Here is a 115,343-nt window from a genome sequence, read left to right as displayed (position 1 = left end):
GATGGCATCCGTCAACGCCGTGCCGCCCCACACCGCGGCGCCTACCAGCCACATGCTGTCCCGGTAGAGAATGCGGTCCGGTTGCACACCCAGATCGCTTAGGCACCGCGCCGTGGCATAGTGCAGGCAGAACCACGCCAATTCGGGGCCTTCGTGGCCCGGTAACAGGCCGGTCTGCACATGCAGCGCCGCGTGTGCCTCCTCGAGGGCCTCGGTGAAACAACGGTGCCCGCGCCACGGCAATGACCCGACGGTGGGCGGCGCGTCACCGGCAACAAACCGGACAGCGACCTGTTCGATCGCAGGCGGCAAGTCCAACGCTGCGGTCGACAGGGCCTGCAGCTGAGCAAGCAGGTCGTCACGGTCGCGCGGATACAAGCACAGGCTGTGCTCGAAACGACCGCGGCCAACCAAGGTCGAGTAACAGATGTCGCCCAGGCTGTCGTCTTCGGACACCGGCAATTGCTGTAGAAATTCGATATAACGCTGGCCCAGCGCAACCAGCGCCGGCCGCGTCTGCGCCGACATCGCAAAGATCCCGCCGCTGCGATGCTCCGGCCGAACCGTCCGATCCTCGTAGGCGGCCACGATCAGGTGCGCGTTGGTACCACTGAAACCGAACGAACTCACTGCGCACACCAATTCACCGCTTTCCCCCAGCGTCAGCGGCTGCACCGCTGTCGGAATACGAATGGTTTGCGGATCTATGCTCAAGTGCGGATTTAACGCCTTCAAATGCAGCGTGGGCGGTATCATCCGATGTTTCATCATCAGCAATACCTTGAGCAGTCCGGTCACACCGGCCGCACTTTCGCCGTGCCCGATATTACTTTTTACCGCACCGACAAACAGCGGGTTGCGCTCGTCGTGATGCACGCCGTACGTCTGTTTCAACGCCGCCATTTCGATTGGATCGCCAAGCTGAGTACCGGCACCGTGCGCTTCCACGTAACGCACCGCAGACGGGTGCGTGTCGGAACGCGCCAATGCCGTTTCGATCAACGCCGCCTGTTGGCGACTGCTGGGAGCGGTGATTCCCTGACCTTGGCCGTTCTGGTTGACGGCCCCTCCCCGAATGACACCCCAAATGACATCGCCGTCCGCGACAGCATCAGCCAGACGCTTGAGCAGGACCATTCCGCAACCGTCGGATCGCACAAAGCCATCGGCCGCTGCATCAAAGCTGCGGCAGCGTCCGCTCGGAGACAGCATGCCCGCCTTCGACAAAATGATGTTATTGGCCGGAGCAAGAATCAGATTGACCCCGCCAGCCAGCGCCACCCGGCATTCGCCCTGACGTAGGTGTTGTGCGGCGACATGCACCGCCACCAGGGAGGATGAGCAGGCGGTGTCGATCGCCATACACGGCCCCTGCCAGTTCAACTGATAAGCGATGCGACCGGGGATCGCGCTGATGTGGTGCCCTGGCCCCATCAGGCCGGTCAGCGCCTTGGCATGACGCTGCGACAGGTCGGCGAAGTCCGATGGCCCGGGACCGATGAAGATGCCGGCACTCGCCGCAAGGTCTTGCGGCGTATAGGCGGCCGACTCGATGGTCTCCCATGCAACTTCCAGTGCAATACGTTGCTGCGGGTCAATGTACTCGGCCTCTCGGTCACTGATACCGAAAAACCGATTGTCAAAACCATGCACGTCCGCAAGTTGACCGCCATCATTGGCGTACATCTTGCCCTCCTCAGTACTGCCCATGGAGTAGAAACGCTGGACGTCCCAACGCGATCCGTCGAACGGTCGGACCAGATCAAAGCCACCGATCAGTTTCTGCCAGAACGCATCGATACCGTCGGCACCGTCCGGCATACGGCAGCTCAAACCGATGATGGCGATGGCGTTGTCGTTGACCACCATGCTTGGGGTGGCCTGACGTAGCGGCGCATCCGCTTGCGCCCGTGTCGGCGGATTCTCCACCTGCGCGGACTTACCATGATGCGTGCGCAATTCATCCATTAGCAAGCGCGACACGGCGGCAATAGTTGGCGCGTCGAACATCAATGACACCGGTAGCTGAAGTTGCAACTCGGCAGCGAACCGGTTGCGCAGTTCCACGGACAGCAGTGAATCCATACCCATTTTCTGCAGCGCGCGGGTATGCTCGATGGTATCGGCGCGATCGATCGCCAGCACCTCGCGTACCGTCGCTTCCACATGTACACTCAATTGTTTCAGCGCATGAGCAGCGCTCTGCCGCAACAGTTCCCGGACCAGCTCGGACCCCGGCGCAGCCGGGCCATTGCCAGCCGCTGGCGCCACAGCCGTGGCGCCACGCGTGTAGTTGTCAAGGAGCGTTAGCGGTACGCGCTCCGCAAGGTATGCGGCGATACGAACCCAGTCGATGTCCGCGATGACCGCCTCCGGACGCTCGCCCTCCAGTACCCTTTCCATGGCTTCGATGGCCGCACTCGGATTGAGCATGAGCAACCCGGAACGCAAGATCTTGTTCTGGACAAGTTTATTGCTGACCATGCCCACTTCGGCCCAGGGCCCCCAGTGGATTACCGTGGCTGGCAAACCTTGTGCGTGGCGCGCACGCCCAAGCGCGGCGACGAAACCATTGGCGCTAGCATAATTGGCCTACCCTGCCGACCCAATCAGGCTGGCGATCGAGGAAAACAGTACGAACAGTTCGATGTCCGTACCTTGCGCCAAGCGATGCAGGTTAAGCGAGCCGGACACCTTTGCCCGCATTACACGCTGAAAATGGGCTAGGCTGAGATTTTGCAGTGGCGCATCGTCGAGTACGCCCGCGGCATGGAAAATCCCACCCAGCGGAAGCCGGGCGGCATCCAGCAGCCGCGCGCGGATAGCCGCATAGTCCGTCACGTCCGCGCACACCAGCGTGGCCGGCACACCCTCGCCGACCAGCGCGGCCAGCATCCCGGCCACCACTGCGTCTTCGTCGTCGCGACGCGATAGCAGCAATACTTGGCCGGCACCCTTGCGCGCCAGCCAACGAGCGACCTCCTGGCCAATCCCGCCCAGACCACCACTAATCAGATAGGCGCGATCGCCGCGGACGCGGACGTTCTCCCGCTCGCCCGTTTCACCAGCGACCAGCCGCCGAACATAGCGCCGCCCTTGCCGGAAAGCTACATGATTTTCCTGATCATCGGCGCGCAAGGCCGTCACGATCTGCGCGCACTGCTCCGCCAGGCCAATCACCGGGCTCAGATCGATGCTCCACGGGCGCCATTGCGGCTGCTCCATGCCAAGTGCCTGCACGAAACCGTCGACCAGTCCATCGGCCAGATTAAATGCTGAGTCGCTGATGACGCTTTCCACGCCTTCCGTGACAAAACCCAGCCGTAGATCGACCGCGGTGTCGATTTTGAGCAATGCCTGGGTGACATGCAGCAAGGCTTGCACCGTGGTCTCGGCATGCATCGCAATTGCCTCTTGCAGGACGGGGTCACCGCTCCACGCTGCATCCAGCTGTGCTGGTGGTGCCAGCCAGACCAGTACATCCAACGGCTGTCCTGGATAATCCAGGCCCAGCGTGACATCGGCCAGCACACGCCCGATCACGGCTGGAGCGTGCCATCCCGTAGGCAAGTGCCGCCATTGCACCCCCTCGGGCATGACGATTTCGCCGGCTAGTACGGCAGCATCGGTCAGTACAACCCGCCGGCGGGCTGCTGGCAAGGGACGCATGGCATCGACGGCAGACTCTTGCCATTGCGGGACGTAGCAACGGCGCGCATCGGCCGTGGCTGCGCTCAGCTGCTCCACTTTCGCGTTACGCGGCCAGTATCGCCGACGCTGGAAGGCATAGGTCGGCAGTACCAGCCGCTTGGGACGAACCGAGCCATACAACGCCGCCCAGTCCAATTTCAATCCGGCCGCATACAACGCCGCGAGAGTGTCGTCCCATGCGTTTTCCGAGTTATCGTTAAACAAAGACAAGCATCCCGATTCCGCGACTTCGGCCGGGCCGGCATTACCAATCGCCAGACGCAGCCAGCTCTGGTGCGCGGTACCCGCCAACAGCGACATTGGAGTGGGTTCCTGTAACCACGCCTCACGCGTCGCCGGGTCAGCGAAGAGATTGATCCGACTCTCGCCGCTGCCCGCATCGACCAGGCTCAAGTGCGGCTGCGACAAGCGCCAGTCACCTGGCAGACCGGCGCGTGCCGTGTCTGCCGCCAGATAGGTCAACGCTTGCTCAATGCTCACCATGCCCGCCGCAGTGGCGGCGACGAGCTTGCCGACAAAATCCAGGCCCGCGACCGCGGTCGGTCGAACACCGGCTGCGAGCAAGGTTTGGTAAATTGCGTAGTTCGCCAGATAGGACGATGGCTCGTTACCGAGCGCAGCCACGCCGGCCGGCACCTGGGCCATCAACGTCTTGAATTGGCCGGCGAACGCCGAACTGGAGCGTGCCAACCGTTCTGCCAAGGGTACTGCCTGAGCGCCCAACGCACCAAAGATCAGCGCGATCCCCTCCCATGCCCGTTCCTGCCCGCGTAAGCAGCCGGGCAAAAGCTCGGCTCCTGAGACGGCGGCGTCCAGCGCCGCACGCAAACCGTCGACATTGTCAGCGACCAATGCCACGCGTTCCTTGAAATGATTGCGGCCGACCTGACTCGTGTAGGCGAGCGCATCAAGCTCAAGCGGTTGCTGTAGATAATCACGGTAGCGAAGCAGCAAGTCGCCTAAGGCGCCTCGACTGTTGGCCGATATGGTAAGCAAGCGCGGGCCACGCCATGTCGATGCCACCGGAACGGCCGATTCGACATTGCGCACAATCGCATGCGCGTTTGTGCCGCTGAACCCGAACGAATTGACCGCCCCGTAGCGGCTCCTACCTGCTCCACGCCAAGGCTGGTAGTCCTGGGCAATCTGGACACCGTCACGCAATCGGATGTAGGGATTGAGACGCGAGAAATTTCTTTGAGGGACGATGGAGTTCTCGGACACGCACAAGGCCAGCTTGATCAGCCCGGCGATACCCGCGCACCCCTCGGAATGTCCAATCAGCGGCTTCACCGAACCGACCATCAAAGGTGCCGCGCTGCTACGCTGCTCCCCGTATACCGTCTGGATCGAATTCATCTCGATCGGGTCACCCAAAGGCGTTCCGGTGCCGTGCGCTTCGATATAACTCACTTGTGCAGCGTCCACCCTGGCGCTTTTTAATGCGTCGCGCATCAGAGCGATCTGCGCTGCGGTGCTCGGCGCAGTCAGGCCCTGACTGCGGCCATCGTGATTGACCGCTGTGCCGGCGATGGCAGCCAGGATGGGATCGCCATCTGCCAGCGCACGCGAAAGCCGTTTGAGCACCACGATCGCACACCCTTCGCTTCGCACATACCCGTCTGCGCGTTCGTCGAAGGTCCAGCATTGGCCGGTCGGCGACAACATGCGTGCATTCGAACTGACGATCGAGGCTTCGGGCGACAGGATCATCGAGCTGCCGCCGGCCAGAGCCACTTCGCACTCGTCCTTCAGCAGGCTTTGGCAGGCCAGGTGCACGCTCACCAGCGACGAAGAGCACGCCGTGTCCACCGTCATGCAAGGACCCCGCAGGCCAAGGAAGTAGGCCAGTCGCCCGGCACCGACGCTAAATGCCTCGCCCGATGCATAATACGGTGAGTGCCTGGCATCGGAACCGATGATGTCCGGCGCATTCAGGTGCAGGTAATCCTTGTTCATCATGCCGATAAACACCCCGACGGCACGCGCTTCGAGTTCCCCGCTGGCATGACCACTGTTTTCGATCGCTTCCCATGCCACTTCGAGCAGCAGCCGCTGTTGTGGATCCATCGATTCGGCTTCGCGCGGCGAAATGACAAAGAAATCGGCATCGAACCCGTCGATCTGATCAAGCAAGCCCAGCGACCGGGTATGGATTTTCCCTGCGGCTTCCGGATCTTCATCGAAGTACGCGGCCATGTTCCAGCGTTCGTCGCGCATGTCTGCGATACCACTGCGCGCGTTGCGCAATAAGTCCCAATAGCCAGCCGTATCGACCACGCCACCCGGAAAGCGGCAACCGACACCGACGATGACCACCGGGTCGTCGGCCGCCGCCGGCTGGTTGTTGGCCGCATCATAGTTCGACTGCTTAAGCTTAATAGCCAGCGCCATCAGCTGATTTTTCGATAGCTTTGAGAGGCGTTGCAGGTACTCTCCCTGCCAATCCGTCGGCAAGCTTGCCTTATTCATTGACAAACTCCTTCCCAAGCAACGCCCCGAGATCTTCGTCAGGCAGGTTTTCGATTTCCGCCAGTTCCAGGTCCATCGCCACGTGCAACTTGCTCGTCGAATCGGCATACGCAACGTCCGCCGTGCCAACATCGCCACCGAAGACCGGCCCGGCCTGTGCCAGCACATGTGCCACTAACGCATCAAGCGTGGGGTGGTCGAACAACAAGGTTTCGGCCAGTGGCTTGCCGAGACCAGTCGACAGGGCACGTTGCAAATCCAAGCTCATCAGCGAATCCATGCCAAGCGTGCTCAACGGCACCGATGGATCGATCGCCGCCGCCGTTAGTCCAGTGATTCGCGCGATCTGGCCGGCCACGAAGACGCGCGTCCGCAGCTTGCGCTCATCTCCTAACGCACCTGTCAGCAGATCCGCCAAATGTGGTGGCGCATATGCTTTCCCGCCGGGGTCTCGCAGCGTGTGCAGCAAGTACGGCAGGCGCATGGCGGACGCGATCAGATCCTGGCGCCACGGCGTCACGCAACACTGCGCCGCGTCCACCGCGAGCAGGGCACCGAACAGTACGGCGCTATCCTCCGGCTTCAGCGCATCGGTGAACATGCGGCCCATGATGCCTTCCGGTCGTGCCAGCCGGGCGGCCATGCCAGTGTCACGCCAAGGTCCCCAGTTGATTGACATAGCACGCACGCCCCGGCTGCGCATCCAGTGTGCGTAGCCGTCGAGCGCGGCGTTCGCCGCCGCGTAATTGGCCTGTCCCGAGCCGCCATACAGGCCGACCAGCGATGAAAACAGCCATGCAAAGTCCAAGGTGTCGCCCGCAACACTCTCGAGCAGATGTCGGGCACCGTCCACTTTGGGCGCATACACCTTCTGCATCCTCCCTGAGTCCTGGGCGGCCAGCAAGGCATCGTCGATGACGCCGGCCGCGTGCACGATGCCGCGGATCGTCAGACCGCGTGTGGCCTTCCCAAGCATCTCCGCTACCTGGGCGCGATCGGTAATATCGCAAACAACCACCTCCACACAATCACGGCGACGGTTCAGGGCCTGCACCCAGGCCGGTGCCACGGCAGGCACATGGCGCCCCAGCAGCAACACGCGAGCTGCGCCCTGAGCATGCAGAAATTCTGCAACCAGCCGACCGATGCCGCCCAAACCGCCGGAAACGATATAACAGCCATCACCAGCAACACGCGCCGGTACCACGGTCTTGACCGGTGCCAACTGGCGCACATACCACCGCTCGTCACGTAACGCGAAATGCTCGGGCCATCCCGCCGCGTCCACATCGAAGGCACGCGCCGGGGTTTGCAAGATATATGTGGCCAGCCTCCTCCCCGCCGCACCCGGAGGCACCTCCTCCAGGTCGATCAGCGTCACCATATGGCCCGAGGCCTCAGCCTGCAATGCACTGACCAGGCCCCACAGGCTGGCGGCGTCTTCTTGTACGACCAGGTCGGACTGGCGTACCGGCTGCGCCATACATGTCAACATGATGGCGCGATTCAAACGCCCGTCAGGTAGCGCCGCAAGGAACTTCGTGACAACCAGATCAAGTGCGCGCCGACGCGCCGCGGCCCCCGCCTGGACATCAATATCGATGGGCCAGGCATGGATCAGGCCGATCGGCTCTGTGCTGCTGTCCGCATGGTGCGCCAACAAGTCGGCCAGGACCGCCTCCGCTGAAGCGTCAGCAGGCAAGTCGGCCAGCAAGACCTGTGCCACCTGCCCACCGTTTTCTATGATGGTCTCGGCTAACGCCGCGCCCATACCGCGCTCGTCGCACAGGATCAGCCACGATCCGCCAGTGCCACCCGCCAGGGCGACCGGCTCCGTGTACTCGCGCCAAATCGGCGCATAGATCGGTGGCGTGCTGGCATCAGCGGAGCCCGGATCGAGGTTGCGGCGCCGCACCCAGGCGCAGGCCAGGCCGTCGATTTCGATACACAGTGTGCCGTTGGCATCGTAGATACGCAGATCCGCGTCGAAGCCTGAGTCTGTCGCACGGCACCGGCAAGTCACGCGCAATGCGTTCGTGAGCGGCGCGTACCAGGCCAATCGCGCCATCGCGACAGGCAATATCATGCGTTCGCCATCGGCTTCCAACTCTTCGAGCAGCACTGCCAGAACCGTCTGGAAACACCCATCCAATCCCCATGGCGTCGCTGCGAATCCCGTGGCCGGAGCGTCATCCTTGAAGCGTAGCTCCGCAATGACGCTATCGCCGACGCGACGTACCGCGTGCAGGCCCTGAAACGGCGGCAGATAACCATAGCCAAGCGCGGCCAGTCTTGTGTAGAAATCATCACCATGGAATACCATGCTGCCGCCAATACTGTCGGGCGCTAGCATCCCGCCGCCATCGGGGGAAATATCATCCAACGCCTCGACCACCGCTTGCGCGTAGGGCGTCCACTTACCACCGGACTCCGGTCTGGCGCGCAACTGCAATGTCAATGCCGAGGAAGATGTCGGCAAGGCACTCACTTCCATCCGATAGGCCTGCCCTTGCTCCAGCCAAAGTATCCGCTCCAGGCGCAACTGGTGCAAAACCACGCCGCGCGAGCGCTTGAACAGACGTAGGCCCGCCTCGATAGCCAGCGCCACATAACCGCCGGCGGGGAATACGCTCTGGCGCACGATGACATGTGCCCACAATGCAGCGTCGCTGACAGGATCAAGGCGCTGCACGAAGTTCGCCACCGCCAGCGCTTGCATCTGTTCCGGGTCGGTCTGCGGCACTGAAGGCACCTGTTTGGGCGGTACCTCATTCGCCGCCGGCCCGATCCAGTGGGCGACCCTGTCAAATTGATAGCGCGGCAGGTCCGGCAGCATTGATACGGACTGGTGCGGATAGCAGCGCCAATCCACGTCCACGCCGAACTGGCTGGCCTGCGTATACAGGGCGGCCAAACCATGGCTGTTCGCATCAAGCAGGCTAGGCAGCCAGCGCACGCTGGTGTCCTGGGTCACCGCCATCGCCATTCCAGTGAGTACCGGCCGCGGGCCAATCTCCACCACCATATCGACACCGCGCGCCAACAAAGTACGCACCGACTGTTCAAAGCGCACTGGCGAACCGATGTGATCGGTCCAGTACTGCCCAGTCAGTGATTGCGACCATACCTCACCAGTGACGTTCGAGATCAAGTCAAGGCCGGGAGCCGCATAGTCCAGCCTATCCGCCAGGTGTTGGAACTGCGACAGGATCGGTGCCATCAGCGGTGAGTGGAAAGCGCGCTCGACCGGTAATGCGATGGCAGGAATGTTGCGCTGTTCGGCATGCCGCACAATGTCGGCCACTTGCCCCGGATCACCGGCGATCACCTGACTGCGGGGACCGTTCATGGCGGCGATGGTGACCTGGTCGTACCCGCGTAGCAGGTCCTCGACCTCGGTCCGGGGAGCCAGTAGTGCAACCATGCTGCCGCCCCGTGTCTGTTCATGCATCAGTGCACCGCGATGGCAAAGCAGGGAGATCCCTGCGTCCAGGCTCATCGCACCGGCATAACAAGCGGCCGCGAATTCTCCGACGCTATGGCCCATGACCACCTCGGCCACGATGCCCGCCTCGCGCAGCATTTCTGCCAGGCTGTAACCGACGCAGAACAGCGCGACCTGGGTATACCGGGTTTGATCGATGCTGGCGCGATCGACACCCCACATCACGTCGAACAAATCAAATCCCGCGTGCTCGCGCACCCGCGCGGCACAGTGCTCGAGGTGACGGCGGAAACTCGGGCTGGACTCCGTCAACCGACGCGCCATGCCGTGGTATTGCGCACCCTGGCCAGTAAACATGAAGGCGATGCGCGGCTTGCGGCCGGCATCAGGGTTACCATCGTCGCGCATGGCTTGGCTCAGCCTGGCCTGCAATTGCTCCTTGCTACCAAAAGGAAATGCCACTCGGAACGTGTGCTGGGCACGACCGCGCGTTAAGGTTCTGGACAGGGCTGCCAGGTCGAGCCCCTCGCCCTGGCTCTCCACATAGCGCGCAAGCGCCGTCAGGTTGTTGCGCAGGGATTGGCGCGATTTGGCCGACACTACGGCAGGAAGCAAGCCGCCGGAAGCGCCCGCGCTAACCTGCGGCGAAGCGAACTCCTCGATCAGCATGTGCGTATTGCTGCCACTGAAGCCGAACGAACTCACCCCTGCCAATCGTGGGCGGCCCGGCACCGCCTTCCACGGGCGCGCATGGCGTGGAACCTCGATGCTGCCATCCGTCAGCTTCAAAAATTCATTGAGCTGCTCGAGATGCAGGTGGGCGGGAATGCTCTCATGACGCAGTGCCAGCACCACCTTGAGGATTCCGGCCATACCCGAGACTGCCTCGGTGTGGCCCAGATTGGTTTTCACTGACCCCACACACAGCGGCGCCGCTCGCGGGATATCATCACAGTACACCTTACGCAGCGCTTGCATTTCGACCGGGTCGCCAAGATAGGTGCCGGTGCCGTGTGCCTCGACAAAGTCGACTTCGACTGCGGTGCGATCGGCCAGCGTCAGCGCACGACGGATGACGTCGACTTGTGCCTGTCCATTCGGTGCGGTCAAGCCGTTGGTGCGGCCATCCTGCATCAGTGCCACAGACTTGATCACGGCATGGATGTGGTCTCCGTCGCGCAGGGCGTCGTCCAGACGTTTGAGCAGCAGCACCGCGCCGCCTTCGCTGCGCACGTAGCCATTCGCGGTGCTGTCAAACGTCTTGCACAGGCCGTCGGGCGAGAGCATGCCCGCCTTGGCGTAGGCAACGCTCAGCGTGGGAGTGATCATCATGTTGACCGAACCGGCGACGGCCAGTTCGGCACCGCCGTCGGCAAGACTATGACAGGCGGCGAAGATCGCGCTGCTCGCGGACGAGCAGGCTGTGTCGACGGTCATGGTCGGTCCGCGAGAATCGAAGAAATACGCCAGGCGGCCCGCGGCGGTTGCCAAGGCGTTGCCGACCGCAAAGTGGGCATCCAGGTTGCCCAGCGCACGCTGGCGTATCGTCAAGGTCTCGTAGTCGTGGCTATTGGCACCCAGGAAAATGCCAACCGGTTGCCCTGCCAATCCATGCGGATCGATGCCGGCATGCTCCATTGCCTCCCAGGCCAATTCAAGCAGCAGGCGCTGCTGCGGATCCAGCGCCTGGGCTTCCAGCGGCGTGATGTGGAAAAACGCCGCATCGAATTGATCGATGTTATCAAGGAAGCCGCCCTGGTGAATGTGCTGATATTGCACATCCAATCCATCGAGTTCGCTGCGGTACTCACGCCATCGCTCACTCGGCCGTCGCGTAATCACGCATCCCTGATCCGCCAGCAGTTGCCAAAACGCCTCGGGAGTATCAATCCCTCCCGGGAAGCGCAGCGCCATGCCAACGATCGCGATATCGGACGCAGCACAGTGTGCCGGATCAGTCGGTGCCGCGCCAGATTCGGTCTGGCTCGCTTCCGTAACTGGCACGCCCACGTCCGCGGCCTTACCCAGGCCCGCAATGAAGCCGGCGATCGCCTTGGCGGTCGTGTAATTGAAAAAGTAGGCCGGGTCGAATTCAATACCGAAAGCTTGGTTCAGTAGCAGACGCAACTCCATCAATCCCATCGAATCGAGGCCAAGCTCCTTGAGCGGACGATCGGTGGCAAAATCCTCTGGTGTCTTCATGACGCGGCGCACGGCGCGCGCCACGGTCTCCAGCGTTCCCTCGCGGCACTCACCAACCGGCGCAACGCTCCCTCCCCCCCGCGACCCGCGCAAGCGCGTGGCCAGGTCATACCGGATCAATACACCGGCACCATCATTTTCGATGTCCTCCGGCCGCGCGCCGGGAACGATTTGCTCGATCGTTGCCCCGTGACTGCAGTGGAAGCGTGGCAGCGGATCGACCGGCAGTCCCTGCTCATCCTTGCGTTGGACATAGTTCGCCATCGATTCCGATTGGGCGCGGAATGACAGGCAACGGGTAATACCGTAGACCGCTTCCACCCCTGCCGTCAGCGCCGCCATATCCAGCACATGTTCCAGCAGTTGATCACCCAGGGCGAGTGACTGATAGTCGGGATGCATGCTTAGGCCGAGCAGTTGCCAATAGTGTCCTTGATCGACGTGCGCGTTGAGATAATCCGTGTACTGCGAAGCCAGGATCCGCTCGAGGTCGTCGATGCGCTGGGTGTACAGCACGCCGACGACACGCTGCTCGTACTCGACCACGAACTGCCCCTCGGGGAACATGGCATGGCGCCGCTCGATCTCGCCAACCGTCAAGCGCAGGTTTTCAGGCCAGCAGGCGCGGTCAATGGCCAGCAGATCGGGGACATCGTCCAGGCGTAGCGGCCGCACCGCGAACGGCTTGGACTGCACATGTTGCAACACGATGCGCGAAAACGGCATGGTGCTGGGATAGCGAACCAGCGACTCCCGATTCGGATACAGGCCAGCGCTTGCCAAAGCCTGGTGAAACGTCCCGGCTCCGACCAGCGCTTGCCTGGACATCGCGTGGTAGAAATCGAAGTGAAAACATTCTGTCTGGCTGAAGTACTCCCGGGTCAAATCAACCGGCAAGGAAAAGACTTCGAGCAGGATAAGGCCGTGTCGCCCCAGGATACCCGACCAGCGCGCCAGATGCTCGCGCAAGTCGCGCGTGATGGCCACTGAGCCGATCCGGTCACCCGCGGCATTGACGTAAATGAGATCGTCACGCGGATGGGCATCGGCGACGTCCGGCTGCACGTGCAATGGCCGGTCATGGTCCAGGAATGAGCGCACGTGCAGCATCGCATCGGCATCGGTCACGCCATGGGCCTTCAGGTCGTCCAATAGCGTCTGCGGTTTGGCGATATCCCCCTTCAACACGAGATGCGGGAGGCCGTCCAGGGTGCGCGCCGCTGCCTGTAGCGATTTCTCGTTGAAGTCCGCGCCGATCAACAGTAAGGGGTACTTCTCCAAGTGCCGGCCGCGCAGACTATGTTCCGCAATGGCCGAATACAAGGTCTTCAGCAAGGCGCCGTCGCCGCATCCCATGTCGATGATGTAGCGCGGCTGCTCTTCCAGCGGTTCACTGTCGAATATAGCGACCACCAGTTCGGCGAGATCCTTGAAATATTTGTTGTGCTGGAATCCGCTACCAATAACATTGAGCGTGCGGTCCACGTGCGTTTCGTGGCCATCTGCATCGCGTCCGAGCACGCGCGACGGATCGCCACACAAGAGCTCCCGCAGCCCCAGCAGCATCGGTCTGTAAGATGCAGTGGACGCCATTGTTAGCGCCCGCTCGCACAAGTACAGGCCGCGCTCATTGAGCGTGAACGATGCGCCATGCTCCAGCATGTCCTTCGCCGCTAAGTAGGCTTGTAACTGTGGCTGGACATGTAGATGGACATGGGGCGCCAGTGCACCGGAAGAACTCGACTCCTGCCCGATGCCTTTTTGGGCTAACGCCAGCAACAGCGGCACCATGATCGCACCGTCCATCAGGTTGCCGAGTTCGGTATCACTCGTGTTCCATCCGCGGGCCGACGCGATCAACCAGTGATCAAGGCGCTCAACCTCCGCCCCATTCCAAAGATAGGCGCCGAAATCGATCCGGTAGATATCCTCGATCAACGCGGGCACGTTCCAGCCACGACGAAACCGTTCACTGAGCGTGTACACCTCACGGTCTGTCGATTCGATACAGCCCAGAGCATGCAAGGCACGGAATACGAGGCCACAATATCCGGCGTTGGCCGATAAGTCATCGCTGATCTGCCGTACGCTGACCGGTCCCTTTTCCATTGCCGAGAAAATCCCGAGATCACGGCAAACACCCAGCATCGGCATCGCCATGTATCCATGTAGATAAGTATTGACAACTTCCAGCATAGTGCTCGCCCCCTAAAAGTTCAGCCCCGGTCCAACGCGCTTGTCTTCGATTGCCTCAGCGATTATTCGTACCAGCGCAGCGCGGTTTTCATTGATGAAAAAATGCGATCCGGGCAACCACTCGCAAGAGAAGCTGCCCCTGGTCTCCTCGCGCCAGGCCAGTACCTGTTCGCGCTTGACTAAGCGATCAGACTCGCCGTTGATACATAAAATGTCGCACTCAAGCCGGGCGCCTGGAACATACCGGTAACAATCCAAGGCCAGGAAGTCAGCCCTCAGTTGCGGCAAAATCAGCTTGAGCAAGTCGGAATTTTCCAAAATTGCTGAAGGCATACCGTTGTAACTTTCCAGCATTCGGACAAAGTGTGCGTCATTCATTTCATCCACCGATATCGGCCGCGGTGGGGCTGGTATATGCGGCGCGGCATGTCCCGAGACGATTAGCTGGCGCGGTCCCAGGTCAGCACCCAACAGCCGAGCGACCTCGAACGCGACCAGAGCGCCCATGCTATGGCCCCAGAAAACCACGGGTTCAGCGCCAAGGCACGGCCGTATTGCCCGGGTCAACTGCTGGACGATGTCGTGGATATCGGTCAGCGGAGCCTGATTACGGGTCGTTTCGCGACCAGGTAGCTTTGCGACGAAAGGAATAATATGCGCGGGTAACGCCTTGCAAAATGCATGATACGAAGTGGTTCCGGCTCCCGCATAGGGAAAGCAAAACAGCTTGGCCGTCGCTCCTGCTTCAATATGCTTTTCAAATGGCGTGTGAAACCAATTACTGAAACCAACATTACTCATTGACGACAACCAGGTAGCAAGACCATGAAAAACCATGTCAGTACAGTGACGTGGCGCGCGGAAAGATCAGAGAAAGCGAAGGCCTGGTAACGCGCCTGTCACTTTCACGAGAAACGAGGAACGGTGTCCCAAGTCCCCCAATCCTCGATCTTGGGGCGCGAAATGACTGCATTTGGGTCCCAGTAGCGTTGCACCACCGGATCCTGATCCTCTTCGATGAAACGGCGCTGCAGAAATGGCCTCATCTGTTCGGACATACGGCTTTCGTAAAGGATTTCTCGCACCTCACGCTTGCGGAAAGCGCTTTGCAAAGCCTCCCGCTCGAGCAGCGTGAGATCGGGATGCCAAACATCAATGATGAAAACCAGACGGCTCTTATCGCCGTTCCAAGCCTCATGCTCGAAGCAATCCTCGAAGATGATGGATTCACCTGTCTGCCATTGTTTTTTGATATCAGCGACGCGCAATGTGCATTCGGCGTCGATGATGATGCCTACGCTATAACGCAGGCGCAGCGCATCGATACTGCAATGCGCTCCCAAATGCGTATGGGGATCCTGCCATGAAAGCAGGGCTTCCGAGAATGGGTATGCCATGCCACAACCCGGAATCTCGGCGGCGATACGCTTGATCTGCGGACAGTGAATAGTGAGAAATGACAGGCTGGTACCCATATACCACAGCGGATATATCCGCCAGGTTCCGCGTGACAGAATTCCTTCGGTGTACGATATCGTGCGATCCCTCAGACGCAGGGCTTCTTCCCGGATTGTCGGCGTGGCCTGGCGCAGGTACTCCGCTACCGGGTCGTTTTCCGGGCTACGCATCGGCCGGTTATCCAGTCCCGGAAAAATAGGCAGAAACGTTGGGTGCTGCATCGGTTGGCGCGTGCCATGAGTCGGCTGCTCCATGCGCAGCAGGAACTCCTTGACGCGTTCGAGCCCCGCCTCGCCATCCATGATCCGCGAATAGTAGCCACCCTGACGCAGGACGTCGAGCACGGCATTCCGAATACCCAGGTTTCGTTCAAATGGTGACAAACTATTTCTCCTCATATATTGCATTCGAAGCCGGTCTGGCACGGCAGGCTGCACCGCTACTGGCACTACCGCTGTGGCTTGCGAGAGAATCTGAGCTACCCGACCGATCCGGATTGCGCACTCATCAGCTGATGCGCCCGATACTTCCGGATTTCACTTAGACGCCATCGCTGCTTCATCAAAGACTTCGCCGTTGCCCCGTTCGGCAAGTGGAACGGGCATCGATTTCCAGCTGGCAGCAACGATGTCTTCGTTCTTGAAAACACTTTTCGAAAGCTCCTCCAGCAGCGCAAGGTTCTCGCGCAGCTTCGCGATCAACGTATCGTCATCCGAATACTCGATTAACAATTCCTTGTTGAGGTTTCTTCCGTATAGGAAAATCTTCGACATATCGACATACTCTCCGGCCATCGTCGAATCGTGTTTGATTGGCTGGCGTTTGAAGTGATCCGCCACCGCACGCATCAGATCGTTATAGCGCGCGAGTTCGGTGTCGACACGGGCCAAAAACTGCAAGTCATATAACTTACGGTTGAAATACAATAGACAGGTCACCCCGAGATACAGCACGCTGTCCCAAAGAACCTTCTGGATCATGACAAAGCTGTTGCCGAATTTCGGATACAAGCCGTCGTAAATCATGAGCACAGTTTCAGTCAGATTCAAGTACATACGATCGTAGGTTGGCGCCAATTGACTGATGTCCTCGCCGCGCATATCCTTGACAATGAGTTCGGTGATAAAGTCATTGCTATAAGCAATCAGATCGCTGCCTGGCGAATAGAAAGGATCGATGAACACACCGGCTTCGCCGGTGATGCACCAGCGATCCTTCGAGTAGACCTGCTTGCAGCCATGGGCATAATCCTGAAAACCCATGAAATCCTGCACCTTGCCGCCGTGCGGTTCGATCAACTTGGCACACTGCGGCTCGTTCTGATGCAGCCAAGCCATTGCCTTGTCAAACGAGTTCACCGCTTTGAAGTCATGCATTTTGTTATCAAAGACGATGCCAATGCTAGTGGATCCGGAGGCAAGCGGAATGAACCATACCCAGTATCCTGGTCCCATGAAATGGTTGGTGCTGAAGCGCCGCGATGGACCGGTGCGGCCCAACCATTCAGGATCATCACTCAGGTCGGAAATATCGATGTCCACTCCCACCCTGAACCATACGGCGGCATTGCTCAATGGGCTGTCTTTTTCCAGGCCCTGTTTGCGCTTCAAGATTTTATTGCGTCCAGCGGCATCCACCAGCCATCGGCAGGTGATTGTTTTAACCTCATCACCATGAACGAACTTAACTTCATGCCGATCACCCGGACGCAAATCCACGGCTTGCACCCGCGCTCTGTCGTAAATAACCACGCCATCGGCCAGGTTCAGGTCATGCAAGTGGTTTTCGAAGCGTCCACGGTCCAATTGATAGCTGGGCACTGTTGGATACTTGCTCTGTCCGATTTCAAGCCGCTTGGTTACTTCGGAATTGTCGCCATGTGGCAGGAAAAATCTGAGACCCAACTTCGGTAACTGATCGGCCTCGATATGCTCTTTCAGCTTCAAGCGCTCACCGAAATAGTGTGCGGCCACCTCTACGCTGGACTCACCCACTTTATAGGCAGCCTCTGGTGCTGGCCGTTGCCCTCTTTCGATGACCGTTATACTTGCATTCGGCAGTGCCATTCGCAACTGGCGGGCCAACGTCAAACCTGCCAAACCACCGCCCATTACCAGAATATCCGTATCAGTCATTTTGCAACCTTTTATATAGTGTGATCGCATTCTTTATAAATTTACCAGACGCAAACTCGTCGCTTTCCCTCATCAGCGCCAACAACTTGTTCCAATCATTATCGATACCGTCATCTGATTTACTCAAAGGACTAGAAATTCACACTACCGAATAAAGAAGCGTCGGGTCGAGAGCACCTTATCCGGCAGATTTTTTTCTGCATGGTTACTGAAATCCTGACGTTTATTCCGAAGATAAAACAATCAATATCAGCCATGCTCACAGTTAATCATTTTTACTTCTTTCCACACCTTGTTCACTCACTGCGTACAGAGGTTCGTGATTCACTGTATATGTGGCAAGATCGCTGCTATGACTTTTTTCAAAGACCCATGTCAGTAGCCGAAAAAGAGGTAGCGTGAGTGCGGTACTGAACAGTGCCATCAGAGCCAGTGCTGAATAGGTGGTAACTCCAATAATGCCAACATCCAGAAGTATCCCGATCACAATCAATTCCACTAACCCCTTACACTGCAGCAGGACGCCTAATTGGATACTTTCCTTCCAGCGTAGGCCCGTCAGTCTCCCAACCAACATCACCACTCCGCCCTTCACAAATATGGTGCTAAATGTGAGGACAAACACGAGTAACCAGAACATGCCATCGCCACCTGGTAAGTCGAGACGTGTTCCGCTACTAAAAAAATAGATGGGCAGAAGAAGATAAGTGACGGCCGGTCGAAATGTGGACTCGCACTCTTTTAATACGGCCTGGGGAAGAATCATCCCTCCCAGAAATGCCCCGAGTATTCCATGGAGGCCGAGCATGTCGGTGAGCGATGCGGACAATAATACGACTGTGATGGCTAATACTGGACCGCCGTACGGTACTGTTTTATTCTGGTGGTAGCGACGCAGTAGTGGAGCAACGACCGCCAGCAATACAACACAGTATATTGCGAAGGCAAGCATTCTTGCCACTACTGCCCACGATGTAGTAGCACCCACATAGGACAGAATGATGCTCAATGCCATCCACAACCAGAGCTCATCAAGCATGGCACAACGCACTGCCAGTTGACCAATTCGATGCCGTATAAGGGATGACTCATCGAGAATACTGATCAACACCGGCAAAGCCGTAACAGACAAACATATGCCGATACTAATTGAGAACAAGATTGGAGAAGAGACCTGCCCGATATAGCTTGGATTTAACTGAAGAATCTTCAGGCCCAGGTAACTTCCCATACTCGATGTCACACAGAAGGCTATCACGCTGACATAGGCGAATCGATAGCGACCACCTTCGTTGCGGCTTGGCAGCGTACTGCAATGCCCGCTAAACGCGACAAAAAGTGATACACCTAACCATCCAAGTCCCTCCAATGAAGTTTTCAAGGGACCATGCAAAACATCAATGCCTTTTCCATTCAACCAATCGAAGAGTCCAGAATATTTTATTGTCGCGCCAAGTCCAATTTGAATGAATACCAATGGAACTACTTTGGATAGTCCGAACGTCTTGGCTATGATCAAAGGTCCCAGCAGACAGAATAGGAAGGCGATATAAAAAGATGCTGTCACAGCGCGCTCTTTAGTTTTTTTGATCGTTGTGTAAATCGAGCCATCTTCATCCCATTCGTCTTCAAAAAATTGATGTATTTTCCAAACGATTGATTCGTCGCAACATTCGCTATCCCATGACCCGCCAAATCTGGCGTATCTTGGAAACTGTAGAGTAGAGAAACTATTTCTTTACCGCATTGCAAGCATGAGTGATTGGTCTATTTTAATTTGGTGATTGATTAAATTTTCTTGCAACAACTTTATTCGATACCGGGAATTTTTTGCACTATTAGATTTGATAGGTAGGCGTCCAGAAGGCAATATTTCCTCGGCTATAGACTGTCGTTTAATCGATAGCGGGAAAAGCAGGCCTTTTTTCGGTATGTTTCAGATTTCTCACGCACCGGTATACCGAGACTTAAGATAGCTCCATGAGCCAGTAGGCACAGCCTATGCATTATTCTTGCGGACAGGAATAAGAGCGTGCAGATAACCAATGCGCACGCCGTTACGCGGCCCGCGGTCGAACGGCATCGCCGAAAACTACGTCAACACACTTGAACGGCACTCCGCGAGCCTGATGGATAGCAGCACCTCTAAAACCGTGCTTACGCAACTGCCGGACACCGCTACGCATTGCAATGCAATGCATCCACATTCGTCGTTGAAGCTGAGATCACCTTGCATGTTCAAAAGAGATCTAGTGCGACGGAGTCAGGAAAATGGCACCAACTCAAGGATGGGATGTGTCCCGTCATAAGGGGCAAGGTCACAGCAGTGCCGGCCAGCGTTTGAGCTGGTACAGGATCGTCGCCACTGTATCGGTCGAAATCGGCGCTTTCGCACGTCAATCACCTACTGGAGGATAGCGGTGAATGATCGGTGAACTTGGCCACCAATACCTGTGCCAGCAGGCTGGGCCCGGCGATTCCTTGCTTAATCGGCCGCCTCGGTGCTGCTGCCTGCACGCGTAGCAAGCACATGTCAGATTGAAGTACACATGTCGGATCACGCGGCCCTTGCTCGAGCAAGGGCCTGCGCACCGCCCTCTTCCTCGGCGCAGGATCAAGCGCAGTCATCTCGCACGTCGCCTCCCCTCGTCGGCCTGCAGGTCCTTAAGTTGCAGATCCAGGTGCTCGATCTGGTGGACCAGCTTTTCGGCCTTGCGGCCGAACTACGTGCATTGCTGCATGAGGTGTTCAATCTCGACGTTACGTGTGCTCAACTGCCCGACCAAGCCTGCCAGCTGTTCGTCACGTGTCCCGCAGCAGGCGTTCACAGACCAGCAGCACAGCTTTCAAGGCATCGATGTCGCGGAGGTCATAGGGCTGAGCATGCACCAAGCTTACGCGAGGCTGTACTCCGGATGACGCCAGTCGATGCCTTCAAGCAGCATCGACAATTGCACGTACGTCAGCGACATCCTGCCATCGAGGACCTGCTGGAGAATGACGCGGGCCTCTTTCTAACAGATTGGCACACAGGCAAAAACATCATCACTCCGCTTCAGAAAATTGATCACTTCTCCACGCCGAATTCGGATCATAGGGCCGCTGGAGGGATCCTCTTTCAATGTCGTTTGCAATGCGACGACAAGACTGCAGCGGATTATTGTCGGCCCGTGGAGAAGGCCATATCGACAAGGGTTGCCCCACGCTACCCCTAAGGAAACAAAAGAAAATTGCGACCTGATCGAATCCAGTCAGACAACACCAGTCAAGTTGCCGCACCTGTTCAATGTCCATCCAGGATGACTCGATTGCTGACCCAGACCACATTCACATAATAAAATGATTCCAGATTACACCTACGGTGATCCAACAAGTTATTCATCTATGCCGCGCTCGTCCGAGGTTTTCAGCCACTCAGTCTCGATGATAACGTCCCTGAGGGTCGGGACGACCTCGCGTACAGTAATGAGCGGTATCGCGCCGCTCTGGCGTTCCGCACAAAGAGCGAGCAAATGATTTGGTGTGGGCCGGCATTGCCAGAAACGCCAACGGCTCTCGATGTCGCCCAGTTTCGCGTCGATCGAGAGCCGCACCAGGCGCTCGTTCGGAAAGTGGAAACTGAACTGGTCGAGCGGAAGCGACAAGCCCATCCCGCGCGCCTTGCTATATGATTCCTTAAGGGTCCAGTATTCGAAAAAACGGTCCCGGCGTCGCTCTTGGTTCAGGCTAGCCAGCTCTGCGGCTTCGACCGGCGAAAAGAAGAGATTGGCAATTTCAAGCGCTGGCCGGCGCACGGCCAGGTTCTCGACATCGACGCCTAGGCCACAGTGCCTCGATACGGCAAGCGTGATCAGGTCGCGCGTATGCGAAATATTGAAGCACAAGCCACGCACATCGTGATGCGGGGCGATGTCCGGGCGCCCGTAGGCATTCAGGGCAAACTCCCAATCGTTCGGGGCGACCGTCGCATAGCGCGACAGCACCGTGCGAACCATCGCGCGTGTTACGAGGTAGCGCAGACGGTCATCGGCAAAATGAAAGCGTTTTTCCTGGCCACGCTCGGCGTCACTGAGCAATTCGCGCAGTTGCGACTGCAGCTGCGGATTGCCGATCTCATTATAATAGGCGAGCCATAGATCGATGTCTTGTTCGCTGGAGTTGGGGTGGGCTGGCATGTCGAAGTGCTTGTTACGCGGCCAGAAAATCAACCGCCAGTGGTTTGACGCAACCAGCCTCTTCAAAGATGATGATGTAGCTAGCATAGCGGGCTAGGTGATCGCCGAGGTTGATGAACTTGGTTTGCACGTGGCTCTTGGCCAATCGATCGAGCAGCTGGCGGTTCCATGGAATGAGGTCTGCCATATTTTCCAATCTGCCTGTGTTCAGCCAAAAAACGTTGCAATAATTAACAATTTTATCTTAAAATATCTATTTCTTTTCAATAAATATTGAAAAATAAGTCATCCGTGTGGGCACGTCGATGTTCCACATTAGAACAGCAGCTGAAATTCGGAATGCTGATGTCGGCCTTCAGGACACAGGCAATGAGTTCATGAGACCGCAGTCTGCGACGGTACCAGATGAAAGATTTAGTATTTGAGCAGGATGATCTCGATTTCCACATCGGGATATTCCGACGGCAGGCCGCGCACCACAGTCCTGCCTAAACGCCACCCGGTTATTGCCTTCTCCTAAGTAAACCACATCGTACAGTCATAACCTGCTTGCACCGTGACTCATTTGGAAGAAAAAGGATTGATGATGACAAACAAAAAGATGCTGAAACGGCAGTTTCTGGAGACGAAATCCCGAGCAGGCGTATATGCGATACGAAACCAGATCACGGGACGGGCCTTGGTTGCAGGAAGTACGAACGCTCAGGGCACACTTAACCGACATCGCTTTGAACTGCAGCATGGACAACATCGCAATGCGAGGCTTGCGCAAGACTGGATCGAGTACGGCGAGTCCAACTTTCTCTTCGACGTACTCGACATGGTCAAACCCAGCGAAGATCCAGCGTTCAACGCCGCACAAGAATTGAAAATGCTAGTTAGCCTATGGCGCCAGGAAATACCTTGTACCGGCGAACTTGGCTACGACGAACCCAGGAGCGACTCTCAATGAACACGAATCTCGGTTTTTGTTTGGCACTACACCATGCCCACGCCAACCTGCAACTCAAACTTGATGACGAGTTAGGCATACACCATGGAATCAGTTTTAATGACTTTGTACTACTCAATGTGCTCGCGCAGGCGGACGGTGGCCAGGTAAGTATTCCGGAACTCGTGCGTCCACTTGGTCAGTCCCAATCATCAGTGCTGCGTCAGTTGATCGTGCTTGAAAAGATTGGCCTTGTGGTGCGCGAAGGTGAAAATGGATGTCGTCAGGCTGTGCTTCGCCCAGCCGGGCGTGCGCTCGTGAACTCCGCAAGCGAGACTGCCAATGGCATTTGCACCGAAGCCGTTGAATCAATCCCCCCTGCAGCGGTGGAGACGATGTTCGCGGCACTGAAAAGTTTGCACGCACGCCAATCTTAGCGCTCTCATGAGCAATGCTATCGCGAGAATTCTCTGGATATGCAGCCACTTACACAGCTTGGCACTGCCGCCGTGGCACTATCTAGTGTTCTCTCGGATTTGCCAACAGCCGATCGCCGATCAAGTAGACCACAGCACACAAACGCTGGGCGAAGCGACAAACTCCACATCAAACGAATGCGCTTGAACTCGATCATCTACCGTTGGTGCATTACACTTTTGCTTGATCCAGTGTCTTTCCTGAGTCAACCCAGTCTTTGACCCATTTCGGCTGGCGACCACGGCCACTCCACTGTTGCGAAGCATCATTCGGATTGCGATACTTTACTGCAACCGTTTGAGTTTTCACCCTGACCCCATCACCGACCAACTCTTTGACTGATTTTCCAAGGCTCTGCGCAATTTGCAGAATTTTTGCCCGCGCTTCATCCAGATCCTTTTGCTCGCGGACCTTCAACTGTTTTTTGATATCGTCCTGTAATGCACGCAGTTCCGCAATGCTCAAATTTTCCAGATTCATAGAATTCACCTATTAAAACGTTTGAATGCCTGAGAAATTAACACATTTCCCTCCCCTATCATCCGTTCAGTTGCAAACTTTTTCAAAAAAATCCCAAGCCTGCACCTAAGTTGTGGCGCCAATCCTGGCCATCGCTAGTTTTCTCGCACACAACGTAGGTGGAAGCATCGCTACAGATCAGACGTGAAGACAATTGACCAAATCTACTTCAGCCTCCCTATCGCAGCGGCGGCCCGAAAAACTCTAGTGATGCGTCACCTAGCGGATCGCCAGCCGCTGCATTGGGCGTTGCCGCAGAAAGTAGCCGTTCAGACTCTGGATGGCGCGACTGTACGTCCATCGCCGTCAATCCGGCATATGCGAGAATGCGCAGCCGATTAATTCTCCTGGGGCCTTTCGGAAAATGTTGAAGGTCATCGAAGAGCGCTGGAATATCCTCTCTCATCAAGACAAAACTCATTCGCATTACCTCGCTCATCAAGCACTCCGGGGTAACCCGTGCGGTGTGCCTGGGTTCTCCAGCTCAGGTACGACACCAGCACGGTATGTTTTGGAAAATGCAGCCCCAGCGTATTGAAAGCCTTTGACATTGGCAAAGATCGGATCTTTTAGCTCGGTGATCATATGTCTCGGAAAAGCTGCCTTGAGCGCCTTCCTGTAAAAGAACGCGGCACCGCCAACCAAAATGATATTTTTGATATCGGCGGCATCTCCGACATAGCGGGTCATTTCAGCGACAGCCTGCTCCGGTATCTTGTGCGCCATGGCCAAATGGGGAGCAATATCGTAGTCGGATTGAAATATCACCGGTTTCTTGCCCTCCCGTAACGCCCGGTCAATCACATCGTAGTCTCGGTATTGTGATGCAGTAATCCTACTAATTCCATCGGCGATAGACTGTAATACGTCGAACATGCCACGGTTGACTGAGTGGCTTCGCTTTTCCACTGACTGCATCCCGTGAGAGACAATCCAATCAAAGGTACGTCGGCCAGGATCCACAATAAGACTGCGCTCCTTGCGTAATTCCGCGACCCGGTTATACGCAATTCCGTAATACATGAGAGCACCGGTCGGCTGCGCCACTGCCTTGACCCGCGCTATAGTGACCCGTTTGCCATTTCCTAGCTGATGCTCTCCCTGCACCTTTTTTTCCAGTACTGCTACCCAGCGCCGCTGCTTGAATGTGGCGACCGGAAGACCAACGACAAGAAGATCGATATGGTCGAGTTGCATGTAATCCACAGCCCCCAGCAATAACGCCATATATTCAGGGGTAAGGCAGTAGTGATCGTTTTGCAGCATATTCGCTGAGAAAACATCTGCTGCCAAATGGACATCGGGACCAACTTCGTAAAACAAGCCCTCGATAGGCACAGTCGTAGTCTTACGCTTTGCGCCCCATGCATCATGGTCACGCAATGACTCGGATGGTGCCGCCTGTGAAGGAAACATGTCACATTGCGGGGTCCCATCCACTTTGGTGCCGAAAATATACTTCGTGTTCCCACGTCCCACATCGACTGCCCGTACCACTGGATTCATGATCCTCTCCTGCCGAACTCATTGCTGCAATGTACTGCCAGATAGCAAGCAAAGAGGACAAACAGAGTGCGTTTTATGCGCCCCTTTTAAATTTGTAGCGTCTCCATCGCGTTTGCAGTGCGACTGGAATGGTTTTCGCGCCAATGCAGCGCCTATCCTGCCCCAAATACCTGCTCCCCATCTGTTCCCCACTCGTTGTGGAAACGCTTTCACCCCATTGTGCCGAGCTACACATCGACATTCGTCAATACGATTTACAATCAGAGGTATCACTCTCTGTTCACTTCTCAAGTGAAAAAAACGTTTTTTTCGACCTTACAATTTAAATTGGGGTTCAATTACAATTTTTCGCGGTAAAAAATCCCCTTGACTTCGATTTTGGCGCAGCCTAATCTGGGAACACTGTCTGGACCTGCTTCCATGACCATCGCGGTCTCAATGCAGCGCCCGTGAGCGAAACCACCGTCGCAGTCGTGACCTGCCATTGTCGACTGGACCACCAGTCAGTTATGAAAGAGCCATGGAACCATGGCCCAAAGTTCTCTGTATCCGATCCGCGAGATCGATGTCCGTAACCCCATCATTCCTGTACCGCCGTGAGCCGTCAGGAGCATGATCGCCTGCTGAACGCGATGCATGCAGATAGCCCATAGACATGATCTGGGGCGTGTCGGCACGACCGGCATCTCAGCAATTCCTCATTACACATTTCCCCTCGTGCGACCATCCTCGGATGTCGACATGCCGCCGTTGCCCGTGAGGCTTCGAGCATATCGGTATGCACGTAGCGCCAGAGGGTCCGGTGGTAGGACCTTGGATATCGGCGTGGGAGATGAACTCCTTGACATTCAATAGTTGGGCCTGGCAGTCAACCAGGCAGCCTTTGCTACGCACTTCGCGTGGCACTGCCCGCCCTTGAGGCGGGGGTAGCCGGGCAAGGCGAAATCCACCCGACTTCGGCATGCGCATTTTTAAGAGACCATTCGCTCGCGCGATAGACCCTATCCAAGAAAGCAATGCACCCAGGGCACACGCATTGCCTGCAATTCCTCGCCCGCAGGACGAACGCACATTGGCCGCGTCTCGCCGTGCCTGGGAAATGGCCAAGCATTAGACGTGGCACTGACAGCGCCACGTCGACACATTGTCTCAAGGGGACAGCACAACGTCATGACGCTGCATCAAAGAAACAGAAAGACTGGCGCACAGCACGGTTTGCTCCGTCCGCGCTGGATGGTATGTGGCTGTACGTTGAAGGTGTGGGAACAAGGAGATTGGTGATGACGAACAACAGCGACTGGAAAACCCAATTGGACATGATTTTGCTGGAACATAACGGCAAGCATGCGTATCGCAACAAAGTGGTGTCCCACAACACCATGGAAGCGCGCAAGCTGGGCCTGGAACGCGCATTTGCCACCCTACGTGCACTGGGATTCAAACCGACGCCTGACAACCTGAGCAGCAAACATCTCTACGTACTTATGCTGCACTGGACGGGAAAGGCCATCAACGCCCCGCGACAGGCGGTGGCGAAAACGATGCGCCAGCCATTCAGCGCCGCCTACATCCAGCAGCAAATGAGCTTTCTGCGTGTCTTTGCACGTTGGATCGGCAAACCCGGGCTGGTTCAGAGTGCCGAACAATATGCCAATGATCTGCACCTCGTGACTCGGCACTACAGTGCAGACAGCGACAAGAGCTGGACCGGGAATGGCGTCGAGGTGGACAAGGTAATCGACACTGTGACTGCCATGGACTACAGGGTCGGTACGCAGCTGCGCATGTTGCTAGCATTCGGACTGCGGCGCAAGGAAGCGGTGATGTTCTGCCCGCACACCGCAGAAGTACCAGCCTTTGCATTGCCAGCCGGTTACCCGCAGCACGGTACTGACCGCTACATTAGTTTCCTGCGCATCAAACGCGGCACTAAGGGAGGACGCTTGCGTTTCGCGGCAGTACGCAACGATGCACAGCGCAGGGCGTTAAGCGAAGCCTGTCGCCTCGCCCGCTTCCGGCACTCGCATATCGGGCACCCGGATTTGACACTGAAACAGTCGCTCGACCTGTTTTCCAACGTCGTGCGCAAGGCTGGTTTGACTAAGACCAACCTCGGCGTCACTCCGCATGGACTGCGCCACGAATTCGCGGGGGATCTCTTCTTTGACATTGCCGACTGCCAGGCACCGGTGCGCGCCGGGCAACTGCACCTGGACACGGAAGCAATACGCGCGCTCTACCATCAGGTGGCATTGCAACTAGGGCACAACCGCCCACAGATCAGCAATGCCTATCTCGGCTCGCCCATTCAGCACAAACCAGTACAGGAGGCTGATTGTGACCTTGTCTCGTGATGATAGAAATCACCGCCCTATTCCGAGGCGTGATCAGTCGCGTACGTCCGGTGAAAGGCCGCGTCGCATGCCGTTGCTTTCCATCGTCTGCCGCCTTGCATCGCGCTGTATCAATGCCTGGCGACTGCGCCACAGACCAAGTCACCGCAACAACGTAACCAAATCCCGTGCTGTGTTGCGGCAATTGCGCTCCTGGGACGGCCCGTATCTGAATCCCAGATGCATCGCCTTCCTGCGCAAGGTAGATCCGCTGATATTCGAGGAAATAGTACTGACGGCGTTGGAAGACTGCGGCCTGTTTGTCTGGCGCAATGTGCGCTACACCGGCGATGGCGGCATCGATGGCAAGGCATGGCATCCGCGCCATGGATGGTGCGCGGTACAGGTAAAGCGGTATTGCCAGCATGTGTCAGCCGACCATGTGCGGAAATTTGCTGAATTGGTGGCAACGTATCGGTATCCCGCCGGCCTGTTCGTCCACTCAGGACGCAGTGGTGCGGCGCTTTACCAGCACCTGGGGAATAGCCGGCTCACTCTGATCAGTGGCGAACGGCTACTGGAACTTCTGTTACAGCGCCAACTGGGCCGTCTATGGCAATAACGGCCCTCTAAAACCGAAGTAAGCAGTTCCGAATGTAAAGAAATGGATCGCCGCCAAATGCCTATACGCGGCGATCTCATTGTTCGTTTCAACCTGGAACGGTGACGCGGAAGCCAATTTCTGGCTCAACGCGATCCACCTTATGCGCGCGCAGATGAAAGATGCCAGCAACATCCCCCGAAAACCAGTGGCCGCCCCGGATCAAGGCCTCGCCACTATAATCTTCTCCAGCCGATGGGCCGTCGCCAGCTCCGCTCTGATACAGCCACTCCTCAATGCGATCTACCGTGGGCGAGTTAATGGGGAATGGCCCAGCAACAATACCATCCGCATCCCCCTGCACGTCGTCGAAAATCCATGTATAGGCATTTCCAGATACATCATGGATCACTTCACCGTTGGAGAGGACATGCCAGCGGCGTTCAAACAGACACGTTGAGCGGTGAATACCTGGCTGGGGGCCCTCGCACGTCCCTTTGTGCAGCCCTTGATACAGCCTACCATGCCCAACGGCGCCGCCAGTCCAGTTGATGGGCTGGCGCATGATATTGCAGGCGATGGCCAATGCCTGCCGCTCTGTCAGCAGCGCCATGCCACACTCGGCACTGATCCGTTTCACGTCCGAGAACGAAATCGACGTCCAGGGAGCTGTCCACGGGTCAATCTGAATGGTTTTGAATGCCCCCTCCCCACAAAGAAATGCACCGACACGGAATGCCGGCACCACCTCGCCACCGACAACGGTATCTGGCACGGTCACCAGACAGTTGTTTTGCAGGGTACGCGCGATGACCGCGTCGCGAATGGCGCCGGACCGCGACGGCGCCTCAACCTCGCAAGAAACGGCATACGCGGCCAAGGCCGCCAAAACATGGCGGTCGCTGGCCGCTTCCAACAAGAGCCGTTCGGCTAGGCCAGCCTGTGGTTCCCGCACAGTATTGTGGAATCAGATAGCCGGAGCCGCAGTGGTACGTAATAAACCATGCAGCGCGACTAAGGAAGATGCATTGTTCGACATGCTAGCCTCCGATAAAAAGAATATAGGAGGTTCAGTGTAAAAGCGTGAGACGACTTCTCAAGTCACCGCCACGCCATTACCTCATAGAGGAATGGACAGCAATGCGACGACGATGGGTTGGGCAGAATCCCGGCACATGCCGTCTGCGATGCAGCTGCGGCTCTGAAGAAAATAAATGGTCCGGTGCATGTCGCATGCCATCACAGCAAACCGCTGCGCCCTATCGCAATACACCTAACAAAAACGCCTGTGCCAGTTGAGGCGTGGCAGGAAGAAGAGGGCCACGGCTTGAAGTTTCACCAGGTGCGTCTAAAATGAGCATGCTTTTTGTGGGAATCGCTCTCACATTGCTCTTGTGCTCGCCAATCGCTGGCAACACAAGATCTTGCAAAATAGGTCTATCTTGCAGGCGTAGCGGTCGTTACCCGCCACCATACCTATCGGTTCACGCCGACGACGTGTTGTTCAACGTCATATCACACGTACGGTTTTGTCTCCGCACGCATTTCGTTTTCCCATCTGGAGAACGACAGTAACGGTGCGATACCGTTGCCATCCAAGGCCCAACTTTCGAGTTCCGGGCCTTCTTTTATCTGCACGCGGTATGCGCACATACCTGCGTTTTCATGCTCAATCGGGGATCAGCGTTCCCGATATAGGGCACGCCTGTCTCCAGGCATTTCTGGAGGCTTCTCATGTCCACACCACTTCTCTTTTCTTCTAGCTCTTTTCATTGTCTGCTTGTCGGTGGCAAGTACAGGAAAAGTCCATGGCTGCAACGTAGCACCGCCTGTCTCTTGCTGGATGCCAGCACTACCGCTATCGCCTGTGGCTTGGAAACATCTGCGACTGCAGGTTCTATCGCAGTGAATCGGAGAAACAGGCGATTCCTTGTATGGCGCCCCCGGTAGGGTCGCAACAATGGCGCCGCTCGGTGTCCTGACTTCATGTTTTTTTGCGGGAACGTTGCGGTTCCCCCCTGGGACCTGCCGTTCCCATTTTTCATTAAGGGGAACATCATGTCCAACAAAGCATACCGTGGCAATACCCAGCAAAGCGATCGCGATGACCAACCGTCGGGGCGTGATACCTGGCAGTTGCCATATGATGAACAGTCAAAAACGGTACATCGTCCTACCTCGACATATCCGCATCGCCCTGCCAAACGGAAAATGACAGCATTGGAAGAATGCGAGCAGCGAGCATGGATCAGCTTTTACCGGAATATCAATGATCCAGTCGTGGCGGCCGAAGTACTCCGTCTACTCGACAGCAATGGCGAGATCAGATCAGACCATCTCGGTCTGTATCTTCAAGCGAAACGATCGATTCGCATGCATAAGCAACGTCAGCTGCGTGCGGAACATCTTGCGGTTGCCCTGCGTTTCTGCGGGCGCATGCTGTTCACCGTGCCATTTACCACGGCGTACAGTCTGACGCGACGTTTTTTCGGGCTCATCGGCAGCGCCCTGGTTGCATGCGCACAGCAGCGTATCACTGAACCAGCAGCCGAACGCCTGCGCGATGTGGCGCGAAAAGGGCAACCTGCCAAGCCAACAGGAACGAATGGTGCCACGTCTCCGGACGACGCCAAGGCGACCAGTAATCACCCAGCTGGCAGATAGCTGGTCATATAGATGGGACGAATTAGCCAGACTTGCAGATGGACGCGACGGTATCGTCGATCAGCCGATGAAATTTCCGCGAGTCGGGTGATGTGCCCCAGTAATATTGTTTGCAGCGTTCGACATAGACGTCGAGATCGTCGATGCTTTTCACCCCCTCTGGCTCAATCAGAGTCAGATGTGTCAAGCGTTCGACGTCTCTCGACGTCAATCGAATAGAGTTTCCCAGTCTCAACATAAGAATCCCGATCCTCCATGCATATGCGCGCAACGTGACGGCCGCTGGCAAAGAAGCGCCATACGGAAGCATGCTGCTCATCATAGATACGGTCGGACCGCTATTCAAGCCTCCGTATGTCATTGGAAGTACTTTTGGCTGGTCTTCTTCAAAGAGCCAAGCTGAGTGCGTTGAGGCCGCCTATGTTCATCCATAGGATCCATCCTGCGTACGCGTCGGCCTGTTCTGGCGCGTCAAAGTTAATCCACTTTTTGCCCGTAATGCCTATACCCTGTCGGGAAAACCGTTCCCAAGTGGGACACCGTTTTCCCTTTCTTTAATCCATTTTGGGAGAACGTCATGACCTCTCTACATCTCATGTCGCGTGAAGAACTCGCCCGCGAGCTCGTCGATGCGCCAAAAAACCGAAGAAACACAGCAAGAACAGATGCCACCTCGACGCCAAATTGCCTGGGGACACCTGCATATGATCAAAAAGTGCGGCGCAAATTGGATCTCGCACGGGAAATTCTCCTCCGAGATCTGGCTGAACCATTGAAACGTACCTGGAGTTTGACGTCGCCAAAAACAGTGCGTGAATGGCTCACCATCCGCTACTGCGGCGTTGAGCGGGAGATCTTCCTGGCTCTCTATCTGGATGTCAAGATGCGTCTGATCGATACCGAGGACCTGTCGGTAGGCACCTTAACAACCACAAACGTCTATCCGCGCGAACTGGTCAAATCAGCACTCCGCCACAACGCCTGCTTCATTCTTTTTGCACACAATCATCCATCGGGCTGCCCCGATCCCAGTGACGCCGATGTGAACTTGACGCGAACGCTTCGCAGAGCAATGGCCCTGATCGATATTGAGGTGCTCGACCATGTCATTGTCGGCTCCGCCGATTTTTTTTCGTTTGCTGAGAAAGGTCTGTTGTAGGAGGGCGAGGTGCGGCGAAGTGCATTCTGGATCGCAATACCCAAGATCCTGCCACTGATCGACACGAACGCCTCGATTCTCATCTTTTTCAATGGAGAAAACCATGCGTAGCTTTTTTACGCGGGTCAGTTTTATCCTGGCCCAGACCAACCGGCTGTTCAACTCGAGCGCCGCACGGCAGGCAATGGATGCTGCGGCCGCTCATGCCGAAGCTGATGGCATGGTAGATGCGGTACGCGGCTACATGCAGCCGCCGCTCATGTTGCTCGGAGCACCTGCACTAAGCCATGCCTGGAGAAATGGCTACCATTTCGCGCAATGGCTGCGTGCATGCATGGCCATGGATACCAGCCTTCATAGAGTTCAGCTGCAGGCAGATAGCGGCCTGCTTCCCGGTCCTGAACGCAGAACTCATGACGGCAATTCCAGTTATCTTTTGGAGGAACAACAAACGCCATCTGGCACATGATCTGATGACTGGATGACTACTTCACGCCGGTATCTTGCCGGCATCCAGCCTGACCTGGACTGCCTCCTACTAAGGAGGATATGTGTCCCGGTCAGGCGGGCCACGTTTTTTCAATGGAGGCATTGAAAATGCGTTTTACGTTCAATAAGAAAGCCCAACGAACCGCCCTGCAGGCACTTAAACACCTGGAAACCGGATCATTCGCCAGCGCCGTCCTGGGCGCATTCAGCGCCATTCCTCGTACCACCGCTCTGGTCGCCCTTGGCTTGTTTGTCGTTTGCCGTGTCTGTACGACCATTATCGCCGGCATCGAAGACATGGAGACAAAAATAAAGCAAGGATCCAGGACAATGCCACAAGAGCCCAGCAGCCGCAGTGAAGAAAATACAACCGAATAGGCTTGCCGCTATGCGCAAATGAACTACACTTTCTTCACAGGGAAATAACTGGAGGAATAGCATGTCATTCGCCAACATAATTATATCGATCGACATTGCTGCTGCGGTGGTTGCAGTGGCTATTACCTGGCACTACGTTCGACAGACGAAGAAACAACGCAGTGTGAAAACATCATAGTCTGACCGCCCCTACAGAATCGCCGACGTGTTACTCGGCGATTTTTTCAACTGTCATTTTCTGTATGGCTCTACTCTTACCTCATCAAGGCAACTAGTTTTGCGGACATCTCCCATCGATTACACTAGGCCAATCACCGTCTCGATCTGATCTTTCAACCCTTCCGGGTGACTCGTATGACGCTTCAGCTCGTCATACACGCGTGCGCGTCCACGCGGGTTGATACGCCAGCCGCTCCCCCATTTCTTAGCAGCGTAGCTCTCAAAATCGCTTCGAACAATCCCCATCTCGCCCAGCAGGACCCACATTTCACCCAAGTCGGTAGGTTCTAAACTACCCTCCCCGGCCCCTGCATTCGACGCACCACTATTCTGTACCGTCGCGCCGCCATCGTCACCTGCTGCTATGCGCGCAGCGGAATCGGGCAGTTCGCCAGGCTCATCTCCAGCGACGTTAGCCGGCTCAAGCTCGACAGGACCCGTACCATTCAACAGGGTTGGTGATGGATCCGTCAGCTGCAATGCCTCCCCATCGCACTGATTCGTCAGCAGCACGGCGACATCAATGGGGGCCTGGAGCTCGATGATCCATTGAGCGGTCTTCACAGGACGTCCATCATCACCAATACGCGACACCTCGCGCAACATCTTCGTGATGTAGAAAGTAGATCGATTTGAATCCAGGTATCCTCCAATTTTCCCTCCACGCAGACAGGACACTGCTTCCAACCGCTCAATGGCACGGCTCATTGCATAGATGCTGTTGGTCGCCAGTTCAAAGGCATCGATCGATTGGACGCCAGGAACGTAGAACACAAAACGCCCAGAGAGATTGCATTGCCGTGCCTGGAATTGCGGGCAGCATTCAGGATCGCAAATGCCATGATTGTCGGGCCGCAGTTGCTTTGCTCGTCCGCCGAAGGTACGGATGATCCGCGTGCTGCCCGCCGCTACCTTGGCCGGCACGAACATCATGCAATGCCGTGTCCGGCCGTCGGCGGAATACTCGCTCCAGTACCGCTTCTCGTTGGCACTCCATGTCGCCAGCTCATGCGGCATGAACAGCTGCCATATGTCGGTTGGAAAAATAACCGGGAATCGGTACAGACGCAGCCCTTCGCCACGGTCCTCCCCGTACAAATGCATGATCTGTCCGGGTATGTCACGATTGGGAAAGTCTTCCGGGCGGACGGTAAACCAGGGGACATTTTTCGGTATCAAGGGTTTCTTAATCTGAGGAAACTGCTCCAGTATCCGATGAGAGATTTTCTGAAACGAGATGTTCTGCGTCACACCCTGCTCATAAATGGCAACAATATCCCGGTGTTTCGCCGCATCGGGTGTCAGGATCTGGATGCCGGCATGAATTTTCCCAGCGGTAGGGATACGTTTTATGCGGTGCCCCAGCACGGTGACTGGAGCAGCTTGGGCATTACGCAACGCTATTTCGCCATGGTTCATATTCCACTCCTTTACGGTTGCACGAGTTGGTATGTGCTTCCATGGTCGCCTGCACCGCATCCAAGTCAACCCTGGTCTTTCACATGGCGCGGCAATAGACATATAGGGAAATGAACCAGGTGATCGCCACTGTCCGGCGTCAGAGGAAAATGAACTAGCGAAGGAGCCTGGATCGGGTTAGTTGGCGGACAAGGCATCTATCCGCACACTTGCAGATGTGGAAACGATGCAGAGATCCTCTTACAAATAGCATTTTTTGGCTCATTGGTTAGCAATACCAACGCAAATACCCCGTCAAAACGGCAGTTTATTGGTCAACAACATGCAGGGAAATGGACCAACATGGGGCTACGCAGTGGCAAACGAGTGAGGGGAAGATGATGAATCCGACAAACGGTAACGTCAGCGTGATCCGTCAGGATCACGGCGAGATGAATCAAAAATTGCTGCAACGCCAGGCGCTGGAGTCACTCGCCCCGGTCGAGTCAGCCGGTCGCATCGTCAAAATGAGCCTTTCCAGCCCAGAAGGAAAGCGTCTGTTCCTCCGCTATTTTGATATTACGCAGCTCCACATGCACTACATCTCCAAAATTGCCCGACTTTCTTTACCTGATACCGATATCGAACAGGTTGAAAAGCAAGTACTTGAGCTTGTCGAAGAAAAAATAGACAGCATCGACAAGGAAATGGTCAGGGTGGAGCAGGAGCTTCACAAGAACAACATCGATTCCCTGGCAACCTATGTGATTGAACCGCTCACGCTTGAGGTACGTATGCTTGGAAAGATTGGTCGCCGACTACTGGAGCTCATTGGTAAAGTCGATCAGTTGATGCCCATGCTGGAAACGTTAGCCATTGACGAACTCATCTCTGAAAGCCAGCTCAGTATCAAGAAGAACCTTTTTAAAAGAATGGTGCGTAGCGTTGGCGGCATCGTCCGTACGCTCAAGATTGGCCTGCAGAGGAAAAGCGCGGCTCTTGCCAACACCAACAAAACCGCTGCACCTAAAAAAAATGAACCTGAGCAGAGCGACCATCCGGTAGTCAATGCATCGGCGTCTGATGGTCAGGTTGCTGGCGATGCGATTTCTGATAGTGCCCACTCTAATGGCATGGAAATGATGACCTGCGAATCGGAAGCCGCAATGACTCCCCCCGCTGGAGTGGGTGCCGGCGAGCCAGCCGGCCCGAGCGAGCCAATTATGCCCGCCATCCCTGAGCCTGTCTGACTCTCGCAGCGGGAATTGAGGTTTCGATCGCCATTTGTGCCACGTTGTGGCAAGGTATCTGAAAGACTCGTGGCGATTCAGACGTCCCCTTGCCGGAGGCAACATGATGCTTTCGGCAGTGCAGGTTTTTCCTGCAGTCGGCGGTCACTCAGCAATATCAGGTCGGCCCAGCAAAAAAAATGAACATTTTTCTGCCGCTTTATCTGCCTGTTTACATTTTTTGCAAACCGTTGATTGCATGAGAAATTTCTTAATTTGGGCTCACACTTGAGAATATTTTCTGCCGCTTTAATTGCCGCGCTCTCGCATATTGGGTAACGATTGACGGAGGCCGTCTGGCCGGAGTATCCCGCTGTAAAAATAGATCAGGAATACTGCCTCCTGAAGTGAACAGCTGATCATACTCGACGTTGGACACATTCATATGTTTGCTAAACGGTGCGAGGTTGACGTCATGCAGATCGGTGAAAACGCTCAGTAAATACCGCAAGGCTGACACTGACTATAAAAGCAGCACCTGTCCGCAAACCATGCGGTTTGCGCCTTTCAGGGCAAGGTCAATAAGTTATACACATGCTTGTGCACCGAAAGCGGGGATAACTTCATGAGGCGAATATACACAACAGAAACAGCATTCCACCAACAAAAATTACAGTCTATGGACTGTAAATTTAATATACAAGCCAAAGGTTGTATTTGGTATTTACAATGTATATACTGTGAAAAATACAGCCGGAGTTACCTCATGCGCTATCCAATCCGAACACTTCAGCAAATACGCCCCCTGCTGGTCAGCTTTCGCAAGCAAGCCGGCCTGACGCAACAAGCTCTGGCAGAACAGCTCGGCATAACACAGCAAAGTTACGCGCAAATCGAAGCTAATCCCGCATCGACTAGTGTGGAACGCCTCTACCTGGTACTGCGCCTGCTCGGTGTCGAACTCGTACTAGCCGGCAGCAACGAACCAGATCAGCCCGACGACATGCCGCCCACCTTGATAGGTACGCCCTTAAGCACTCCTGCCCTGCCCCGCCCAACAAAGGCCGGCCCAAACGGCCCCAAACAGGCCAAAGGAATACAGGCGCCGGCAAAAATCACCCCGCCGTCCGCGAAGAAAGAGATTTGGTAATCCATGGGAAGAAAAGCACATACTCAGCGTCTCAACGTCTGGTTGAACGGCACCCCGGTGGGGTTTTGGGACGCCATGCCCGGAAAATATGCATTCACGTATTTCGATACATGGCTAGCCGATGACGCCAGCAGGCCGCTCTCACTCTCGATGCCATTCAAGCCGCACAACGAAGCGTACCGCGGCCCCATGGTGCAGTACTACTTCGATAATCTGCTTCCCGACAGTGACCAAATCCGCCGCCGCATGGCCCTACACTTCCGTACCGAAGGCATTGAGCCATATCAGCTCCTAGCGGCTGTCGGGCGCGACTGCGTTGGCGCGATCCAGCTGCTCCCGCCAGATGAACAGCCCGTTGATCTATTTTCGATCACTGGTGATGTACTGGATGCAGCCGGCGTCGCCCGCCTATTGCGCAACACGCTCGCAGACACCCCATTTGGCCAGGCCGAAGACCAGACCGATCTGCGCCTGTCGATCGCCGGTGCGCAGGAGAAAACCGCCCTTTTATGGCATCAAGGCCAATGGAATCGGCCAACTGGGAATACCCCAACGACCCATATCGTGAAATTGCCAATGGGATTGGTGGGTAACATGCAGGCGGATATGCGCACCTCCGTCGAAAATGAATGGCTCTGTTCGCACATAATGCGGGCCTTTGGACTACCAACAGCCTCCTGCACGATAGAAACATTTGATGGTATGAAAGCGCTGGTCGTCGAACGTTTCGACCGCCGACGCGCACAAGACGGCAGCTGGATCGTGCGTTTGCCCCAAGAGGACTTTTGTCAGGCCACAGGCACATCGCCGCTGCAGAAGTACCAGTCCGATGGCGGACCAGGGATCACACAGATCATGGACATGTTGCTCGGTTCCACACAGGCGGAAATTGACCGGGCGCGTTTCTTTAAAACGCAACTCATCTTCTGGTTACTGGCTGCCACCGATGGCCACGCCAAGAACTTTAGTATTTTCCACCTTCCGAACAGTCAATTTCAGGCAACGCCACTGTATGACGTCTTGTCTGCCCATCCGATCATCGGACCTGGTGCGCATCAGCTCGCCCATCAACGGGCCAAGTTAGCAATGGCAGTACGCGGTTCAAGCAACTACTATCACATCGATCAGATCCAGCGTCGCCATTGGGCGAATCATGCGCGCCAAGTGGGGCTCGGTGCAGCTGCCGCCGAGGCGATAATTGACGAAGTACTCGCCGGCGCCACGGGTGTAGTCGATACCGTGGCCGCCCTCCTTCCACAGGACTTCCCCGTCGACGTTGCCGAGGCCATTTTCCATGGGCTGCTGCGCCAATGCCAGCGCTTGCGCGGTATGCCGACATAAACATATTTACTTGGTCGCTCGGTTAATCAGGCAGCGCAACGATTGGCAAGCCACCGCTACGTAAAGTGCCGTCCAATCACGCGAGCATCTACCCAGTCAGCGGATGGTTCAGGGCCGATGCGCCATCGATACTGTGGAGCTGCGCCTCGGCGATAGCTCATAAGTGGCATGGTGCCACTCCTAAAAATGCATCACTAGCCAGAGGCTCAGCGTATCGATATGCATTGCCAGCACTAGTCCGGCTTGACGTGTTTTCCATCCGCAGTATGCGAATGCATTCGATAAGCCCAAGTCGCATCCGTGAAAAACCAAAATCCACTGCCACGATCAGCATTGCGCCACATTGCATGACTGGTGACAGCACAGCGTTGATGAAAGCACTTTTTGCCGTCCCAATCCGCACGGCGCAACATACTTCAAGCCACCATCTGCTCCACCTCCAACCAGCCCTGCAGCTGCGACTTCACCTCGATCGCGCTGACGCCCCGCGCAGCATCACATATGACGTCCGCCATATCGGCAACTGCGGCACCAGCGGAAGTCAGCAGACACATTTGCATCACCTCGGGATGATGCTCCCGCCAACCACGCACCGTTTCAGCAATGGAGCGATCATCTGACGTCAGGACATCGATAACACGCTGTCCGAGCCGTCCTAAGTTGCCCTTGAGTGTCTCGGCTTCCTGCGCTTCCTCCTCTGAGCGCAGAAAAACGACACACACATCAGGATAAGGCACAAGCAGGCTCTCAAGAACAGGCGCCCAGACATAGCGGCGCGTCATCTCTGGACTTCCTTCCGATGCGAACAGTACGCCATTGGAGCGAATAAATAAAACGCGCGCCCTCAACGGCAACGGATGGCATACAAGTGAGCGCATACAACGCATCCTTTCTGGCTAAACATTTTAAGATCAAAACCACTGTACATTAACACAGTTATTTCCTAAAGGCGCGCCGAAAAGCTGAACTCTGCGCATCGTCAAAATGCCCTGCTCCAGTCCGCCGGGTAACAGTAACCGCTACAGAGGTGAGGGCCAGTAAGTGCTCGCTTTCGCCGATACCGTTGACGGCGAAGAGATCGTCGCTCCGCTGGTACGTCCATTGGAAAACAAGCTCGGGGGGCGTTGGCGCAACGAACCTGCGCCACATGCGGCGTTTTGGAGAGGTGTTCCAAGTAGAGAAATTGTCTACGCGCAGAGTCGACGGTTGAGCTGGATCCATTTTTGAAGAGCCCTGCTCAGCGCACCACCTCTCGGCAATTGCACGAATAGGATTCATAACGTATCATCCGTTACGAAACAAATGATACGTAACAAAATAGACTCAGGATACAGATGCCCCGTCTCGCCACCATTACGCAAGATCACGTCAACGCCATTGCAAACCGTCTCAAATCCACAGGAACAAAACCGACCGTTCGCCTGATCATCGCCGAACATGGCAGCGGAAGCCCAGGGACAGTACATCCCATGCTCAAGAACTGGGAAAGCGGCCAGCCACAACAGGCAACGGGCATCACCCTATCCCCAGTCCTGATGCGCGTACTGCAAGAACACTTCGGCCAGGAGGTGGCACGCGCGACGGCGGAGGTCCAATCACAGCTGGCAAACAGCGAAGAAACGGCTGCGGATCTGGCGCGGGAGAACAAGCAATTAGCGGAGCAGCTTGAAGAGCACGAAGACAATATCGGTCAGCTCATGGACGCCAACGCTGCCCTCCAGGGCCGTATCGACCAATTGGAGCACGACCTGGCAACCGCGCGCGAAGAAGCTCTCACGCAACGCTCCGGTGCCGAACGCGCTCATACCGAACTGGCCAAGCTGGAAATGCGACTGGAAGCCATGCCGCGCCTGGAAGCTGACTTGGCATCTGCAAAGGCAGAGGCCGAGTCTGAACGGCGTGCACGTACCGCTGCCGAGCAAGCGGCAGCCGTTAGCACCGCCCAGCGGGAGCATTTGGCCGAGCGCGTGACCGAGAATAAGCTGCGCATCGAGTCCCTGGAAGGTCAGTTAACCACCAGCCAGGAGCGGGAGCGCCGACAAGTCGCCGAGCTGACGTCAACACGCGTGGCCATCGAGGCGGGCAATGCACGATTGGAACAGGCGGAACGTACCATCAGCTCGCTCAGGGAAAACCTGGCAGCCTCGCGCTCCAGCGAGCGCCAGGCAATCGAGACCACGGCTGAACTGCGCGGCAAGATCGCGGCCTGACTAGGCCTGATACTGGCATACATCGATGCACATCGGAACGCCGGACATCACGCCCAGGAAATCCCAAAACCGGCGCAGCTAGTCAATTCAGCGATAAGACAGCAATCTGAATTAAATTGCACCAGAGATAGCGGCGCTAGCCAATACATACGGATGGCGCCAGCCCTCCATACAAGCGCAATCAGAGAAAGCATGGAGCCCTCGCATGGAGATCGTTGAGAAAGCGATAGTAGTGCATACGCATTGCTGTGAGTGGCTAAGAATTTACTCTGGACCATCCATGACGCAGGTACGCAACGCTTAACGAGGGCTCACAGCAAGTTCTAGCAAACGTGGGTAACGCAATGACGTTATAGCAACGCCGGAAGTCGACGACCATGTTGTTTAGCTGTAACTGCTCGATTAGCTGCACAGCTAAGCAAACACAAATCCATAAAGGAACGCGACCCGCACGTCAGAGACATCAACAGGGGCACTAGCGAAAACCAAACCAACTAAAAGGCAATATCCATGAACGTAAAAACCGAAATCAGCAAGTTTCACGCTCTGCTGTACCTTGTCGGCATGCGTTTCGATGTGGGGGTCGAGATCGTATATCAAAAACGATTGCTGCGCTCTCTGGGCGCCGACCCTGAGGAAGAAATCCACAATCGCGATGCGCGCAAATACATCTCGACCAGTCAGGCAAAAGTAGCGCTAGCGTCCGTGCGACAAGGAGCCATGATTGCCGATACTCCACTTAAAAGACAATTCCATATTAGCCAAAGCAAATACAGACCGACTCCGGAGGACGTTTTCACTGCCTATTTGCGCGCCCGTGGCAAGTAAAAATATACTCGCTCCTCCAGCGAAACGCACGGCGCACGTTTGCTGATCTACCCAGCGCTAAATTGACAGTTTAAAGTGACAATGATCAGTGAGCAGTTCGCGCATGACATGCCCCTGCAGCTGAAGCCACTTCACTGCACCGGCACACAACAAACTTGCTCTAAAAAATACTCCTCACGTCAAACCTGGGCAGTACAGTACTGGCAGGATCAATAACGAACCCATGACTTGTACCCGATTCCGCACTGCTCAAGCGTAACAACATCAACCTTGAAATCGCGCCCATGAACGCTATAATGTAAAGTATGCTTTACAAAATTGAGGTATAACATGAATTTAGCCCAAATTGGTGTACAAATTCACGATCGACGTGTCCGTGCTGGCCTATTGCAAGAGCAATTAGCCAAGTTTTCAGGACTGTCTCGTGTCACCATCAGCCAGCTGGAAAATGGCACCTTGAACGATCTTGGTTTTACCAAGCTCAAGGCAGTCATGGACATCTTTGGCATCAGCATGGAAACGGCCCAGCCTTCTGGCCTGAAAAGCGCGCTGACGGTTGCCGCCCGCAGTATCAGTACCAGCTATCGCCTCGTCGTCAGCCCCGACAAACTCGCATGGATGCTACGTTCCGGCCATGCGCCGGAAGAATACCAGCCACACTTGATGGCATTGCTTGATGAGACACCCATTTCCGTCGTCGTGAAGGCCGTGGAAGAGGCAGCAACAGCCGAAGTGCCCGCAAAGAAAATCATGCGCAATTTGAGTCAATGGGCGAAGGAGTGGAGAGTATGCAGAACAGTCTGGTAATGGCCGGCGCCCCGGGCATTCCGACAACCTGGGAAGTGCTGTTTTCCCACGCATTGACCATACTTGCTGAGATCGCCAAACATGGCCGTGCTGATCCATTCTGGACGTTTGGTGGCGGCACTGTTCTGATGCTCCGTTATGGCCATCGTTTCAGCAAGGACATCGATATCTTCGTACCAGATCCACAGTCGCTGGGCTTTGTCACACCGCGCTTGAGCGACGTTGCCGAATCCGTCACCTCGAACTACGTCGAAGCAGCAGGCTACGTCAAACTCTACCTCCAGGAAGGTGAAATTGACTTCGTGGCGGCCCCCAACCTGACGTCGCCAGGATTCGTCTACGAGACCATCCTGAATTGCCAGGTTCGGGTCGAGACCTCGGTGGAAATCATTGCGAAAAAAATGTGGCACCGAGGCGATCGCATTACCGGACGAGATATCTTTGACTTTGCATTGATCGCCGAAGTGGAACCCGATATCTTGATGGCTGAGCGCGTGTACATGGTCCGGCATGCGCAATCCATCTTCCAGCAGCTAGACGAGCGATATGCTCCGCTCAAGATCCAGTTCGATGCCGTCGATGCCATCCATTACCACCCGACCTTTGATGAAGCCTGCCAGGTGCTCCGAACCATGCTGCAAAGAATGGTCGCGCTTATCTAGCTAGCTGCGAATGCAGCCCTCAAAACGTAGATCCCATCATCCAACGGATCTTTCAACAGCGGCCGCACCGCCCACGGATTCAGCAGGTGCAAATACTCGCCTGAACTTCGCCTCTAGTAATTGATGGGGAGTGTATGCTCGACTTCGGCCAATATCCCCGGCCGGCGACGCTCCCACGCCCTGATTTGATCGAGCGCACCCTGCTCCGTGTAGATCATCGTGGTATCGACGCTGGCGTGGCCCAGCGCCGCGGCTACATCCACTACGCTATGCCCGTGCAACAGGGTCGCCTTGGCGAAGGTATGCCGCAGCCAGTGCGGCGAGGCTTTCAGCAATTCGGTGGCGGCATCATGCAGGCCGTCGCGCTGCAGCACCTGCGCGGCATCGGTGATCCGGCCCTTGACGATCTTGTAGAGTCCCTGCCGCGTCGTGACGCTGCCCCAGGCGCCAAAGAAGCGCCGGTCGGCCGCCCCCTTGACGGCGCGGGCGTTGATCGACAACGGCCGGGTGCGCGGCGACAGCACGATGGGCTGCACTTCGTTCGGAGCGGGCAGCGCCGGTAGCCCGAAACCCAGCCGGTAGGCGATCAGCGCATCCATCGCCACGCGCGTAAGCGGAATCGAACGTTCATTGGCGCCTTTGGCATCCTCCTCGTCGACGCGCACCACCCAGTAGGTTTTACCCGCTTCCGGATCGCTCAGCGCATACACGGCACCCATGCTGGCGCCCACCAGCTCAGAGGCGCGCAGCCCCGTCTCGCGCAAGAACACCAGGACAAAACGGTCGCGCAAATGCCGCTGATACGCCACCTGCCCCTCGTCCCGCTGGCGCTCCATCACGCCCAGCACCAGGTCATAGACGTCAGGCGCAATCGAGCGGCTGGTGTCCAGCCGGCGCGGCTTCGGTGTCCGGGTCAGTATCATGGGGTTGACGCGCAGGTAGCCGGTGCCATGGAAAGCCGCGAACATCGCGCGCGCAAAACGCATGATATCGGCCTGGCTGCTCGGCGACGGCTGCTTGCGAAACGGCGTGTAGCCCTTGTCGCCGGCGCGCGCCCCGCGTGCCGAGATGGCCCGCGCCGGCAGCGCGCTTAAAAAATCGCGGAAGGCCTTGACGTCCGGAATCGTCCAGCGCGACGGAGGAAGATGGGCGATCTGTTCGCAGTACCAGCGCAGCTTGGCCAGGTGAAACCGGTATGTAGCCAGCGTCTCACGGGAACTGTTGCGGCTGTTATCGGCCACTTCGCCCAGCCAGATATCCGCTGCTGCCCAGTCGTCGCTGACTGCACCGAACAGGTGCGCGGGCGGCAGCGCGTCCTGCGATCCATAGCTGGCCAAATCGCTCATCGTACGGGCCCGCCATTACGCTGGCCGGGAATCGGCGCGCCATGCCGGTAGGCGATCTGGCGGAACGTCTCCAGCGTCGCCTCCTGATCCTTCAGCTGCTGCACCAGATAGGCGTTGTTCTCCTTGACCGCGCGCGTCTCGCCGCGGACCTCATCCATCGCCCGCAAAGCAAACTGACGCATGTCCTGCAGCGCCTGGGGCAGCTGCTCGTTCGCCTGCGCCTGCTTGGCGGCCGCAGCCTGGGCCAGCGCGAATTGCTCCTGGTACAAGGCAGCCTGGCTCTGCACTACTTGTAACTGCGCTGCCAGGCGGGCGGCCGTTTCGCGCGCGCTGGCCAGCTCCGCTTCGGTACGGTCCAGCCGCTCGCGCAGGTAATCGGCATGCGCACGGTGCTGCTGCAGCAGCGTCTCGGTGCCATCCTGGTCACGCCCGCTGGCGGCCAGTGCCTCCTTCACTACCTGGCGCAACAGCTCGGCCAGCGGTACCCCGCGCTCCCCTGCCTGTGGAGCGACTGAGGCAACGGCAGGGACCAGGGCCAGGCGCTGCTCCAACGCAGTCTTTTCGGCAGCCAGGGTGGTGGTCGACGGCCGGCGCTCCGGAGCATAGGCCGCCAGCAGGCGCCGGTACACATCCGGACCATAGGTGCGACCGGTGGCGCTGTGCACAGCCGCGACAAAGTCGCGTACAAACGGACGGTGGTTGCGCAGGTCATTGGCGTGGCGGGTCACGATGGCAGGCAGCAAGGCCAGCAACGCGCGCGCCTCATCATCGGCCAGGCTGAAGGACGGGCGGCTCATGGCCTGCCCCCATGCCAGGCGCGGTAGTGCAACGGCGCGCCTGTGGCGAGCACGCCATTGTGCGGCGTCGCACGGGCCACGTGCGCCAGTGGCAAGGGCTGCAAAGGGACATCGGACAACATCATGCACTCCCGCGTCGAGGTGTGGGGGCCAGCTGCGGCAGCGCTGGCGGGCGCCGTCGGTATTGGGCGGACTCAGGACGGGCGCTAGAGCGCCGCGTGACAGGTAGTTTAACCGGTATAAAGATACCTGTAAATATCGTTTAGTTTACTTAGCAGCGATTAAGTAAACAAACTAATCTCAACTCAGTTTGAAAATGATGGGCAGCTATTTAACGCTCTCCAGGCACTTCGCAATACCCCATGGCCGTCATTTCAGCATGTACTGGTACGACCTCCGCCACGCAAGCACTGCGCTCTTGGCCCGCTGACTGCCTGCGCCCACCCCTTGCTCAGTCCGTGAACGATGTTTCTGCAGGCGGGCGCGGTGACCTCCCCTTCACCGTTCCATGAGCCAATGCCATGCGCAGCTCCCCACCGGCTCCAGGTCGCCTGCAGCAAATGCAAGCTGTCTCATTTGAGCTATACTAACGTCTTAAAGGAGATGATCATGCCAGAGTCAAAATTCCTTCTGAAGCCAGCGCTGACAGCTCGCACTGGCAACGTAAAGACTGCCCGCTCAATGGCCGGTGGCACTGCTACCCCTCAGATGCGTGCAGCTCGCCACAACGCCATCAATGTGCAAGTCACACTCTACGGATTTGATCCACAGGACCGGATCGCGGTGATACGGCAAGGCATACCCGCGTCGACGATCAGCAGCCTCTCGTCACGCATGGGTATGAGCAAAGAGAGTTTGCTGTCCAGCTTGGGGCTGTCCCGTGCCACCATCAGCCGCAAGGAAAAAGATGCCACCATCCTGTCGAAGGATGAGTCGGAAAGAGTGCTTGGTATCGAAACACTGATTGGCATGGCGCAGAGCATGGTCGAGCAGTCCGGCAATCCCATGGATTTCGATGCGGCTCGCTGGGTGGCCGACTGGCTGACAAGACCGTTGCCGGCATTGGCTGGCGCAACGCCTGCGAGTTACATGGACACCTTTGAAGGCCAGAAGCTGGTGGCTGAATTGCTCTCCATGAACCAGAGTGGAGCATACGCATGACAGAACTATGGCGCATTGCGGTGGAGGCACCAGCATACGCTGCCGATGATCTGAGCGGTACCGGTGCCAAGATGACGGGCGGGCGCTGGAACAGCAAGGGGACGCCCATGGTCTATTGCTCATCGAGCATCGCCTTGGCTACCCTCGAAACCGTCCATTATCTGCGTGGTGGTGGGCTGCCTTTCAACCGCTATCTAGTACAAATCAATATTCCAGATCCAGTGTGGAATACCCGCGAAATCCTCCACCCACTTCCCGACGGCTGGGATGCCATCCCAGCAGGCATGTCGGCCAGAAGTACTGGTGATGGATGGATTTCTGCAGGGACAAGCGCCCTCCTAGTGGTACCTTCTGTGATCGTTCCCGACGAGTGCAATGTATTGATTAATCCCCAGCATGGCGATGCCAAGTCGATTGTGGCAACCACCCGCAAGCGTTGGATATACGATCCACGCTTCTTCTCCTGACTTCCTAAAAGCATTTTCTACCAATGTGATTGAGGGACCGCTCGAGACATCCCCTGCACTACCGCCTGCGGGAAAGCATACAGCTCCCATAGGCAGTGGCTCATTCTCACGCAGACAAACCATGCTGCAATTTCTTGACCCAGTCAATATAGCAATGGCATCGCTCATCACGTGACCTGCATACCTAAGGCGAACACAGGAGCTACGAAGATGTGGCTCGTATCATCACCGTCAATGGCCGCACAATCCGCCGCCAGAACTTTACGTAGAAGACAAGTGCCACTTCGTACCTATCCTGGCACAGAGCAGATTTGTACAAACAGCGATGGCGGCATCAGGGAATGCAACCTCATGTCTCGTCACGTAGCATCGTTCTCAGGGCATCCTGATGGTGAAATTTGTATGCCGTTCTCTGCGCTGTGCCATAGGTGCTTGTCTATCTCACACTGCGCCAACCAGCATCTGCACGATACGACTCCCATCGAAAGAATAGCGATGCCCCTGGGAGGGCGTCAATAGATATGGCATGTTGCTCTGGCACGCTTCAGGCCTGATTAACGCAGCTTCCGGGAAAATGGCGGCTGGCATTTGGCCCCGTCGGCAAGGTGCCCAATGCGGCCGGTATACCCAAGGTAAAGCTCAATATGCCAGGTGGTTTGGGGAAAGGAGAATCGCCAGCGGCATGATTATGATGACAAGCCAAGGAGATAAATGTCTAGCCGTGCACCTGCGGGATGACCCAGCCGAGCAGCTATTCAGCTCAACCATTTTTCGGCAGGGAGCCCGATCGAAACTCCGTCCAGCTCCAAGCAGGCCGTCGGAAATCATTGTGATTGTTGGCCGCCATCACCAACAGCGTACTGTGTTGTCTACGGATTGGACTGCGTGGTGACATGTGGTTCACATCGCATCCGATTCTGTTCGTCGTCAGTTCGCAATCAATTCGCATGGAATACATCAACTTAAAACAACTTCTGCAGTGGAAGCTTTGTCAGCGAGGTAGTCGATTGCAAACCCATATCTGAAGACAAGATCCATCCGTACCGCTTTTGAGCATCTCATGCCAGTGCCAAGCACGGCTGACGTTTGGGAGAAGCTGGACGAAGGTGGTTTGTTTCTGCTTATCGTGTATTGTTTTGCCCGGAAGGATTGACGTGTGAGCAGGATGAGCCAACATCGAATGCTCCAACCGTGTAACTTGGCTGTTTAGCCTGTTTGACTACTGTTCTAGCCATGTCACTCCTTTCTAGAAAATATATTTGATTGGCACCTGCTCCCCTTCCAAGGTCCCTCAAGACGCCGCCGGCCAGCCCAGATAGATGGGGTTTGCCTTGATGGCGGTTGAGGTTCCCCAGGTGGACTTTCAAGACATGCAAAATCATCCACTGGCTCAATGGCGTATTGACATGCTGAAGTACAGTCATCCCTGATATTACTCAGTAATACCGCCTAACTCTTTGATTTAATAAAGATTTTATCGAAATGGAGTAGCGATAAGCCAGAACAGAGAGTGCAAGCGGACGTAGGACATGGATCACGGGACTGTCCCGCATGGCAGCATTGAATGGCCGTCCGCGTCATATTGAGGAAGCATGCATCTTCGTTGGGCTACAAGGCAGAGTGCCTTTGAACGTTGTTATCCTCCCCTAAAGGACTGGGATTCCTACAGCGCTGCGCAATGATTTTCGGGTTGCGTCGCTGAGACCCTGCCTCCGCGAGTGGCCTGATTACGCCATCTCTCCAGCTAACAAGCGCTGTCCACACACTCTAAACATTGGATCGCCTCCAACTAATTTGGGTAACCGCAATTGACGCAAAGGAATGACGTCTGAGTCTTCCGATCCGTAAGATGCATTCGGACGGCGCACTATAGTCGCCCTCACACTTTGCCACCGTTCTCCGGCAGCACATCGAGCAGCCGCAGACAGGAACTAGTCATGCCAAGCCTGACAGCTTCGCCGTCAGCACTCTTAACCCGGTCCCGAAAGGCGAGAGGTTAGGAGTACAACCGATCAAAGTCACATCGCGAGGTAGCTTGCATCACCAGAGATTGATTTTATAAAAGGTCCATACCCACACTGCGACACTTGTGATCGGATCACGCGATTTCACCTACCGCTGTCCCGATGCAGCACTTCATGAGAGGCGGGTTCCTCAACAGTGGCAGCTATCTGGCCGCGACCACTTTCCTGATCACCTACTACGCTATTTCTTTGGGAACGTCAATAAAATCAATGAGTTAGCTAGTATTACTGAGTAATATTGAAGGAACGGGCCGTTGAGGGGTCACAGCCTCAGTCACTGGTTATGGCGAAAGTGTCGTTTCCCACACAGAGCCGTAACCGTCGGCACGCTGCAGCAGTCGGCAATGTCTGTGCCCCATGCCTTACAAAGTCGCGGCATCGGCAAGGCCTGATTGAATATTGAAATTGTCCGTCATACAGATGAAGATTCGACCTTTGTGCACGCCCTGACCCTTACCGGACGGCACCGTCGCCATCCCCATGTCGCCAGTACGAAAACCAAATGCGGTCTTCGTCAGCCTCAGGTAGGCGCCCCGGAAGCCGAACCGGTGGCGCAGGGTCTTACAGAGCGAACACCGCCTGGTGCAGGTGACAAGCAGGATCGGCACGTGCGTACCGTGCCCACGCAGGCAGCGTAGCGCATGCGTCTTGACCAGGCCGAGCCGGCTGCGGTTCCACTTCGCGCGCCCGCTGGTCCCCGTCTGAATCGAAAGAGCGGTCTTTTACAGTGTCAGCAGCAGCGCTCGTGTAGCTTGACGGCGGTCGCATCGCGCATCGGCGTTCTCACCTACTGCAGGATGCGTGTCAGCCTCGCCGGGGTATTCGCCAAGAAGCCCCGAATGTTCTGCGCGGCCTTGTTACTGGTGCAGAGTCTGTACGCTAGTGTCAGGTTGCTCACATGGTTCGAGCCGCCGGCGGCACGTGCATGAATGTGTTCTATTTGCAGCGGGACGACGGTCGTGTCGCAATAGGCGTAGATTTGCCCAAATTTTCCGAGCGGGTACTCGCGTACTTCATAATCGGCAAGCATACCTGCTGATAGTCGAAGCGGCTGATGTACGGATTCTGCAGCAGTTGCATATCGAAGCACACCAATTCCTGAGCCAGGTGTGCGACCGTTGCCAGGCGGCGTAACCTGGAGACGCATGCCATGGTCGTATCGATGATGGCCGCAGCCAGCCCGTCAGTCTGTTGCGGTTGTTGAACTGTTGTGCGCGTAGCGAAGATTGTCCCGGCGCCGACGCCGCACGGGCCGTGCAGGGCATCACGGATGGCAGTAACACTGCTTCACCAGCTCGAGCAGGAACTGGATGGTTGGGCCACGCCGCTGACGTCAACAGTGTCTTCGATACGGCAAAGCGCCAGGCCGGTGGTTTTGCTGCCTGAGTCGAGTGACAACTGCAGGGGCTGCAAGACGCCTGTTTCGAGAAGACGCTCGACGAACCGAATGCACAACGGAAACAGCTTGTGGATCCGCGTACGGCAGCAGGCGATGCGGTTCTCTTCTCACTTCGGTGTACACGACATCAAGGGCCGCTGCCGCTTATCCAGAACAAATACAGCTATGGTCAATCTTTTGTGGCTCCGCCAAAAAAACCGTGGCACTTTGCGCTTACGCGCCTACCGGCGTTAGGCAGCAGATTCACTGCCTCGCTCTCCTTGAGAATGTTGCAAGCCGGCATCGGTCGGGACTGGATGAAGCAGCCCGGCGTCGGTCTTGCACATACATGTCACGCGGTACCTGAGGGCTTTCGCCCTCAGGTACTGTCTTGGGAGAACCTGAACTCTCGAGGTATTCGCTTTTCAAGCTATACCCTTCTGGGTGGGGTAGTTGAGAACGAATAAGATCGTTGTCTTCGGCAATTGTGAGACGCACTTCCACACCTCTATCCTATCTCAGGACGACATAGCCATTAAACATGATCGCGCAGCATGAATGCAAGGACATGGCGATCTCTGGCCTCAAGAGTTTAGCTCCCCGTAAAAGCTCCCTTTAAAAAGCACTGTTTTGAAGCTGAGAGTACATCTGTAGATATGTCTCCGAACAAACAACAGGACAGCCAGCCCAACAGGGTAAAGAACATCTGCTTAGCGTGGCACCAAGACATATGGGGCCGAGTGGCCTGAGTGCCTTCTGTTGGGCCGCGTGGACTAGAACCACAAGAGAATGCGAAGACTTGATGGTGGATCGGTAACAGCAGACTGGGCAAGTCATCCTAGCCACGATGCCGTTGACGTCTAGCCAGGTGAAACACAAAGAAACTTTCCCAGTCCAACGCCAGGTTGTCAGCACACTGTCGGAACGACTCTAGTGGTCTCGCCGCTTCTATTCTAGCCAGACAGCAGATAGCGGGGTAGTCAAACTACTGACCGACTTGTCAGGATGCCATATTGATGTCCTGAGTCTACATTACGTATGTGGGGCGTGAGGTATTGATTGTTGCAGTATTTGCGGCCAGCTAATCAGCGAAGACTGCTGCTCAACCGGCGGTGGGTGATATTGTGGCGATACCCTGACAGCCACGAAACCTACATACGGGCTACGGCCTAAATAGTCAAGAAACCGTTTTTGTATGCCAATCAATGCTGCAGCGTGAAGAACTTAGAAAAAACGATACCAGCCAACCATCGCCGGCACGGCTCCAGAGCGATTTTCCTGCGAAGTTACCCACGCTGGTATTAGGGGAGCTTTATCAGGGACTACTTTCGATAGTCCCTGATAAAGCTCCCCCTTAATGGACAAAACAGATCAGGTTCTTGTTAGATATCTGCGTAACACCATCTCTACAGCTCCAGGTAAGGCTAAATACACCTAGAAAGCCATTGGAGGTCAACATGCATCGGTTTCAGGAAGGATAAAAAGTGATACTAGAACATGAAATGATGTCCGCTAGTTAATCTGTATTCGTAACGCATAGCGATGATATGGAATTGACTCCCCGCTACATCTCACCTTGGATGAAAACCAATGCTTCTAAAATAAGAGTGCAGTGATGGAAACGCAGCTGGCACGTTGTACGGCATGAAACGAGATGCAAGATAAAGCCATTCTCGGAGAGTGGTCCCTGTTCAACCTCACCATTCGCGTCATGGCTAGTTTTCTTACATAGACAAAAAGAGCCCGCAGATGATCCTGGATGCACTGTTGTTGCATCACAATCCACAGCGCTCGTCCATGCGGCTGAAACTGGCCATGCTTTGCCTGCATAATCTGTTGATGTTGAATCGAGCGAAACTGGTACTCGCATAGCGCAGCAACGAGCCATTTTTATGCAATGGTTGCCATGGTTGGATAAGATATGTGTGAGCGAGTGGTCGATTGGATGTTTTGCTTCAGTCACGCCAACAGCATTAGATCTATCGCCGTTCTCTAAAGACGGGTAGATATCGAAAACGCGGCAAGTATGATTTCTCAGCGTTTTATTCCACCAGACTATCGTGTTATGAACAATCAACTTCGAAAAAAAGGCCTGGAAAATCCCAGGCCTTTGACATATAACAGATCAGGTTATTACTTAGTAATACACTGTAAGTTATTGATTTAATTGAATTTATTAAATTACTCCACTACTTCATCAGCCATTTTTCTTAGCATTTCGTCAATTTTTTGATGCACCATGGCTGCATCGATCGAGCGGTCCGAAATACGCACGATGATGTCGCGGTCCTTCGCCTGCGTCAAATACCGTGGTGCACCTGACGAAGAAGGAATCAAGTGCTTCTGCGCCCGGGGAGGGCGGCTGGCAGCGTTAATTTGCTGTGTGACCCACACTTGTATCGATCCTTGGTCAGCGCCTTCTTTGAGGCGTTGAATGGCCTTCAGGATGACGCCGTGGTGGGTAGGATAGGTCTCCCACAGAGAATTGATCACTTTTGCTGCATGCGCACCAAATAAGCCAGGCTCTTCATCGAGCAGGCTGAGTACCTCGGCAGGCAAGTTGAGCATCGCCAGGCCATTGGAGACCTTGGCTTGGGAGCACAGGAACATCGCAGCGACTGCTTTTTGCGTGGTTGCATATTCCTTGCTCATCGCCTTGCGGAACATCAGTGCTTCTTCATATTCAGTCGGAGGTGCACCGGTGTTGTCGACCATGACATCCAGCTCGGCTTCACGATCCGTCCGCGAAACGACCAGGACACGCGCCTGCTTCCAGCCGATGTTGATGGCGGCCTTCTTGCGGGTCTGTCCTTTGATGATCTCGTAGCGCCCGTTAGGCATCTGGCGTGCCGTAATTGGCGTGCTTTGTCCGGCGCTCAGGAACGACTGTGAAATTTCATCGATACGTTCCGGGTCATACTTCAACCGGGTTTGAAATGGGCTGTCATCGAGCAGATCCAGATCAATCAGTTTTTCCACGCCGAGTGCATTAACTGGCGCCACGACTGCTGGGGTGCTGGCAGGCAGGGAGTTGTAGGCCATTTCAGCTGGCTGGTCCTGGCCAATCTCTGCGGCTGGGGCATCGGCTGGCGTATCAAATGCGGTCGATGCGGTGATGCCGGCTTGCGGCACCAGGCGGCCTGACTGGATCAGGCCGGATACTTTTAATGGTTTTCTGCTCATAATTTTTCCTGCCCTGGTAATGTCGTGCCAGCCAAGCGCAGACCGTATAGTTTGATAAGCGACTTGGTTAAGTCGATGATGTCGCGTGCGCCCCCGCTATTGGGCTCTTTTTCCAGAACAGGGCCATTGCTGCTGATGTTGTCCGGATCGGACTCGCGCAGGAAGCCGACAAAATCACGGATGATGGTGTCGTTGATCTTGCCAGGAAATTTCGGCAGCAGTTTTGATAGCTGGTACTGGTGCGGTGTTTTCGACGTATTGAACTGGTTCACCACAATGTGCACGTCCAAATGAATCCCTTGCCGCCCAAAAGCAGCATTGATTTCCTGTACGTTGGATGCGAGCACGTCGAGTGCAGCAATGGCCTGTCCTTCGGCCGTCACCACGGTCAGCAGGGTCTTGCAGGCCACCATGAACGTCGTGGCCAGGACGGATGTTCCTGGTGCGGAATCAATGATGATGACGTCGTACTGGCTGAAAAACTCGATCTCCGCCTCCAGTAAGCGTGTAAAAGCTTGCTCCCGGTTCATGGCACCCATCAGCCAAGATTCATCGACCATGGTGATGTCGCTTGGGATCAGATCCAGCATGCCATCAGGATAGATCGAGCGGATAGCCTTTTCTGGATGCGCGCGCTGACCTTGCGAGGTGCGCTTCATCAGCTCGCCAATATGCGTAATTTCTTCGTCGAGCCAGTTGATGCCATACAGGCTTGTCAGCGACGACTGTGGATCACCATCGATCAGTAGTACGCGGTAGCCTGATAAGGCGATGCAGCTGGCGACGTTACCGCAAATGGTGGTCTTGCCAACGCCACCCTTGGCCATGCGCGTGTCGATCACCGGGGGTAGCGTCAAAGGGCGTTTGGTTTCTGGAGGAATATTCAGAAGTCCGAAGCGGATAGCGCGGATTTCAGCGGCACTGTACAGCTTGTGTTTGTTGTCTGCCTGTTCACGATACCGTGTACGAAACGTTTTTGGCGTACCAGTGAAGCCGCTCAATTCCATCGCTAGTTTCTGTTTAACACCTTCAAATGCGCGCATGAGGATCCCGTGGTAATGATTATTTCAATGATGATAGCGGGTTTCAATGTACTTTTCAATCGAACTTTTCCAAATAAAGGGAGATTGACGAAAATAAAGTCTATCGACAAGTTAAAAGGAATAGTCTCTTTCAAAAGCCCGGATGTGATTTTTAGGGTTGCATCAAGGCAAAATTTGCAGATCCAGGCATATGAAGGAGCTATCTGTATGCACAGGATGTATTTTCATTGCTTTAATTTTAATAAACCACATGGAGTGGATGTAGGAGGGTCATAGGTGAGTCTTAACAGGGACCCCTGCGACAGCGGATGCGTTGGTATTTCAATTATTCAATGCGTGGCCTCTTGATCTTCCTATACACGGGGGAGCTTTTACAGGGAGCATTGGGAGTTGAGGCCGTTGACGAGTGAGCTTTTACAGGGACCTCTAATCATGTGAGTGAACATGTGTGGATCTGATGAGAAAGTACGCGTGTGAGTCACTGTTGAAGTGGTTTACGTACATCAAATTGGCTCGAAGCGTGATGATATGAATATCTAGCCAGTATATAAGTTGCACTATTGCAACTTATAGGAAATATCTGGAAAAAAATATTGATGTGTACTCCCTGTAATCCCTCACCTTTAGTGTGTCGTACGCGTTATCGAGTCGATGAGAATATGCACCTTATGCATGAATATATGCTGCATTGGAAATTCAACGTGACGAAACAGGAGCTTTTACAGGGACTGATGTTTATATGTGGCGTGCTTTTGTTTATTTGTTAATCAATTGCTTAATTAGTAAATGGAACGTGCGCATCCCTGCAGAGACGATGCTCATTTGTCAACCTATTGGTGATCTCTTTTTTGCTATTCACCTATGGTGAGCTTCTACGGGAACAATGAACGAGGTGATTGCTGTCGATCTATCATTTGTTAAAGAAACATTTTTCGAGTAGTAAGGTGGGGTGTAGATTGATTGGTGAAGCTGAAAAGTGTTGAGTATCACGACGTTGTGATCCTGTAATCTAGCTTTGAAGACGCTATATTGTTCGCGATATACTTGTAAAGTTAGTATGTTTTCTTGGATTGCATGACTGATCTTTTTCATGAAATGCTGTAATTACCCTTTGGTAAGTGATGAATATTGTTTTTTTACTAAAATATCCTTATTTTTGGGTACTGAGTTCTGCATTAAACCTTCAGTGGAATATTTTTTTTGCTTGAGAGGTTTTTTGATAAAGAACCCTTTTAAAACCTTAAATACAAATTAAGCGCGCGTAGACCGAGCATTCATGCGGCTTTCCGAGGGATTCGGTGAGCTTGACCAGGGACAGGGGTGAGGCTGCACGGGGAGTTCGGTGAGTCGGTTCAGGGAGTGAATGTATTTAAGGTGAGGCTATACGGGTAGTGAGGGGAGGGGATACGGTGACTGAAGACCCTTCAGGTGAGCTTATACAGGGACAGTGCGTCAATGGAGATGGGGATAACTATTTTCCAGGCTGTTGTGACCGGTATAGCTTGATGTGGTGTGTGCTGTGTTTATGTGGTTCTTGCGTCGGGCGTATCCGGCTGGTGTCGGTTTACCGGGGTCGTGACAGTGGGGTCGCTCATTCTTAGGTGAGCTTTTACGGGGAGTTGTTTTCCTGATCACCAGGTTAGGTATCAATTGGTGTTGGTGATGGTTCTCTGGGGAGCTTCCACAGGGAGTGTTTTTGGTAGTACAGGCTATTTGTGGTGGGTTGCTAGCGTGCTATGGTCAGTAGGTGCCATTTTTATGCGAAATAGGTCAATTCGGTGCGGTGACAGGTGATGGAGGGCGCTGTGCAGCGTCTGCTGCGTCGATAGGTGAGACTACACAGGGAGTGCGCAGCATGTGGTGACCGATATGGCCATGCCATGGACAGCTTGTAGGTTCCGTGGTTGCGGCATTGGGAAAGTACTCTGGGCCGCCAGCCATGCGGTTTTGGCGTTGTTTGCTGGTTCTGGCGTTGCGAATCCAGGTGAGCTTGCACGGGGAGTTTGCCAGTCAATGGTTCTCATTCGAAACGTGCGGACCCTGTTTTAAGGTGAAAAATTTTTCAGAAAAAAATCACTTATTTTGGTGAAATTTCATGTGCGAGCATGCAAAGGTGAGTCAATTCGCGTTATAGTTCGCACCATGTAAAGGCGAGTATGGGCATGTGGAGCCATGCTTTCTCGATGAAAGAGGATCGGCGTGGCAACGAGAAAACCCAAGGCAGCCAAGAATGGCGAACTAACATCCCCATCGATGGAATTTCGCAAGACGAATGATGCGATCGGTCTGCGCGTGCGGGAAGGCAAGATGTCTTTGCTCACCCGTAAGGTGTTCAACGTTATGATGTATCACGCCCAGCAGCTGAAGGTCACGGGCGTCAATTCTCCGATCGATACGCCGGCGTCAAAAAAATACTTCTGGATTCGCTTGGCAGATCTGGCCCGCGATGCTGCGTATGACAGCAAGGACACCGAGTTTCTGAAGGCCCAGCTTGAAGAGATGCAGAACATCAAGTTGCTGATGGAAAATGACCGCCAGTGGACGTCCGAGCGCCTGGTCGCTTCGGTCACGCTGGTCAATCCGATGGGCTTGAAAAAGCATTCCGGGCAGGTCTGGTTTGGCTTTGCGTTTCCACCGGAAGTGCATGAGCTGGTCATGGCCCCGGGAACCTACACCCGCTTCAGTATTTTCTATCAGGGCTTGCTGCGTTCTGGCTCTTCCCTGGCACTGTATGAAATCTGCCGCCGCTATGCCACCAATCCCTCCAAGGTCACGCTGATCGAGACATATGAGCATTGGTATGGCGCGCTGACTGGTAATCCCGTGTCCGAGGATGCGCCACCGCCGCAGTATAAATATTTCAAGCGCGATGTCATTCGCCCTGCGATGGCGGAGATCAATGCCCTTACCGATATCCAGGTCGAGCTGATCGAACACCGTGTGGGCCGGCGCGTCGAGCGCCTGCAGTTCCGCGTCGAGCATACCAAGCAGCCGCAGCTTGGCTTTGCTGCACCGCCCGTCATCGATCTGGAACTCATGGGCAGTATTATGAAATTTGGCCTGACCCAGGTCGATGCAGCAGATGTGATGGCACAGCATGGCGATGACAAGATCCGCAGCGCCGTGGCCTTTGTGCAGGCGCGGATTGATCACAAGAGCAGTGCGCCATTGGATTCTCCGGCTGCGTATTTCCGCTGGACGATGAAGCAGGGGGCTGATGCCGCGAAAAACCTGCAGCTCAAGAGCAGCGCGGCAAAAAATAGCGTCGCCAAGAAAGACAGCGGCACGACGGTATTGGAGAAATTCCTCGCGGCGCGGGCGCAGGACGCGTATGACTTGTACAACGAACTCGATAACGCCGACCGCAGCGCCATTTTCGAGCGCTTCAAGGATCAGAATACGAACACGGCTGTCAATTTGGACCGCGGCGTCGAGAACGTTCTGGCACGCTCGCTGTTTACCAACTGGTACGCCCAGGAGCTCTGGGGTGAACCAACCATTGAGGCACTGGCCGCCTTCGTCGAGCAGTTCAGCCTGGCACCCCGCTAGCTGCGGGTGCAGGATCTGCTGCGGCGCCAGCTTCGCTGTCTTGGTTGGCCCGCATGTTCGACAGCATCCCAGTACTAGAAAATACCTTGGGCCCTAGGCGCCTGACAGGTCAATGGTGATGCCGCGAATGAGTGCCGCGCGCAGCTGCGCAGCATGCTGTTCACGGAAGGCGGCCGGCACTGTGCCTGGATCAGCAGTTTGCACCGCGAGTTGATTGCCTTGCAGTGTGGCGCGCAACAGTGGCACACCGGCCGATGCCATCGCCGTTCCCGAGAGCAGGTGAACCGGTATTATCGGTTGCCGCAGCACCTGGTCGGCAGCAGCCGCGGCGTGGTGGTTGGAAGGATTCAATGGCAATGACCGCAAATAGTCGACCGTTTTTGCAAGGGCGCTTTCCAGTTCGGCGATACGTTGTTCTGCCGTTGGATTAATCGGAGGCATCGTGGCAGCTTTCAGAAGAGGGTGGTGGAGCATCGTTCAGATCGTTGCTGGACGTCGATTCTACCGTGCTTTGCTGCAGACCGGAACGGCGGCACCATGCCGCATGCGCATGCGAGAAACGCCTGGCGAATTCCAGTCTGGAGTAGCCCATGTATTCCCGTACCGCTTCCAGGCCCAGTCCATCTTCGAGTAGACTGGCGCCGTAGGAGTTGCGCAGGGTTTGCGGGCTGACCCGTTCACCGCCAGCCATCGTTCCCAGGTCAGCCAGAAGTTTTTTCGCGCCAACGAACGCGCGCGCATAATCGACGGGATGTTCCTTCTCCGAACGCGTCCCGGGAAACATCAAGCCTTCGCTATCGCTCAGTGCCAGCCAACGGTCAATCGCCGGCCACGCGGCCGGATGTACCAGGGAACGGTGCGAGGTCATGGTGCCGCATTGCGGTGCAACGATAAACCGCTCGCGCCCATGTCCTACACAATTAACTGAGGTTATGTTGGCTTGCCCAGGCTTAAACCCGGCACCCAGCATCAACGCACACATCGCCTTGGCGCGGATGCGTACCAGGTTATCCTTATCTAGCGGATCGTTAGTATCGCACAGCAAGGCAAACACGCGTACCCGTTCAGCTGGGAGCAGAAAAGGCATCGGCTTTTCGTCGGCCGGCGGGGTTGCCGGGCGAAAGGTCGCCTCGGTCGGATTGACGAAATCAGGATCGGCTTGCTGCAAGGCGGCGTAAGCGCGCAGCAGCAGCAGCGCATAGCGCTGACGCGCTTCCACGCGTTTGCATACATGGGCCTGATCCAGGAAGTGACGGATATCTTCTTCATTGGCCAGCACGACGCTCTTGCCGCGGAACGTCCGCAGGTGGGCGATGAAGATCGCCCACATCGATGTGTAGACTGCGATGGTCTTGGCGCTGAAGTTGTGGCCTTCCTCGTACGCGTCTTTTTCAAGCCAGCGGTGAAAGGCCGCTTTGGGGTCGGTGGCCCATAAGAGTCTCCTTTTGTAGACGGTGTTGGCCGCGCGTAAGCGCGGTGATCTGCTTGTCATAAGTTAACCTCAGTTAATTGCACTAACGAAGGTATTGTATTCTATTTTCATCGCCAGGCAGGTGCGGGCTATAAGAGCGAGAACGCAGCCGGCTTGACCTTCGTGCTTGGTTTGGTCGATGCCGAGGGGGTTCTATGATCTTCGGTGACGTCAGGATGCAGGGATGCCGGCGCCGACTACCAGGCTTACCGGCGGGCATGCACGCACCCGCCTCTAAGGTACCGCTGGCGCAAGGGATTCCGTGATGCGTGGCTAGTGCATTGGCAGATAAAGAGATTTGCATCATCAGCTTTCCTCTTAAGGAGGTGAGATGAGAAATAAGTTGGGCCCCGGAGCGCCCTTGGCGTGAGCGCTGCTGGGCTAGTCCAGCAGCGCTCATCATCGCAATGATCACTGTAGCGCAGACAAGCAATGCGTGGTGCATTCGCGCGCGGGCCGCGGCGCTAAGCGTGCGCTTTTGGTAGGACGGCATATCCGCTGCGACTGGATTCCTATCGCGCCAAAGGCACATGCTGGCGGTTATGACGGACGGCGATGCTGATCTAAAAGCCCGCTAAAAACGTGACGCTATTGGTTACTGCCGGGAGGGATTGCGGGGCATGATGCCCTCACCTGAATGATTGGGAGATTCCCATGGACGCCGCTTATGTTGCCGCATCGATTGACATGGTTAAACGCGTGATGTCCGGGCAGACGTACAAGCAGGTTGGCGAGGCGTATGCCTTGCAGCAGACGGCGATACAGCACCGCGTCCGACTCATTGCGCGCGATCTGCAATCCATCGTCGGCGTGGTTGACGTGCCCGATCATGCCATTCCAACGGCGCGTATGCTGCGCGACAATCGCAACGCCTATCTCGAGGCGCTGGCGCATTACACGCCGGAGCGCGCTTGCCACTCGCGCATGAAGAAATGCGCGGTACCAGACGAGCAAGTCGATGCGCTTGCGCAGCAGATTCGGCAGCACAGCCGACATGCGCAGCGCGATGTCGCGCTGCTGATGATCCTGTTCTCCACCGCAGCGAAGCCCTTGGAAATCGCCAGACTGGAAGTGCGTGACTATCTTGCGCCGGATGGATCGGTGCGCGCGCAATCCGTCATTCGGCCGGAGGTTGCCATCAATGGTGCGCAGCGGCCTATGTATTTTTGCTGCGATGCGGTGAATATGGCTATTGACCAGTACCTTGCCCAAAGGATCTCGAAACTCCAGGGAATCGGTGACGCACAGCATTTTCGCGGACTTGCGCCTTTCTCGAAGCTTTTTCTGCGCCCGGACGGCGAGAACATGCGTATCATACAAAAGAAGACCAGCACCGGAATGCAATACTTGTGCAGCGATATCTTACTTGCCTATAAACGCATTTTTAGCTTTGGGCCTTTCGTCGGCATCACAGCGATGAGTGCACGCCGAACGATCGCACAGAAGCTCGATACGCGCGGCATTGGCTCCGCAGCCATCGGAACACTGCTGGGCGTCAGCGAGCGCGCTACCGTTAAGCGCTTGCTCGCGGCGGGCAACAGCAGGGGCAATCCCAGTACAGCCGTACGGCATCGCACCGCTCCTGGGCAACATGTCTGACAGAGGCGGAGTGGACACTGCCATGTATCTGGTCAGAGGTCGGCGTATGGACGACAGCGCCGCCGAACTGCAGCAGGTCCTGGCCGAGCTGCACGGCACCTCCGAGCGGCCGCGTTGCCTCTGTATGCCTGGCGGCGTCGACATGTACATTGCAAAGATAGATCGCTGCTTACTCAAGCGCATGCCCGGCACCGGCCACAAGCACCATCCGTCCTGCAAATCGTTTGAGCCGGAATACAGCGACTCAGGGCTGGGCGAATTAATGGGTGAGGCGGTAGTCGACAACGGCGATGCGCTCACCGAGATCTATGTCAATTTTTCCCTCAAAAAGAGCTGCGGGATAGCCAGGCACACAGCAAAAAAGACGGAGCCGGTCGACGTGAGTGTCGCAAAAAGGAAGATGTCGCTGCGCGCCTTCATGCATTATCTCTTCGACCGGGCCGGCTTCAATCGATGGTTGCCGGCGATGGAAGGCAAGCGCAACCAGGCCGTCATCCATAAATACCTTATGGAGGTGGCGAACAGTACCAGGATCAAAGGTAGACCGCTTTCGGAGCATTTATATGTGCCAGAGCAATTTAACGAACAGCGTAAAACCGAGATCGCCGAAAGGCGCCGCTGCAAATTCGGTTCCTTGACCAGTCATGTTGAAGAGGGATCAACCGGCATAGGGATCGTCGTCGGTGAGTTCAAAGGCGTCGCAGATGCGGCAACCGGTAAAAAAATCTCCATCAAACACATGTCGGACATGCCGCTGTTCATTGACGAAAAGTCCTGGAAGAAAATTGAACACAGCTTTGAGGCGACGTTTTTGTTGAAGGATGCCGATCCTGAGGCAGCATTGCGCATTATCCTGTGCGCACTGATCTATCCAAAGACTGAAGCGGCTTTTCTCATCCATGCGGCAAGTATGATGACGACGACCGCAAACTGGATCCCCGTTGAGGATGCCCATGAGGCGCAGCTCGTACATGCACTAACCAGCGAACGCCGGCATTTTATAAAGCCGCTGGCATATGACAGTAGGCATGCCGCACGTTTCGCCACAGCGTTACTCCTCGATACAGGGCCCATGCCTGTGCCTTTGCATGCCATCAGCACCTTCTGGAACGAAAAAGCCAAAGCCGAGAAAGCCGCGCAGCTGCAAGCGACTCCAGGCGCATGGGTATGGGCCTCTGACCAGCCTATGCCGCCGCTACCCGAGCCAATCAGAGGCTCACACTCGGCGCGGTCCCCTATGTAGCTTCCTGTATAGACGCCGCGCCGGTACGGTTGTGGCGGATGAAGTCTTACCTCGACGTACCAAACGCCAGGGGGAAACTTCTAACGTCAGGGTACTTTTCGTCGAACTTGGCCATTTCCACCGCTTGAATTGCGGCGCTACCAGTGCAAAAATATACATGCATATATTGAGAATCGCTCTCAAGTTGCTCCGGTCCTTGTCCATCGCGGACTTATCACTGGATCTTGCTGCACCGTCGCGGCAGGCGTAGCGGTCGTTACCCGCCACTCTCATCGGTGCCTCTGGCACCGATACGTTGCCCTTGCAACAGTGAACTGGTTATTCATCTACTTGGCCAGGTCTTTTACATGAATAGCTCCACATGTACTGGAAAGTCCATGTACTGAGGCGCTCCTGTCTGGCGGCCGGTATCGCCACATTACCGACCAGCATGCACGCTGGTTGTCTACTTACATTTCATTCACTTGCGGGGCTCCCGAAAACCCCGTATGGGGTTTGGGTGACTCCGTCTTTTCTGGAGAACCATCATGTCCCATCGATACGATCTACTGCATCACGAACGTCCAATCTGTATTCTTCTTGGCGGTACCGGTATTCTCCCTGCATGCAAGGAGCAAGCTAGTCCGAGCGCGATCCTACGGGGCCCATCACTGACGATAGGCATTCAGCGGAGTCTAGCCAAGGCGCGTCTGCTTTCAAGTTGGCCGCTGATGCCGCATACCTGCCGGCTCCTGTGTCCTGCACGGCGCAAGCTCTCCAAGTACGCCATGGCACTCGCGTTTCTTTTCCATATATCGCGCAGCCATCCATACGTCAACCTGGCAAATAAACAGGGAGGCTGAGATGAGCACCATGGTATTTGGCAACGGTGTCGAACCTGGCGGCATGGAACTGGACGATGAACGCTATCAAGGCGAGTGTCCCGGATGCGGTCATGAATGGGCACGTTATCGCTACTGGGAAAATGCCGACTCCGGGTCAATTAACCAGTATTGGAGCATTGACTGTCCCGCCTGCGGTTGCTGCTTCCCCTATGGAGAGGAGTAGTCAGCCCAACGACTGCACCAGCTATTCTCCGGTTCGGTGCAGTCCAACTCTGCCTGTGCAGTAAAGCATCACGCCAGGCTGTCCTGCTTGCAGCAAGTGCAGTGCCAAGGCCAGTACATCTAACGCCTATGCTGCCGGACCAAGTCCGGCCTGCAGGCGTGGCATGCAGCCACCGCAGATATCGGCCGCATGGCAAGCAATCCATAACAGCCTCGTTATCCGAGCCTGCCGCTGGGTTGCCTGCGGCGCCAGGCTCTGCCGACAAGGTATCCCGCGCGGAGCATGGCACAGCGATGGAGCGCGATATCACATAGTCACAACCATGCGGTGAGCGGAAACCACTTACGGCCGCATGGCCGAAATTCATGATTCAGCAACGGCCACACAACCCAAAGTACGGAGGAGGACATGAAACAGCATTTTTCGCCTTTCAATGGGAAGCATGAGCTTGGCACCGCCAGTTCGGCTGGCGAGCCCGCCACATTACTTGAACAGCTAGAGGCGCTGCTTCCAGGGACGCGCGTCATGACCCGGGATGGCGCGCATTTCATTCGGACAAACAGAACGTGTTTTTGTTTCTGCGACCTGGCGACGGGCCACCTGTGTTCGGCAAAGGATCTTTGCTATGTGCACGGAGGGGCGCTGCACGACGGTGCAGGGCATATGCATTAAGGAGCAATAAAATGGATGAGGTTCTGAGTATCACCATCAGATTGATTTATCAAGATTATTGCCGCGCGCTGGACATGCAATACGATGCACATCGCCGGCACGGACTCATGAGCGTATTACTGTTCCGCGCAGAGGAAATCGGCTATGACGACTACGCGCGCGGCAATAACCAGGTGCCGCGCCTATTTAATTGTCAGATTGGGCTGCGCGATGCCTGGCTGATGGGATTTGCCGAGGCAGCGATTCGCGACAGCGTGAATCAGCTAAGGACATCTTCACAGCCGAGCCGGCAGTCCCGTGAAGCTGACGTGCAAGGGTAGTTAGCGGGTACTGCTTCCGAGTAATACCGAAGCTGGCAATGTGTTTATCGAATGCGAAGTGATGCAGAAGCGTCCCCACTGAGCTGGCGACGCTACCGGGATCGCGGCCAGACGGCCGCGCCGGGTCACTTAACGGGGAGTATGCTAAGCCGCCAGGCAAAGCCTGCTGGCAGTCCTATTGCGAGCTAATGTCGGCGCTCTCGCCACTTCCGCCAGGCTGGCCATCCTTGCCCATGGAGATGATGTCATATTCGCCTTTGGTGCCTGGCGAGCGGTATTGGTAGGCGTGCCCCCATGGATCCAATGGTACATTCTTTTTCAAATATGGGCCGTTCCAGCGTGTTCCTGCGCTTGGTGGCGCGAGGAGCAATGCCGCCAAGCCATCTTCTGTTGTGGGATAGCGTCCCACATCCAAACGATAGGTATCAAGAGATTTTTCAAACGCCTCAATCTGCGCTCTGGCTACTGTAACCTCCGACTTGCCCAACTGGGCGAAGTACTTCGGACCGACATACGCTGCCAGCAGGCCGATGATCACGATAACGACCAATAATTCGAGCAATGTAAAGCCGCACGTGCCTCGCGGAACCGGCAAGTTATACCTATTTTTCTTATACATCATTCTCTCCGATATTGTTAACCCACTATCACCCTCTTTTACACGCCAAGCAATGTCTCAATTCTGTCTTTGCACCTTTGCTACCGATCTTGTTTCATTATTAATCTTTTTTTCGTTAAGCTGGCCTGGTGTACTGACGATCAAGTCGTGCGGATAGGTAAATTGCCAGTCAGCGTAGCGCTGCTTGCGGCGCAGGCTGGCGTCTTCGTCGAGATAATTGTCCTGCTTGATGGGGATCTGCGGCGACAGCGAATGGATGCCGACGATGCGCCCCTCCTGCCGCAGCAGGCCCCACTCCGCCTTGCCGGTGACGGGGTCCGCATACAGGCGGCGCAGATGCCGCCGGGCGTTGGCGTAGCGCGGGTCGCGCAGCAGCTCCTGCAAGGTCAAGGGATAGCGGGGCCGCCCGTCGCCCGGCGTGCTGTCGTAGTAGCGGCCCAGCGCGTTGCGGAATTCATGGCCGATGAACAGCAGTTCGCGCTCCTTTTCGCGCCGCGCGGCCGTAGCAAACAGCTCGCTGGCCAGCACCAGGCCCACGCCCATGAAGGCCACCAGCATCAGGGTCCAGATATACGCGAAGCCCAGTGCGGGGCGCCGGAAACTAGAGCTGCTCAAAGGGGATGCCCTCGCGTGTCTTGCCCTTGGCGCCGCTGCGCACGTCGGCCACGCCGCCGATCTCGCCATTGGGCGAAGGGATCAGCTGCCAGGTGGTGGCGGACTCCGTGACGGGGTCCAGCGGCACGCTGCGGAAGTAATGGTGGGTCACCAGGTCGGCCAGCGCGGCCGGATACTCGCCCTTGTCGGCATAGTATTTATCTAGGCCGCTCCTGAGCACTTGCAGGTTTTCCTTCAGCGCGACTTCCTTGGATTTTTCCACCGAGCCGAAATAGCGGGGAATGGCAATCGTCAGCAGCAGCGAGATGATCGCCAGCACCACCAGCAGTTCGACCAGGGTAAAGCCGCGGCGTGAGATAGAAGAGGGCATCAAGTTCACCATTCCTTGAGCGGCACGCCGTTCAGGCCCACCTTGGTCGAGCGCGAGGCGACGTCGAACACGTCCTCGCCTTCGCTGGGATTGTCGGGCGGTGAGGCATAGGCGCGCTTGCTCCAGCTGTCGGCGGCGCTGCCTTCTTCCCTGGGCTGGAACGGGTCGCGCGGCAGGCGGCGCAAAAAATAGATGTTCTGCTTCGAGACGCTGCGCTGGTCGGGCACCCCTTCGACCAGTTCCTCGAGTTTTTTCGGGTAGCCGGAAGCGCCCAGCGACAGCTTGATGCGGCCATTGTCCGAGGCGCGCTTATAGGCATCGATCGCTTCGCGCATTTCGATCAGGGCGCTGCGCAATTGCTGTTCCTTCGCCCGTTGCAGGGCCACCTGCGCCATGGGCACGGCCACCGTGGCCAGGGTCGCCATGATCGCCAGGGTGATCATCAGCTCGATGAAAGTAAAGCCGCGTGGTTTCACTGGCCACCTTTGACCGTGGCCTGTGGCGTGGCGCTGGCCTTGTCGCCGGCGACGGGCGCTTCGTCGCCGCCCGTCATGGGCGAGCCGGTACGCGGTGGGGCCTGCTCGGGCGCGGTGATGGCTTCCGGCGTGCCGCCCACGCTGGCGCGGCCGCCCACGGATGCCTCGGTGCCGGAATTGAATTCGGCCGTCGTCAGGTCCGGGCGGCGGATGCTGCGCAGCAGGCGCGGCGTGATCGACAGCACGATCTCGCTGCGCATGGCGTCATCCTTCTGGCTGCCGAACAGGCGGTTCAGCACGGGCAGCTCGCCCACGCCGGGCACCTTGTTGGCCGTGCCCCGGTCTTCGTCGCTGATCAGGCCCGCCAGCACCTGCGTCTCGCCGTCCTTCAGGCGCAGCACCGTGGAAGCGCTGCGCGTGCCGATCTGGTAAGCCTGCGTGCCCGTCTTGCTGATCACTTCCTTGACCACGTTCGACACTTCCAGGTTGATCTTGATGGCCACCTCGTCGTCCAGGTAGACGTTCGGTTCGACGTCGAGCTTCAAGCCCACGTCGATGTAATTGACGCTGTCGGAGCTGACGCCGTTATTCGTCGTGACGGTAATGACGGGCACCCGGTCGCCGATCAGGATCTTGGCCTTTTCCTTGTTGCGCACGCGGATGCGCGGGTTGGCCAGGATATTGCTGTCACTGTCCGTCTTGTTGGCGTTCAGGGTGACGCCGCCGATGCCCAGGTTGATATTGTCGCCATTGATGCGGTGCAGGTCCGCCACCTTCAGGCCGCCGAGTCCTCCCGTGCTACCTGCGACGCCAGCCAGTGTCAGGCTGGCCTGGTCTGGCCAGCGCACGCCTAGTTCCATCAGGCGCGTGCGCTTGACTTCCAGTACCTCGACTTCCAGCATCACTTCCGGGTCGGCCAGGTCCTGCACGTTGATGATGCGCTCGGCCATGCGCACCATTTCCGGCGTATCGCGCAGCATGATGATGCCCAGTCGCTCGTCGGTGACGACATCCTTGGCCTTGAGCAGGGTCTTGATGGAAAACGCCACCGTCTTGACGTCGGCATTGGCGAGAAAGAAGGTGCGCACCACGAGCTGCTGGTAATCCTTCACCTTTTGCGGCGTGTTCGGGTAGATCGTGATCGACTTGTCGCTGGTGACGCTTTGTTCCAACTGGTTGGCGCCGAGCAGCATGGCAATCGCTTCTTCGATGCTGGTGTCGCGCACGGAAATGGTGGCGCGCAGGGCAGGGTCGACCTCCTTGTCGAAGACGAAGTTCAGGCCCGAGACCTTGCTGAGAAGATCGAACACGGAGCGCAGCGACGCGTCGCGAAATTCGAGGGTCACGGGTTTGCGGTAGGCGGCCGCCAGCTTGCCGCCGGCCGGCAGGCTTTTGGATTGCGCCTCGCCGATGCGGTTTTTCAGGGCCAGCGCCTCGCGCTGTGCGGGGCGCTCCTGCAGCACCTGGCGCAAGGCTTCCTGCGCCTGCGCGATATTCGCTTCGCCGCCGCGCTGGTAGCTGGCCTGCGCCTCCTGCACCAGCTTGCGGTGCCGTTCATCCTGCACCACGCCGGCCAAGCCCCGCTGCGCCACGTCGTTGCTGGCGTCCAGCGCGAGCGCCTGCTGGTACAACGCCTGCGCTTCGGGCAGCTTGCCCTGCCGGCGCAGCGCTTCCGCAGCGCCATTCAGCTTGTTCAGCGCGCGCATCCGGCCGCTGGTGACGGCGATGCGGTACTTGGCGTTGGTCGGTTCGGCCTGTGCCGCCTGTTCCAGCAGGGCCAGGCCCTGTTCCGTGCGGCCCGCGCCCAGCATGGCCTGGCCATCGTTATAGGCCTGGTTGCCGGCGCAGGCGGCCAGCAGGGACAGCACCGGGAGCAGGGTGAGGATAGTACGAGACTTACGTGCGGCGCGTCGTTTCAATTGAGGTCCCCTACGGCGAGTGTCTGTTTCAGGTTGAGCGGCAGATAGGTAAATTGCAGGGCGCCCTGCACCACGCCGTCGAAGCGGTAACGCTCTTCAAGCGTGTCGCCGGGGCGCGCCACCACGTTGCGTTCGCCCGCTTGCAGGAAATAGGCCGCCTTGCCTTCGTCGACAAAGCGGCCTAGGAATTGAAAGGGCAGCGGTGGCGGCGCGTTCGCATCGACGGGGACAGCGGGTAGTGCAGCCTGGGCTGCCTGCTGGTCGAGCATGATCTTTTTCGGCGTCTCCGGCTGCCAGCTCTGCTTGGCGAACAGGGTCGCTGCCTCTTCATCGTCGAGCGCGCGGCGTGGATGGATGGCCAGCGCGGACGGGGGCGCAGGTGGCGTGGCCACCGCAAGCGCCGCCGGTACCCGTTCCACCTGGCGCGTGGTGGCGGTGGCTGGTCCGACGATGCTGCCTTCGTCTTCCGGTGCGAAGAAGGCGGCCAGCAGGGTCGCCACGGCCGCGCCGGCCAACACGACTTTCTTCATGATCGCACCTCCGGCTTTTTCACCAGCAGGATGAACTGGATGCGCGCGTCGATCTCGCCCGCCTCGATCTGCTCGCGCTTGAACAGCACGGAGTCGAGCGTCAGGGTGGGCAGCGCCTGCAGGGCATCGACGATAAAGGTCTGCAACTGCGCGTATTCGGCTTTGACGGGCAGGGTGATCTGGTAGCGCAGGAAGGCCGTGTTGCCGTCTTCCTGCGGCTTGTAGTCGGCCTTGGCCAGGGTGACACCGCTCTTTTGCGCCACTTCCAGCAAGGCCTTCAATTGGTCGGGAATGCTGTCATGCGCGGGCAGGTAGGCGTGAAAGGCGGCCAGGCTGTCCGCATCGGCATCGAGCGTGATGGGTGCCGGCGGCAGCGCCGACTGTCTGGCAGCAGCGGCCAGTTGCGCCGCCAATTGCTGCTGGCGTGCGGCCAGCGCATCGCCCTGCTGCATGGCGAAAGCGGCCAGCGCCAGGCAGGCCGCGCCGAGGGCGCTGGGCCAGCCGAGGGTGCGCCACAAACGTTGCGCTTCCCACGCCAGGCGCGGCGGCATGCGCAGCTGCAGGCGCGTGCGGGCCACGGGCGTGCTGGCTTTGAATACGGGTTTTATTGCCGCCATTGCGCCTCCAGCTGAAAACGGTAAGGGTGTTCGGGGGCGTTCGCATTCATCTCGTGCTTGAGCAGATACACGGAGCTGAACATGGGCTGCTGGTTCAGGAAGGCCAGGTAGTTGAGCATGTCCTGCGGCGTTTCCGCCTCGGCGGCGATCTTCAGGACGCTGGCGCCATCTTGTCCCTGCTGCGCGTTCAGGTCCAGCCCCAGCAAGGCCACGCGCACATCGCGCGGCGCCTGCACGGTCTTGACCAGGCGCGTGACGGGCAGGTTAAGCTGGCGCACGGCGGCGGCCACCTGTTTCAGTTCGATGTCGCGTTCGCGCTGCTGGCTGGCGGACAAGGGCGCGCGCACGGGACGCGCGGGCTGCAGCTGCGCCAGCTGCGCTTCCAGGCGCCGCGTTTCCTGTGCCTGCACCAGCCAGTACCCGGCGGCCGGCAGCAGCAGCAAGCCGCCCGCCAGGCACAGGGCCAGGCGCCAGCCCTTGAATGTCTGCACTGCGCCGGGCGCCAGCAATTCCAGGCGGCTCAGGCCCATGCTGCCTCCCGCATCAGGTGGGCGGCGCCGGTCACGGGAAGGGACTGGAAGCGTGCCGGCAGCTCGTCCTGCGGCATGCCGCTCAAGTCGAGCAGCGCCACGTGTTCGATCGCGTCCAGCTGTGGTGCGCGCAAGTTCCAGCGCCGCCACGCCCGATCCAGTTCGTCGCCCCAGGCGGCGCCGCAGGACTGGCTATGCAGGCCCGTGATGCGCCCGCCGCCCGTCGTTGCCAACAGCAGCCGTCCCGCTTCCACCAGGGCGAAGGCGGCAGGTTTGCCGCCGGCGATGCTGCGCCAGGCCGGCCCGACGATGGGTTCGAGGGACAGGCAGCGCCGTCCATGCGCGGCCGCCGCCTCCTGCACGCCGTGCAGCAGGGCCGCATCGATGCCGCAGGCCAGGCGCGGCTTGCCATAGGGCGCATCGTCGGCAGCCAGGCGCCAGGCGCGCGCGCCATCGCCGTAGACGGCAGCGAACTGGCTATGCAGGAAGCGCTGTGCGCTGGTTCGGTCGAGCAGGGCGCCGCTCCACGGCACCATCAGCATGGCGCACCAGCGGCTGGCCAGGCTGACGGCCAACGGCAGTTTTTTTTCATTGTGCTGTTCGAGCCAGCCGCGCAGGGCGGCCAGCGCCACTTCCCAGCTGGCGTCGGGGTTCGCAATGGGCAGGTGAAAGGCGCTGTCGGGCACGGGACGGCCGGCGCGGCGCAGCACGCCGTGCAGCCCGTGCGGCGCCAGGTGCAGGCACAGGGTGGCGCGGGTAAGGCGTTCAATAAGTGACACGATTGAGCTCCGCTAAAGTGGTTTCGCCGCGCCGCACCAGGTCCAGGCCCGCTTCGCGCGCCAGGCGAAAGCCGTTGCGCGCCGCTTCTTCCTTCATCTGGCTCAAGGGCGCGCGCGTGCAGATCATTTCGCGCATGGCGTCGCTGAGCATCAGCACTTCGGCGACGGCCTTGCGGCCCTTGTAGCCGGTGCCGCGGCAGTGGCCGCAGCCCTTGCCGGCCATGAATTGCCAGTCCTGCACCTGGTGCAGGGCCAGGCCGCTGTCGCGCAGCTGCTGCGCATCGGCCAGCACCTCGGCGCTGGCATCGACGGCGCAATGGGCGCAATTGAGGCGCAGCAGGCGCTGCGCCACGATGCCGTTCAGGGCCGCCGCAAAGCTGTAGGCGTCGACGCCCATGTGCAGGAAGCGCCCGACCACATCAAAGACGTTATTCGCGTGCACGGTGGTAAACACCAGGTGGCCCGTGAGCGCGGCCTGCACGGCGATCTGCGCCGTCTCGTCGTCGCGGATTTCGCCGATCATGATCTTGTCGGGATCGTGGCGCAGGATGGAGCGCAGGCCGCGCGCGAACGTCAGCCCCTTCTTTTCATTGACGGGGATCTGCAGCACGCGCGGCAAGCGGTATTCGACGGGGTCTTCGATGGTGACGATCTTGTCGCGGCCCGTATTGATTTCCGTGATGGCCGCATACAGGGTGGTGGTCTTGCCGGAACCCGTGGGCCCGGTCACCAGCAGCATGCCGTGCGGCTTGGCGGCCAGGCGGCGTATCTGCTCGATGGCGTCCTCGTTCAGGCCCAGGCTTTCCAGGCGCAGCGCTTGCGCCGCTTCCGTCAGCGCGCGCCGGTCCAGCAGGCGCAGCACGGCGTCCTCGCCAAAGATATTCGGCATGATGGAGACGCGAAAGTCGATCTCCGCCCCTTTCACGCGCACCTTGAAGCGGCCGTCCTGCGGGATGCGGCGCTCGGCGATGTCGAGATCGGCCATGACCTTGATGCGCGAGATGATCTGCTCGGCCATCGCCAGTCCCTGCACCTGGCCTGCCTGTACCAGCACGCCGTCGACGCGGTATTTGATGACCAGGCTGGCCACGTCGCATTCGAGGTGGATGTCGCTGGCCTGGAATTTCAGGGCATCGTAGATGGTGGAGTTCACCAGTTTCACTACGGGGCTGCTGTCCTCGCTGATGCGGATCAGCGAGATATCCTCGATACTCTGGTCGAGTCCCGGCACGTCATCTCCGTGCTGCATTTCCTGCATCGCCTGCTGCACGCTTTCCTGCTGCAGCAGATAGGCGGCCAGGTCGTCCGGGTGCGCCAGCGCTACCGTGAAGGGCGTGGACAGGGCGAAGTCGGCCCACTGCAGCAGGTCTTCCGCAAACGGGTTGCCGACGACGAGCACGGGCGGCGCGCCGGGGACGCCCGGCTGCAGCAGCACGCAGTCGCGCTGGGCGCAATCCGTGTAGGGCAGCAGGGCAAAGGCGGGCAAGGCGGCTTGCAGCTCGGCCATCGTCCAGGCCGGGTAGCGGAACAGGGCGGCCAGCTGGCGCAAAAAGACTTCGGGCGGCAAGGCCGCCATTTCCTGCAGCACGGCCATCCGCGGGCGGCCCTGTTCCAGCGCGCTGGCGTGGGCCCGGCGCAGCATGGCAGCATCAAGCACGGCCCGTTCTTCGTCGCGCGCGTTCATGGCAGGCACCACATGGTAAAAACCGTCACGATAAGCTCCCGGCCAGTTCAAAGATCGGCATGTACATCAGCACCACGACGCCGCCGATGACGACGCCGATGATGGTCATCAAGAGCGGTTCGAGCAGGCGCGAGGCCCAGTCCACCCAGCGGGCGAATTCCTCGTCGTGGAATTTGGCCGAGCGTTCCAGCATGTCACCCAGGCGGCCCGTGTTCTCGCCCACTTTCAGCAGCGATTGCGCCACCGGCGTGGCCATGCCGGCGTGTTCCAGCGCGGTGGAAAACGGCATGCCTTCCTGCACCGCGCGGCGCGCCTGCGCCAGCTGCTCCTGCTGCGCCGGCAGCAGCATGGGCGCGACCATGGCCAGCGCCTTGTGCAGGGGGATGCCGGCATGCAGCAGCAGGCTGAGAGCCCGATAGAAGCGGGCCAGGCGGAATTCGGCAGCCTTCTCCGCCAGCACGGGCAGGCGCAGCAGGCGCAAGACCAGGGCCTGGCGCGCGCCGGCATTGGCGATGCCGAAGACCACGGCGGCCACCACGGCGGCCAGCGCGCTGGCGCACAGCAGCGGATGCGCGGCCAGGGTCTGGCCAAAGCCGAGCAGCATTTGCGACATCCAGGGAATCTCGCGGCCCGAGCTTTCGTAGACGACGCTGAATTTGGGCACCACGTAGCCGAGCAGGAACAGGGTCACCAGGCCGCCGACGACGAGCAGCATGCACGGGTAGATGGCGGCGGAAATGAGTTTCTTGCGGATGGCGTCGAACTGCAGCTGGTAGCCGACGAAGCGCGCCAGCGCCTCGGGCAGGTTGCCCGAGCGTTCGGCCGCATGCACGGTGGCGATGTAAATGTCGGGGAAGATGTCGGGGAAACCGGCCAGGGTGTCGGAAAAGCTTAGGCCCTGTTGCAAGGTGAGCACGATGGCGGCCAGCGTGGCCTTTGCGCTTGGCCGCGTTTCCTTGTTATGCAGGGTGGCCATGGCCTCGCCCAGGTTCAGGCCCGCTTCGAGCAGGGCCAGCAGCTCCTGGCTGAATTGCAGCAGAGGCAGGCCCTGTTTGCCGGGACGCAGCGCGACGCCCGTCTCCTGCGCAGCGCCAGCGTCGACGGCCAGCACGCGCCAGCCGCCGCGCACGGCCGCGCGGATCGCTTCGGCCTCGCTGGCGGCGTCGATGGCCAGCGACTTCCTGTCGGCTGGGCCTTGTACCAGAAGATGGTATTGCATTCGCGTTTGGTCGCAATCAAAAACAAGATTCTTTTATGCGCCCACACAGTGGACAGCCACTGCGTGGGACTGTGGGTGCAAATCCAGCACGCAACACGCCGACACTTGCGCGCTGCGCTTTGTGGGGGGATTACCTGGTGAGCAGGCTGACTTTGTCAATCACGAACGAGGTTTGCAAACCTGCATCTTCGGTCGCGGCAAACGAAAGCTGCACGGTCTGGCCTTTGTAGCCGATCAGGTCGAAGGTGCGGATCTGATAGCCGGCTGCCTTGTTCACGTTCGAATACGTGGCCAGGGTACCCAGCACGACGCCAGTGCTGTTTTTCACCGTGACGACCAGTTTGTCGTACACGGTATTGTCCGTTTCAGCCGTGTCGATATGCAGCGCGAAGCTAAGGCTGGCGGACGTGGCGGCGGCGGGAATGGCTACGCTTTGCGTCAGCAATTCGTCGGCGGTCTTGCCGTTACCACCGAGCCATGCGAACTTCGTGCCTTCATAGGCGACCTGACCGGCATGACTGCCGATAGGGCCGTTGGTGCCGCCCCAACCAGTGGTGCCTGCCTCGAAGCCACCGTTGACGATACGCTCGGTGGAGGTTCCAGTGCCACCGCCTACTGTCAGGGTAGCATTGCCCGTCGTGGCAGTCACGGCCGGCGAAGACGAATCCGTCACGCTTGCCTTGAAGACGGCGCCATTGTCGGCCGTCTGTGCCGTAAAGCTGTAGCTGGACGAGGTGGCCCCGCTGATCACGGCGCCATTGCGAAACCACTTGTAGACGTACGGTGCTTTACCGCCCGTGGCGCCGAAGGTGAACGAAGCCGTGGTGCCCGTTGCGACAGTGATGCTGGAAGGCTGGGTAGTGATCTTCACGGGACCGACGCCACCCACTTCATCGACGTCGGTGCCGACGTTGATGGCCGCATACGCGCGCTTGACGGCAATGGCTTCGACGCTACCTACGCCATACAGTTCTTCAGCGGAGGCCAGCACCTTGTTGCGCGCATCCGCATAATTAGTCGCCGAAGTGAACTTGGTGGTGGCTGCCTTGAACCAGATGCGGTAAGCCTTGTCGTTGCCGATGCCCGTCATGGCCAGCGGGCTTTTGTTCAGATAGGAGCTGTAGTAGTCGCTGCTGGTGGTGGAATTGGAACCTTGCGCCAGGAAGTAGAACATGCGATTGTTTGGGCCGCTGCTCAAATGGGGATCGGAATTGCCAATACCACCGTACCACGCATTCGGGCTGTTGTTATCTTTATTAGGCTTGTACATCCAGCGCAAGGGATTCCCATTCTTGCCCATTTCTTTGCCTATCATCCAATCATTACCTGCATTGGGAATCGTGGCGCCCGTGCCGCCTGCCCGCGTATAGGCTTCGACCATTTCACCTGTGATGTCCGCACTGGACTCATTCAAGCCACCCGACTCGTCTGCGTAGATGAGAGCCGATGTGGCATGTATGATGCCGTGCCCCATTTCATGGCCAATAATATCAACGGCTCCGAGGTTATTATAAATATTCCCATCGCCGATGAACATACATCTACATTCATTGAAATAGAAGGCGTTGTCGAGTTCTGTACCAAAATGAACAGCGATGTAGGTAGAGGTGTCGTTGCCGTCCAGGCTAGACCAGCCCAGCACGTTCTTGTGCGTGTCGTAGGTATTCATCAGCCCCCACATGGCATTCACCGCCGCTGTCTCGCCATTGGCATTGGTCGTGCTGCCGCCCTTAATATATTGCTGGCCGTCGCCCCAGCTATTGCTCGTCTTGGAGTAGACATTGCCCGGGATGGCATCGGAAGTGCCGTGGTTGGCATTGGTGATCGCCATGGCGCCAAATACGCCACCTTTGCCACGATTAGGATCTTTCAAAAGATAGTTACCGTTCGAGAGCGTGGTGTTGAGTGGCACCTGGCCGCTGTATTGGCTGTTGCCCGTACCGGCCACGTTATGCAGCGCACTCCAATTCTTGATGACGGCACCGGTTTTGGCGTTCACGATCGAATCGTAGTAATACAGTTTACCGCCGCTGAGCATGCGTGTTTTGACCAGATAGGCAAGCTCGTAACGGTCAATCACTTCCTCCAGGTCCAGAGCATTGAGCGCAGCTTCCGACTTGTTTAGTGCACTGGCCACGCGCATGCTTTTCATGACTGGGTAGATCATCAATTCAGCGCGAGGCGGTGTCTGCTCGACGCCCTGCACGCCGATGTTCTTGACGGCGGCGGCGATGGCCTGGGCTTCGCTAAGTTTAGGCGTAGTGTCGATGTCACTGGCGCTGGGGGCCGCAGACCTGGCACTGGCCATGGCGCTGGCGCTGGCGGCGCCGGCATTGCCCTTGCCCAGCCCCGCTGCACGGTCCGAAGACGATTCACTGACGATGGCACCCGTGCTGTTATTGCTGACCACGACCGATTCGGAGCCGAACACAGTCAAACCTTTGAACGTATGCTGCACACGGCTGACGCGGGTGCCGGCGGCACCGGGATGTTCAGTAGCGACAATGAAACCGAGGTTGTCGTCGAGTCCCTTGCTATGTGCTTCGTTTTTCAGTTTCTGGACCAATGCGGCGCTCTCTTGTGGAGAAGCTGCAGCGACCGGCGCACCCATTTGGGGCGGCGTGGCCGATGCCGTAGTACTGGCCATCAGCGGCAAGATGGCGATGGATGCGGCGAGTATCGTCAGGCGTAATTTCATTTCTGCTCCATGTTTTTTGGTTGGAAAATAGTGGATAAAACGGCCACAATGGTGTGGTGGCCATCCCGGCATCCGGCACCTCTCGCGGGTAGCAAGCGGCATTTATTTTGCTTATGGGGCCGGTGGGAGCGACACTATTCTTCCAGGCAGGGCCAAGTCAAAAAAAAGCGAAAATGGAGCGAAAATGGAAAAAATGTTTTGAATGAAACATCCGTTTTTATACGCGTATCGGCTCAAAAAATTACACAAACGGCACTAAGTTTCCTAGAATAAACATACATTGTGTTTCGGATGTTTTCCCATCGAACACCGTTGCACCTTTTCAATATTGCGATCTACACTAAGTCTTCTCGCCGCTTTTTGGGAGGCGTGCAAGATAACAGATAGCAAGCGGCAAAGAACGCATACAACTCGCGCATCGGGGAAGAATTCATGATTATTCCATGACATCAGTGTCGTTTTTTGCCGTTTTCTTCACTCGGCCTTTCTCTGGAAAGTCGCTGATGCGGCATTCATCGTCCTAGGGGATGAAATGGACGCCGTTCCCTGCAGCAGACTGACCTGAGACAATAGTGGCATTACCACTTTCCGCCATCGGGCACGCAAAAAAGCTTTTCCGGCCTTGCCTTGAATACGCCACCAATCAGAAGTTGACGCGGCGCGACCGCTTCCTGGCCGAAATCGACAGCGTGACTCCGTGGGGCAAACTGCATCAAGCCGTCGAGTCAATCTATAGGAAGGTTGAAGGCACCGGTCGGCCACCGATCGGACTGGCGCGCATGCTGCGCATGTATGTGGCCCAGCAATGCTTTGGCTTGTCTGACGAAGACATCGAAGACGCGATCTACGACAGCCAATCCATTCGCGCCTTTCCCGGCATCGATCTGGTCGGCGAGTCGGCGCCATATGCAACAACCTTGCTGAAATTCCGTCACCTGTTGGAAGTCAACGGCTGACACGCCAGATCTTCGATACGATTAACGGGAACCTGGCTGAGACGGGGTTGGTGATGCGCGAAGGTACCCCTGGCGTATATCAAGCCATCCTGCGGCGTCTGGCCTGGGAGCGCATCAATCTGTCCAATATCATTTGCACTTTCAGCGAATTGACCTCGTTGCTGGAAGTGTCTCAACGACAAGCGACCTACCTGGTGCAGTCAAAGATTGCCGCCAGACGCTAGGGCAACTGTATAAATGCGCATCATGGCGAGGATGCCGCGCGATTGTCAGCATGGCGAGAGCGAATTCCAGCCTGCAGTATCCACAACGGGCTGTATTTGACAGTTGCTTATCGTTTTTCTGAAATCAGGGCCGTGGCGTACGGGCGCAGCACCTTCATATGTACCGCAATAGCGCACAGCGCTTCCTTGCGTGCGGCGCGATTGCTCGCGGTCTCACCCTAAATTCTTATCGGAAATTTTTAAGACTGTTCTGATTTCAGTCAGCAAAGTGTGTGACTACACTTCAGCATTGCACCGCTGCTCATCGCACCGGTGTGCTCAAAGTTACTCTGGTCCTCAGCAAATCTACTTTTCGAAAGCAACGACAATGTCAAAACAAATAAAGGTTCATCCTCCACGCGTAACGGGCTTACGTAATCGTCCACCCATTAGTGATGGTGGTGCTTTCCGGAGCGCTGATTTGCTTGATGCGGTTATCGATTTTCTTGGCTTAAAGAATGATGCGGCGCTGGGACGTGAACTGCAGGTGGCTCCTCCCATCCTTTCCAAAGTCAGGAACGGGGGCTTACCTGTTAGCGCAGCCATCCTGCTACGCATGCACGAGGCGAGTGGCCTCAGTATTCATGAGCTTAGGGCCTGCATGGGCGACCATCGCAAACGCTTTGGCATTCCGGATGAGCCGGAAGAAAAATGAGAGGGGCAGGCTTACCACTTGGCGTGCGTGGTTGAACTGCCGTAGCCAAGTCATCTCGGACACGCTGATCGATTTGCATGCCGCCATTTGCCATTGTTAGCTTGCGGGCGGCAGATTGCCAAATGCTGATATCAGATGCTTCAGTTATAGACGCCGGCGATGCACTTGGCGAAGCCGGTTTTAGCTTGAAGTGGTTGGCAATTTTTGCGCTGCCAGAGACATTCTACCTACTCCCTGTTTACGAACTGATTGCTTTCCTGAATAAAGCAATTTTTAAGCCCATTCCGATTGGTTAGTTTGCTTGTCGTCGATATCATTTTTCCATCTCAAACCAAGGAAAAACGCCGTGAAATCCATCAATCCCTCCATGAATAGCGAATTCCACGCTTTGCGCGTGATGACCTTGATGTCAGATCAAGATAGGGATGGGATGCGATGGTTGAGTGAAATGCTCGATGCACTCGATATTCGCGAAGTGGCAAAATTTCCTTCGTTGAGCGCCGCCCACGCCCCCCTGCGCGAAGGAAAATTTGACGTGATCATTGTGAATGTCGACCATGGTGGTTTGATGGTGCCAAGCGTGCTTAAAACGCTGGATGCGGAGAGCCATTTCGTGCGCTTCCCGCACATTTTATGGGTGGGTCAGCCAACATTGGCAGGCGTCGAGCCCACGCAAACGAACACCATTTTTGAGAACATAACAGGGCCTCGCATAGGTGGCGCATCTGTCGCTGCGCTGTCGGCACATGCCCGGCTGGCGCGTCAGGCTGGTATTAATGTCGGGATGCTGTGTGGTAGCAGCAAAGCAGCGTTCGCTGAAGCCTTGCGCGAACTATTGCTTGCTAGGCCAATCCAAAAAGATGTAGTCGCTGGAGCTGTGGAAAGTCCAACGGAGGCAGATGTCATCGAGGTTCTGACAACAGGCAAGAATCTTCGCGTGATGTTGCAGCCGCAATACGATTTAGGTACTCGGCGGATAGTCGGTGCGGAGGCCTTGTTGCGCTGGAATCACCCGAGCTATGGCGAAGTTCCCCCAGCGGTGCTGATCCCGATGGTAAATCGTCTTGGTTTGCATTTGCTATTGTTCAGCTTTGTCGAAACGCGCGTCATTGATATTCTACTTGCGCTTAAAAAACACCAGATAGAGTTACCGATTGCATTGAATGCGTCTTCTGAAACCGTGTGCACGCCTGGTCTTCCTGAGCGATTGGCTGAGAAGATGCGACGTGCCGGCCTGTCGCCGCAACTGCTGAAGATTGAGTTAGTCGGAGATTTGCCTATCGTTGACGAACTGCGCCTTTCTGCTTCGCTCAATACGTTACGCGCGAAAGGTTTTCCGATTTCGCTGGATGATTTCGGACAGGGTTCGGCTACTCTCAATCTGTTGGCTAAGATGTCCTTTGATGAAGTGAAAATTGACGGTTCGTTTGTGCACGATATGAAGACGAACGCCTCCTCACGGGCCGTGATTAGCGCCACCTTGTCACTGGTGCGATTGATGAACCTTAGGCTGGTAGTCGAGGGTATTGAAGATGAGTCGTGTATCGGCGCACTGTTCAATCTTGGCTGCCGTACCGGCCAGGGCTATGCCCTGGCGCGTCCAATGGAGCTCGCAGATTTTTTTGAATGCGTCGGCAAGGATTGAGGTGGAGAACCGCTCCATTGGAGCGTTCGAACCGGCAGATGAAAAAACTCACCCTGCCTGGTTTTCAATGAAAAAAACAACTCGCGATCATTGAATCACGTGGTTTTTCAGAGATTTTCATTTTGCTGAAATAATTCTATTGATAAACCACATATTTGTGTGATGTAGTGTCGTTAATAGGAGTGATATTGGTAGAAAGAAACTTTCCCTGCCTGATTTCTTGTCGCTGCACATATCTATGAAACACTTACGTATTGCTTTGCTTGACGATCATGCAGTGGTGCGGCACGGTCTTGTCAACCGATTAGCCGTCGAGCAGGATATTGAAGTAGTGGGTGCTTATGGCACCAGTCGCGAGCTGATGGCAGGATTGCTGCTCGCCCCGGCCGACATTTTATTGCTCGACTACGCTCTTGGTCCAGATGAACTCGATGGGGTATCGCTAATACGTGCATTAAGGGTGAAATTTCCCGATTGTCCTATCTTGGTATTGTCCACGCATCACGAACCGGCCACAGTGGCATTGGCATTGCGTGTCGGAGCCCGCGGTTTCGTGGGCAAAGGCGAAGAGATGGCCGAGTTGATCACGGCATTGCGAAGGGTGGCATCGGGCGCCGTTTATCTGAGTGCGGACATGTCCTACCGGGTGGCGGAAGCCACAACCAGCTACGATGCCGGTGCGACAAATGCCAGTGCGGATGTGCTGCATGGCGCGGCGTTGTCAGCGCGCGAACGGGAAGTGATCCGCTGCTATCTGGCGGGTATGACGGTGACTGAAATTGCTGAAAAGTTCAAGCGTAGTATTAAAACCATCAGTTCGCAAAAAGCCGCCGCTTTCCGAAAACTAGGTGTCACATCGAATAACGAGCTGTTCAAGATTAGCCAGACAATAGGAGAAGCATGAGCTATTGGCGTGCGGGCACTTAGGAGCTTCTACTGACTGTATGCAGTTTGGCCGCCCAAGGCCAAAGTCTGTGGATACGTTCAGTACGGAGGATCGCCCTGCGCGCGCATCCTGTACTGCGGATTGGATTACGCCCTGAATTGTCACCAGTCTACTGGACACCCGCGAGTCATTCAAAATGCTTTCGCTCAAACTTTGCTGGCGAAAGCCAGTCATTAAATCGGTGACAGCGCTGCAGATTGTAGACCATTTCGATATAGTCGAAGAAGTATTGCCTGGCGTCGTCCCCAGTTGCATAGGTCTGGCGCTGGATGCGCTCCCGCTTCAGCAGTTGGAAGAAGCTTCCAGCGACAGTATTGTCATGATAGTTTCCACGCCGGCTCTTCCTTGGCTCAAGCCGATGCGCCGTCAAGAAATCTCGCCAGTCCTTGCTGGTGAACTACAAACCCTGATCCGACGAACCATCATAGAATCGACCGGCTGGCGTGCCAGGCATAGCCAGCCTGCATGGGTTCGAATGCAGCTCAGTCCGTCACCCAGACCCGGTTTGGCGCCAGCACGTCAAATTGCTGCTACAGGTGATTCGGTGCCACCACCGATAGTAAGCTGCTGCCTTTCGATTTGCGCTTGCCATACCCGATCTGCGAGTGCAGGCCCGCTGAGCGCATGAAATGGTCGTGGCGATTCAGCTACTTCCACTATTATTTATCATTAGCACAGCTAGTCTAAATGGAATGGGACTGGCAGTAACGGCGTGCACGATCGATGACGAGTAAGCATCGTGATAAGGCGCAGCCTGCCGCCTGTACGATCAAGTGGATAAGTCAGCAGGCGATGCCAGCACTGAAATCATTCAGTGACAGAGGGAAAGCCAGGGCGGCGTTTCATCGAAGGGCATGCATTTCTTCCCGGCGTACCGGACGTGGATCTGCAACGCCCATATCGGGATAGAATCGTGCAGCCATACCAAAACTGCTGGATTTAAATGAGGGAACGCGCCCTTGCAAGGCAACGATTTCGATGGGCAAGGGCGTACCGTTCAGGTGCGCCGTATGCCGGCTGGGGGAACTGCCAAGTCAAGGCCCGGATGCTCGCTCTCCAAGGCGTAAAATTAAAACATGCGAACGTATCAGCGATGAAAGCGCCGCCGCTGGTCACCCATTCCCGCCCTGAGTTCGCCAATGGCCAGGCCGGAGGCCTCATGCATGCGGATTAACATGTCCGCATCGATTTCTGCATGACCGCTTCTTAGTTTGCCGATAGTGAAGGGCGGTACGCCCAGTTCGCGCGCCAGACAGGCATCATTGCGCAAGCCCATGTACGCGAGCAACCAGTCAAGCAGGGCAGTCGCTCCATGACGGCTGGCACGTGTATCCATCCGCGCCGCTGAGGCACTGTCGGGATGCATGGCCATCTGCTCCTCACTTTTCATTTCACGTCGATCCATTTCAATATACTTTCAATTCAGTTGCCATGCTGTGTTCAAGGTGCCGCTTTAGAAACTCTGTGCGCTCCATAGGGCGGGACAAGATCAAGCCCTGACCGATGTGACAGCCCATGCGACACAAGGCAGTGATCGTCGATTCATTCTCGATGCCCCCGGTAACCAGCCTCATGTTGAGCTTTCGTGACAGGGAAATAATGGTCGCGACGATGGCATGCGATTGTGCATTCGTTGTCATGTCACGGATGAAGGCGCCGTCGATCTTGACTTCATCGAACGGCATCTTGACTAACAGGTTCAAAGTCGAAAAACCCGCACCAAAATCGTTAAGGGACAAGGGAAAACCTTTCGCCCTCAGGGCGTTGAGGCAGGCCGACAGGCAGAGCTCATCGGGTACTGGCAAATCCACGGTCATATCGATTTTCAGTAGCCGAGGCGGAAGGCAGGCATCCCACATCGTGTCGGAAAGCTGATCGGCCATGCCAGGCTCGCACACAGTGTTGATCGAGGCGTTTACGGCAATTGGCATGTCCGCGCCAATGCTGCGCAGGCGGCGCAGCATATCGATCACCTGTGTCACCACCAGCTTGAACAAGGGCAAATGCAAACCGAGCCGGCTCACCATGGGAACCAACACCGAGGGCGATACTTCGCCGTACTGCGGATGGCGCCAGCGCAGCAACGCTTCGGCGCTGACCATACGTCTGCTGCGCAGTACATACTGGGGCTGGAAGGCGACACGCAATCCTTCGCCTGAAGTAATCGCATGGATGACGTCTGCGTCGCTGGGTAATGCTGCCACAGATGCAGCAGGTATGGGCAGGTAGCCAGTCTGATGGGAACCGCTCATATTGAGGTGCTGCGAGGCCAATAGCTGACTCACCGCGACGGATCGAGTGGCGTACACGGAGGCGCCCATGGCGGTTTTCCTAGTGGATTGAGATGCACCCAGTATATTGACAGCCATTTCAATGGGAAATCGGAATGCGCCTAAAAAGCCTCGCTCTCAAGACAGGAGCGGACGGCCGAATATGCACCAGACACGCACGGCATTTTTCTTTCAGTTGAGCACCATCGGACTTTTCAGACCATTCCTATGTCATTGTGATCACTAAATAATTAGCATCTTCATACGGTGTTTTTTGCCTCGCTAGCTGATAGGTGTTTCAGATGAGCTTGCGAAGAAAGTGCAGTCGCCTGCTTTTGCAAGCGACCTTATATTCATCAATGGAGATGTCATGAGAAATCGTATCTGTCTGTTCCTGTTCATCGGGAGCTCCTGCCTGCTGTCGTCCTCCGCCTCGGCTGTGGGTCATACCCAGACCAAGTATCCTATCGTGCTTGTGCATGGCCTGCTTGGCTATGACAGAATAGGCCCCGTCGAATATTTCTACGGCATACCGAAAGCTTTGCGCGACGGCGGTGCCCAGGTACATATTGTGAATGTGTCTGCTGCCAATAGAACCGAGGTAAGAGGTGAGCAGTTGCTGGTTCAGGTACGCCAGATTCTTGCGGCGACCGGTGCCGCCAAAGTCAATTTGATCGGACATAGTCACGGTGCTCCCACCGCGCGTTATGTGGCCTCCGTGCATCCTGAGCTGGTAGCTTCCGTGACCAGTGTCTCGGGTGTCAACAAGGGCTCGAAGGTTGCCGATGCGCTCAGGAAAAACCTGCCTGTCGGCGGCGCGGTTCTAGTCGGCGCGGGTGCGCGGCTAGTCAGCTTTCTTTCCGGCAACGGAGGCTTACCGCAAAATGGTGCGGCCGCCCTGGAATCCCTCAGCACGTTAGGTTCCATTAAATTTAATATGCGCCACAATGCCGGTCTTCCAGCCACGGCATGCGGGGAAGGCGCCCATGAAGTCAACGGAGTGCGTTACTTTTCCTGGAGCGGTGCGCAGCCGCGAACGCGCCCGATCTTGGACAGCAGCGACAAATTGCTGTTTATGACATCCCTGTACTTCAACGGCGAAAAAAACGATGGCATGGTCAGCAGTTGCTCGAGCCATCTGGGTAAGGTGATACGCGACGATTACATTATGAATCACTTGGATAGCGTCAACCAGTTTTTTGGTATTGTCAGCCTGGTGCAACCCAATCCTGTGACCTTATTCCGCGACCAGGCAAATCGCCTGCAGGGCTTGGGCCTGTAGGCAGAGGAGATGGCAATGCGTACATGGGCAATTGTTGTGGGAACTGGAGTGGCGACGATCTTACTGTATACCATGCTGGACCACATGAACCCTCCAGCCGCTCTCCACGAAAAAACAGAACCGGACCTGTTTGCCTTTGTACGCTCGATGGAAGGAACGCGTCCCGACGGCGCAGTCAGCGTCGATATCGGCGATCAACTGGTGGTTGACGCGGAACTGGGTCGTTTGTTCGACTATTATCTGGCCAGACTTGGTGAAACCAGCCTGGCCGCTATCCGCAGCCAGATCGAGGCAGAACTGGAACGTCGGCTCAAGCCGGCGCATGCCCGTGAAGCCAAGCGCCTGCTGGGCGCCTATCTGGATTACAGACAAGCCCTGGTCGCCGTCGAAGAGAGTCTGCCGTCTGGCGCTGACATGCTTGCGGGAGTGCGCTTGCGGCAGCAAGCCATGCGTCAGTTGCGCGCTAATTACTTTACACCCAAGGAAAGCGAGGGGCTGTTTGGCGCGGAAGATAGTTACGACAACGACGCCGTCGCCCGCATGGAGGTGATGTCCGACACTTCTCTGAGTGAGGCGCAACAGGTGGAAAAACTAGCGATCCTGGACCGGCAGATGCCGCCCGCCTTGCTTGCTGAACGCGAGGCGCCGCAAAAGGTGCTCAAGCTGGAGGAGGCTGTGCTAGCGCTGCGCGCGACGGGGGCGGGTGAGAACGAGGTGTACCGTTTGCGCGCCACGACCTTTTCGCCGGAAGCTGCCGCGCGCCTGGCCGAGGTTGACAGGGCAGAGGGGCAATGGCAGCAGCGGATAAGGCGGTATCAGGAAGAACGCAAGTGGCTGCTCGCCGACCACACTGCAGAGCAGGCTGCCGAACCGCTGCAGCGATTGCGCGACGCCCAATTCCTGCCCCATGAACAGCTCAGGCTGGATGCCTATGAGTAACTGAAGCCCGCCCCTTCTTTGACTCCAAGTCCGTCCTATTCGCATGCGTGCATGGTTTGAAGACGGGGAGAGTGGGTGAACGCGCGCTGGGCAAGAGCGAAAGATAAGGCTCTTCCATTGGCAAGTAGGGGAAGTACCGCAATCTTCCCTTGGCTATGCTGTCTGACTTTGTATGCATACCTCGCTGAGAGCAGATCATGCGGCCAGCCGAATAAATAGGCTTTATCGTGCAGTTTGATCACCTGAATACGCCAGCGGCAGGCAGGAATTGCCCTATTGCATGGCGGCGCGCCACACGACGCGATCATCGTACTACTTGAAAGTGTGGCGCAGCTGTGATTGGCCTGTCCCGCCTGCCACTCGCATCACTTGCATCGACATGGCCATGCGCAGGGTCTGCAACGCTACCGCTGCGTGCCCTGCGGGCGTACCTTCCAGTGCTTTGACGGGCAGCCCGCCGGCCCATTTGCACGACAAGGCGGTGCGGCGAGAGTGTTGTTCGGTTCCGCCTCGGTGCTCCAGGCCACACAACAGCTAGGACTGCACCGCCACGCCACATCTCGCCGGCGCCACTGTTTTCTCAGCGAAACGAAGACGAAAAGGCCCCATGGCTTGCGCGGCGTCGTTGAGGCCGACGAGTTATATCTGCTCGAGCCGGGAAATCAGCCAAGCAGATGAGGCATGCGGCCCGCCGCCCAGGTGGCCATCCCCACCAGAGCGGCATCTCCAGTGAATAAGTATCCATCTTGGTGGTGTGCGACCGCACAATTTCATCAGGGGCTAAGAGGCGTTGACTAAGGCGCAGCTGCACCATTGTTGTTGCCCGTCATCGACCAGAACGTGCTGCTGATAACCGATGGTCATGCCGCGTACCGGGCTTTTGCCGCTGGCATCAGCCACCAGGCTGTAAGTTTGTGGTGGTTTGCACACCCGATGGCTATGCGATGGATGCCATACAATTAACTGATGGATCTCTTGCCTTTGAATGGCCCACGCTCACGCCCGCTCACTGCCGGTGAGATAGCTGCTGAAAAATCACATTTTTTAGAGCAGTCCTATATGCGAAGCAGTTGCAAGGCAGTAAATTTACTGAGCCGTCATGATGGATTGATTTCATGAAGGTGAGTAAAATTTTCGTAGCTAGACAATTCAATAGCTGTTGAACAGTCACATTTAATTAATGAGGTAAGAATACAAATTTTATCGGAAATTGAAATTCAAGACATTTCGGGCGGTCGCGCATTTTGCTCGGATCACATGTCAGCTAGCGACTATTCCAGCACGGCTGGTTTCCGGGGTGGCATCGCCAGCATCGGAGGGGGCATTGCTGTCGTGCCAGGTGGACAAGCTCTGGGCGGCAGCATCATGATTGGTGCTGCCGCGTTGTATGCGTACAATTCATATTGATCGGGCTAATAAGGCAAGCGATAAAGCGGGCTGAACATACCCAGCTACTTGCTATCCTGTTGCTGATAGTGACGCCGGCCGCAATATTTCTGTGACAGTATTGCGGCCGCCTGTTGCCTGGGGAAAGTCATACGACTGAATTGAAGAAAGAACTTTTAATGCATATAGCCGTCGACAAGTCAGGTTCACAATGGTTGGTACTGGAACATTTATTTAAGAAGAAAAATGGCGTGCTGCTCGCGTCGCTAGCAGGATTTCAACGAAGAAAATTTCTGTATATTTTTTGCGATCTGTTGGCATTGCTTTCCATCATCGCCGGAATGGCGTGGATTCTGTATCCCGAGAGAATTTTCCTGCAATCCTTTCCACTGACCGTCTTGCTGTTGCTGCTGGCAGGGCAAGGTATCCGCTTTAAAACGGTAGCGATGCCGCAAGCGGTGAGCCAGGAAAAAATGGATGCGTTCTTAAAGATACACATTGGGCTATTGTTCGCGGCCATGATGGGCTGTCTTTTTCAGGTTGCAGTGGCTGTGTGGAAGATGTTTGCACCGTGGTGAAAAAAATTCGCTGCAATCGCCAGCGTCCGGGCGAAGGTCGGGCATCCGTTTCATGTCATGAAGAACCTGTTCTGGCATCGCAAAACGCGCTATCGCGGCCTGGCCAAAAACACTGCACAGCTGTTTAAGCTGTTCGCCTTCGCCAATCTGGTGCTCGCCGCCAGGCGCTTTACGATCACTAAATCCCGTAGTCTGTCTTGATTACAGAAATGCAGGACATCCTGCAGGGCTTCCTGCTCAACCCCGCCGAGCGCCGCTTGCTGCCGCGCTGATGCTTCCGTCACGATGTCGTCGTAGTCGATGCCGCTGTCGTCCGCTGCCTGCAGCTGCGGCATGCCGAAGTGATGGCTGCGCGTGAAAACAGCTTCCAGCAGCTGAAACTGTTCCCAGCCGTGCCGGCGGGCGGCATCGGCATGCTCAACGCCATCTATGGCCCGCTGCCGGACTCTGCACTTCATGCCGGCCCAGTACCGCGACGATTTTTCACGTGAGGGCAATGGCGGCAAGCTGTTCTTCATCCATGAGATGGTCCACTTGTGCGCAAACATTCGCGTGCAGGGTGCAGTCCACGCGCAGAACGTCAATGTGTATCACAGCCGCATGAGGGAATGCCTAAGGCCGTTTCACGGCGTGGCGACGCGCTACCTGGCGAACGATCTGGGATGACGCAAGATACTCGACGCCAGACGCATTCATTCACCAAAAATCGTTACTGAAAGCACCATTGGGAACATTCCCACATCTGACGGTGACATAGCCAAAGATGATAGCAGCGACTTCATTTTCAAAGAATCTGTGTTCCGTTTGGGACTGCAAAATTTCCTTTGATCGCTCTAAATACATCTCGCCTCTGCGTCCGAGCGCGCTATGAGCGAGGCGATAACGGCAACGGCCGCAATGCTTGTGGCGTTTAGCGTAAAGGTGGCTTTTCAGCGTCCGGCCACACGAGGATGCGGTCTCGCATCAATCATGCCCGCCAATTCTGCCGGTGTTGGATGCGCCATCTACCTTGATCATCGTTTCTTCCTGTTTTCCAACACAAACTTTGCCAGCTGAATATTGTTGTATGAGCATTTTTTAGCGATCAATATCAGTGCGTGCCGGTGCGGAAGGCGTGGCAATTAGTGACCTTCTTCCCCCTGCTTGTTTGCGTTGCAATTTAGGAGTAGTCCGATTTTTCAAGAAGATCTCTTTCTGTATATTGACCGGCATAGGGGTGAATTTACCTATATGAGCCAGGATTGAACATCACATCACATCATATTTAAGGAATGAAAAGCATTGTTTACCTACGTAGTTTTTTTTGGATTATTTCTTCATTGCAACCGCGCCATATGCCATGAGAGCCGTGTTCATGATTAAAAATTCCTTAAATACTCTGACACTGACGCTGGTGATTTTTTCCTTGCTGGCTTGTGGTGGAAACTCTCAACCCAGTACCACATCTGAAGCCGAATCGAATGTCGTACCGGATAGTTATCTGACGTTTTCGGGTGCGCTAGGCGTGCACGGAGCGCAATTATCTCCCGCGCTCGCGTCGACGATGCGACCGGTGTCCGAAGTGCAGGGGAAGCAAGATTACACCTTGCGATTGCGCACCGTATCAGGTCAAACCTTCGATTTACCTTTGCAGGTAGTGGCACTTTCGCAACCCACAGTCCATCAAGCTCACTTTGCGGGGAGTATGCGCAATCCAGGCCAGGTAGCTTCCGTACAACTGCTGGATCAGCAAGGACAGGCTTTGCCCTTCATTGATACAGACAGCAACGATACCTCATTAAAGCCTGATGTCGGCCAGGCAAGCTTAAGCTTTTGGAAGCAGGGAGAGAACCTTAGGTTGAAATGGAATCATTTGGCTGAACCGTTTGTTTCAGTAATACATGTGACAAACAGGGGCCTTAGGACGGTGATAGTCCAAAACTTGGTCGGCGGTGATGCGAGTGTGGATATTGGAAATCTGGATGCGGGAGGAGTATTTGAAGTAAGCCTATCAACCAGATGGCAAGCTCGAATGGTGTTGATCCGCAATTTGAAATAACCTTCTATCACATTATTTTTACATGTTTTTATTAGTTATGGAATTTTATTGATGAGGAAAATTTTAATCTGCTGCGCAATTTTCCTCACTTTAACTTGGGAGGAAATTAAATAGCTCTTCCCATGTTGAATTTTTTAAATTGGAATAAATTGATATGATGCATTCCTGATTGTTTTGCATTATGCAATTTTAATTTAAGTACTTATTTTTGTTGATTGATTTATGAAAAAAATAGACCAAATAAAATTATACCTAGTTTTATTATCTTGTGTCGGATGCATACTTAGTTCTACTAGCTATGCTGCTGAGCCGGCAAAAGCAGACCTGACATATAAAAATAGGCGTTCTTTGTGGACGGGCACGCAGTTGCAGCACCCGGACTCGACGGCAATCATCAATCCTGCCGCGCCGCGCCTAGCGATCGTATCGTTATCTATGATGCAAGGTTTGCGGGTGGGTATGAGCGAGCTCGATGTCAGTTCCATGCTCGGCAAGCCGCTAGCTCAGCCAGTCCCTGAACAAATGCAATACATGGTCGCCACTCCTGCAGGGTTACGCTTCATTGCCACATTATGGTTTAACGCGGAGCAGCGTTTATGGATGGCTGATACCAGCCATGGACCCACTCCAGATCTCGCTGCCTTGCTCAGCGTGTCGAATTCCCGTCCGTCGGCCCCTAAAGTCAGCCTGATCATCAAAGGCAAAGCATTGTTTGCTTCGAATAGCGCAGTATTGCTTCCGGCCAGCGTTGAGCTTGATCGGGCCGCACAAAATCTGTTAGCGCAGCCAGAAAGCGCACGCTTGACCGTGCGCGGCTATACAGACCGTACGGGCTCGCAGGCGCGAAATCTAGTCTTGTCGCAACAGCGCGCTGATGTTGTACGCGCTTACTTGATACGGCGTGGCGTGGCGGCCGAACGTATTGTTGCCCTAGGCAAGGGGAGCGCCGACCCCATCGTTAATTGCCCGGGGCGGTCCAGTCCCGCAGTTGTCGCCTGCCTGGAACCGAATCGCCGGGTCGAGCTGCAAACGGATTGATCTGCCAAGTAAATAGTAATCCCCGTATTTTCTTATATTTTTTAAAAAGAGCTTTCTATGACACTTAATCTTATTCAAACATCAAATTCTGGCGCGGCAACACAAAGCGCTGTTCCTGCTAAACTCTCGAAACGCCTCAGCGTCCGGCCTGGCATGCATTATGAATTAGTAAACCCGGCTACGGGAAAGGCGCCAGCCGGTATGAAGGTCAAACGTGTCGGCGACAATTTGCATGTCACCGTGGACGATCAGTTGGTGCTGGAATTGAATAACTTCTACAGGGATGCTAGTCCTGGCAATCCGAGTTTTTTCGATATCAATAGCTCGGCTGACGGCTCCATCAGTATTTCTCAGTCAACTTCGCCCTTGCAAGCACTTGATGATGGTTATCTGATGTATTCAGAAACTCCGGATGCACTGTCATTGCCAATGATGGACATGGCATTGTTGCCAGGAATTGGTGGTGCACTTCTTGTGGCTGGTGCAGCATCCTCAGGAATGCAGTCAAGCAAGAGTAAAAAAACGGTGCAAGCCATCACGGCTATCAGCGATGCGGCGCAAGGCAACACAGCGTCGCCAACGACGACAAGCGTGGACACGTACACTGCCGCCGGCATCAAGGGCGTGACGGCTGACAATCTGGCAGCGGTGAACGCACAGTTGAACAGCGCTGCGACCGATGGCGCCGCCACTGGTACGCCTGAAAAAATTCAAGCAATTGTAAACGCCGTCAATGCTGTGAAAGGCGGCGCTGCCGGCGGTACGCCGGTAAGTGAGGCACAACTAGAAACTCTGGGGGTGAAGGGCGTAACTCCTGCGAACCTGGCAGAGGTACAGAAAGCAATCGCCGCCACGCCGGATGACGGCACGGGTGTCGACACGATTGAGGAATTGCAGGCAGTCGTGAATGCTGGCATCGTCGCAGCAGCCAAACCGGTCCAGGCGGATCCAATGCAGGAACAGTCGAAAGAAGGCGCCATTGACGCCATTCAGTTTGCGGCGCAAAGCAACACGGCGTCGCCAACGACGCCAAGCATCGACACGTACATTGTTGCCGGTATCAAGGGCGTGACGGCGGACAACCTGGCAGCGGTGAACGCGCAGTTGAACAGCCCAGCGACCGATGGCCCAGCCGCCAATACGCCTGAAAAAATCCAGGCTATTGTGAATGGCGTGATCGCTATCAAAGAAAAAATCGACGCCATCGATGCCATTAAGAATGCGGCGCAAGGTGACACAGCGTCGCCAACGACGACAAGCCTGGACACCTACGTTGATGCCGGCATCAAGGGCGTGACAGCGGACAATCTGGCAGCGGTCAACGCGCAGTTGAACAGCCCAGCGACCAATGGCGCAGCCGCCGATACCCCTGAAAAAATCCAGGCTGTTGTGAATGGCGTGATCGCGGCCAAAGCCATTGACGTTATTCAGCATGCGGCGCAGGGCGACACGGCGTCGCCAGCGACGACAAGCGTGCAAACCTACGCCGATGCCGGCATCAAGGGTGTGACGGCGGACAACCTGGCAGCGGTGAACGCGCAGTTGAACAGCCCAGCAACCGATGGCCCAGCCGCCAATACACCTGAAAAAATCCAGGCTATTGTGGATGGCGCGATCGCTATCAAAGAAAAAACCGACGCCATCGAAGCCATTAAGAATGCGGCGCAAGGTGACACAGCGTCGCCAACGACGACAAGCCTGGACACCTACGTTGATGCCGGCATCAAGGGCGTGACAGCGGACAATCTGGCAGCGGTCAACGCGCAATTGAACAGCCCAGCGACCAATGGCGCAGCCGCCGATACCCCTGAAAAAATCCAGGCTGTTGTGAATGGCGTGATCGCGGCCAAAGCCATTGACGTTATTCAGCATGCGGCGCAGGGCGACACTGCGTCGCCAGCGACGACAAGCGTGCAAACCTACGCCGATGCCGGCATCAAGGGTGTGACGGCGGACAACCTGGCAGCGGTGAACGCGCAGTTGAACAGCCCAGCAACCGATGGCCCAGCCGCCAATACACCTGAAAAAATCCAGGCTATTGTGGATGGCGCGATCGCTGCCAAAGAAAAGACCGATGCCATCGAAGCCATTAAAAATGCAGCGCAAGGTGACACGGCATCGCCAACGACGACAAGCGTGGACACCTACGTTGATGCCGGTATCAAGGGCGTGACGGCGGACAACCTGGCAGCGGTGAACGCGCAGTTGAACAGCCCAGGGACCGATGCCACAGCCGCCAATACACCTGAAAAAATCCAGGCGATTGTGAATGGCGTGATCGCTGCCAAAGCCATCGACATTATTCAGCATGCGGCGCAAGGCGACACGGCGTCGCCAACGACGACAAGCGTGCAAACCTTTGCCGATGCCGGTATCAAGGGCGTGACAGCGGACAACCTGACAGCGGTGAACGCGCAGTTGAACAGCCCAGGGACCGATGCCACAGCCGCCAATACACCTGAAAAAATCCAGGCGATTGTGGATGGCGCGATCGCTATCAAAGAAAAGACCGACGCCATCGAAGCCATTAAGAATGCGGCGCAAGGTGACACGGCATCGCCAACGACGACAAGCGTGGACACCTACGCCGACGCCGGCATCAAGGGCGTGACGGCGGACAACCTGGCAGCGGTGAACGCGCAGTTGAACAGCCCAGGGACCGATGCCACAGCCGCCAATACACCTGAAAAAATCCAGGCGATTGTGAATGGCGTGATCGCTGCCAAAGCCATCGACATTATTCAGCATGCGGCGCAAGGCGACACGGCGTCGCCAACGACGACAAGCGTGCAAACCTTTGCCGATGCCGGTATCAAGGGCGTGACAGCGGACAACCTGACAGCGGTCAACGCGCAGTTGAACAGCCCAGGGACCGATGCCACAGCCGCCAATACACCTGAAAAAATCCAGGCGATTGTGGATGGCGCGATCGCTGCCAAAGAAAAGACCGATGCCATCGAAGCCATTAAAAATGCAGCGCAAGGTGACACGGCATCGCCAACGACGACAAGCGTGGACACCTACGCCGACGCCGGTATCAAGGGCGTGACGGCGGACAACCTGGCAGCGGTGAACGCGCAGTTGAACAGCCCAGGGACCGATGCCACAGCCGCCAATACACCTGAAAAAATCCAGGCGATTGTGAATGGCGTGATCGCTGCCAAAGCCATCGACATTATTCAGCATGCGGCGCAAGGCGACACGGCGTCGCCAACGACGACAAGCGTGCAAACCTTTGCCGATGCCGGTATCAAGGGCGTGACAGCGGACAACCTGACAGCGGTCAACGCGCAGTTGAACAGCCCAGGGACCGATGCCACAGCCGCCAATACACCTGAAAAAATCCAGGCGATTGTGAATGGCGTGATCGCTGACAAAGCCATTGACGCTATTCAGCATGCGGCGCAAGGCGACACGGCGTCGCCAACGACGACAAGCGTGCAAACCTACGCCGACGCCGGTATCAGGGGTGTGACAGCGGACAACCTGGCAGCAGTCAACGCGCAGTTGAACAGCCCAGCGACCAATGGCGCAGCCGCCGATACACCTGAAAAAATCCAGGCGATTGTGAATGGCGTGATCGCTGCCAAAGCTATTGACGTTATTCAACATGCGGCGCAAGGCGACACGGCGTCGCCAACGACGACAAGCGTGCAAACCTACGCCGATGCCGGTATCAAGGGTGTGACGGCGGACAACCTGGCAGCGGTGAACGCGCAGTTGAACAACCCAGCGACCGATGCCACAGCCGCCAATACACCTGAAAAAATCCAGGCTATTGTGGATGGCGTAAACGCTGCCAAAGCTATTGCCGCTATTCAGCATGCGGCGCAAGGTGACACGGCATCGCCAACGACGACAAGCGTGCACACCTACGCCGATGCCGGTATCAAGGGTGTGACAGCAGACAACCTGGCAGCGGTGAACGCGCAGTTGAACGACCCAGCGACCAATGGCGCAGCCGCCGATACACCTGAAAAAATCCAGGCGATTGTGAATGGCGTGCTCGCTGACAAAGCCATTGACGCTATTCAGCATGCGGCGCAAGGCGACACGGCGTCGCCAACGACGACAAGCGTGCAAACCTACGCTGACGCCGGCATCAAGGGCGTGACGGCGGATAACCTGGCAGCGGTGAACGCGCAGTTGAACAGCCCAGGGACCGATGCCACAGCCGCCAATACACCTGAAAAAATCCAGGCGATTGTGGATGGCGCGATCGCTATCAAAGAAAAGACCGACGCCATCGAAGCCATTAAGAATGCGGCGCAAGGTGACACGGCATCGCCAACGACGACAAGCGTGGACACCTACGCCGACGCCGGCATCAAGGGCGTGACGGCGGACAACCTGGCGGCGGTCAACGCGCAGCTGAACAGCCCAGCGACCAATGGCGCAGCCGCCAATACGCCTGATAAAATCCAGGCGATTGTGAATGGCGTGATCGCGGCCAAAGCCATCGACATTATTCAGCATGCAGCGCAAGGCGACACGGCGTCGCCAACGACGACAAGCGTGCAAACCTTTGCCGATGCCGGTATCAAGGGCGTGACGGCGGAGAACCTTGCAGCGGTGAACGCGCAGTTGAACAGCCCAGGGACCGATGCCACAGCCGCCAATACACCTGAAAAAATCCAGGCGATTGTGAATGGCGTGATCGCTCACAAAGCTATCGACGCTATTCAACATGCGGCGCAAGGCGACACGGCGTCGCCGACGACGACAAGCGTGCAAACCTATGCCGATGCCGGTATCAAGGGCGTGACGGCGGAAAACCTGGCAGCGGTCAACGCGCAGTTGAATAGCCCAGAGACAAACAGCGCAGCCGCCGATACCCCTGAAAAAATCCAAGCGATTGTAAATGGCGTGATCGCTGACAAAGCCATTGACGTTATTCAACATGCGGCGCAAGGCGACACGGCGTCGCCAACGACGACAAGCGTGCAAACCTATGCCGATGCCGGTATCAAGGGTGTGACGGCGGACAACCTGGCAGCGGTCAACGCGCAGTTGAATAGTCCAGGGACCGATGGCTCAGCCGCGAATACACCTGAAAAAATCCAGGCTATTGTGGATGGCGCGATCGCTGCCAAAGAAAAGACCGACGCCATCGAAGCCATTAAGAATGCGGCGCAAGGTGACACGGCATCGCCAACGACGACAAGCGTGCAAACCTACGCTGACGCCGGTATCAAGGGCGTGACAGCGGACAACCTGACAGCGGTCAACGCGCAGTTGAACAGCCCAGGGACCGATGCCACAGCCGCCAATACACCTGAAAAAATCCAGGTGATTGTGAATGGCGTGATCGCTGACAAAGCCATTGACGCTATTCAGCATGCGGCGCAAGGCGACACGGCGTCGCCAACGACGACAAGCGTGCAAACCTATGCCGATGCCGGTATCAAGGGCGTGACGGCGGACAACCTGGCAGCGGTCAACGCGCAGTTGAATAGCCCAGCGACAAACAGCGCAGCCGCCGATACCCCTGAAAAAATCCAGGCGATAGTGGATGGCGTGATCGCTGACAAAGCAAAGGTCGACGCTATCGACGCCATTCATGATGCGGCGGAAGACAACACAGCGTCGGAGACAACACCGAGCGTGGAAACGTATGCCAGCGCCGGTGTTAATGGCGTAACGTCGGCTAATCTGGCAGCGTTGAACGAAGCCCTGAACAGTGGTGCGATCACTGGCGCAGCCGCCGATACGCCTGAAAAAATCCAGGCGATTGTGGATAGTCTTAAAGAGAGCCAGCCGATCAGAGACGCGCTCAAGGCAATTAGCGATGCGGCACAAGCCGACACGGCGTCTCCATCAACGACAAGCGTGGACACGTATGCCGTCGCCGGTGTTCAAGGCGTGACGGCGGACAACCTGGCAGCGGTAAACGCGCTGTTGAACAACGCCGCTATTGATGGTCCAGCCGCAAATACGGCTGCCAAAATCCAGGCTATTGTGAATGGCGCAATAGCTGCCAAAGTAAAGACCGATGCTGTCGACACCATTCAGCATGCGGCGCAAGACAACACGGCGTCGGCGACAACACCAAGCCTGGAAACGTATGCCAACGCCGGTGTCAGAGGCGTAACGTCGGCGAATCTGGCAGCGTTGAACGAAGCCTTGAACAGTACAGCGATCAACGGCGCAGCCACCGATACGCCCGCAAAGATCCAGTCGATTGTGGATAGTCTTAAAGAGAGTCAGCCGATTAAGGACGCACTCAAGGCGATCAACGATGCCGCGCAAGGCAACACGGCGTCGCCAACGACGACAAGCGTGGATACCTACGCCAACGCCGGTATCAAGGGCGTGACAGAGGACAACCTGGCAGCGGTAAACGCGCTGTTGAACAGCGCATTAATCGACGGCCCGGCCGTGAATACGGCTGCCAAAATCCAGTCTATTGTGGATGGCGCGATCGCTGCCAAAGCAAAAACTGACGCCATCGAAGCCATTAAGAATGCGGCGCAAGACAACACGGCATCGCCGACGACGACAAGCGTGGACACCTACGCCAACGCCGGCATTGAAGGGGTGACAGCGGACAACCTGGCAGCGGTGAACGCACTGCTGAACAACGCAGCGATCGATGGCGCAGCCGCCAGTACACCCGAAAAAATCCAGGCTCTTGTCGATGGTGCGATCACTACCACAGCTATTGACGCTATTCGGAATGCGGCGCAAGGCAACACTGCATCGCCAACGACGCCTAGCGAGGACACGTACGCTGCCGCCGGTGTTGTAGGTGTGACATCGGCCAACCTGGCAGCGGTGAACGCACTGTTGAACAACGCAGTGATCGATGGCGCAGCAACCGATACGCCTGCAAAGATCCAAGCCATCGTGAATGATATCGTAGCTGTCGAGGCGAAAAGCGACGCGATCGAAGCCATTAAGAATGCTGCGCAAAACGACACTGCCTCGGCGACAACGACAGGCGTGGACACGTACGCCGCCGGCGGTATTAAAGGTGTGACGTCGGACAACCTGGCAGCGGTGAACGCACTGTTGAACAGTGCAGCGATCAATGGCGCCGCCGCCGATACTCCTGAAAAAATCCAGGCGCTTGTGGATGGCGCGGTAGTTGCCAAAGCAAAATCCGATGCTATCGAGGCCATTCAGGATGCGGCGCAAGACAACACGGCATCGGCAACGACGCCAAGTGTGAGCACATACACCGCCGCTGGCGTGACAGGTGTGTCAGGCGATAACCTGGAGGCAGTCAACAGTGTCTTGAATTCCATAGCGGTCAATAGCCCAGCCACCGATACGGCTGCAAAAATCCAGGCGATTGTGGATAACGTGCAGGTAGTCAAAGCGGCAGCGGCCGGCGGTACGCCGCCCACCCTGGCGCAACTGGAAGGACTGGGCATTACCGATGTGACGCCACTGAACCTGGCAGCGTTGCAGGCTGCGATAGCGGCCACCGCAGACGACGGCTCTGGTGTCAACACGCTAGCTAAATTGCAGGGTCTGGCCACGGCTGGTCAGGAAGCAGCAGTGGCCAATGCGATCAAGGCGATCAGCGATGCGGCGCAAGCCAACAATGCCTCGCCTAGCACGGCAAGCGCAGCGCTGTACGCCGCCGCTGGCGTGGAGGGTGTGTCGGGCGATAACCTGGAGGCACTCAACAGTGTCTTGAACGGCGCAGTCGATGGCCCAGCCACCGATACTGCTGCAAAAATCCAGGCGATTGTTGATACCCTGCAGGTAGTCAAAGCGGCAGCGGCTGGCGGCACGCCGCCGACCGAGGCACAGCTGAAAACGCTGGGCATTACCGATGTCACGCCAGCTAACCTGGCAGCGCTGCAGGCAGCGATAGCGGCCACGGCGGATGACGGCACTGGCGTCAACACGCTTGAGAAATTGCAGGCGGTGGTGCATGCTGGCGTCGCTCAGGCGGCTGTGGATGCAGCTAAAGCAGCCCAGGTGATTCTGGATGCCCTCAATGCGATCAAGGATGCGGCGCAAGGAGACAATGCGACCGCGACAACACCAAGTCAGGAAACGTATGCCAAGGCCGGGATCAATGGCGTGACGAAAGACAACTTGGCAGCGTTGAATGTTGCCTTGAACACCGCGGCGGTCGATGGCGCAGCCACGGATACGCCTGAAAAAATCCAGGCGATTGTGGATAATCTTCCAGAAAGTCAACCGATTAAGGAAGCGCTCAAGGCGATCAGTGATGCGGCGCAAGCGAACACTGCGACGAACGGTACGCCTACGGCAGCAACATACGACACCGCTGGGGTTAACGGTGTGACGCGCGATAACGTGGAGGCCGTCAACAATGTCTTGAACGGCGCAGTCGATGGCCCAGCCACCGATACGGCTGCGAAAATCCAGGTGATTGTCGATAACCTGCAGGTAGTCAAAGCGGCAGCGAACGGCGGCACGCCCCCAACCGAGGCTCAGCTGAAAACGCTGGGTATTACCGGCGTGACGCCAGCTAACTTGGCAGCGGTGCAGGCTGCGATAGCGGCCACGGCGGATGACGGCTCTGGCGTCAACACCCTAGCCAAACTGCAGGGCGCGGTCGCGGCTGGCCAGGAGGCAGCGGTGGCCAATGCGGTTAAGGCAATCAGCGATGCGGCGCAAGCCAACAATGCGTCGCCTAGAACGGCAAGCGCGGCGATGTACGACACCGCCGGCGTGACAGGTGTGTCGGGAGATAACCTGGCGGCAATTAACAGTGTCTTGAACGGTGGCGTGGTCGATGGCCCAGCCACCGATACGGTGGCAAAAATCCAGGCGATTGTCGATAACCTGCAGGTAGTCAAAGCGGCAGCGGCTGGCGGCACGCCGCCGACCGCGGCGCAGCTGAGAGCGCTGGGCATTACCAATGTGACGCCAGCTAACCTGGAAGCGGTGCAAAAAGCGATAGAAGCCACTGCGAACGATGGTTCTGGTGTCAACACGCTTGCCAAGTTGCAGGGCCTGGTCGCGGCTGGTCAGGCAACAGCGATGGTCAGTGCGGTCACGGCGATTAGCGATGCGGCGCAAGCGAACAATGCGTCGCCTAGCACGGCTGGCGAAGTGCTGTATACCGCCGCTGGCGTGACGGGTGTCAGGGGTGATAACCTGGATGCAGTGAACGATGCTCTGAACAGCCCGCTTATCGATGGTCAGCGCACCGATACGCGGCCTAAAATTCAGACCATTGTGAATGCTGTCAACGCGGTCAAAGCGGCAGCGGCTGGCGGCACGCCACCAACCAGGCAGCAACTGGAGACGTTGGGCATCACTGGCGTGTCGGACGCTAACCTGGCAGCGGTGCAGGCAGCGATCAACGCCACGGAAGACAGCGGCGCTGGTGTTGACCGCATCGCCGAATTGCAGGGTGTGGTATCGATGGCGGTAGCGATCAATGCGATCAGCGTTGCCGCGCAGTCCAACAACGCCGTGCCGGCGATGCAGAACCAGGCAATGTACAGCGCCGCTGGCGTGACAGGGGTGACACAAGACAACCTGGCAGCAGTGAACAACGCCTTGAATAGCACTCCTATCAATGGCGCTGCTACTAATACGGCTGCAAAAATTCAGGCGATAGTGGATGCCGTCCAGGCAGTGAAAACCGCAGCGGCCGACGGCGCGCCGCCAACCCTGGAGCAACTGCAAGCGCTGGGCATTCCCGGTGTGACGTTAGCTAACCTGAAAGCGGTGCAGGCAGCAATCGCCGCCACGAGGAACGACGGCGGTTCAGTAGATACCATCCCCGAATTGCTCAGCGTGGTATCAACCGCCATAGCGATCAAGTCGATCAGCGATGCGGCGGAAGACAACAATGCGTCGCCGACAACGGTAAACCAGGAAATGTACGCTAACGCCGGTATCCAGTTGCCGCTGACGAACGGCATCCTGTCGGCCGTCAACGACGCCTTGAACAACCTGCCTATCGATGGCGAGGCCACTAATACGCAGCCTAAAATCCGGGCAATTGTGCAAGCCGTCAATGCTGTGTTAACCAGCGCGGCTGGCACAACGCCGCCAACCCTGGCGCAACTGAATGCCTTGGGTATCGACGGTATGAAGCCCGAGAATTTGGCAGCAGTGCAGGCCGCTATCGCCGCTACGGCGGATGATGGCACTGAAGTCAACACCATTGCCAAGTTGCAGGGCGTGGCCACGGCTGCCCAGGCGGCAGCGGTGGACAGTGCGGTCAAGGCAATCAGCGATGCGGCGCAAGCCAACAATGCGTCGCCTAGGACGGCAAGCCTGGCGCTGTACAAGGCCGCTGGCGTGGAGGATGTGTCGAACGATAACCTGGAGGCAGTCAACAGTGTCTTGAACGGTGCCGTGGTCGATGGCCCAGCCACCGATACAGCTGCAAAAATCCAGGCGATTGTCGATAACCTGCAGGTAGTGAAAGCTGCAGCGGCCGGCGGCACGCCACCAACCGAGGCGCAGCTGAAAACGCTGGGCATTACCGATGTCACGCCAGCTAACCTGGCAGCGCTGCAGGCAGCGATCGCGGCCACGGCGGACGACGGGTCTGGTGTCAACACGCTTGCCAAATTGCAGGGCGTGCTCGCGACTGGCCAGGCGACATCAGCGGTCAAGTCGATCAGCGATGCGGCGCAAGCCAACAATGCGTCGCCTAGAACGGTAAGCGAAGCGGTCTACACGGCCGCTGGCGTGACTGGGGTATCGCAAGATAACCTGGCGACAGTGAATGGTGTCTTGAACGGGACAGTCAATGGCGCAGCCACCGATACGGCTGCAAAAATCCAGGCGATTGTAGACGCCGTCAATACGGTAATGGACGCCGCGGCGGGTGGCACGCCACCAACCCTGGCGCAGCTGCAAACAATGGGCATTCCTGGTGTGAGGCCAGCTAACCTGGGTGTGGTGCAGGCAGCGATCGAGGCCACGGCGGACGACGGCAGCGCAGTCAATACCTTCCCCAAGTTGCGCGACGTGGTATCGAAAGCAATCGCGATCAAGTCGATCAGCGATGCGGCGCAAGCTAACAACGCGTCAGCGGGGGTGGTCCCAGCGGCAATGTACGCTAGCGCTGGTGTTCAGCTGCCGGCGACAAACGGCCTCCTGTTGGCCGTCAATGACGCCTTGAACAGCCGGCTTATCGATGGCGAAGCCGCCAATACGCAGCCTGAAATCCAGGCTATTGTGAACGCCTTCAATGCTGTGCTCACCGGCGCGGCAGGCGCAACGCCACCAACCTTGGAACAACTGAAGACCTTGGGGATCACCGGTGTGACGCCTGAAAACCTGGATAAGGTGCAAGCTGCGATCTCCGCCACGGCGAACGACGGCACGGGCGTCAACACGATTGCGCGACTGCAGCGCGTGGCCGAGACTGGCCAGTTGGCGGCTGCGGTCAAGACGATCAGCGATGCGGCGCAAGACAACGATGCCACGCTGACGACGCCAAGCCTGGACACGTATGCCAACGCCGGTGTCAAGGGCGTGACGTCGGGCAACCAGGAATTTGTGGTCGATATCTTGAAAACCCAGTTGATCGACAGGGCTGCGACCGATACGACTGCAGAAATTCAGGGGATTGTCGACGCCGCCAATGCGGTGTTAAGCGGCGCGGCCGGCGGTACGCCACCAACCCTGGCGCAACTCAATGCCCTGGGTATCACCGGTGTTACCGCAGCCACGCTGCCGGCGATGCAAGCAGCGATCGAGAAAACATCGAATGACGGTCGCGGAGTCGATACGATCGCTGAATTGCAAGCAGTCATCAATGCGGTCGATGTCATTGCTCCAACCGTCAGTTCGGTCCGCATCAGCGGTTCCTCGGGCAATACACGCAGCGATACCTTGAAAGAGGGCAATGGGGTGCAGCTCGAAGTGACGATGAGCGAGAATGTCGTCGTGTCGGGGGCGCCGCGCCTGCAGATCATGGTCGGCAGTACTGTGGTCGATGCCGTCTACGATGCAAGTGCAAGCGCGAAGGACCCAACACAACTGATATTCACTACCAGCATCTTGGCTGGGCAAACCGACACCAACGGCATCAGCATCGGGGCCAATAGCCTGAGCTTGAACGGCGGCACGATAGCCGATGCCACCGGCAATCAGGCCGTGTTGACGCATACCGCAGTGGCGGATAATAAGGCCTATATGGTCGATACCAGCGCACCGGTATTTACCAGCGGCGCCACGGCCACCCTCAAGGGGGGAAGCATTAGCACATCAACCATCGTATATGATGCGGCGGCCACCGATCCTTCCGGTGTTACCTTCTCCCTCGGCACCAGTCTCGACAACGCCAAGTTCAATATCGACAGCAGCAGCGGCGTGGTGACACTTAAATCGACGCAGACGTACTACACGGCGGAAATGCAAAAAGACCGTTTACTCTCTGTCAACATCACTGCCGATGATGGGATAGGACACGTGTCCACCCAGAAGGTCGACATCACCATGAAAAGGCCGGACAGCGTGGACGTCTGGTTTGACAAGGAGCATACCAAAGCGGCAGGCACGCTGAGATTCCCAGTCGAGGTTGATGCTGGAACGGTCTACTATTTCTGGGATCGTGACGGTAACGGAATTGCCGGTAGTAAAGGCGATCTGATGACTACTGCAGACATAAGTAAATATTTCCAATTTAGCCACGATCACTCGGCAAGCAGCCCTACAGGAGAAGGTACCACATCGCTCCGCTATGGTAGCTTGTATACGGCGAAAGGCGACATGCTGTGGGTTGCGCTTCCCCAAGTTGGTAACGAATTGTCGATAAGTGCCAATACTGCGGTAGGCGGCAATCCCAAAACCAACGGCAGTAATGAAGCCAGTCCTCATTGGGATTATCATGCCATCTATGATGCGTATAACGGTAAGGGCACGGTGGCAGGTGTTGATGGCACGCCTCCGAACTGGGTCGGCGGAAATTACTGGTCCTCAGAAATACCCTTACCAGGTCAGCATTACCTCCATAACAGTGGAACTGGCATTATGTCAAATGGGTTGGACAAGGACCCAACCTCGTTAGCTTATGTAGCCTTGCAAGTATTGTAGTCACTTGTCATCCGGCGCCCTGTTTTTTGCGTCGAGTGACGCGCAGGCATCAGGCCCTTTGTGAAAGGAGAGGTACCTCGCCTGGCTTGGGGTGCGCTGGCAACGGCCGGTAGCGCCAGGCTTGCGATAATGCCGTTGCCTGGGAATCCCGGGCAACGGCCGGCGTGGCGCCGCCATCAAACTGTCCGTAATGCATGCCGTCCAGTCCTAGACTGGACGGCATTTTTTTTTGGTGCGCCCGCTAGGGCGTACTGCTGTGTGTACAAAGTTGGCCGCGATCTGGACAAGGCGAGCGACGTGCAGCGCGAGGGCATGAGGGCAGCAATGCGCCTTTGCCCTGGCCTATGCCGACGCGTCACATCCGATAGACGACTTTTTCCCATGCGACACTAGTCGTTGCAGGGGCGCGGCCGGAAAGACGCTACCGACCAGGAATCAGCTGCAAATTCTGGGCACCGCTGGCGTGACCAACCAAAACCTGTCGGCAGTGCCGGCCGCGATTGCCAAAACGAAGGATGACGACAGCGGTGTGAATGAACTTGCCGAGGTGCGGGCTCTGGTCAGGGGATGCAGACGACAATGACGAACAATACGCTTTGGGCGTTCGGCGTGACGCTGGCGTTGGTGCAGCCGATGAGCGCGATCTGTATCGTATCATCGGCCAAGGGTAGGTTAGTCGATATGCCTGAAGCGGCGCACAAGCTTATGGATGGATTGGATGCACCACACATCCCGACGGTCGTTGCCAGCCAGGGCAATACCAGCTCGCCGGAACTTGGGCACGGCGGACTCAAGAGGCAGATAGGTGTAAGTCCCGCGCAGCGGGAAGGGAGGGAGGGGGCAGGCGGCCGGAAGTGCCGCCTGGAAGAGGCAGTGCGCGTTAGCGCTCGCCCATGGACTGGGAAAAGGTCTTGCTGATGGGTTTGGTGAGATAGCTCAATACCGTGCGCTCCATGGCCTTGATGTCGACACTGGCCGTCATGCCGGGGCGTACCTCGATTTGCCTGGCCTTCTTGCCCTTGAATTCGCTTTCCCGGATGCGGATATTGACTCGGTAATAAGATAGCTGCCCTTTTTGCGTTTCCTCGGTGATGGTGTCGGCACTGATGTAAATGACTTCGCCTTGCATCGCGCCGAAAATGGAATAATCATAGGCATCAAGCTTGACCGAGGCCGACTGGCCCTTAACGATGAAGCCTATGTCGGCCGGCATAATTTTTGTCTCGGCGATCAGGTCTCCGCCCAGCGGCAACATTTCCATGACAATGTCGCCCGCACGGATCACAGCGCCTATGGTGGTAATCTTGATATTTTTGACGATGCCATCGGCCGGCGCCATCAGTTCCGTATGCTCAAGCAGCTGGCTGCGGTCACGCAGCATTTCGCCCTGGGTATTCAAGTCTTCCTGCGCCTTGGTCATTTCGGCCTGTGCATCCTGGAAGTATTTGTTGCGCTTGTTGGTGATCTGCGCATTCAGGTCGGCCACCGATCGGCGCAAGCGCAGTATCTCGCCGTGCCCGACGTCGCCGGTCGCTTCCAGGCTCAAATTCATTTGCAACTCCCGGTCGGCCAGTACCCGCATGTTTTGCAACGACAATACGTCCTGGTCAATGGCTTGCTTACGCTTGTTGTAGAGATCTGTCTGGTTACGGATATAGTCCGCATACGGGCGTAGCGTGTCATCGAACGCCAGCGGGCGGCCGTACACTTCGGCATGCAGGCGCGTCAGTGCGATGCGCAAGGCGGCGATCTTGGCATTGCTGTCGCTCACGGCCGATTGCGCTCTTTCCTTTTCCAGCGTCACCAGCAGCTGGCCAGCCTTGACCGTCTCGCCTTCCTTGACGTGGATATGGGTAATGACGCCCAATTCCGGCGACTGGATGACTTGCGTCTTGGCGCTGGCGATAATCTGCGCCTGGGCATGAGTGACCTGATCGATCTTTGATACGGAAGCCCAGGCAATCAGGCACAGCAGGCCAACGATGGCCACACGCAAGGTCCAGCGTTGACGCGATGGTGCCGCCGCCTCATGGTGGGGGTGGTTTTCAGGGGACATAAATCAATCTTTCTCGAGGGACGTGGAGTGGGCTGCATTGGTCGGCTGGTCGCTGGCAAGCACCTGAACGCGCTGCGCGGCCGGGCTGCCCGGCGGCGTACGCAGGTGCTGCAGTACCGCGTCGCGCGGGCCATCGAGCACGATCTGGTTGCCGGTGATGATGATGAGACGGTCCACCAGCGCCAGCAGCGAGGCCTTGTGGGTAACGATGATGAGGGTTTTTCCAGGCTGCATTTCTTCCCCCAGCACCTGCAGGCAGCGCTGTTCCTGCTCCGCGTCCATCGAGGCGGTTGGTTCGTCCAGCAGCAGGATGCCGGGCGCCGCCAGCAGCAGGCGGGTAAATGCCAGCAGTTGGCGCTGCCCGCCCGACAGGCCCTTGCCGCCTTCCATGATGGGCAAGTCCAGCCCCTTGGGATGGCGTGCTACCACGTTAGACAGGCCGCTGCGCTGCATGGCCGCATGGATCGCGGCGTCGCCCGGGTCGGCCAGGCCGATCAGCAGGTTGTCGCGCAAGGTGCCCATGAACAGGCGGTGCTCCTGTTGCAGATAGCCGATATGCTCGGTGACAACCTGGCGGTTGATGTGGGCCAGATTCAAACCATCGAGCAAAACACTGCCTGCCTGGGGCGTGTATAAGCCGGCCAACATGCGCAGCAAAGTGGATTTGCCAGCGCCAATCTGGCCCATGATGCCGATGCGTTCGCCCGGCATAATGTTAAGTTTGCCAATCTGCAGGCCATGTGGGCTGCCAGGATAGTTAAAGCGCACCTCATCGAGCACGAAATGGCCGCGCAAGTACGGCGGAAGCAGGGGCCGCTCTATGCCATCGTTGTCGGCTTTCAGGTCGTACAGCCGTTCCAGCGATTTCTCAGCCGCCTTGGCATGGGAATGTTGCACAATCAGGCCCGGCAGGGCCAGCACAGGTGCCATGATGCGTCCGCTCAAGATCGACATGGCAATCACGGAACCCATGGTCATCTCGCCGCGCATCACTAGCCAGGCGCCAAGGGCAACCAGGCTGGCATAGCTTAATTGTTGCAGCGTCGCGGCTATGTAGGCGAGATTTTCGGTGACATGGCGCATGCGCACGTCGTTGCGGATGCTGTCGGCGGTGACGTTGATCCAGCGCGACAGCATCTTCCAGCTGCCGGCGCCAGCCTTGATGGTTTCCGCGCCTTCCACGGTTTCCACCAGCAGGCCCGTCTTCAGATTGGCGCTTTGAGCGCCCTCCATTGCCAGTTTGTCGATGCGCCGCCGCGCCACTATGCCGCTCAGCACGGCGATGACGCCATACAACAGTGGCACCAGTGCCGCCAGCGGGCTGCCCAGCATGCCGATGATCAGCGTGAAGAGCAGGGCCAGCGGGAAATCCACCAAGGTAAACAAGGTGCTGGCGGTGTAGAAGGAACGCACATTTTCGTAACCACGGATTTGACCGGCCAGACTGCCGACCGAGCCGGGCATCTGATCGATACGCACGCTCAGCAGGCGTTGAAAGATATCGCGTGACAGACGGCTGTCCATGCCGATGGCGACGCTGTCCATGATGCGTGAACGCGCCAGTTTCATCAGCAATTCCAAAAAGATGGCAAGCGTGACGCCACCACCCAGGATAATCAAGGTTGCGTTGCTGCGCGTCGGGATCACGCGATCGTACACCTGCATGGAAAACAGCGAGATACACAGCGTGAGCATGCCGATGAAGACCGTCGCCAGCGCCGCCTCGACCAGCACGCCACGGTATTGCCGCAAGGCCTGTTGCAATGTGAAGTGAAAGCCGGTGCCCGTTGCCGGGAGGGCATGCGTGTTGACGGCCATCACGCGCTTGCGCAGCTCGTCGCTGCCGATAGCCAAGGTGCCGGCGGCGAAGGTAACTTGCCAAGCTCCCCGCGTATCCATATCGATGATCACGCCCCAGCCATGCTGCTCATGCAGGGCAAGCAGCGGCAGCCTTGCGCGATCAGGCAGATTCATCGGTATCGGGGCGGGTATGCCCAGGGCGCTGCAGGTAGCGCGCAGCCCGGCTATGCTGTCGCCCTTGCTGCTTGCAAGGCAAGCTTTCAGCTGAAGAGCATCCATGCTTGCCCCTTGTTGCTGTGCGAGGTTCTGCAATGCAGCCTCTAATGTCGACCTTGCATTCATTGTGAAGCTTTCTTTTTCAGTGAGGATTGCCAAAATGGATCATTCATGCGCACACGCAAGCGATAGGCGCTGCCGACCACGCTGGCACGCGTATCGGCCAGATTGATACCGACATCGTGGTTTTCGCGCGCCGCGTTGAGCACCTCTTGCCAACTGCGACGGCTGGCGACGAACTGGCGCTGATACGATTCCATGATCAGCTGGGTCGAGGTAAACGATTGTTCCAGCGCGATAATCCGGCCGCGGCTGTTGCCCAGTTCTACTATTTCCTGTTGCATGGTGTCGCGGGCGTCTCTCTCAGCCTGGTCGACGCCTTGGGCGGCGCTCTCAGCGCGGGAATCTGCACTACGGCTCCTGGCGGACGAAGAAAAGCCGGCGCCGGGCGCATATTGCAAGCCAAAAAACACGCTTTTGGTCTGCGGATTAAGCGTGTTGGCGTTGCCGATTTGCTTTTGCAGGACCACATAGGCTTCAGGGAGGCGGCCAGCCCGCTCGGCATTGGCCTGTTCTTTGGCCACCTGTGCCTGAAAGCGCGCCTTGATAACGGATGGCAAATGATCCACCGCCTCGGCCGCCAACGGCGAACCTGTGCGCGCCAGATCCGTTTCGATGCGCGCCACTTGCTCTTGCTGATTGAGCGGACCCAACAAATAGTCGGCCGCGTATGCCTGACCAAGCAGCACGTTGAGTCGGTTTTGGGCGGCACGCGCCGCGCCCTCCGCCTGCACCATTTCCACAGTGATCTGGGAGTTGCGGGCGGCGACCAGTTCGAGTTCGATCGCTGGCGATACCAATGCCTTGACGCGGCGCTGCATCAATGCAAAGAACTGGCTGTATTTTTGCTGCGTGGCGGCAATGACCTGCATCCGTCCATGCGCCTGTTGCAGCCCTTGCCAGGCGTCGATGACGCGCAAGGCCAGCTGCTGCTCAATTTCCTGCATCTGCGCACCGCGCACCAGGGTATTGCTGCGCGCGGCGCGGATGCCCGCCTCGGTGCGCCCGCCATCCCATACGGTATATCTTGCGCTGATGACGCTAGGGGACGTGCCGGAAGTGTCCGATTGCATGGACAAGGAGGGGTAACGTTGCAACTGGGCAGCGTGCAGATCTTCCTGGGCTGCGTTGCCCATCGCCCGCTCGGCAAGAATGGCTGGATGCTGCTGCAATGCCATCGCGACCAATGCCTCAAGATTGTTTTCCTGCGTATCGTTCGTTGTGGCAAAGGTGGGCAGCGCCACCAGCATGATGAGCAGTGTCGCGGCGGTACGGAAGCGGAAATGTTGGCGAACATGGCACGTCGCGGCCTGTCGTGGTGATAACGTTACATTCACGGTGAAGTTCAATCCTGGCTGTTCGCCCAGCGATGCGCGTTGGCAGTGGGCGTATGGTTATTGGGCATGTACGTTGGAGGGCATTGCGGACGCAAATGGGCGCGCTAAGTTCTCGTATCCGTGCAATGAAGGCGCTTGATAGCGCAACATATTTTCTTGACTAGAATATATATTTCAGAGCCATCGGGAACAATCAGACTGATCTTAAAACGGAAGGCTTAACGCAGCCGGGGGGCACGGGGATGTACTTCTGACACTACTATGTTAATGGGTAAAACAAGGCGGTTACGGCGAGGCCCGCAACGCGTACATGCCCCCCCCTGATGAGCCATAGTCGGCTTGAAGAATGGCCCGCTCCTGGTGCGGGCCATGTTGATAAGTGACAATAAAGTGGATCAAGGTAACGCGGCAGGACCGATATAGCGATCAATAAAGCGGTACATCGTCTCGCCCCACAGTATGTTGTTGCTTTCCTTGGACCAGCCGTGACCTTCACCCGTCATCACCATCCACTCAACGATATTACCCTGCCTGCGCAACTGATCCCGCATTCTTTCGCCGTGGATCAGGGGCACGCGTAGGTCCTCGCTACCGTAAGCCATCAGGACGGGTGCCTTGATTTTAGCGGCATTGCCGATGGCCGAGACCCGTTGAAAATACGCCTCGTCGGTCTTCGGATCGCCGTGCATTTTGGCGCCAAGATCGTCCATATAGGGTCCGGACATATCGGACCAGTTGACGGTAAACAACATCTTGACATCCGTAACGCCTACCCAGTTGATACCGCATTTGTATAATTCCGGAGTTTTCACCAGTCCATACATGGTGGCGTAACCGCCGTAACTGGCGCCGATGATGCACACGCGGTTGCGGTCAACGATGCCTTGCTTCACCAGATCCTCGATACCGTCCGTGATATCGTCTTGCATGGCCAACCCCCATTGTTTCCAGCCCGCGACGTGATGCTTCCAGCCAAAACCCGTCGACATGCGAAACTGCGGCTGGAACACGGCGTAGCCGCGCGAGGCCAACATCTGGGTCGTGGGGTCGTAGCCAAAGTCGTCGCGCGCGTGTGGTCCGCCATGAATGTAGGCCACCAGCGGCAAGGCTTTGGGTGCGCGATCTGGCGGCAAGGTCAGATAGGCCGGTATGGTTAATCCATCGCGCGCCTGGTAGGAGGTCACTTTTTGCTCCGAAAGCTGCTTGCCATCCAGAATCGGCTTCACGCTGTACAACGACTCCAGCGTTTTTTTGCGCGTATCATACAGATAGATCTTGCCGGCATTATTGACTCCGATGGTGCTGACCACCGCATGTTCGCCGCGCCACTGAAAGCGCACTTCCTCGTTGGGCAGGCTGGCGTTCAGCGATGCTTGCAGGCGGGCATATTCCGCATCAAAGTAATGCATTGTCGGCTTCATGCCATCTACCGATACCCCGATGATTTTCTTGCGTGCCTCGTCAAACAGCAAGCCGTCGTCAATATCGGCATGCGCATCTTCGGCAATCAATTCGCCGGGGCTATTGTTGGCAAGATTCCAGATATGGATGCCGGCCTTGTCACGGCCGTTGAAGCGGCCAGCGACAAACAGGGTTTTGTTATCAAAATCAAAGCCCAGCGGATTCATTACTTTACCCTCGTCAGCGTAAGCCTGGTAAATCGGCGTCCAGGGCGCTTTTTCTTCGTCGCGATAGTACACGGTCTGTTTGATGCGCTTGCTACCTTCTTCGACGGTGTTGGCCGATGCTACGCGGATCACATTTGCGTGATCGAGCAGCCAGCCGCTGACAGCGCCCGGATTGTTAAACGTCAGCAGCGTTCTGCGTCCGGTGGTGGTATCAACGCGAAACACGTCACTGGCGCCCAGTTTGGCACCGCGGCCGCGTTCATTATTCGCGATAATTAAATCATTGCTGTCATCGCCAACCCGCTTTAGCACTTGCACAGGCTTGTAAGGGATGCCCGTGCTGATGGCATCCTTGATGCTGGCCACCAGGATACGGAAAGCGCTGCCGTCGCGATTGACGGCAAACAAGCCGCCGCCCGTCTGGTTTTCCATGACCTCATCACTGCCTTTGCTGATGCTAAATACGAGGCGCTGATTATTCACCCATTGCGGGCCTGCAACATCCCAGTCAGGGTCGGAAGCGACCACCGTGGAAGCGCGTGTCGCGAGGTTGATGATAGCCAGCACAAAGCGACCGTTGCGCGGCGTGAGCACGGCAAGATTCTGGCCATCCGGCGACAACACGGGGCGTCCGTTGAATTCAGAACGCTTGAAGAAATCTGCGATGGGAATCGATGCGTCAGCTCGGGCGGCAGTGGCATACAGACCGCCGCTGGCGAGTAGCAGGGTAAGTAGTGTGGGAACAAAACAGGTTTTCAATTGGCATCTCCATCATGAAGGGACAAGGGTCTGGCCGGCGTACCAGCCAAACCCCCAATAGGGTGCAAGCCGCGCTGAACGTTCCGGCGGTCCTGCCTGAGCAGCGTTATTTGAAGCTGTAGTCGGCAGTCAACTGGAAGTAGCGCCCCATCGAGCTATGCAGGCCGGCAAGGAAGTTATTGCCAAAATTCGGATGGAATGGTGGTTTGCGGTCAAATGCGTTCCGAATTGCAAAGCTCAGCTTGGTGTTCTTGAAGCCGGAATAGCCGCCGCCCAGGTTGAACACGGTAAAGGAAGAAATACCCTTGCATAGAGCGGGATAGCCTTCTGTCGCCAGTGCACACGGTTCGGTTCGGTCTCCGAAAGAAGACATCTTGCCGACATACTCGACATCGGCCGACAAATGGTAGGCGGCTTTTCTCCACGCGATGCCGAGATTGCCTTGAACTGTGGGCAGGCCGCGCGTACCGGCAAACTGAATCAGCTTTTCCTCCGCCGTCGGGGCAAACTGGTAAGACTGTGTATGGCTGAGGTTCAACTGCGGATGCAAAGTACCATACTCGCCGAGATTAACGCGGCCGACCATTTTCAAATCCAGACCGCGCACTTTTGTCACTGCCACGTTTGTCAGCAGCATCATGATGGAAGTCACTTCGCCCGCAGTTGCGCCGGCCACCTGGTCCGCTGGCGTGAGCGCCGCGCGCGTGATATTGACGGCAGGGTTGTTGGCGTAACGCGATGGGTTCTCGAGAACCTTCGACAGACTCAAGGTGGAAATTTCACTATCGCGTTGAATTTGCCATACATCAAGCGTGGTCAGGAAGGAAGTACTGGGTTCCCACGCCAACCCCAGGGTCATGTTCTTGGCGGTCTCCGGCTTGAGATCCTTGTTGGCGCCGCTTTGATATACGCTTTGGCTGCTGCAGCCCAAGGTATAGCTGGCATTGCAGCGGGCGGGGTCCCTGAACTGCACGTAGGCATTGCGTATGTCGGTGGAGTTTTCCACCAATGTTGGTGCACGAAAACCCTCCGAATAGGTAGCACGCAATAAGAAGGCGGGAGTCACGGACCATTTCAAGCCCAGCTTCGGCGTTGTCGAACTGCCGTAGTCCGAATAACGGTCATGCCGCGCCGCGAGGTTCGCCTCCACGTTCTTCATGAGGGGGATGGTAAACTCGCCATATATTGAAGCGATATTGCGGCTGTTCGAGATCCCTGGCGGCGATTGCGCTTGATGGTAGAGTGCGCCGGCAATAGAGCGTGGGTCAGGCGAAGTCGTCAGGGATTCACGCCGATACTCGGCACCCAGGGCCATGCCCACGGCACCGGCGGGCAGGCTAAACAATTCGCCGGAGACCTTGGCATCAATTTGCGCCAGGCTGGATTTGAATGCACCGTCGGCGCTGGCAGTGATACTGTTATACAGCGCTTCGTTGGCCTTGCCACCGCCCAAAATAAAGCTGCCATTGTTGTAGGCGTTAATAAATGGTGTTTTCAGGATGGCGCTACTGTTGTGGGATTGCACCTTGCTGCCGGTGACAAGCAGCGCGGTTTCCCAGTCCCAATTTTTGTAATCGCCCTTGATGCCAGCCAGGTATCGGCTAAAATCGGTCGTATTCTTCATGCCTTGCCCTGGAAAGTCGCGCAGCGAGGCGCGCACGCGTACCGTACCATTTCCGCCAGCCAAGGTTTTTCCATCAGTACCAATCAAATCTTTCGGATACTGCGGGTGGCTAATGGGCAAGGCTCCGGTGATCTGATCATTTTGACCGGCCAGCCAATGGGGCAGACCAGTCACCGTGGCGGTATTGCGGTTAAGCATGAGTTCGCCAAATACCGTGGTGCTGGCATTGAGCTGCCAGGTAATCTTGCTGGTAAGCCCGATACGATCAGTCTTGCCGCCCGCATTGATAGTGCTGTCCTGAAGATTGTCAAAGACGCAGGCCTGACCCATCGCGGTCTTGTCCAATATAGCCGAGGCCGAAACTAGGCGGTCTGCGGGGCATGTGCTGTCCAGGGTGCGCGACACCAGGCGGCCTGTGGCCTTGTCATTCCAGAAAATATTGCCAGGGTAGGTGTATAGCGTGCGATTATCCTTGTAGCCCCATGTGCGCAGATCTTCCGTGCCCATATAAGCGTCGCGCTTGTGCAAAAAAGCTTCCTTGCGCGAACGCACGTCCAGCGTGGCATAGGCGTTGAAGTGATCCTTAACCAGGCTGCCTTTGCCGACGCTAATGCTGGCGCGCTGCGTTTCGCCATCGCCGCGGCTGGACTGGCCCAGCGAGCCACTGAGCTCCAGACCTTCAAAGCTGCTGCGCAAGATAATGTTGATCACACCGGCCATCGCTTCGGAGCCGTAGATTGCCGAGGCGCCGTCCTTCAGGATTTCAATACGTTCCACCGCGCCGACGGGGATGGAGTTCAGGTCGACGAAGGTGGTCTGAAATTCTGGTTGCGCATACGCAGCAAGACGACGGCCATTGATCAGCATGAGCGTAGCCTGACTGCCTATGCCGCGCAAGTTCAGGCCGGCGGCACCTGCCGTGAAGCCGTTGGTATTGTTTTCATTGACGCCGCCCACGTTGGCGGAAATGCCGCGCAGTACTTCATTGAGGGAGGTGGCACCGCCGCGTGTCATTTCTTCACGCGTGATGATTTGCACCGGCGAGGCCGATTCGAGTTCAATGCGCCGCACGTTCGAGCCGGTGACATAAACCTTTTTTACGGAAGCCGTTTCCGCTGTCTCCTCTTGTTTATCCGTGCTAATAGCTGAATTGCCTGGATTTGTCTGCTGTGCATGTGCTTGTCCGGTCATGCTGAAGCCGGCCGCTGTCGCTAGCGCCAGGCGCACCAGTATGACGATTTTTTTTTCGTTTAGTCGCATTGCATTGCCCCTTGGTTATGTAGAAATCATTGTTGTTTTAATCCATAACAAAACCAGTCGCTTAGTCAGACGGCATCCCCGTAATAACAGCGGTGGCATCTGGTAAGTAAGCGACTGGCGTCATTGGGAATATTGCGATTTTCCCAATGACGAATTCAAAGGTATAAGATGTGCAATGCCCTAAAAATAGGACTGATCCTAAAGGGAGGTGTTAAATTTTAAAAACAACAACGTCCTACCTGGCCAGAAAATGCGGTAGTAAGCTGCACAGGTAGAAGGTCGGCGACTGTCGCCTGAAACGGAGGCGGTCCTGCGGAGCAATCCTGGCTCGGCCTGAAATGGGGAAGCAGTCAGGCAGGGGAGCGGACTAAAGAGCAAACTTGCTCATTTTGCCGTTAAGAAAGTCCTCGCGCTCCAAGGGGCAACTCAATGCCTGGCCCTGACCTGTGCCGCAGCCCATGCGGCGCAATGGTGCCATCATGGCGTCATTATCGATGCCTTGCGTATGCAGTTTCAATTTGAACCGCGAGGCCATGGCACGGACGCTGGCATGTTCCTCAGCATGTATAAGTCCAGCGTCGATTCTGACTTCATCGAACAGCATTGTGGATAGCACGTTCAGGACTGCCGGACTGACAACGGATACATTCAGCGACAATGGAATGCCTTTCGTTCGCAGCGTACCGAGGCAGGCCAGCAGACGAGGTGCATCGAATGCCACCAAATCCTCGCGCACGTCGATTGTCAGCATCCGTGGCGGCAGACCCGCCCGCGACATTCTGTTCGACAGGAATATCGCGATGCCGGGCTCGCAGATTGTGCAGGCCGGCACATGCACACGTAGCGATACATTCTCGTTGAGGCGACGCAGGTGCGACAGGACATCAATGGCTTGCGTGACGATAAAGTTGAATAGCAGCATATGCAGGCCTAGCCGATGCGCCATCGGCGCCAGCACTGACAAAGGCACATCGCCATTGACTGAATGTCGCCAGCATAGTTGTGCCTCGGCGCCGGTCATGCGCATGCTATGCAAGTCGTATTGTGGCTGATACATCAGGCGCAGACCAGCGCCCGATGTAATTGCGTGGATGACATCAGCGTCGGTTGGCAGCGCGGAAAGGCTTTTAGTGGAAGTAAACCCCTGTTCAGGGCGCGCTGGCTGACTGTCTGGCATCGCACTGCTGGGGGCGTCACTGAGGCCGTTCGCCGTGAAGAATGTTTTTGATGGTGCGGTGCTCAACATGGTATTTCCCCAAGGTTATCTGGTTGCAGTATGCGGACGGCTGTGATGTGGGGGAATCGGAATGGGCCTAAAATCAAAGTCCTTTTCGGCCACCGGTGCTTTTGTTTTCGTCGCTAAGGCGATCGGTTTGGGTCCGAACCCAGTCATGTGCCGTCGCCGGAAACATGTTGGCTTCGCAGTAACGCTGATGTGCCACCAGGATGACAACACGGCGTTGCCCAAGAATAAACTGGGGCATCTGGTCGAGAAACTGGAGC

79 protein-coding genes and 6 pseudogenes (1 of these 85 only partly in view) are annotated in these 115,343 nt (G+C 56.7%); 39 read left to right on the top strand and 46 right to left on the bottom strand.

Annotated elements, in window-relative coordinates; genetic code table 11:
- From U0004_RS29395 to U0004_RS29365, 7 genes and pseudogenes are all read right to left on the bottom strand, one after another.
- Positions 1-2,484, bottom strand: partial view of a type I polyketide synthase gene (locus U0004_RS29395; RefSeq protein WP_147284987.1) — the 5' portion only. Its footprint begins 351 nt before the window's first position; only the first 2,484 of its 2,835 coding nucleotides appear in the window; the start codon lies at positions 2,482-2,484; the stop codon falls past the left edge of the window.
- 18 nt (positions 2,485-2,502) lie between these two features.
- Positions 2,503-6,105 (bottom strand): annotated as a pseudogene (locus U0004_RS29390) (type I polyketide synthase); the annotation flags it as partial.
- 70 nt (positions 6,106-6,175) lie between these two features.
- The gene (locus U0004_RS29385; RefSeq protein ID WP_081345447.1) at positions 6,176-14,026 is read right to left on the bottom strand and encodes a type I polyketide synthase; all 7,851 of its coding nucleotides are present in this window, start codon (positions 14,024-14,026) and stop codon (positions 6,176-6,178) included.
- Between the two features lie 12 nt (positions 14,027-14,038).
- Complete coding sequence (locus U0004_RS29380) at positions 14,039-14,827, bottom strand: thioesterase II family protein (RefSeq protein WP_070253986.1); 789 nt, start codon at positions 14,825-14,827, stop codon at positions 14,039-14,041.
- A 104-nt stretch (positions 14,828-14,931) separates the two neighbouring features.
- Positions 14,932-15,867: an aspartyl/asparaginyl beta-hydroxylase domain-containing protein gene (locus U0004_RS29375; protein WP_070254004.1), complete on the bottom strand. Its 936-nt coding sequence runs from the start codon at positions 15,865-15,867 to the stop codon at positions 14,932-14,934.
- Positions 15,868-16,020: 153 nt separating this feature from the next.
- A complete protein-coding gene (locus U0004_RS29370; RefSeq protein WP_115057659.1) occupies positions 16,021-17,619 on the bottom strand; it encodes an NAD(P)/FAD-dependent oxidoreductase in 1,599 nt (532 codons plus the stop codon).
- Between the two features lie 265 nt (positions 17,620-17,884).
- Complete coding sequence (locus tag U0004_RS29365) at positions 17,885-19,186, bottom strand: cation:proton antiporter (protein ID WP_071653619.1); 1,302 nt, start codon at positions 19,184-19,186, stop codon at positions 17,885-17,887.
- A gap of 982 nt (positions 19,187-20,168) precedes the next feature.
- Here U0004_RS29365 and U0004_RS29360 point away from each other — a divergent pair.
- Entirely contained in the window at positions 20,169-20,834 is a 666-nt protein-coding gene (locus U0004_RS29360) for a hypothetical protein (protein ID WP_070253982.1), read from the top strand.
- A gap of 159 nt (positions 20,835-20,993) precedes the next feature.
- Here the strand turns inward: U0004_RS29360 and U0004_RS29355 are convergent, their stop codons facing one another.
- Both U0004_RS29355 and U0004_RS29350 read right to left on the bottom strand, forming a co-directional pair.
- Positions 20,994-21,794 carry a 4'-phosphopantetheinyl transferase family protein gene (locus tag U0004_RS29355; RefSeq protein WP_070253980.1) on the bottom strand — a complete coding sequence of 267 codons (801 nt, stop codon included), beginning with the start codon at positions 21,792-21,794 and terminating at the stop codon, positions 20,994-20,996.
- A 13-nt stretch (positions 21,795-21,807) separates the two neighbouring features.
- Complete coding sequence (locus U0004_RS29350; RefSeq protein WP_167468730.1) at positions 21,808-21,981, bottom strand: hypothetical protein; 174 nt, start codon at positions 21,979-21,981, stop codon at positions 21,808-21,810.
- Positions 21,982-22,377: 396 nt separating this feature from the next.
- On the opposite strand from U0004_RS29350, the gene U0004_RS29345 reads away from it, so the two are divergent.
- Both U0004_RS29345 and U0004_RS29340 read left to right on the top strand, forming a co-directional pair.
- A complete protein-coding gene (locus U0004_RS29345; RefSeq protein ID WP_217495220.1) occupies positions 22,378-22,746 on the top strand; it encodes a GIY-YIG nuclease family protein in 369 nt (122 codons plus the stop codon).
- A complete protein-coding gene (locus tag U0004_RS29340; RefSeq protein WP_070253978.1) occupies positions 22,743-23,162 on the top strand; it encodes a MarR family winged helix-turn-helix transcriptional regulator in 420 nt (139 codons plus the stop codon). Before U0004_RS29345 ends, U0004_RS29340 begins: the two co-directional genes overlap by 4 nt.
- A gap of 211 nt (positions 23,163-23,373) precedes the next feature.
- On the opposite strand, the gene U0004_RS29335 is transcribed toward U0004_RS29340, so the two are convergent.
- The 3 genes from U0004_RS29335 to U0004_RS29325 form a co-directional block, all read right to left on the bottom strand.
- A complete protein-coding gene (locus U0004_RS29335) occupies positions 23,374-23,682 on the bottom strand; it encodes an H-NS histone family protein (protein ID WP_070253976.1) in 309 nt (102 codons plus the stop codon).
- A 217-nt stretch (positions 23,683-23,899) separates the two neighbouring features.
- On the bottom strand, positions 23,900-24,160 hold the full coding sequence (locus U0004_RS29330; protein ID WP_071653618.1) for a hypothetical protein: 261 nt from the start codon (positions 24,158-24,160) through the stop codon (positions 23,900-23,902).
- A complete protein-coding gene (locus U0004_RS29325) occupies positions 24,160-25,227 on the bottom strand; it encodes a PRTRC system protein D (RefSeq protein ID WP_070253974.1) in 1,068 nt (355 codons plus the stop codon). The genes U0004_RS29330 and U0004_RS29325 overlap by 1 nt, the downstream gene beginning before the upstream one ends.
- A 1,280-nt stretch (positions 25,228-26,507) precedes the next feature.
- Here U0004_RS29325 and U0004_RS29320 point away from each other — a divergent pair.
- Both U0004_RS29320 and U0004_RS29315 read left to right on the top strand, forming a co-directional pair.
- Complete coding sequence (locus U0004_RS29320; RefSeq protein ID WP_070253972.1) at positions 26,508-27,581, top strand: integrase domain-containing protein; 1,074 nt, start codon at positions 26,508-26,510, stop codon at positions 27,579-27,581.
- A 67-nt stretch (positions 27,582-27,648) separates the two neighbouring features.
- Positions 27,649-28,182 (top strand): restriction endonuclease, encoded by a 534-nt coding sequence (locus U0004_RS29315; RefSeq protein WP_167468729.1) that lies wholly within the window; start codon positions 27,649-27,651, stop codon positions 28,180-28,182.
- An 88-nt stretch (positions 28,183-28,270) separates the two neighbouring features.
- On the opposite strand, the gene U0004_RS29310 is transcribed toward U0004_RS29315, so the two are convergent.
- The gene (locus tag U0004_RS29310; RefSeq protein WP_139144069.1) at positions 28,271-29,080 is read right to left on the bottom strand and encodes a hypothetical protein; all 810 of its coding nucleotides are present in this window, start codon (positions 29,078-29,080) and stop codon (positions 28,271-28,273) included.
- Positions 29,081-30,219: 1,139 nt separating this feature from the next.
- On the opposite strand from U0004_RS29310, the gene U0004_RS29305 reads away from it, so the two are divergent.
- The 4 genes from U0004_RS29305 (at position 30,220) to U0004_RS29290 (ending at position 32,851) form a co-directional block, all read left to right on the top strand.
- The gene (locus U0004_RS29305; RefSeq protein WP_139144068.1) at positions 30,220-30,825 is read left to right on the top strand and encodes a hypothetical protein; all 606 of its coding nucleotides are present in this window, start codon (positions 30,220-30,222) and stop codon (positions 30,823-30,825) included.
- A gap of 577 nt (positions 30,826-31,402) precedes the next feature.
- Positions 31,403-31,984 (top strand): JAB domain-containing protein, encoded by a 582-nt coding sequence (locus tag U0004_RS29300; RefSeq protein WP_071653617.1) that lies wholly within the window; start codon positions 31,403-31,405, stop codon positions 31,982-31,984.
- Positions 31,985-32,087: 103 nt separating this feature from the next.
- The gene (locus U0004_RS29295) at positions 32,088-32,453 is read left to right on the top strand and encodes a hypothetical protein (protein WP_070253964.1); all 366 of its coding nucleotides are present in this window, start codon (positions 32,088-32,090) and stop codon (positions 32,451-32,453) included.
- A 128-nt stretch (positions 32,454-32,581) separates the two neighbouring features.
- Complete coding sequence (locus U0004_RS29290) at positions 32,582-32,851, top strand: hypothetical protein (protein ID WP_139144067.1); 270 nt, start codon at positions 32,582-32,584, stop codon at positions 32,849-32,851.
- A 297-nt stretch (positions 32,852-33,148) separates the two neighbouring features.
- Here the strand turns inward: U0004_RS29290 and U0004_RS29285 are convergent, their stop codons facing one another.
- Positions 33,149-34,489 carry a recombination directionality factor gene (locus tag U0004_RS29285; RefSeq protein ID WP_070253960.1) on the bottom strand — a complete coding sequence of 447 codons (1,341 nt, stop codon included), beginning with the start codon at positions 34,487-34,489 and terminating at the stop codon, positions 33,149-33,151.
- 377 nt (positions 34,490-34,866) lie between these two features.
- Between U0004_RS29285 and U0004_RS29280 the strand changes: the two genes are divergently transcribed.
- The 3 genes from U0004_RS29280 to U0004_RS29270 all read left to right on the top strand — a co-directional run bounded on the left by U0004_RS29280 (position 34,867) and on the right by U0004_RS29270 (position 38,188).
- The gene (locus U0004_RS29280) at positions 34,867-35,718 is read left to right on the top strand and encodes an AcaB family transcriptional regulator (RefSeq protein ID WP_167468728.1); all 852 of its coding nucleotides are present in this window, start codon (positions 34,867-34,869) and stop codon (positions 35,716-35,718) included.
- A 745-nt stretch (positions 35,719-36,463) separates the two neighbouring features.
- On the top strand, positions 36,464-36,847 hold the full coding sequence (locus U0004_RS29275) for a helix-turn-helix transcriptional regulator (RefSeq protein WP_070253956.1): 384 nt from the start codon (positions 36,464-36,466) through the stop codon (positions 36,845-36,847).
- 3 nt (positions 36,848-36,850) lie between these two features.
- A complete protein-coding gene (locus tag U0004_RS29270) occupies positions 36,851-38,188 on the top strand; it encodes a type II toxin-antitoxin system HipA family toxin (RefSeq protein ID WP_070253954.1) in 1,338 nt (445 codons plus the stop codon).
- 416 nt (positions 38,189-38,604) lie between these two features.
- Here U0004_RS29270 and U0004_RS29265 read toward each other — a convergent pair whose 3' ends face one another.
- Positions 38,605-39,066, bottom strand: coding sequence for a hypothetical protein (locus tag U0004_RS29265; protein ID WP_139144066.1), 462 nt, complete (start codon positions 39,064-39,066; stop codon positions 38,605-38,607).
- Positions 39,067-39,522: 456 nt separating this feature from the next.
- On the opposite strand from U0004_RS29265, the gene U0004_RS29260 reads away from it, so the two are divergent.
- The 4 genes from U0004_RS29260 (at position 39,523) to U0004_RS29245 (ending at position 42,695) form a co-directional block, all read left to right on the top strand.
- Positions 39,523-40,398, top strand: coding sequence for a DNA-binding protein (locus U0004_RS29260; RefSeq protein ID WP_071653616.1), 876 nt, complete (start codon positions 39,523-39,525; stop codon positions 40,396-40,398).
- 510 nt (positions 40,399-40,908) lie between these two features.
- Positions 40,909-41,226 (top strand): hypothetical protein, encoded by a 318-nt coding sequence (locus U0004_RS29255; protein WP_070253945.1) that lies wholly within the window; start codon positions 40,909-40,911, stop codon positions 41,224-41,226.
- A 330-nt stretch (positions 41,227-41,556) separates the two neighbouring features.
- Entirely contained in the window at positions 41,557-42,033 is a 477-nt protein-coding gene (locus U0004_RS29250) for a helix-turn-helix transcriptional regulator (RefSeq protein ID WP_070253943.1), read from the top strand.
- On the top strand, positions 42,015-42,695 hold the full coding sequence (locus U0004_RS29245; protein WP_231958590.1) for a nucleotidyl transferase AbiEii/AbiGii toxin family protein: 681 nt from the start codon (positions 42,015-42,017) through the stop codon (positions 42,693-42,695). The genes U0004_RS29250 and U0004_RS29245 overlap by 19 nt, the downstream gene beginning before the upstream one ends.
- 113 nt (positions 42,696-42,808) lie before the next feature.
- Here U0004_RS29245 and U0004_RS29240 read toward each other — a convergent pair whose 3' ends face one another.
- The gene (locus U0004_RS29240) at positions 42,809-44,041 is read right to left on the bottom strand and encodes a tyrosine-type recombinase/integrase (RefSeq protein WP_070253939.1); all 1,233 of its coding nucleotides are present in this window, start codon (positions 44,039-44,041) and stop codon (positions 42,809-42,811) included.
- Positions 44,038-44,838, bottom strand: a complete 801-nt coding sequence (locus U0004_RS29235; protein ID WP_070253937.1) for a hypothetical protein — start codon at positions 44,836-44,838, stop codon at positions 44,038-44,040. Before U0004_RS29235 ends, U0004_RS29240 begins: the two co-directional genes overlap by 4 nt.
- Before the next feature lie 609 nt (positions 44,839-45,447).
- Here U0004_RS29235 and U0004_RS29230 point away from each other — a divergent pair.
- Both U0004_RS29230 and U0004_RS29225 read left to right on the top strand, forming a co-directional pair.
- Positions 45,448-45,999 (top strand): antitoxin Xre-like helix-turn-helix domain-containing protein, encoded by a 552-nt coding sequence (locus U0004_RS29230; RefSeq protein WP_231958589.1) that lies wholly within the window; start codon positions 45,448-45,450, stop codon positions 45,997-45,999.
- Positions 45,996-46,466 (top strand): RES family NAD+ phosphorylase, encoded by a 471-nt coding sequence (locus U0004_RS29225; protein ID WP_070253935.1) that lies wholly within the window; start codon positions 45,996-45,998, stop codon positions 46,464-46,466. The genes U0004_RS29230 and U0004_RS29225 overlap by 4 nt, the downstream gene beginning before the upstream one ends.
- A 2,386-nt stretch (positions 46,467-48,852) precedes the next feature.
- On the opposite strand, the gene U0004_RS29220 is transcribed toward U0004_RS29225, so the two are convergent.
- From U0004_RS29220 to U0004_RS29210, 6 genes are all read right to left on the bottom strand, one after another.
- Complete coding sequence (locus tag U0004_RS29220) at positions 48,853-49,098, bottom strand: hypothetical protein (RefSeq protein WP_070253933.1); 246 nt, start codon at positions 49,096-49,098, stop codon at positions 48,853-48,855.
- Between the two features lie 179 nt (positions 49,099-49,277).
- Positions 49,278-49,520: an HNH endonuclease gene (locus U0004_RS30140; protein ID WP_070253931.1), complete on the bottom strand. Its 243-nt coding sequence runs from the start codon at positions 49,518-49,520 to the stop codon at positions 49,278-49,280.
- Positions 49,427-49,642 (bottom strand): RRXRR domain-containing protein, encoded by a 216-nt coding sequence (locus U0004_RS30135; RefSeq protein ID WP_071653614.1) that lies wholly within the window; start codon positions 49,640-49,642, stop codon positions 49,427-49,429. Before U0004_RS30135 ends, U0004_RS30140 begins: the two co-directional genes overlap by 94 nt.
- Positions 49,643-49,777: 135 nt before the next feature.
- On the bottom strand, positions 49,778-49,963 hold the full coding sequence (locus tag U0004_RS30130; RefSeq protein WP_370452845.1) for a hypothetical protein: 186 nt from the start codon (positions 49,961-49,963) through the stop codon (positions 49,778-49,780).
- A gap of 2,086 nt (positions 49,964-52,049) precedes the next feature.
- Positions 52,050-53,051 carry a ParB/RepB/Spo0J family partition protein gene (locus tag U0004_RS29215; protein ID WP_070253929.1) on the bottom strand — a complete coding sequence of 334 codons (1,002 nt, stop codon included), beginning with the start codon at positions 53,049-53,051 and terminating at the stop codon, positions 52,050-52,052.
- Entirely contained in the window at positions 53,048-54,094 is a 1,047-nt protein-coding gene (locus tag U0004_RS29210; RefSeq protein WP_081345441.1) for a ParA family protein, read from the bottom strand. The genes U0004_RS29215 and U0004_RS29210 overlap by 4 nt, the downstream gene beginning before the upstream one ends.
- Positions 54,095-56,293: 2,199 nt before the next feature.
- On the opposite strand from U0004_RS29210, the gene U0004_RS29205 reads away from it, so the two are divergent.
- Complete coding sequence (locus tag U0004_RS29205; protein ID WP_139144065.1) at positions 56,294-57,643, top strand: replication initiation protein; 1,350 nt, start codon at positions 56,294-56,296, stop codon at positions 57,641-57,643.
- Between the two features lie 93 nt (positions 57,644-57,736).
- Here the strand turns inward: U0004_RS29205 and U0004_RS29200 are convergent, their stop codons facing one another.
- Complete coding sequence (locus U0004_RS29200) at positions 57,737-58,084, bottom strand: hypothetical protein (protein WP_139144064.1); 348 nt, start codon at positions 58,082-58,084, stop codon at positions 57,737-57,739.
- Positions 58,071-59,135, bottom strand: coding sequence for a tyrosine-type recombinase/integrase (locus tag U0004_RS29195; protein WP_081345440.1), 1,065 nt, complete (start codon positions 59,133-59,135; stop codon positions 58,071-58,073). Before U0004_RS29195 ends, U0004_RS29200 begins: the two co-directional genes overlap by 14 nt.
- 633 nt (positions 59,136-59,768) lie before the next feature.
- On the opposite strand from U0004_RS29195, the gene U0004_RS29190 reads away from it, so the two are divergent.
- The 5 genes from U0004_RS29190 to U0004_RS29170 all read left to right on the top strand — a co-directional run bounded on the left by U0004_RS29190 (position 59,769) and on the right by U0004_RS29170 (position 63,995).
- A complete protein-coding gene (locus tag U0004_RS29190; protein WP_070253924.1) occupies positions 59,769-60,713 on the top strand; it encodes a hypothetical protein in 945 nt (314 codons plus the stop codon).
- Positions 60,706-61,956 (top strand): DUF1173 family protein, encoded by a 1,251-nt coding sequence (locus tag U0004_RS29185; RefSeq protein WP_081345439.1) that lies wholly within the window; start codon positions 60,706-60,708, stop codon positions 61,954-61,956. Before U0004_RS29190 ends, U0004_RS29185 begins: the two co-directional genes overlap by 8 nt.
- A gap of 843 nt (positions 61,957-62,799) precedes the next feature.
- Complete coding sequence (locus U0004_RS29180) at positions 62,800-63,003, top strand: hypothetical protein (protein WP_139144063.1); 204 nt, start codon at positions 62,800-62,802, stop codon at positions 63,001-63,003.
- 408 nt (positions 63,004-63,411) lie between these two features.
- Positions 63,412-63,675, top strand: a complete 264-nt coding sequence (locus tag U0004_RS29175) for a hypothetical protein (protein WP_139144062.1) — start codon at positions 63,412-63,414, stop codon at positions 63,673-63,675.
- Positions 63,676-63,686: 11 nt separating this feature from the next.
- Positions 63,687-63,995, top strand: a complete 309-nt coding sequence (locus U0004_RS29170) for a hypothetical protein (RefSeq protein ID WP_070253923.1) — start codon at positions 63,687-63,689, stop codon at positions 63,993-63,995.
- Positions 63,996-64,170: 175 nt separating this feature from the next.
- Here the strand turns inward: U0004_RS29170 and gspG are convergent, their stop codons facing one another.
- From gspG to U0004_RS29110, 12 genes are all read right to left on the bottom strand, one after another.
- Positions 64,171-64,614: a type II secretion system major pseudopilin GspG gene (gene gspG, locus U0004_RS29165; RefSeq protein WP_070253992.1), complete on the bottom strand. Its 444-nt coding sequence runs from the start codon at positions 64,612-64,614 to the stop codon at positions 64,171-64,173.
- 57 nt (positions 64,615-64,671) lie between these two features.
- Positions 64,672-65,229 carry a type II secretion system protein gene (locus U0004_RS29160; RefSeq protein ID WP_174718141.1) on the bottom strand — a complete coding sequence of 186 codons (558 nt, stop codon included), beginning with the start codon at positions 65,227-65,229 and terminating at the stop codon, positions 64,672-64,674.
- The gene (locus tag U0004_RS29155) at positions 65,216-65,599 is read right to left on the bottom strand and encodes a type IV pilin protein (protein WP_115057651.1); all 384 of its coding nucleotides are present in this window, start codon (positions 65,597-65,599) and stop codon (positions 65,216-65,218) included. The genes U0004_RS29160 and U0004_RS29155 overlap by 14 nt, the downstream gene beginning before the upstream one ends.
- A 5-nt stretch (positions 65,600-65,604) precedes the next feature.
- Positions 65,605-66,075 (bottom strand): type II secretion system protein, encoded by a 471-nt coding sequence (locus tag U0004_RS29150; protein ID WP_071653606.1) that lies wholly within the window; start codon positions 66,073-66,075, stop codon positions 65,605-65,607.
- Positions 66,072-67,994 carry a secretin and TonB N-terminal domain-containing protein gene (locus tag U0004_RS29145; RefSeq protein WP_070253768.1) on the bottom strand — a complete coding sequence of 641 codons (1,923 nt, stop codon included), beginning with the start codon at positions 67,992-67,994 and terminating at the stop codon, positions 66,072-66,074. The genes U0004_RS29150 and U0004_RS29145 overlap by 4 nt, the downstream gene beginning before the upstream one ends.
- On the bottom strand, positions 67,991-68,524 hold the full coding sequence (locus U0004_RS29140) for a hypothetical protein (RefSeq protein WP_070253769.1): 534 nt from the start codon (positions 68,522-68,524) through the stop codon (positions 67,991-67,993). Before U0004_RS29140 ends, U0004_RS29145 begins: the two co-directional genes overlap by 4 nt.
- A complete protein-coding gene (gene pilO, locus U0004_RS29135) occupies positions 68,521-69,141 on the bottom strand; it encodes a type 4a pilus biogenesis protein PilO (RefSeq protein ID WP_070253770.1) in 621 nt (206 codons plus the stop codon). Before pilO ends, U0004_RS29140 begins: the two co-directional genes overlap by 4 nt.
- A complete protein-coding gene (locus tag U0004_RS29130) occupies positions 69,129-69,671 on the bottom strand; it encodes a hypothetical protein (protein ID WP_070253771.1) in 543 nt (180 codons plus the stop codon). The genes pilO and U0004_RS29130 overlap by 13 nt, the downstream gene beginning before the upstream one ends.
- Positions 69,662-70,450, bottom strand: coding sequence for a hypothetical protein (locus U0004_RS29125; protein WP_147284993.1), 789 nt, complete (start codon positions 70,448-70,450; stop codon positions 69,662-69,664). The genes U0004_RS29130 and U0004_RS29125 overlap by 10 nt, the downstream gene beginning before the upstream one ends.
- Positions 70,437-72,134, bottom strand: coding sequence for a GspE/PulE family protein (locus tag U0004_RS29120; RefSeq protein WP_070253776.1), 1,698 nt, complete (start codon positions 72,132-72,134; stop codon positions 70,437-70,439). The genes U0004_RS29125 and U0004_RS29120 overlap by 14 nt, the downstream gene beginning before the upstream one ends.
- A 25-nt stretch (positions 72,135-72,159) precedes the next feature.
- Positions 72,160-73,353, bottom strand: a complete 1,194-nt coding sequence (locus U0004_RS29115; protein ID WP_115057689.1) for a type II secretion system F family protein — start codon at positions 73,351-73,353, stop codon at positions 72,160-72,162.
- A 130-nt stretch (positions 73,354-73,483) separates the two neighbouring features.
- Positions 73,484-76,051, bottom strand: coding sequence for a M4 family metallopeptidase (locus U0004_RS29110; protein WP_070260252.1), 2,568 nt, complete (start codon positions 76,049-76,051; stop codon positions 73,484-73,486).
- Between the two features lie 593 nt (positions 76,052-76,644).
- Here U0004_RS29110 and U0004_RS29105 point away from each other — a divergent pair.
- The 5 genes and pseudogenes from U0004_RS29105 to U0004_RS29085 form a co-directional block, all read left to right on the top strand.
- Positions 76,645-77,075: pseudogene (locus U0004_RS29105) on the top strand (transposase); the annotation flags it as partial.
- A 523-nt stretch (positions 77,076-77,598) separates the two neighbouring features.
- Positions 77,599-77,925, top strand: coding sequence for a hypothetical protein (locus tag U0004_RS29100; RefSeq protein ID WP_071653753.1), 327 nt, complete (start codon positions 77,599-77,601; stop codon positions 77,923-77,925).
- Positions 77,926-78,002: 77 nt separating this feature from the next.
- The gene (locus U0004_RS29095; protein WP_139144289.1) at positions 78,003-78,221 is read left to right on the top strand and encodes a hypothetical protein; all 219 of its coding nucleotides are present in this window, start codon (positions 78,003-78,005) and stop codon (positions 78,219-78,221) included.
- 50 nt (positions 78,222-78,271) lie between these two features.
- A complete protein-coding gene (locus U0004_RS29090) occupies positions 78,272-79,570 on the top strand; it encodes an EAL domain-containing protein (RefSeq protein WP_174718140.1) in 1,299 nt (432 codons plus the stop codon).
- A gap of 238 nt (positions 79,571-79,808) precedes the next feature.
- Positions 79,809-80,474: a response regulator transcription factor gene (locus U0004_RS29085; protein ID WP_070260238.1), complete on the top strand. Its 666-nt coding sequence runs from the start codon at positions 79,809-79,811 to the stop codon at positions 80,472-80,474.
- A 169-nt stretch (positions 80,475-80,643) separates the two neighbouring features.
- On the opposite strand, the gene U0004_RS29080 is transcribed toward U0004_RS29085, so the two are convergent.
- From U0004_RS29080 to U0004_RS29070, 3 genes are all read right to left on the bottom strand, one after another.
- The gene (locus tag U0004_RS29080; protein ID WP_070260236.1) at positions 80,644-80,886 is read right to left on the bottom strand and encodes an IS3 family transposase; all 243 of its coding nucleotides are present in this window, start codon (positions 80,884-80,886) and stop codon (positions 80,644-80,646) included.
- Between the two features lie 717 nt (positions 80,887-81,603).
- Positions 81,604-81,921, bottom strand: coding sequence for a helix-turn-helix domain-containing protein (locus U0004_RS29075; RefSeq protein ID WP_231958720.1), 318 nt, complete (start codon positions 81,919-81,921; stop codon positions 81,604-81,606).
- Position 81,922: 1 nt separating this feature from the next.
- The gene (locus U0004_RS29070) at positions 81,923-82,837 is read right to left on the bottom strand and encodes an EAL domain-containing protein (RefSeq protein ID WP_167468744.1); all 915 of its coding nucleotides are present in this window, start codon (positions 82,835-82,837) and stop codon (positions 81,923-81,925) included.
- Between the two features lie 319 nt (positions 82,838-83,156).
- Here U0004_RS29070 and U0004_RS29065 point away from each other — a divergent pair, with 319 nt between their 5' ends.
- The 10 genes and pseudogenes from U0004_RS29065 to U0004_RS29020 all read left to right on the top strand — a co-directional run bounded on the left by U0004_RS29065 (position 83,157) and on the right by U0004_RS29020 (position 103,040).
- A complete protein-coding gene (locus U0004_RS29065) occupies positions 83,157-84,068 on the top strand; it encodes a lipase family alpha/beta hydrolase (protein WP_070260232.1) in 912 nt (303 codons plus the stop codon).
- Between the two features lie 15 nt (positions 84,069-84,083).
- Positions 84,084-85,007, top strand: a complete 924-nt coding sequence (locus U0004_RS29060) for a lipase secretion chaperone (protein ID WP_231958718.1) — start codon at positions 84,084-84,086, stop codon at positions 85,005-85,007.
- A 215-nt stretch (positions 85,008-85,222) separates the two neighbouring features.
- Positions 85,223-85,922: pseudogene (locus U0004_RS29055) on the top strand (transposase-like zinc-binding domain-containing protein); the annotation flags it as partial.
- A gap of 650 nt (positions 85,923-86,572) precedes the next feature.
- A complete protein-coding gene (locus U0004_RS29050; protein WP_070260228.1) occupies positions 86,573-86,971 on the top strand; it encodes a hypothetical protein in 399 nt (132 codons plus the stop codon).
- An 18-nt stretch (positions 86,972-86,989) separates the two neighbouring features.
- Positions 86,990-87,172, top strand: a pseudogene (locus U0004_RS29045) (transposase); the annotation flags it as partial.
- Positions 87,173-87,306: 134 nt separating this feature from the next.
- Positions 87,307-87,417: pseudogene (locus tag U0004_RS29040) on the top strand (keto-deoxy-phosphogluconate aldolase); the annotation flags it as partial.
- A gap of 97 nt (positions 87,418-87,514) precedes the next feature.
- Positions 87,515-87,728, top strand: a pseudogene (locus U0004_RS29035) (hypothetical protein); the annotation flags it as partial.
- A 597-nt stretch (positions 87,729-88,325) separates the two neighbouring features.
- Positions 88,326-89,009: a hypothetical protein gene (locus tag U0004_RS29030; protein ID WP_139144288.1), complete on the top strand. Its 684-nt coding sequence runs from the start codon at positions 88,326-88,328 to the stop codon at positions 89,007-89,009.
- 222 nt (positions 89,010-89,231) lie between these two features.
- Positions 89,232-90,047 carry an OmpA family protein gene (locus tag U0004_RS29025; protein WP_081345902.1) on the top strand — a complete coding sequence of 272 codons (816 nt, stop codon included), beginning with the start codon at positions 89,232-89,234 and terminating at the stop codon, positions 90,045-90,047.
- A 201-nt stretch (positions 90,048-90,248) separates the two neighbouring features.
- Positions 90,249-103,040 carry a ribonuclease E domain-containing protein gene (locus U0004_RS29020; protein WP_147284992.1) on the top strand — a complete coding sequence of 4,264 codons (12,792 nt, stop codon included), beginning with the start codon at positions 90,249-90,251 and terminating at the stop codon, positions 103,038-103,040.
- Positions 103,041-103,920: 880 nt separating this feature from the next.
- Here U0004_RS29020 and U0004_RS29015 read toward each other — a convergent pair.
- The 6 genes from U0004_RS29015 to U0004_RS28990 all read right to left on the bottom strand — a co-directional run bounded on the left by U0004_RS29015 (position 103,921) and on the right by U0004_RS28990 (position 115,086).
- Entirely contained in the window at positions 103,921-105,096 is a 1,176-nt protein-coding gene (locus U0004_RS29015) for an HlyD family efflux transporter periplasmic adaptor subunit (protein WP_070258170.1), read from the bottom strand.
- A gap of 3 nt (positions 105,097-105,099) precedes the next feature.
- Complete coding sequence (locus tag U0004_RS29010) at positions 105,100-107,271, bottom strand: ATP-binding cassette domain-containing protein (protein ID WP_327076266.1); 2,172 nt, start codon at positions 107,269-107,271, stop codon at positions 105,100-105,102.
- A complete protein-coding gene (locus U0004_RS29005) occupies positions 107,235-108,581 on the bottom strand; it encodes a TolC family protein (protein WP_139144231.1) in 1,347 nt (448 codons plus the stop codon). Before U0004_RS29005 ends, U0004_RS29010 begins: the two co-directional genes overlap by 37 nt.
- Before the next feature lie 383 nt (positions 108,582-108,964).
- Entirely contained in the window at positions 108,965-110,956 is a 1,992-nt protein-coding gene (locus U0004_RS29000; RefSeq protein WP_139144232.1) for a S9 family peptidase, read from the bottom strand.
- A gap of 106 nt (positions 110,957-111,062) precedes the next feature.
- Complete coding sequence (locus U0004_RS28995) at positions 111,063-113,840, bottom strand: TonB-dependent receptor (RefSeq protein WP_070258178.1); 2,778 nt, start codon at positions 113,838-113,840, stop codon at positions 111,063-111,065.
- Positions 113,841-114,207: 367 nt separating this feature from the next.
- Positions 114,208-115,086 carry an EAL domain-containing protein gene (locus U0004_RS28990; RefSeq protein WP_070258180.1) on the bottom strand — a complete coding sequence of 293 codons (879 nt, stop codon included), beginning with the start codon at positions 115,084-115,086 and terminating at the stop codon, positions 114,208-114,210.
- Between the last annotated feature and the right edge of the window lie 257 nt (positions 115,087-115,343).

The sequence above is a fragment of the Janthinobacterium lividum genome (assembly GCF_034424625.1).
GTDB classification, from domain to species: Bacteria; Pseudomonadota; Gammaproteobacteria; order Burkholderiales; family Burkholderiaceae_D; genus Janthinobacterium; species Janthinobacterium lividum.
This window is presented reverse-complemented; position numbering and strand designations above follow the sequence as displayed.

Bases quoted from the DNA above. Each gene is read 5' to 3' on its own strand.
- U0004_RS29305 (WP_139144068.1), top strand. From the start codon at position 30,220: ATGTCCAACAAAGCATACCGTGGCAATACCCAGCAAAGCGATCGCGAT.
- U0004_RS29230 (WP_231958589.1), top strand. From the start codon at position 45,448: ATGCCAGAGTCAAAATTCCTTCTGAAGCCAGCGCTGACAGCTCGCACT.
- U0004_RS29355 (WP_070253980.1), bottom strand. From the start codon at position 21,794: ATGCCAGCCCACCCCAACTCCAGCGAACAAGACATCGATCTATGGCTC.
- U0004_RS29185 (WP_081345439.1), top strand. From the start codon at position 60,706: ATGTCTGACAGAGGCGGAGTGGACACTGCCATGTATCTGGTCAGAGGT.
- U0004_RS29255 (WP_070253945.1), top strand. From the start codon at position 40,909: ATGAACGTAAAAACCGAAATCAGCAAGTTTCACGCTCTGCTGTACCTT.
- U0004_RS30140 (WP_070253931.1), bottom strand. From the start codon at position 49,520: ATGCTTGCCGATTATGAAGTACGCGAGTACCCGCTCGGAAAATTTGGG.
- U0004_RS29190 (WP_070253924.1), top strand. From the start codon at position 59,769: ATGGACGCCGCTTATGTTGCCGCATCGATTGACATGGTTAAACGCGTG.
- U0004_RS29340 (WP_070253978.1), top strand. From the start codon at position 22,743: ATGAACACGAATCTCGGTTTTTGTTTGGCACTACACCATGCCCACGCC.
- U0004_RS29170 (WP_070253923.1), top strand. From the start codon at position 63,687: ATGGATGAGGTTCTGAGTATCACCATCAGATTGATTTATCAAGATTAT.
- U0004_RS29295 (WP_070253964.1), top strand. From the start codon at position 32,088: ATGCGTAGCTTTTTTACGCGGGTCAGTTTTATCCTGGCCCAGACCAAC.
- U0004_RS29175 (WP_139144062.1), top strand. From the start codon at position 63,412: ATGAAACAGCATTTTTCGCCTTTCAATGGGAAGCATGAGCTTGGCACC.
- U0004_RS29250 (WP_070253943.1), top strand. From the start codon at position 41,557: ATGAATTTAGCCCAAATTGGTGTACAAATTCACGATCGACGTGTCCGT.
- U0004_RS30135 (WP_071653614.1), bottom strand. From the start codon at position 49,642: ATGGCATGCGTCTCCAGGTTACGCCGCCTGGCAACGGTCGCACACCTG.
- U0004_RS29325 (WP_070253974.1), bottom strand. From the start codon at position 25,227: ATGAATCCAGTGGTACGGGCAGTCGATGTGGGACGTGGGAACACGAAG.
- U0004_RS29060 (WP_231958718.1), top strand. From the start codon at position 84,084: ATGCGTACATGGGCAATTGTTGTGGGAACTGGAGTGGCGACGATCTTA.
- U0004_RS29085 (WP_070260238.1), top strand. From the start codon at position 79,809: ATGAAACACTTACGTATTGCTTTGCTTGACGATCATGCAGTGGTGCGG.
- U0004_RS29300 (WP_071653617.1), top strand. From the start codon at position 31,403: ATGACCTCTCTACATCTCATGTCGCGTGAAGAACTCGCCCGCGAGCTC.
- U0004_RS29110 (WP_070260252.1), bottom strand. From the start codon at position 76,051: ATGAAATTACGCCTGACGATACTCGCCGCATCCATCGCCATCTTGCCG.
- U0004_RS29140 (WP_070253769.1), bottom strand. From the start codon at position 68,524: ATGAAGAAAGTCGTGTTGGCCGGCGCGGCCGTGGCGACCCTGCTGGCC.
- U0004_RS29065 (WP_070260232.1), top strand. From the start codon at position 83,157: ATGAGAAATCGTATCTGTCTGTTCCTGTTCATCGGGAGCTCCTGCCTG.
- U0004_RS29115 (WP_115057689.1), bottom strand. From the start codon at position 73,353: ATGCAATACCATCTTCTGGTACAAGGCCCAGCCGACAGGAAGTCGCTG.
- U0004_RS29345 (WP_217495220.1), top strand. From the start codon at position 22,378: ATGATGACAAACAAAAAGATGCTGAAACGGCAGTTTCTGGAGACGAAA.
- U0004_RS29210 (WP_081345441.1), bottom strand. From the start codon at position 54,094: ATGCGCGCATTTGAAGGTGTTAAACAGAAACTAGCGATGGAATTGAGC.
- U0004_RS29180 (WP_139144063.1), top strand. From the start codon at position 62,800: ATGAGCACCATGGTATTTGGCAACGGTGTCGAACCTGGCGGCATGGAA.
- U0004_RS29335 (WP_070253976.1), bottom strand. From the start codon at position 23,682: ATGAATCTGGAAAATTTGAGCATTGCGGAACTGCGTGCATTACAGGAC.
- pilO (WP_070253770.1), bottom strand. From the start codon at position 69,141: ATGGCGGCAATAAAACCCGTATTCAAAGCCAGCACGCCCGTGGCCCGC.
- U0004_RS29290 (WP_139144067.1), top strand. From the start codon at position 32,582: ATGCGTTTTACGTTCAATAAGAAAGCCCAACGAACCGCCCTGCAGGCA.
- U0004_RS29235 (WP_070253937.1), bottom strand. From the start codon at position 44,838: ATGAGCCGCCCGTCCTTCAGCCTGGCCGATGATGAGGCGCGCGCGTTG.
- U0004_RS29120 (WP_070253776.1), bottom strand. From the start codon at position 72,134: ATGAACGCGCGCGACGAAGAACGGGCCGTGCTTGATGCTGCCATGCTG.
- U0004_RS29015 (WP_070258170.1), bottom strand. From the start codon at position 105,096: ATGTCCCCTGAAAACCACCCCCACCATGAGGCGGCGGCACCATCGCGT.
- U0004_RS29050 (WP_070260228.1), top strand. From the start codon at position 86,573: ATGCATATAGCCGTCGACAAGTCAGGTTCACAATGGTTGGTACTGGAA.
- U0004_RS29200 (WP_139144064.1), bottom strand. From the start codon at position 58,084: ATGCCTCCGATTAATCCAACGGCAGAACAACGTATCGCCGAACTGGAA.
- U0004_RS29195 (WP_081345440.1), bottom strand. From the start codon at position 59,135: ATGACAAGCAGATCACCGCGCTTACGCGCGGCCAACACCGTCTACAAA.
- U0004_RS29130 (WP_070253771.1), bottom strand. From the start codon at position 69,671: ATGGGCCTGAGCCGCCTGGAATTGCTGGCGCCCGGCGCAGTGCAGACA.
- U0004_RS28995 (WP_070258178.1), bottom strand. From the start codon at position 113,840: ATGCGACTAAACGAAAAAAAAATCGTCATACTGGTGCGCCTGGCGCTA.
- U0004_RS29370 (WP_115057659.1), bottom strand. From the start codon at position 17,619: ATGACTGATACGGATATTCTGGTAATGGGCGGTGGTTTGGCAGGTTTG.
- U0004_RS29350 (WP_167468730.1), bottom strand. From the start codon at position 21,981: ATGGCAGACCTCATTCCATGGAACCGCCAGCTGCTCGATCGATTGGCC.
- U0004_RS29315 (WP_167468729.1), top strand. From the start codon at position 27,649: ATGCCGTTGCTTTCCATCGTCTGCCGCCTTGCATCGCGCTGTATCAAT.
- U0004_RS29280 (WP_167468728.1), top strand. From the start codon at position 34,867: ATGATGAATCCGACAAACGGTAACGTCAGCGTGATCCGTCAGGATCAC.
- U0004_RS29020 (WP_147284992.1), top strand. From the start codon at position 90,249: ATGAAGGTCAAACGTGTCGGCGACAATTTGCATGTCACCGTGGACGAT.
- U0004_RS29070 (WP_167468744.1), bottom strand. From the start codon at position 82,837: ATGGGCGCCTCCGTGTACGCCACTCGATCCGTCGCGGTGAGTCAGCTA.
- gspG (WP_070253992.1), bottom strand. From the start codon at position 64,614: ATGTATAAGAAAAATAGGTATAACTTGCCGGTTCCGCGAGGCACGTGC.
- U0004_RS29075 (WP_231958720.1), bottom strand. From the start codon at position 81,921: ATGGATCGACGTGAAATGAAAAGTGAGGAGCAGATGGCCATGCATCCC.
- U0004_RS29270 (WP_070253954.1), top strand. From the start codon at position 36,851: ATGGGAAGAAAAGCACATACTCAGCGTCTCAACGTCTGGTTGAACGGC.
- U0004_RS29360 (WP_070253982.1), top strand. From the start codon at position 20,169: ATGTCGGATCACGCGGCCCTTGCTCGAGCAAGGGCCTGCGCACCGCCC.
- U0004_RS29155 (WP_115057651.1), bottom strand. From the start codon at position 65,599: ATGCCCTCTTCTATCTCACGCCGCGGCTTTACCCTGGTCGAACTGCTG.
- U0004_RS29265 (WP_139144066.1), bottom strand. From the start codon at position 39,066: ATGCGCTCACTTGTATGCCATCCGTTGCCGTTGAGGGCGCGCGTTTTA.
- U0004_RS29285 (WP_070253960.1), bottom strand. From the start codon at position 34,489: ATGAACCATGGCGAAATAGCGTTGCGTAATGCCCAAGCTGCTCCAGTC.
- U0004_RS29275 (WP_070253956.1), top strand. From the start codon at position 36,464: ATGCGCTATCCAATCCGAACACTTCAGCAAATACGCCCCCTGCTGGTC.
- U0004_RS29025 (WP_081345902.1), top strand. From the start codon at position 89,232: ATGAAAAAAATAGACCAAATAAAATTATACCTAGTTTTATTATCTTGT.
- U0004_RS29385 (WP_081345447.1), bottom strand. From the start codon at position 14,026: ATGCTGGAAGTTGTCAATACTTATCTACATGGATACATGGCGATGCCG.
- U0004_RS29330 (WP_071653618.1), bottom strand. From the start codon at position 24,160: ATGAGCGAGGTAATGCGAATGAGTTTTGTCTTGATGAGAGAGGATATT.
- U0004_RS29380 (WP_070253986.1), bottom strand. From the start codon at position 14,827: ATGAGTAATGTTGGTTTCAGTAATTGGTTTCACACGCCATTTGAAAAG.
- U0004_RS29260 (WP_071653616.1), top strand. From the start codon at position 39,523: ATGCCCCGTCTCGCCACCATTACGCAAGATCACGTCAACGCCATTGCA.
- U0004_RS29215 (WP_070253929.1), bottom strand. From the start codon at position 53,051: ATGAGCAGAAAACCATTAAAAGTATCCGGCCTGATCCAGTCAGGCCGC.
- U0004_RS29240 (WP_070253939.1), bottom strand. From the start codon at position 44,041: ATGAGCGATTTGGCCAGCTATGGATCGCAGGACGCGCTGCCGCCCGCG.
- U0004_RS29320 (WP_070253972.1), top strand. From the start codon at position 26,508: ATGACGAACAACAGCGACTGGAAAACCCAATTGGACATGATTTTGCTG.
- U0004_RS29030 (WP_139144288.1), top strand. From the start codon at position 88,326: ATGATTAAAAATTCCTTAAATACTCTGACACTGACGCTGGTGATTTTT.
- U0004_RS29100 (WP_071653753.1), top strand. From the start codon at position 77,599: ATGTCAAAACAAATAAAGGTTCATCCTCCACGCGTAACGGGCTTACGT.
- U0004_RS29095 (WP_139144289.1), top strand. From the start codon at position 78,003: ATGCCGCCATTTGCCATTGTTAGCTTGCGGGCGGCAGATTGCCAAATG.
- U0004_RS28990 (WP_070258180.1), bottom strand. From the start codon at position 115,086: ATGTTGAGCACCGCACCATCAAAAACATTCTTCACGGCGAACGGCCTC.
- U0004_RS29245 (WP_231958590.1), top strand. From the start codon at position 42,015: ATGCAGAACAGTCTGGTAATGGCCGGCGCCCCGGGCATTCCGACAACC.
- U0004_RS29225 (WP_070253935.1), top strand. From the start codon at position 45,996: ATGACAGAACTATGGCGCATTGCGGTGGAGGCACCAGCATACGCTGCC.